The following is an 82,458-nucleotide window of genomic DNA, read 5'->3' as shown; positions in this document are numbered from 1 at the left end:
TCCCGTATCATGTGGTTCGGGAGTTTGATTTGATGGATGGTGGCGATCCGACGATTCCACCTAAGTTTTCATGTGAGACATGCGGAGGAGAGATGTATCCTGAGTATTACAAAGGGGTACACGGCGTAGAATACAAGCTATCGGATGTTCTCTGACAAAAAAGGACCTGAGTGGAGTGCTTTTCTCCACTCAGGTTTTTCTTATGTTAAAGAAACTATAACTAATGTATTCAAAAAAATAGTGTTCATTTTAAGCAAATCCAACATATATATTTTAGTAATAAAGAAAGGGCGGGATCAGATCATGATCAAAATCTCGGAATTTCAAGTTAAAGATGTTGTTAATGTATCCAATGGAAGGAAGATGGGTCATATTGCTGATTTGGAAATTAATTTGAGTACAGGTAAAATTGAAGCACTTATCATACCTGGAGCAGGAAGAATGATGGGCCTTATGCGAAAAGAGAATGATATTGTTATTCCTTGGAGGGACATTGTAAAGATCGGAAAAGATGTTATTTTAGTGAGGTTCGAGGACCAAACAGAAGGGCAAGGACAGTTAGCCCCGCCAAGCTACCATAATTCAGCAAAGAATTGAAAACAATCGAGCAATCTTACAACTGTTCAACAACTTGTGATAAAATAAGAACAACTGTACAATCCTTCGACAGCTAACATTGCTTTATTATGGAGAGGATATAGATGGAGGAACCATTTTTACGTACGATTAAAACACATTTTAATATTGTACCATTTTCATCCGGTTATTCTGAATCGTCAATAATAGCGGGTATATCTACAAGGTATGGCGGTGTTAGTCTAGATCCTTATGATACGTTAAATTTAGGCTTACACGTTAATGATGATTCGGAATGTGTAGTCGAAAATCGTCATCGACTTGCAACCGATGTCGGTATACCTTTAGAGAGATGGGTATTTGCAGAACAAGTTCATTCATCGTCGATTCAAAAAGTAACAACAGATGATTGCGCAAAGGGTTCAGAATCATATGAAACGGGCATTATGGGAGTAGATGGGTTATATACAAATGAATCTAATGTTGTCCTTTCTGCTGCTTTTGCGGACTGTGTCCCATTATTTTTCTCTTCGAAACAACACTCTATTGTTGGAATAGCTCATGCAGGCTGGAAAGGATCAGTCCTCCAAATTGCCGAGAAAATGGTCAATCTTTGGGTTCAGAATGAATGTATTCGGGTTGAGGATATAGAGGTTGTAATTGGTCCTTCCATACAATCGTGTTGCTATGAAGTAGACGACCGTGTAATTAACGAAGTCAATAAAGTTGTTAACAAGGGAGAACCAACACCTTACACATTCAACCATGATGGTAGCTATCAGCTAAATCTACAACAGTTAAATAAGCAAATCTTGATCCGAAATGGAATTTCACCTGAAAATATTCGACAGTCGAGCCATTGTACAAGTTGTCAGGTAGATGATTATTTCTCGCATAGAAAAGAAAACGGAAAAACGGGTCGGATGCTTGGTTTTATCGTGAACTGTGAACAGGAGGGAGAATCGGCATCTTGAGTATTGAGGATAATTTGAAAAATATCCACAGCAATATATATGAAGCGTGTAAGGTTTCTAAACGTAATCCTAACGATGTTACAATCATTGCTGTAACAAAGTATGTAAGTATTAATACTGCTCGACAGGCACTATCAGCAGGAGTTCACCATCTTGGTGAAAATCGGGATGAAGGATTTTTACATAAACAAAGTGAAATTACGGAGAATGTCAACTGGCATTTTATCGGATCGGTTCAATCGAGAAAAGTTAAAGAGATTATCGGGCATATTGACTACCTTCACTCGTTAGATCGAATCTCACTTGCAAAAGAGATTCAAAAACGATCAGACCGGATCATTAAATGCTTTGTTCAAGTTAATGTTTCAGGTGAACATTCGAAGCATGGGATGAATCCGGGTGATGTTCAAACGTTTGTTGAAAAACTTTCACAGTATGATCGCATAAAAGTCGTCGGGCTGATGACAATGGCTCCTCATATTGATGATGAAGCTCGGTTACGCAAAGTTTTCCGTGAACTCAAACAATTGCAACAGAATGTACAAGCTCTTAAACTTGAACACGCACCATGTACTGAACTCTCAATGGGTATGTCAAATGACTATACAATTGCCGTTGAAGAAGGGGCAACGTTTATTCGTATCGGAACCTCTTTAGTCGGCAAGGAAATGTAGGGAGGTTATCCTTAATGGGTATTAAATCCAGATTAAAGCATTTTTTCGCATTTGATGATGAGGTCTATGAAGACGGAGAATACGATGAAATTGAGCAAGCGAATAATGAAGAATTAGAAACCATGACTCGATCCCGTAAAGATCAAAAGAACCAAAATATCGTAAGTCTCCAAAGTGTTCAGCAACAGGTAAAGGTTGTTCTGATTGAACCAAGGGTTTACTCGGAAGCTCAGGAAATTGCAGATCAATTAACGAACAGACGCGCAGTTGTAATGAACCTCCAGCGTATTCCTCTTGACCAGGCGAAGCGAATTGTGGATTTTCTCAGTGGTACCGTTTATGCTATTGGCGGTGATATTCAAAAGCTTGGACCGAATACGTTTATGTGCACTCCAGATAATGTAGATGTTTCGGGTGCTATATCTGAAATGACAGATGATGAATAGAGAAAAAGGGTGGTTTTAGAGAAATGATCGAAACAATTGCAGTATTTGCTATTACAGCTTATCGATGGCTAATTATTATATATATCTTTATGTCATGGATACCAAATGCAAGGGAATCTTCTTTTGGGCAGTTTTTAGCTTCCATTTGCGAACCTTTTCTTTCACAGTTCCGCAAAATAATCCCGCCTCTTGGAATGATTGATTTATCGCCAATTGTCGCGATATTTGCGTTGATCTTTGCTGAAAGAGGTATACATTATTTATTCCTTTATTTGTAGGTGAGAAATGTCTTTATATGAGCATTTTAGACAAGAAGAGCAACCGTTTGTTGACCAAGTACTAGAATGGAAAAGACTTGCCCTCGATCAATATTCGGTAAAAGTAACAGATTTCCTAGATCCAAGAGAGCGCTATATTCTGGAATCCCTTGTTGGGAAAAGTAACGACATTCATTTTAAGTTTTGGGAAGGGTACAATGAGATTGAACGTACTCGAGGATTGTTGTACCCGTCCTATTTTGAACCGGTCAATGAGGATTTTAATGTTCAGTGTTTTCAACTAGAATACCCTCATAAGTTTGTAAGTGTGCAGCACCCAGATGTATTGGGTGCATTGATGAATCTTGGTATTAAGAGAGAAAAGTTTGGCGATATCATTGTTAATGATAAAACAGTACAGCTAGTTGTTGCGAAAGAAATTTCCGATTATGTGGAAATGAATTTTACTTCTGTAGGTAAAGCGAACGTTTATTTACAGAAAATCAACCATTCAGAATTACAAGAACCTCTTTCCGATAGTTGGGATGAAGGATATGGTACAGTATCTTCACTCAGAATTGATGCGGTTCTTGCTGAAGCATTCCGATTATCCCGATCAAAAGTAGTACCATACATAAAAGGAAAAAAGGTTAAATTAAACTGGAAACTCATTGAACAAACTTCCTCTGAAGTTCAACAAGGGGATACGATTTCAATCCGTGGTTTAGGTCGACTTAAATTATTACAAATAGACGGTCAAACGAAAAAGGGAAAATGGAAAATAACCGTAGGAATAAAAAAATCAAAATGAATGCAGGAAAAGCAACAAAAATGTCGAAATTACCAAGTAAATAAGAATGGTCCCATTGGGATAAAGAAAACTTGGCGATCGCCAAGCCATAGCGTAGGCGATCGCCTTAGTTGCGCTTATACTATAGAAAGTATTTTTTATACTTTCTAAACATGTAACAAACGTCCCTCACCAACATGGTTGAGGCTAAAGCGTTAATTGTGGTAGACATCGATACGGGGGTGGCAATATGCCGTTAACACCATTAGATATTCATAACAAAGAGTTCAACCGCGGGTTCCGGGGATATGATGAAGACGATGTAAATGAATTTCTTGATCAAGTAATTAAAGATTACGAAACAGTGCTACGAGATAAGAAGGATTTACAAGAAAAGCTACATAAAATTGAAGAGAAGCTTTCCTACTTCACTAATATTGAAGAGACATTGAACAAATCCATTGTTGTTGCTCAAGAAACTGGAGAAGAAGTTAAAAGGAATGCGAATAAAGAAGCTCGACTCATTGTTAAAGAAGCCGAAAAAAACGCAGACCGTATTATTAATGAAGCATTAGCAAAATCCAGAAGGATCATGCTGGATATAGAAGAATTGAAAAAACAGTCTTCCGTATATCGGACAAGATTCCGTATGTTAATTGAAGCGCAACTTGAAATGTTAAAGACCGAAGACTGGGATGGACTAATGCCTGCAGACGATGAAGAGGAAGAAAATCATCATATTGAAGATGTAAATGTGAAATCTTAAGAAAAAAATAGGTAATTGGGCAGGGTAAAACTTGACGAAATGATTTCAAATTGGGTATACTCTCAAGTATAAAACTTATATGAGACTTAGATGGGGACAGTATGTCTTAACTGTTTTTCAAAGCGAATCAGGGTTGGTGTAAGCCTGATAAACAGTAATTCGGAAAATCACCCCAGAGTTCCTAGCTGAACGAATCTAGTAAGCGACGGCGATTCATTCTCGATAACGAATGCTAAGTGGGTGTTTAGATTGAATATGCACCTATTAGGGTGGTACCGCGGGTAACCTTCTCGTCCCTATTTGGGATTGAGAAGGTTTTTTTGTACTTACACGTTGATGTTATTCTTTATACGTTAGGAATGTATAACTTTTTAGCTTTAAGTGTAATCGGCGATGGAGAAAAGTTTAAGTTCCAAGTATAAGTGCAACTAAGGTTCAGCTCAACTAAAGACTTGACTAAACCAAGTTTTCTTTATTTTAATGGATGGATAGGAAGAAAGGCAGGAGAGAAAATGAACTATAAAGACACATTATTAATGCCAAAAACTGAATTTCCAATGCGTGGTGGTTTACCGAACAAAGAGCCTAAAATACAGGAAAATTGGAATAAGAGTGATATTTACCAAAAGGTTCAAGAAAAATCAAAAGGCTTACCAAAATTTATTCTGCACGATGGACCTCCATATGCAAATGGAGATATCCATATGGGTCATGCAGAAAATAAGATCCTTAAGGATATCATTGTTCGTTATAAATCGATGAATGGTTTCGATGCACCTTATGTACCGGGCTGGGATACACACGGATTGCCAATCGAAACAGCTCTTGCCAAAGTAAAAAAGGTTAATCGGAAAGAACATTCAATTGCAGAATTCAGAAAGATGTGTGCTGAATATGCATTAGAACAGGTGGATCGACAAAGGGAACAGTTCAAACGACTTGGTGTACGTGGGGATTGGGAGAATCCTTACATTACGTTAACGAATGAGTATGAAGCTGAACAAATTAAAGTTTTTGGCGAGATGGCAAATAAAGGTCTTATCTATAAAGGGAAGAAACCGGTTTACTGGTCTCCTTCTTCAGAGTCTGCTTTTGCTGAGGCAGAAATCGAGTACCAGGACAAACGCTCAGCGTCTATTTACGTGGCATTTCCAATTGCAGACGGAAGAAGTGTAATTGACGAGGATGTTTCAATTGTTATCTGGACGACAACCCCATGGACAATTCCAGCAAACTTAGGTATTTCTGTACATCCGGATTATACGTATGTTGTGGTTGAAACCAGTGGACACAAATATTTGGTAGCGGAAGATCTCCTTGAAGAATTGACTTCCGTATTAGAATGGGAGCAGCCAACCGTTCTTAATAAAGTCAAAGGGGCTGATCTTGATCGTATTTTGGCGAAACATCCATTTTATAATCGAGATTCCCTAGTTATGTTAAGTGATCATGTTACGACAGATTCAGGTACAGGTTGTGTTCATACCGCCCCTGGCCATGGTGAGGATGACTTCCGGGTTGGGAAACGTTATGATCTTGGAATTCTTTGTCCTGTTGATGAAAAGGGACATATGACTGAAGAAGCACCTGGATTTGAAGGAATGTTTTATGATAAGGCAAATAAATTAGTGACAGATAAGCTTACTGATGCTGGCCTACTTTTGAAATTAGAGTTTATCACGCACTCCTATCCCCATGATTGGAGAACGAAAAAGCCGATCATTTTCCGAGTAACGGACCAGTGGTTTGCATCAATCAAGCAAATTCGTGAACAAATTCTAAATGAAGTAAAAGAAGTAAAATGGTACCCTTTATGGGGTGAAACGCGACTTCATAATATGGTGAAAGATCGGGAAGATTGGTGTATCTCAAGGCAACGGGCATGGGGTGTTCCGATTCCTGTCTTCTACGGTGAAGATAATACACCAATCATCAGCAATGAAACCATCGAACACATTTCGAATCTATTCCGCGAGCATGGATCGAATATTTGGTTTGAATGGGATGCAAAAGATCTCCTACCTGAAGGATTTACTTCTGAACATAGTCCGAATGGCGAATTCACGAAAGAAATAGATATTATGGATGTATGGTTTGATTCTGGATCTTCACACCAAAGTGTATTAGAGGAACGATCTGAGCTTGTACGTCCGGCAGATGTTTACCTAGAAGGAACGGATCAATATCGTGGTTGGTTCAACTCTTCGTTATCTACAAGTGTTGCTGTAACAGGAAAAGCACCTTATAAGACAATCATTACTCACGGGTTTGTCCTTGATGGGCAAGGTCGCAAAATGAGTAAATCGATTGGTAATGTTATGGATCCGATCAAGGTAATGAAGCAACTCGGCGCCGATATTATCCGACTATGGGTTTCGTCCGTTGACTATCAAGCAGATGTAAGAGTGTCGGATGACATTTTAAAACAGGTATCTGAAGTCTATCGGAAGATCCGAAACACTTTACGTTTCATGCTTGGAAACTTAAACGGCTTTGATCCTAATAAGCATCGTGTTGAATGGAAAGATATGAATGAGCTGGATCAATACATGCTCGTGAAAGTGAATGAGCTTGTAAAACGGGCAAAAAATGCATACGACGATTACCAGTTCTCAACCGTATATAATGCGATTCACAACTTCTGTACAATTGAGCTAAGTTCATTCTATCTTGACCTTGCAAAAGATACGTTATATATCGAAGCCGAAGATGATCATAAGCGCCGGTCCATGCAAACAGTTCTTTATGAAAGTGTTGTCGCATTAACTCAGCTAGTAGCACCAATTCTTGCCCATACAGCAGATGAAGTATGGGAGTATATTCCTGGGGAAAAAGAAGAAAGTGTTCAGCTTACATCAATGCCAGAGGTGACAGAATATCCTAATGCTTCAGTATTACTGAATAAATGGGATCAGATGATGGATATCCGTGATGAAGTTCTTAAGGCTTTGGAAAATGCGCGAAACGAAAAAGTCATCGGGAAATCATTAGCTGCATCAATCGAGCTGTACCCTACTGAACACACGAAGGAACTACTATCAACCATAACTGACCTTGATAAGTTCTTTATTGTATCAGATGTAAAAGTTACAGGAGTAAAAGACCAAGCACCAGCAGAAGCGGATCAATTCGAACGTGTAGCCATCCTTGCGAAGGCTGCTAAAGGTGAAACTTGTGACCGCTGCTGGACAGTAACACAAACAGTTGGTACGAACGAAAAGCATCCTTCTCTCTGTGAGCGATGTGCAACGATTGTAGCAAAACATTATGAATAATTAAATGGAATCGTATAGGAAAATGACCCTTTCTATCCGTACTTTGCTCTTTGTAGAGTGAACTTGCGGATAAGGGTCATTTTTCTTTACGAAACCGTTGTAAAATGGAGTGATATGGTCAAACTATATGTATCCTAGCTGGGAAGGAAGTTCAAAATGAGTTACGAATATTTAAAACAGCAATTGATACAACGGAAGCAGGAAATTGAAAAAGAATTCGAACAAAATAATCACTTTGGATTAGAACGAGGATTTGCGAGTGATATGTCATCTGGTGAATTATCACAGTATGATAACCATCCAGCTGATTCCGGGACAGAGCTTTATGAACGTGAGAAGGATATTGCATTAAATGCCCACTTGAAGGAAGAACTATCAGACATTAACTATTCGTTAAAGCAGATGGAAGATGGAACATATGGAACTTGTGAGGTGACAGGAAAACAAATTCCGATCGAACGGTTGAAAGCATTACCATCAGCAAGAACGATAAAAGAAGCTTCACCTAATCAACAAGTATCAAATGATCGACCTGTTGAGGAAGATGTGCTCAGATCAATGGAAGAAGAATATTACACAGGAAGTCAGGAAACGGAATATAATGAGCAAAATGTGTACAATGAGGTCGCATCTTTCAATGAAAACAGTATGACCTATGAAGATTCTTCGTTAATAGATAACAAAGATGGATCTGGATATGTTGAAGAATATGAACAATTTGTTTCAACCGGTATTGAAGGGTATACTGGCGATGAAAATATCAAATTTCAGCGTAATATCCAATATGACCAATACATGAATGAACAGGAAAACATTGACGAAGAGGAAAACAATTCGTAATACTTGGTAGCCCAAACTGGTAGCCCAAACTCAGTCGTTTTGGGCTTCTTTCATTTAAGAATAAGAAAATAAAATTTCTATATTGAAAATATAAACTCCAAACCACACCTTTCATTGTACAAGTGGCTTTAATGTGCTAAAATTCATACGGATATAAGCAAAGGTGGGGAAAGCATGCGCTATTACATATTAGGCTTACTTGTCATTATTATTGATCAGATTTCAAAATGGTTCATCGTGACGAAAATGAGTCTTGGAGAGTCAATAATGGTTATTCCAGATGTGTTTTATCTTACTTCACATCGTAATAGAGGGGCTGCTTTTGGCATCTTGGAAGGTCAGATGTGGTTATTCTTTATTGTAACGATTATTGTCCTCATTGCGGTTGTCTATTATTTACAAACCGAGGCCAAAGGAAAACCTTTTTTAAGTACAGCATTAGGCTTTGTTCTTGGTGGAGCGATTGGGAATTTTATAGATCGTATGGTTAGAGGAGAAGTTGTCGATTTTCTTAATTTTTATATCGGTTCATATAATTATCCAATCTTTAATGTAGCTGATTCAGCCTTAGTAGTTGGCGTTGGTATGATTGCAATCGCATTACTAAAAGATAGTAAAGAATCGAAGGAGATAACAGATGGAACAGATACAAATGATCGTTCCCGTTGAGTATAAACAACAGCGGGTTGATAAAGTAATAACTAACTTACAATCAGATTTGTCAAGAACTCAAATACAACAATGGATTAAGGAAAATCGAGTCCGAATAAATGGAACAGACATCAAATCGAATTATAAATGTGCAGCAGGAGATGAAATTCAAATTGATGTACCGGAACCAGAACCACTAGAAGTATTGCCCGAACCAATGGACCTTACTTTCGTGTATGAGGATAATGATTTGCTCGTAGTGAATAAACCAAGAGGGATGGTCGTACATCCTGCTCCCGGCCACTTGACAGGAACGTTGGTGAATGGTCTCATGGCTCATTGTAAAGACCTTTCAGGTATTAATGGCATAATGCGCCCAGGTATTGTGCATCGAATTGATAAAGATACCTCTGGACTTCTTGTAGTTGCCAAAAATGACTTGTCTCACAAGCATTTAGGTGAACAAATGAAGGCGAAAACGACAACACGGAAATACAAAGGGATCGTTCACGGAGTGATTCCGCACAATAAAGGTACAATCGATGCTCCGGTTGGAAGAGATAAAAAGGACCGTCAAAAAATGACGGTGACCAATGAAAACAGTAAAGAGGCCGTTACACACTTTAATGTACTTGAACGCTTTTCTAAGTATACGTACATCGAATGTATTCTAGAAACAGGTAGAACCCATCAAATTCGTGTTCATATGGATTATATCGGCTATCAAATGGTGGGTGATCCAAAATATGGTCCGAAGAAAACGCTGTCGATTGATGGACAAGCACTGCATGCAGAAACATTAGGATTTATACACCCACGTACAGAACAATATATGGAATTCTCAGCAGAACTGCCAAGTGATATGGTACAACTGCTTGATGAACTTCGTCGAAATTTGGTTTGACAACAGAAAGAACATTATGAGATAATCTTATCAAAGAATAGAGACCTTTAAGATCAGTCCCGTGAGGCTGAGAAGGTAACGGTTAAAGTAAAAGGGAGAACTATACCCATTTACTTGTTAGCAGGAGAACTGTACCCTCTCACCGATCGGTGAGAGGGTATTTTTTATACTATAGAAAGTATATAAAGCAAAGGCCTTTAGGTCATCCCTTAGGTGACTAAGACGATCGTCAGCGCTAAGGCTTTGCGCTAACCAAGTTTTCTTTATAAGAGAAGGAATTGTCGCTTACGCTTTTCATATTGGTGGGGGTGAAACAATGAAGGAAAAGACCATTTTATTGGATCAACAGGCAATCAAACGAGCACTAACAAGAATTGCACACGAAATATTAGAACGGAATAAAGGGATAAAGGACCTGATTCTTGTTGGGATAAAAACTCGGGGGGTCTTTCTTGGAAACCGACTTGGGGAGAGAATAGAGCAAATCGAGGGTGAAAAAGTTTCAAGCGGAGAGATAGACATAACCCTTTATCGGGATGATCTATCGAAGAAAAACGCAAACGACGAACCGTTGCTGAAAGGTACTAATATCCCGATCGATGTGACGAACAAAACGGTTATACTCGTCGATGATGTCCTTTATACGGGAAGAACAGTCCGAGCAGCAATGGATGCAGTGATGGATCTAGGGAGGCCTTCACAAATTCAACTAGCTGTCTTAGTTGACAGGGGACATAGAGAATTACCAATTCGAGCTGATTATGTCGGTAAGAATGTACCAACTTCCCGTGATGAAATCGTTAATGTTGATTTATCTGAAGTAGATGAAACCGATCAAGTAAGTATTCAATAAGAAAAGCGTAAGCGCTGAAGCTAGACAATAAGAAAAGCGCAAGCGCCTTGGGTAGCCACGAATGACACTGGAAGGCCATTGAGGAGGCTGTCGCCGCCTCAGAGGGACTGAAGTGATCCGAGTGGCTGGGCGCTGAAGCTAGATAATAAGAAAAGTGCATTATAATTAACATGTAAATTAAATAGGCCCTTTTAAGTGAGTCCCGTGAGGCTGACAAAGGGAATGTAATCCTGGGTGCGGGTAAATTGTATCCAGGTATACATCCAAAGGGGCTGACTTCTTATAAGTCACCCCTTTTTTGGGCCTCAAAACTGAGGAGGAACTAAGTATGGCTAACAACGATTCAATCGGAATCAGAGAAATCCCGAAACCAGGTAAATGGCTTGCATTAAGCATTCAACATATATTCGCGATGTTTGGGGCAACGATCTTGGTACCTTTCCTTGTAGGATTAAGCCCTGCCGTCGCACTTGTTTCAAGTGGAGCTGGAACACTTGCTTACCTACTCATTACAAGAGGCCGAATTCCAGCGTATTTAGGATCTTCCTTTGCGTTTATCGCACCGATTATTTCAGCAAAAATGGCTGGAGGATTGGAAGCTGCAATGGTCGGGTGTTTTTTTGCCGGACTTGTATATGGAATTGTAGCATTATTTATTCATAAATTCGGTCTAAACTGGTTATTGCAGCTCTTGCCACCAGTAGTCGCGGGGCCGGTTATTATTGTTATCGGTCTTGGCCTGGCAGGAACAGCAGTCGACATGGCTATGTTCATACCGGGGACAGAACCGAAAGAATACAGTCTGACTCACTTTTCAGTAGCACTCATAACGCTTGCAATCACAATCATAGCATCGATCTTTTTAAAAGGATTCTTAAGCCTCGTCCCAATCTTGATTGGTATTCTAGGCGGATACAGTTATGCGTTCATGATTGGAATGGTGAACTTAGCTCCTGTCCGCGAAGCAAAATGGTTTCAAATCCCTGATTTAATGGTTCCATTCGTGACATACACCCCTTCCTTTTCTTGGGGAATTGTGGCGATCATAGTCCCAGTTGCAACAGTAACAATTGCTGAGCACATCGGTCACCAGATGGTTTTAAGTAAAGTGGTCGGTAAAAACTATATTCAGAAACCGTGGCTGCATCGATCAATTCTTGGGGATGGAGTTGCAACTATGATAGGCTCCTTAATTGGTGGACCACCAAACACAACATATGGGGAAAATATCGGAGTGCTTGCAATTACGAAGGTGTTCAGCGTCTTTGTTATCGGGGGTGCAGCTGTCATAGCGATTCTGTTCGGGTTTATCGGAAAGGTAACTGCATTAATCAGTACGATTCCAACTGCTGTTATGGGTGGCGTATCGATTCTCCTGTTTGGTATCATCGCATCGTCAGGTTTACGAATGCTTATTGATAGCAAAGTAGACCTTGGTGAGAAGCGAAACTTGATCATCTCTTCTGTCATCTTAGTACTAGGAATTGGTGGTGCATTCATTCAAGTAAGTGATGAGGTTCAAATTGCGGGGATGTCACTTTCCGCCTTTGCTGGAGTAATACTTAACCTGATTCTTCCTGGTCGGGATAAACAGGTGATGAATTCAGAAATGTTTTCAAAATCAACAAATGAAAAATCCAAAGCTTCAGTTGCTTAAGCTGAAGCGCCATCTTTTAATCAAGTCCAGAGAGGCTTTCAAGGGTGGGTGAGAAGGAAAGAGCGGTAAGTGAACTTTCGGTAGCTGCATCAATACGAGGTGTAAGCTAGGAAAGAAACCACTAACATTCACTTCTTCCGGGGACTGACGAATGCTAGGTCAGGCTCACTCTAGAACGCTAGATAATGGAATGATTCATGGTCTATTGTGTTCAGAAGCCTACCTTTGTGTTTGTCAGTCCCCTTTTTATATCAAGAAAGTTACTGTAATTATGTTGGAATAAGGAGTTGGTAAATAGTGAATCACTTGCTGACGATTGATGCGTTAGAACTTGAAACGATTGAACTTTTGTTAAAAAAGGCACAACGGATTCTTGATCATGGCCGTACAGAACCGTTATATACTGCACCGCAAAAGTTTGTAGCAAACCTTTTTTATGAACCTAGTACAAGAACAAGATTTAGTTTTGAAGTTGCTGAGAAACGACTTGGTTTGAATGTACTAAATTGTGAAGCAGAATCATCAAGTGTCCAGAAAGGTGAAAGTATTTACGATACGGTTCGTACCTTACAATCGGTAGGAGCAGATGCTGTTGTCATTCGACATCCAAAGGAACGTTATTTTGATGAACTGGAATCAGTCACTTTACCGGTACTCAATGCAGGTGACGGGTGCGGCAATCATCCGACTCAATCCTTACTCGACTTGCTTACGATTCAACAGGAGTTTATTGTTCAGCAAGGAATTACGGTTGCCATTATCGGTGACCTCAGGCATAGCAGAGTAGCAAGATCCAATGCTGTGTTACTAACGAAAATGGGTGCAAAAGTGATTTTCTCAGGACCCGAGGAATGGTTTGATGAAGACTTCTCTCATGGAGAATATGTACCGATAGATGATGCAATCCGGTCTGCTGATGTGGTGATGATGCTCCGGATTCAACACGAACGGCATGCAAAATCAATGAATTTGACCAAGGAAGAATATCATAGTCGCTTTGGTTTAACCGTTTCTAGGGAAAAAACGATGAAAGAACAAAGTATCATTCTTCATCCGGCACCTTTTAACAGAGGATATGAGATTGCTGACGAGCTAGTTGAAAGTTCAAAATCTAGAATATTTAAACAGATGGAAAATGGTGTGGGAATTCGAATGGCAGCGCTTGAATGGGCACTTGAACTCAAGGAGGACAATTAGAATGGGAACAGTACTTAAAAACGCGAAGTTATGGAATGATACAAAGCAAACACAAGATGTATTGGTCAACGGTTCTACGATTGAGTTGATTCAGAAGAATATTGAAGTCGAAGGTCAAACGGTTATTGACCTGGCAGGGAAAATGCTTGCACCTGGATTTATTGACTTGCACGTACATCTGCGTGAGCCTGGTGGAGAGAAAAAGGAAACAATTGAAACAGGGACAAAGGCTGCTGCAAAAGGTGGTTTTACTACGATTGCTGCAATGCCAAATACTCGACCTGTTCCTGATAATAAGGAAACGCTCGAAGCACTTCATGAGCGTATTAAGGAAACAGCAAGCTCAAAGGTCTTACCTTATGCCGCAATTACGATTCGACAGATCGGAGAAGAATTGGTTCATTTTGAAGCGTTGAAGGAGGCGGGTGCATTTGCGTTTACTGACGATGGTGTAGGTGTACAGAATGCAGATACGATGCTTCGAGCAATGCAGAGAGCTGCTGAACTAAACATGTCAATCGTGGCTCATTGTGAAGATAACAATCTAATCCATGGTGGATGTGTACATGATGGTAAGTACTCAAAACAACATAATTTAAACGGTATACCGTCAATCTGTGAAAGTGTACAAATCGCTCGGGACGTTCTCCTCGCAGAAGCGACGGGCGTGCATTACCATGTGTGCCACATTAGCACGAAAGAATCAGTTCGGGTAGTAAGGGATGCGAAACGAGCGGGTATAAATGTAACGGCAGAAGTGACACCACATCATTTATTACTATGTGAAGATGATATCCCAGGGCAAGATCCGTATTTTAAAATGAACCCACCTCTTCGAAGCAAAGAAGATAAAGAAGCACTTATTGAAGGATTACTTGATGGTACCATTGATTTTATCGCAACTGACCATGCGCCGCATACAGAAGCGGAGAAGGCTCAAGGGATTGAGCTTGCACCTTTCGGGATTGTTGGATTAGAAACTGCTTACCCGCTCCTTTACACGAACCTAGTTCAAAAGGGAGTTATTGATCAGAAGTTCCTAATCGAGAGGCTTACAACACGCCCAGCAGATTGCTTCCAATTATCACATCAAGGAATTGAAGTCGGGGCTACAGCAGATCTTGTTGTCATCGACCTGAACCATGAACAATCAATTGACCCAAATCAGTTTGCATCGAAAGGTCGAAACACACCATTTAAAGGCTGGAGATGTCAAGGTTGGCCAGTTCTAACGATGTTAGAAGGCACGATCGTTTATCAGAATAAGGAGGTTCTTGCCAAATGAAACGACAATTAATCTTAGAAGATGGAAGCATTTATATTGGAACAGCCTTTGGAAGTTCGCGCGAGGCTAAAGGTGAGGTTGTATTTACAACAGGCATGGCTGGATATCAAGAAACGCTTTCTGATCCTTCCTATTGTGACCAAATCATTACCTTTACGTATCCACTTATCGGAAACTATGGAATTAATCAAGAAGACTTTGAATCGATTGAACCTGCTGCTTCAGGAGTGATCGTTAATGAAGCATGCATGAAACCAAGCCATTGGCAGTACACAAGTACACTGGATGAACTTTTAAAAGTTAAAGATATTCCAGGGGTATACGGTATTGATACTCGGGCCCTTACAAGAAGAATTCGAATTCACGGGACACTTAAAGGTAGAATCTGTTCAATGGAAGCTGACAAAGAAACGGTGGTCAAAGAGTTAAAAGAACAGACATTACCAACGGACCAGGTGGAAAAAGTATCAACACGTTCACCATACACATTGCCTGGAAGAGGAAAAAGGGTCGTACTGGTCGATTTCGGTGCTAAACGTGGTATTTTAAGAGAATTAATTGAACGTGGATGTGACGTAACCGTAGTTCCTTATCATGTTACATCTGACGAAATCCTACGCCTTAATCCAGATGGAGTTATGCTGAGCAATGGCCCTGGAGACCCGACAGATGTCCCAGAAGCGGTTGAAATGCTTAAGGCAATCCTCGGGAAAATTCCGGTCTTTGGTATATGCCTAGGTCATCAATTGTTAGGGTTAGCATGTGGTGCGAGAACAACGAAAATGAAGTTCGGACATCGAGGAGTCAACCATCCTGTGAAAAACATCGAGAATGGTAAAGTGATGATTACTTCCCAAAACCATGGCTATACCGTTGATACAGTAGGGTTCAATAATCTCGATTTAGTCATTACACATATTGCAATTAACGATGAAACGATTGAAGGGTATCGACATAAGACATATCCAGCATTTAGTGTGCAGTTTCATCCAGAAGCGTCACCAGGACCAACGGATTCAAACGAACTATTCGACGATTTTCTTAAAATGATGTCATCTTCAAAAAATGAGGGGGTTTCTACATGCCAAAGCGTCTAGATGTTGAAAAGATATTAGTCATCGGCTCAGGACCAATCGTAATTGGACAAGCAGCAGAATTTGATTATGCGGGTACTCAAGCCTGTCAGGCATTGAAAGAAGAAGGGTATGAGGTCATCCTCGTTAACTCCAATCCAGCAACAATCATGACGGATACGACAATGGCGGACAAGGTCTACATTGAACCCCTTACCGTTGAATTTGTAAGTCGAATCATTCGAAAGGAACGACCTGATGGCGTACTAGCAACGCTTGGAGGACAAACCGGATTAAACTTAGCCGTTGAACTCTCGAAAACAGGCATCCTTGAAGAATGTGAAGTGGAGTTGCTAGGAACAAAGCTTGAATCGATTGAACAAGCAGAGGACCGTGATTTATTCCGTAGGTTAATGAATGAACTCAATGAGCCTGTTCCGGAAAGTGACATCATTACAAACCTATCAGAAGCTTATCAGTTTGTTGAAAGGATTGGCTTCCCCGTTATTATCCGACCAGCTTATACGCTTGGTGGTACAGGTGGAGGTATCGCACACGACGAAAAGGAACTACAAGAGTTTGTAACAAGTGGACTAAAGTACAGTCCAGTCACTCAAGTGTTACTTGAAAAAAGCATTGCTGGCTTTAAAGAAATCGAATATGAGGTCATGAGGGACGGTAATGACGGATCAATCGTTGTATGTAACATGGAAAATGTAGATCCTGTCGGTGTGCATACCGGTGATTCTATTGTTGTTGCACCGAGTCAGACGATGACTGACCGTGAATATCAATTATTGAGAAATGCAAGCTTGAACATCATTCGTGCTCTGAAAATTGAGGGCGGCTGTAACGTTCAGTGTGCGTTGGATCCACACAGCTCGAATTACTATATCATTGAAGTGAACCCTCGGGTGAGTCGATCATCTGCCCTTGCGTCGAAAGCAACCGGTTATCCAATCGCAAAGCTTGCTGCGAAAATCGCAGTTGGTTATCAACTAGATGAATTAATTAATCCGGTCACAGGGCGTACGTATGCGTCCTTCGAGCCTGCACTCGACTATATCGTTACCAAAATACCACGTTGGCCATTTGATAAATTCGAAGCTGCAAACCGCCGCTTAGGGACACAGATGAAAGCAACTGGTGAAGTTATGGCCATTGGTCGGAATTTTGAGGAATCTCTGTTAAAGGCCGTTCGGTCACTTGAAAATGATGCGTACCACTTATTTAGGGATACGGATGCGAAAACAGAATCTGATTGGGGCAAGCTTTTGGCTGTTGCAGATGATCAAAGAATTTTTACTGTCACAGAAGCCTTAAGAGCTGGTATTCCTGTTGAAAAGATTTATGAATGGACGAAAATTGACTATTTCTTCCTTTATAAGCTTGAACATATAATCGAGCATGAATCCCGTATTATCGACAACCCGTTTGACTCTGAAACGCTCGCTGATGCAAAAGCTATCGGATTTTCAGATCAGGTCGTTGCCCAATTATGGGATGCAACAGAACGTGAAGTTTATCAGTTCCGGGAGAAAAACAATCTTCTTCCTGTTTATAAAATGGTTGATACATGTGCAGCAGAGTTCGAATCTACTACTCCTTACTACTATGGAACGTATGGTATGGAGAATGAATCTGCCAAAGGAACGAAAGAAAGTGTTCTCGTACTTGGATCAGGACCGATCCGTATTGGTCAAGGTATCGAGTTTGACTATGCGACTGTCCATACAGTTTGGGCAATTCAAGAAGCTGGATATGAAGCGATTATTATTAACAACAATCCAGAAACGGTGTCTACAGACTTTAGTACGTCAGATAAACTTTATTTCGAGCCATTGACAGTAGAAGATGTCATGCATGTTGTCCGTCAAGAAGAACCGATAGGCGTCGTCGTACAGTTTGGTGGTCAGACAGCAATTAATCTTGCTTCCGAGTTAAGTGAAAGGGGTGTCCAAATTCTCGGAACGAAGCTTGAAGACATGGACCGCGCGGAAGACCGAGATAAATTTGAACGCACCCTACAAACATTGGATGTTCCACAACCCCATGGAAAAACGGCAACTTCCGTTGAAGAAGCGAAGGTTATTGCGGCTAAGATCGGCTATCCGGTTCTTGTGCGACCTTCCTATGTGCTTGGTGGACGAGCGATGGAAATTGTTTATCAGGAACAAGAATTGCTTCAGTATATGAGAAATGCCGTAAAAATTAATCCGGAACATCCTGTTTTGATCGACCGGTATCTGGTCGGGAAAGAACTTGAGGTAGATGCGATTTCTGACGGGGAAACAGTGTACATTCCTGGGATTATGGAGCATATAGAGCGTGCAGGTGTCCACTCAGGGGACTCGATTGCTGTCTATCCGCCGCAAACTTTATCAGAAGAAATTAAGCAACAACTGATCGATTATACAGTTCGACTCGCAAAAGGGTTAAAAATTGTCGGTCTTTTGAACATCCAATTTGTTCTTTCGAAGGGTGAACTTTATGTGCTTGAAGTGAATCCAAGATCAAGCAGGACAGTTCCATTTTTAAGTAAAATTACCGGTGTACCAATGGCAAACCTTGCAACAAAGGCCATTTTAGGATCCAAACTAATCGACTTGGGCTATGAAACCGGCTACCACCCAGAACCAACGGAAGTATTCGTAAAGGTGCCTGTCTTCTCATTTGCAAAGCTCAGAAGAGTTGACATTACACTCGGACCTGAAATGAAGTCAACCGGTGAAGTCATGGGCCGAGACAAAACGCTTGAAAAAGCGCTCTATAAAGGCTTGATTGCTTCAGGAATGAAGATTCCGACGTTTGGGTCTGTTTTGTTTACGATTGCCGATAAAGATAAGGATGAAGCGTTGCCGCTCGTCAAACAATTTCATGAAATCGGCTATAACATACTTGCAACGGAAGGAACGGCGAACTTTATAAGGTCAAAAGAGATACCAGTCACAGTCGTTAATAAGATTCAAGAAGGAAGTCCAAGTCTTCTTGACCGTATCCAACAAGGAGAAGTACAGTTCGTAGTTAATACGCTAACAAAAGGAAAACAACCTGCAAGAGATGGGTTCCGTATTCGTAGAGAAGCAGTTGAAAACGGTGCGGTTTGCCTCACCTCATTCGATACAGTAAAAGCAATCTTGAATGTGGTCGAATCGATGACGTTCTCAGCAAATGAAATGCCATCGTTTCAAGAGAAAACAGGGGTTCGCTTATGAGGCGAGAAGATACAGTCGTTACAGAAAATATAGAAATCGCTCGTAATATTTATCAGGTTACATTTAAAGGTGAAATCGTATCTGAAATGACAGAACCGGGTCAATTTCTGCATTTACGTACGAGCGATCAATATATGCCGCTATTACGTCGACCTATTAGTATTTGTGATGTTGATATCGACCGTCAGGAATGCACAATGCTGTATCGAGCGGATGGTGAAGGAACGAAACAGCTTTCTGATAAACGACAAGGGGACCAGCTTGATGTGCTTGGTCCTCTTGGGAACGGTTTTCCTCTTGACACGATCAAGGGGGAGACTGCTCTCCTAGTCGGGGGCGGAATCGGTGTCCCGCCGCTTTACTACCTATCCAAAAAGCTGGTTGAAAAAGGTGTAAACGTTTTTCATGTGCTTGGATTTGCTTCTGCGGAGGATACCTTTTACAAACAACAATTCAGTGAACTTGGAGAGACGATTATAACGACAATCGATGGTAGTTTGGGATATCAAGGGTTTGTAACAAATTACATTCTTGAAGAACAGCCTCCCTACGATATTCTTTATTCTTGTGGTCCAACTCCAATGTTGAATGCGATTGAACAGCAGCTACACCCCGAGCGTGCTTACTTTTCTTTTGAGGAACGGATGGGTTGCGGAATCGGTGCATGTTTTGCTTGTGTTTGCCACGTACAAGGGGATGAAACAGGAACTTCTTATAAAAAAGTTTGCTCAGATGGACCAGTATTCCCAACGGGGGTGATTCAGTTATGAGTAAGAAATTATCTATCAAACTGCCAGGCTTAGAAATGAAAAACCCAATAATGCCTGCTTCAGGGTGTTTTGGATTTGGTAGAGAATTCTCCAAGCTTTACGACCTTAGTAGCCTTGGTGCTATTGGTATAAAAGCGACGACTGAAGAATCACGATTTGGAAATCCAACTCCGCGTGTTGCTGAAACACCTGGAGGGATGTTAAATGCAATCGGGCTGCAAAACCCAGGCCTTGAAAAGGTCGTTTCAGAGGAGCTGCCATTTTTAGAATCCTATGATGTACCGATTCTTGCAAACATTGCTGGTACGAAGACCGAAGACTACGTCAATGTAGCTGAGAAGGTGGCGAAAGCTCCGAACGTTACAGCACTAGAGTTGAATATCTCATGTCCGAATGTGAAAGAAGGAGGGATTTCTTTCGGAACAGACCCCGAGGTTGCTGCTGCTCTTACTAAAGCTGTGAAAGAAGTGTCTGAAGTACCAGTTTACGTTAAGTTATCCCCAAATGTTGCAGACATCGTAACGATCGCACAAGCAGTAGAGCAAGCGGGTGCGGATGGTTTGTCAATGATTAACACATTACTCGGTATGAGAATTGATTTGAAAACACAGCAACCCATTCTTGCAAACCGTGCAGGCGGATTATCAGGTCCCGCCATTAAACCAGTTGCGGTAAGAATGATTTATGAAGTAAGTCAACGCGTATCGATCCCTATTATCGGTATGGGTGGAATAACAACCGCGGATGATGTAATTGAATTCTTCCTTGCTGGAGCAAGTGCAGTAGCGGTAGGGACAGCGAACTTTGTAAATCCGTTTATATGTCCTGAGCTGATTGATGAGCTTGAAGAAAGGTTATCTACTATGAAGGTAGATAATATAAATGAGCTCGTGGGAAGGAGCTGGTCGAGTTGTTACAACCAATCATAATCGCACTTGATTTCTCAAATCGGTCTGAGGTTGAAGAGTTCCTTAGACCGATTTCGAATGAAAAGTTGTTTGTGAAAGTCGGGATGGAGCTCTATTATCAGGAAGGCCCGGACTTCGTTAAATACTTAAAGGAACAGGGCCATGCTGTTTTTCTCGATTTGAAACTTCATGACATTCCTAACACTGTTCATAGAGCGATGAAAGGGCTCGCTAAATTGGATGTTGATCTCGTTAACGTTCACGCAGCTGGCGGAATCGAAATGATGAAAGGGGCAGTTGCTGGGCTTGAGGAAGGGGCTAGTAACAAACGTCCACTTTGCATTGCGGTCACCCAACTAACAAGTACCTCAGAGGAAATGATGAACGATGAATTACACATACCCGGTACATTGAAAGCAAACGTTGAGCACTATGCCGAAAACGCTAGACAAGCAAGTCTTGATGGTGTCGTTTGTTCGCCGCTCGAGGTTCCTTTTATAAAAGAGTGCTGCGGTTCCGATTTCCTAACTGTAACACCTGGGATCAGACTAATTGCGGATCATGTGGACGATCAGAAACGAGTTACAACGCCAACCCAGGCAAAAGAGTTTGGGAGTGATCATATTGTCGTTGGTCGTACCATTACAAGATCTGAACAACCTATAGAAATTTATCGTCGTATTCTTAATGACTGGAGGAATGTATGATGAAGGAACAGATCGCGAAACATTTACTTCAAATCGGTGCTGTATCTTTAAGTCCTGAAGAACCTTTTACATGGTCGTCAGGTATAAAATCGCCAATTTATTGTGACAATCGTCTTACCCTATCTTTTCCGGAAGTACGTAACGAAATTGCAAACCAGCTTGTTTCCCTTGTGCAATCAGCTTATCCGGAAGCTGAGGTTATTGCAGGGACAGCGACAGCAGGAATTCCACATGCAGCATTTGTTTCTGATCGAATGAGTCTGCCTATGGTGTATGTTCGATCAAAGGCAAAGGAACACGGAAAAGGAAAGCAAATTGAAGGAACATTTACTCAAGGAAGTAAAGTAGTTGTTATTGAAGACTTGATTTCGACAGGCAAAAGCGTGATCAATGCAACTGAAGCACTGAGGGAAGCTGGGGCCGACGTCCTTGGAACGGTTGCGATTTTCAGCTATCAATTAGAAAAGGGTAGAAAAGCAGTAGAAGAAGCAAATCTTAACGTGCAAACACTTTCAGACTTTAGTACATTAATAGAAGTAGCTGCCAGTGAAGGATTGATTAATCAGGAGGCTGTTAAACAGTTAAATGATTGGTGTGCTGATCCAGAGCTTTGGCAAGTACGATAAGTTCACGAAAGTCTGGAGTGAGTGAAATGCGCAAAATGAATGGAGAAGAATTTGATCAGCTCGTGACATTCTTTGATGGTATGGCGAGAACGAGCTGGTTAAGGTCAATCCACGACCGTTTAAAAGAACTTTCGGGAAGTTGGAATAATCTCAAGGTTTTGGACGTTGGGTGTGGAACTGGAAGGTTATTGTTAAGAGGTGTTGATGAAGCGGAACATCTATATGGTGTCGACTTGTCTTCTGAAATGATTAAAGCTAGTCAACAGAACTTTTTTTTACATGATCGATCCGAGAAAACAACCTTTGTCACAGGAGACGCCTACGAGCTACCTTTTGAGGATGATGCCTTTCATTTATCTTTATCCACTTGTGTGATGTTCTTGCTACCTGAGCCTAAAAATGGGTTAACTGAAATGGTTAGGGTTACCAAGTCTAATGGAAGAATTGTAATGTTAAATCCAACTAAAAAAATGAATCAGCAAAATGCGTTCAATTATTGCAAGCAGCATGATATACAAGGTTTTGAACAGACAACGATGCTTAAATGGTCAAACGTATCAACAAGACGACATCGATACGCAAATGAGGAATTGACATCTCTGCTTACCCAGCTCGGGTGTATAGATGTTAAACATGAACAAGTATTAGATGGACTAGCTGTCATAACAGTAGCGACAGTTAATTAAGATATAAACAGGAGCAAATACCTTTAATAAGGTGGAACTGCTCCTGTTTACTTTTTCATTATTACGATATAAATAAATGTAGTTCTGATTCACGAGATCCAGTTTACGATTAAACTTATAACTACAATGGCACCAATAATCATTAATATTGTTCGTATCATAATAACTTCATCCTTTCATAAGAGAATTCTGCTCATTGTTATATTGAATACTATTAGGAATGCTCTTAAGATGTATATTTCACCAAAATGAATAAATTCAAACCCTTTTATGGAGTCTGATGTGAAAAAAGATTTAGGATTGGCGCTAGCCAAGTTTTCTTTACACAAAAAAAGTATTGAGTGAAGAAAATTACTCCACTCAATACTAGAACTAAAGATTAGCTCATTCATTTCTGGTGTCGAAGTTGGTAAACAAGACTTTCGTTAGGGGTAACATAGATTGTTTTTTGATTATCGTATGTGACAAATCCAGGTTTTGCGCCTGATGGTTTTTTTACATTTTTGACCGCGGTAAAATCAACCGGAACAGAACCGGAGTGCTTCGCTTTACTGAAATAGGCTGCAATGTTTGCCGCTTCAAGTAATGTTGTTTCATCCGGCTTAGCTTCACGAATGACAACATGTGATCCAGGTATATCCTTCGTATGCAGCCACGTATCATTTCGATTAGCAAATGTATTTGTCAGGTAGTCGTTTTGCTTATTGTTTTTACCAACCCATATATCAACTTCAGATGATGAAATATATCGTTCAATCGATGGTTGTTTATTATTTTTTTTCTTTGTATTTGTCTTTTTACGCTTAAGATAACCTCCTTCCTCAAGCTCCTCTCGTATCTCAGTGACATCTGAGGCCGAAGCTGATTCCAACTGTTGTATTAAAGATTCCAAATAGTAAACCTCAGACTTAGTTGCTGAAATTTGTTCATGTATGAACTGTACAGATTTTTTCAATTTGTTATATTTTTTATAGTAAAATTGCGCGTTTTCTGATGGTGTTTTTTGCTGGTTCAAAGGTATGGTGATTGTATCAGCCTTTTCATCATAGTAATTGATCACGTTTGCTTCCTTTAATCCTCTTTTTAATTGATAAATGTTTGCTGTTAATAGTTCTCCGTATAACTTATATTGATCTGCCTTTTTCGTATCCTCTAATGTTCGTTCAAGCTTTGGGATTTTTTGTTCGTTTTTCTTTAAGTCATTCCGTAGAAAACGCTCAAGGTCAGTTGCTTGCTGTTTTACCCTGTCCCGATCTGCTTTGCCGAAATAAAATCGGTCAAGCAACTCACTAACGGTAGTAAATCGTGTGGGCTCTCCCCCCAAATGAGTCAGGTCCAAAACAGAATAATATTCTTTTGTTTGGTTAAACACCATTTGAGGCTGATAAGAGTGGTGATTAATTTCATCCATTACTTTTACAAAAGATTGGATAAGAGATTGACGATCACCGAGTTTGGCACGGGAGACAATTTCTTTAGCTACCAAGGGAGATAGCCCTTCAAACTGTTGAACGATTTGTTTGTCCAGCCTAGCACTGTTGAAGTCGAGCTTACGTAAAATGGTGTCCGAATCAGCCATCAAAGGATTTTCTTTGTTTTGTTCAGGTGGGAGTATATATAAACTACCAGGTAACAACGTTCTGTGCCGATTAATTGAAGGTGGGATGTGCTTAATACAATCAAGGATGAGTTCCGTTTCAGCATCCACAAGTGTGATATTACTATGTCTGCCCATAATTTCTACGATTAGTTTTTTATAAGTCAGATCACCAATCTCGTTTCTTGATTTTATATAAATGTATATCACTCTCTCAAGGCCAGGTTGTTCAATCCGATCAATTACTCCACCCTCTAGATGTTTACGGAGTAACATGCAAAACATCGGCGGTTCTTTCGGATTTTCATAGCTTCGGTCTGTGAGATGAATCCTTGGAAAACTTGCATTGGATGATAAAAACAAACGTTGATTTTTACCGTTTGATCGGATGACGAAAATAAGATCATTTGAAAACGGTTGGTAAATCTTTGTTATTTTTCCTTGTGTGATATGTTGTTTAAGCTCGTGAACCATTGCTCGCGTTAAGATTCCATCAAAAGACATAAGACTTCACTCCAATATGTAGGTGTAACTCTTACTTCACCTCAATAAATTCCTTCTCATTATAGCATTTTTTGGGACAATCCTGAATATAGATGGCTTGTATAGATGGTTAAAACGGGGTGGGATCATGAAATGGTACACGTTAACGAAGAATGAGATTGAGGCAAAACTTCAATCGGATCTGACGAATGGTTTGCAGGACGAAGAGGCTAATAAAAGAATTCAGAAGGTTGGACCGAATGAACTGCATCAAGAAGAACGAGTATCAGCGATTATTGTCTTTCTTTCGCAATTTAAAGATTTCATGGTACTTGTTCTACTCATAGCAACTCTAATATCAGGGCTCCTAGGGGAATATATGGACGCGATTGCAATTATTTTAATCGTGTTCGTTAACGGGATATTAGGGTTTGTACAGGAAAGAAAGGCTGAACGTTCTTTACAAGCCTTAAAGCGGCTCTCTACACCAAAGGTGCACACACTACGTGACGGGAAATGGATGACAATCGCTTCAAGGGATGTTGTACCAGGCGACATTGTTCAATTTTCATCAGGAGATCGAATTGGTGCTGATATACGACTCATCGATGCGAAATCGTTATCGATAGAAGAGTCAGCATTAACAGGGGAATCGGTGCCTTCACAAAAATTAACTGAACCTATCACTGGTAAGGGGCTGGAACCGGGCGACCAAGAAAATATGTGTTTTATGGGAACGTTGGTTACCCAAGGTAGGGGCATGGGAATCGTCGTTGCAACAGGAATGGATACAGAGATGGGGAAGATCGCTCACTTGTTGAAAAGTGAAGAAGGAATGCAAACACCACTTCAAAGAAGGTTAGAACAACTCGGTAAAATTTTGATCTTAGTTGCCCTCCTTTTAACGGCACTTGTAGTTATTGCCGGTGTTTTGCAGGGACATGATATGTATACTATGTTCTTAGCGGGGGTATCGTTAGCTGTCGCTGCAATACCAGAAGGCCTCCCTGCTATCGTTACCATTGCATTAGCTCTTGGTGTCCAAAAGATGATCCGTAGAAGAGCCATTGTCCGCAAACTCCCATCGGTTGAAACACTCGGTTGCGCGACGGTAATTTGCTCAGATAAGACAGGGACATTAACACAAAATAAAATGACGGTAACTGAATTATGGAGTAGTGGCAAGAGCTGGAATGTTTCAGGGACGGGTTTTGAACTACAAGGTGAATTTCGATTAGGCAACAAACCAATTGAACTTAAAGCGACACCCACATTAAAGCAGCTCCTAACCTTTGGAGTGCTGTGCAACAATGCTTCCGTACAGGAACCGACGAATGCTAAGAACGCTAAGGTTCAGTTCAATGGGGATCCAACCGAGATAGCCTTGCTTGTCGCTGGCTATAAAGCTGGATTATTCAAGGATAACCTCTTACAGCAGTATCGGATAGAAGAAGAATTTCCATTCGATTCTGCGAGAAAAATGATGTCCATTGTCGTTAAAGATGAGAACCATAACCGGTTTATTATTACAAAAGGTGCTCCTGATGTTGTCCTGGCAAGCTGTCAGAGTATTTTGTGGGACGAGAGGCAGTCGCACTTAGGAGAGAGACAAAAGGATGAGGTTCTTCGTGCGGTAACGAAGATGGGTTCAGGGGCTTTACGTTCAATAGCAGTTGCATACCGCCCACTCCGACGTGATGAACATGTATCCACCGTCTTTGAAGCTGAAAATGAATTAACATTTATTGGTCTGCAAGGTATGATCGATCCACCAAGAATCGAGGCAGCTCAAGCAATATCTGATTGCCAGGAAGCCGGGATCAAAACGATCATGATTACCGGAGATCATAGTGTAACTGCGAGGTCTATTGCCAAGCAACTGAACATGATTCCCGATGGCGGAAAAGTCATGGAAGGGAGTACGATCTCTCAACTGTCAATTGAAGAATTGGAGAATGTTGTCGATGAAACATATGTCTTTGCCCGAGTTTCTCCGGAACATAAATTGAAAATCGTAAAGGCATTGCAAAATAAAGGACATGTGGTCGCGATGACAGGGGACGGTGTAAACGATGCTCCTGCTATAAAGGCAGCAAATATAGGTATCGCAATGGGTAGGTCCGGAACAGATGTTGCACGTGAGGCATCCTCTTTAATTCTATCTGATGATAATTTTGCAACCATTCGAGCTGCGATTGAAGAAGGAAGAAATATCTATGAAAATATCCGAAAGTTCATTCGTTATCTTCTTGCATCAAATGTAGGAGAGATTCTAGTTATGCTCTTTGCAATGTTGCTCTCATTACCCCTCCCACTGGTGCCCATACAGATTCTTTGGGTTAATCTTGTTACGGATGGGTTACCAGCTATGGCCCTTGGAATTGACAGTGCAGAAGACAATGTAATGAGAAGACCACCAAGACGGTCTTCAGAAGGTGTCTTTTCAAGGGGATTAGGATGGAAAATCATTAGTCGTGGATTCTTAATCGGGCTAGTGACATTGATTGCATTCGCAGTTGTATATTTCGAAGATGCTAACAACCTTGTCAGGGCACAAACCGTTGCATTTTCAACACTGGTCCTTGCCCAACTAATACATGTATTTGACTGCAGAAGTGAGCGATCCGTGTTCCATCGAAATCCATTTGGAAACATTTATCTCGTTCTCGCTGTTCTGTCATCGATTGCTTTGCTCGTTGTCGTTATTTATTATCCACCACTACAGCCGATTTTCCATACAACAGCACTAACTATCCGAGAGTGGTTGTTAATAATAGGATTCTCTGCATTACCAACGTTTGCGCTTGCAGGATCGCATTTGTTTGGAAGGTCTAAACAAAAAAAGGTTAGAAAGAATCGTTAAATTATAGATTAAATTTAAGTGAAAAGGAGATGACTTTACGGGTCATTTCCTTTTTTCATTCACATTTTCTTTCAAATTCTTGTTCGTGGTGGTAAAATTATATAGAATAGGACAATGGATGTGGTTGCATGATTAAAAGTATGACAGGTTTTGGACGGTCTTTTTTGGAAAGTCAGCATTATTCGATCACGACAGAAGTAAAGTCAGTGAATCACCGCTTTTGTGAAGTCGGTGTCCGTATGCCAAGAAATTTATCAAGCCTTGAAGATAAGGTTAAACGAACGGTGACCAAATACATACAAAGAGGCAAAGTGGACGTTTTTATTACAATCAATGGGGTAATCGACGCACAGAGAGAACTTGAAATTGACTGGACACTGCTTGATCAATATGTTCAATCATACATCAAGCTACGAGAACGTTACCAATTTCAAGACCCTATTGACTATGACAAGCTCTTATTATTACCGGATGTTGTATCTATCTATGAAAACGAGCAAGTGACCGATGAATTTGCAAGTCATATTATAACTTCAATATCCGATGCTACAATTCAACTTGTTCGAATGAGAGAAGAGGAAGGTATTTATCTTACGAAGGATCTTTCAAATCGGTTAAGTGTAATGGAGGCGATTATTGAAGAAATCCGTCTTGTGACTCCCGAAATCTCTCAAGGGTATGAAACACGCCTTTATAAGAAAATAAAGGAATTAAGTAATGGATTTGTGGAAGCCGATGAATCGAGGATTCTTACCGAGGTTGCTCTTTTCGCTGAGAAGAGTAATATTGATGAAGAGTTGACGAGATTACTAAGCCATACCCAACAATTTAAACAAATCTTATCTGAAACGACAACAGTTGGTCGAAAGTTGGATTTTCTCGTTCAAGAAATGAATCGGGAAAGCAATACCATTGGTTCAAAAGCAAACGGTTTTGCAATAAGTAAGAAAGTAATCGAGCTAAAAAGTGAAATTGAAAAGGTGAAAGAGCAAGTTCAAAACATAGAATAGACAGACTGCTTGAGGATGTAGTCCTCATATCAGTAAACGTCCCAATTTTTGAACACGTACTTTTTAGGGTTGAACAATATAAAAGTTGGTAACGCTAGGTATGTAATGCAGGAGGTAGAAATGAACATAAAATTAATTAATATAGGATTTGGAAACATTGTTTCAGCAAATAGAATTATATCAATCGTCAGCCCTGAATCGGCCCCTATTAAACGGATTATTACAGACTCAAGGACTCAACACAAATTAATCGATGCAACATATGGTAGAAGGACAAGAGCGGTGATTATCACAGATAGTGACCATGTCATCTTATCTGCTGTTCAGCCGGAAACTGTTGCACAAAGATTGCTAAATAAAGAGGATTTGACAGAAGAATAGAAGGGTAACTGAGGTGTTGATATAATCATGAAAAAAGAAAGAGGAATCCTGTTCGTATTATCTGGTCCGTCTGGGGTTGGAAAAGGTACTGTAAATCGTGCATTACGTCAACAGTGGAATGGATTAGAATATTCAATCTCTGTAACGACGCGTCAACCTCGGGAGGGTGAACGGGATGGTGTAGATTATTTTTTTACACGAAAAGAAGAATTTGAAACAATGATTGAACAAAATCAGCTTCTAGAATGGGCTGAATATGTAGGGAATTATTATGGTACTCCATTAAAGTATGTGGAGGAGACTCTTCAATCGGGTAATGATGTACTACTTGAAATCGAAGTTCAAGGTGCGATGCAGGTACGTAAGCTTTTACCAGAGGGTGTATTCATTTTCCTAGTACCACCAAGCCTCGATGAATTAAGAAACCGGATTGTCGGAAGAGGAACAGAGACGAACGATTTAATTGAAAATCGGATGTCTGTCGCGAAGGAAGAGCTAGAAATGATGGATCATTATGATTATGTTGTCGAGAATGATGAAATACAATTAGCATGCGATCGAATAAAATCAATCGCAATAGCTGAACATTGTAAGAAAGACCGAATAAAAAAACAATACTTAAGATTATTGGAGGTTGAATAAATGTTATATCCTTCGATTGACTCATTGATGGAGAAGTTAAATTCAAAATATACACTTGTAACCGTTTCAGCTAAACGTGCAAGAGTAATTCAACAATCGAATCAAGTCAACATTGATAACCCAAAGTCACATAAAAGTGTCGGGATCGCATTAGAAGAAATCAACAACGGTAAACTCAGCTATAAAACAGTAACAGAGTAGAATTTATAGTTATCAGAAACGTATCTGCCGATAAAATAACTCCAATCTGTTATATTTAAGCTATAGTACGGGGCTGACTCAAGAAACAGGTGTCAGGCATCTCCATTCTTGGAGTGAGCCGGCCCATTTTGAGTTGGGCCTTTTTTCTACGTTAAGAAAGTACATGTGTAATTACGATAATAATCTTATGTAAACCAATTGAAGAAGGATGGTTCAAGATGGCGAATAAGAAAAATGTATTATTATGTGTGACTGGTGGGATTGCGGTCTTTAAAGCAGCATCGTTAACAAGTCAACTAAGTCAAAGGGGATATAACGTTAAAGTGATGATGACCGAGTCGGCGATGAAGTTCGTTACTCCACTTACGTTCCAGACCCTTTCAAGGAATCCAGTGTACAATGACACATTCGATGAAAAGGATCCATCAGGTGTAGCTCATATTGATCTAGCAGATTGGGCAGACATCGTCTTAATTGCACCTGCAACAGCAAATATGATAGGTAAGATAGCGAATGGCCTTGCCGATGACATGATATCCACTACATTACTAGCAACAACGGCTCCTGTTATGGTTGCACCAGCAATGAACGTACATATGTTTGAACACCCATCTGTGAAAGCAAATATGGAGCGGTTAGCAATCTATGGTTATCGATTCATTGAACCTGGTGAAGGACTTTTGGCTTGTGGTTATGTAGGTAAAGGGAGATTAGCGGAACCTGAAGAAATTATTCGTGCAGTTAATCAATATTTCATTGAAAAATCCAAACAACCACTAACTGGACAACACATTTTGATTACAGCAGGTCCTACCCGGGAAAAGGTAGATCCTGTTCGATTTTTTACGAATCGATCTTCAGGGAAAATGGGGTATGCCCTGGCTGAGGTGGCACAGTCTTTAGGTGCAAGGGTGACGCTCATCAGTGGGCCTACCGCCTTACCCGATCCTTTCGGCGTTGAAGTCGTACGGATTACCAGTGCGAAAGAAATGTTTCATGTGGTCATGAAGCAATATGAAAGTTCAGATGTTGTCATTAAATCTGCTGCAGTAGCTGACTACCAACCGAAAGAGGTTTTCACGCAGAAGCTTAAGAAAAAGGACACTACGCTTTCAATTGAAATGGAACGGACGCAGGACATTTTACAAGAGCTTGGTAAGCAAAAACAACATCAGGTTTTGGTTGGTTTTGCAGCAGAGACGAATGACGTTGAAAAATATGCGAAGGAAAAACTTGAACGGAAAAATCTTGATATCGTAGTTGCCAATAATGTCAGTGAGCAAGGTTCTGGTTTTGACGGAGATACAAACAAAGTAGTGATCTATGGAAAGGATGGACATCGAATAGAAAGTGAATTGGTTTCCAAAAAGGAGATTGCTAAGCTTGTGTTCGCTGAAATAACTCGTTATACAAAAGGTAAAACAGAGAAATGATTGCTGAAGTAATCGTCGATGTTCCAGCAATGGGAACCGACCGTGCATTCGATTATGTTGTGCCTGATCGATTACACGGTCTAATCGTTCTAGGGATTCGGGTTATTGTTCCGTTTGGGCCAAGGAAAATTACAGGGTTTGTTGTAGCCGTGAAAGAAGATACAGAACTGAAACGTGTAAAGCCAATCGTGGATGTTGTCGACCTATCACCTGTCCTTAACGGAGAATTACTGAAACTTGGAAAATGGTTAGCAGAATCGACTCTATGCTTTCTGCATTCGGCCTATCAATCGATGTTACCTGCTGCTATGAAGATGAGCTATACAAAGCATGTACAACTCTTAGACGAGACGAAGAGCTCTCAATTACCCCAGGAGATTATTCACTTGTTTCAGGATACGGGTCAATTAGCGTGGGAAGAACTAATAAAATTGGATCTAAAGGTCGTACGATTTGTACAACAGGCAATGGATGAAGGACTTCTAGTAGCCGATTACCATGTGAAGTCCAAAGGAAAAAAGAAAAAACAAAAAGTTATTGTACGCAATTCATCAAGGGAAGAAATCGTACAATATCGAAATGAAATCAAGGAACGAGCTCCTAAGCAGGCTGTTGTACTCACTTATTTAAGTGATATGAATAAAGACGACATCGCATTAGTTGAACTGATGGAAGCAACAAATGCTTCAAGGGCGACGATCAAAAGTATACTGGAGAAAGGTTGGATCGAACAGGTTGAAAGGGAAGTGTATAGAGACCCATATGAAAATCGGCATTTTGAACGAACGTCAGCCTTAGATCTAACAAGTGAACAAGCTAGTGTTATCGAACCGATCATTGAAACAATTGAGAATAAAGTCCACAATACCTTCCTGATCCATGGTGTAACCGGAAGTGGAAAAACGGAAATTTATTTGCAGACAATCGAAAATGTACTTAACAAAGGGAAAGAAGCGATTATGCTTGTACCTGAGATATCACTAACCCCTCAAATGGTACAACGTTTTAAAGGGAGATTCGGATCAAAAGTAGCTGTGCTGCACAGTGGTCTCTCGAAAGGTGAAAAATATGATGAGTGGCGAAAGATCCATCGAAATGAATCTAAGATAGTCGTCGGTGCGAGGTCAGCAATTTTTGCGCCATTCCAAAATCTTGGAGTCATCATCATTGACGAGGAGCACGAATCAAGTTATAAGCAAGAAGAAAATCCAAGGTATCATGCCAGGGATGTAGCGATCTATAGAGGAGAGTACCATCGATGCCCGGTGATTTTGGGTAGTGCAACGCCCACCTTAGAAACATATGCACGTGCACAAAAAGGAGTGTATCAGTTAACAAGCCTTGAAGAACGTGTTAATCAAAGGTCTCTTCCGAAAACAGAAATCATCGACATGAGGGAAGAAATGCGCACAGGTAATCGGTCATTATTTTCAGAAGCGTTATTTAATGCTTTGAAGGATAGAGTTGAGCGAAGGGAACAAAGCGTCCTTCTTCTGAACCGAAGAGGCTACTCGACATTTATCAACTGCCGTGATTGTGGGTATGTAGCCCAATGCCCGCACTGTGATATTTCTCTTACGTACCATAAGCGAAACAGACAATTAAAGTGTCATTATTGTGGTCATGAGGAAAACCTTCCACCTTCATGTCCTGAATGCTCATCTGAACATATTCGATTCTTTGGTACTGGTACACAGAAGGTCGAAGAAGAATTAAATAAGTTGATGCCAGAAGCCTCCATTATCCGAATGGATGTCGATACGACGAGTAGAAAGGGTATGCATGAAAAGCTCCTTAATACATTCGGTGAACAAAAAGCAGATATATTGCTTGGGACACAAATGATTGCAAAAGGGCTTGATTTTCCTAATGTTACATTAGTAGGGGTATTAGCGGCTGACTCAATGTTGCACTTACCAGACTTTAGAGCGTCTGAAAGAACGTTTCAATTATTGACTCAGGTAGGCGGCAGAGCAGGCAGGCATGAACTTGAGGGTGAAGTTATCATACAAACTTATTCACCCGAACACTATAGTATTGAACTCGCACAAACTCATGAATTCTTACCATTCTATGCTCGGGAAATGAAGATTCGTAAGTTACATCAATATCCGCCTTTTTATTATTTGGCGTTAATTACTGTATCTCATGAAGAATTAATGGAGGTTGTTGATGTTTGCGAGAAGATATCACACCAGCTTAAAGAGATATTAACGGACCAGGCAGTTATTCTTGGACCTGTTGCTTCCCCAATCCCACGTGTGAAAGATAGATATCGATACCAATGCATGATAAAATACAAAAATGAGCCCAACCTAAGACGTGTGCTGCATGAAATACTGGTTCATTACAAGAAGGATAAACAAAAAAACAGTCTTATGATCAATGTTGATATGCATCCGCAAACGATCATGTAGAGCGTGTTTTAAAGATAGGTGATAATAATGAAGGTTGTATTTATGGGAACGCCAGACTTTTCTGTTCCCGTTTTGCAAAAGTTAATACAAGATGGTTATGATATAGTTGCAGTCGTCACTCAACCTGATAAGCCAGTAGGTCGGAAACGAGTGATCACTCCTACACCTGTTAAGGTAGAAGCATTAAGACATAATATCCCTGTTCTGCAGCCCAAACGGGTAAAAACGGATTTTGCGGATATTATTTCCTACCAGCCAGATTTAATCGTGACAGCAGCGTATGGCCAAATATTACCAGGTGAACTGCTGTCCAGTCCAAGATTAGGGTGTATTAATGTACATGCCTCCTTGCTTCCTAAATACCGGGGAGGGGCCCCCATTCATAAATCGATCATCGATGGACAAAGAGAATCAGGTGTGACGATCATGTATATGGTTGAGCAGCTGGATGCTGGAGATATGCTAAGTCAAGTACGGGTGCCGATCACAGAGCAGGATCACGTCGGTACACTACACGATAAGCTAAGTGAAGCAGGCGCAAACCTTTTATCGGAAACGATTCCGAAGCTTGTGTCTAACTCGGTTCAACCTACACGACAGAATGAAGAAGAGGTCACCTATGCCCCGAATATCTCAAGGGACATGGAAGAGATTGATTGGAGCCAGGATGGAGAACAAATTTATAACCAAATTCGTGGTTTGCATCCTTGGCCTGTCGCCTATACAAGCTTAAACGGGAAACAATTGAAGGTTTGGTGGGGAGAAAAGGTTCTTAGAAAAGGTGAGAACAAATCAGGAACAATCATTGATTTTGATGATAAAGGACTTATTATTACAACCGGAAATGAAACAGCGATTCGAATCACTGAGCTTCAACCTGCAGGGAAAAAACGCATGCAGGCTAATCAATATTTAGCCGGGGCACAATTAAATAAAGGGATGAAGCTAGGTGAGCAAAATGAAAAATCTTCGTGAAGTAGCTACAGATATTTTACTGCAAATTGAACGTTCTCAAGCTTATAGCAACCTTTTATTAAATAAGTCGATCCAGAAAAATAACCTTTCCGGGAAAGACACAGGATTGTTAACCGAAATTGTTTATGGAACAATCCAAAGAAAAAACACACTTGATTTTTACTTAATCCCCTTTATTAAAAAGCCCTTGGAAAAACTCGAAAGTTGGGTTCTTGTCCTACTAAGGTTATCTGTATATCAAATGGTTTATTTAGATCGTGTCCCTGATCATGCAATTATTAACGAGGCAGTCGATATTGCCAAAAAAAGAGGGCACAAGGGAATCGTTGGATTTGTTAACGGTGTCCTTCGTAATGTACAAAGGAATGGCGTACCTTCGACGGATTCAATCTCCGAAAAGTCAAAACGGTATGCAATCCTCTACAGTCATCCTGAGTGGATTATAAACCGGTGGACCGAACAATTCGGTGAACATACTACCCGAGAAATATGTGAAGTCAACTTACAGCCACCATCTGTTACAGCAAGGGTGAACCTGATACAAAGCACTGTTGAAAGTGTAATTGATAACCTGAACGATGAAGCTGTTATCACTGAAAGAGCACCACTTTCTCATTCAGGTATCCGAGTGGTGTCTGGACAGCTTCCTAGCACCGAAACGTACCAATCAGGTAAAGTAACCATTCAGGATGAAAGCTCAATGCTCGTTGGATTAGCAATGGATCCTAAACCAGGGGAGCGTATCCTCGATGCTTGTGCCGCACCTGGCGGAAAGACAACTCATCTTTCGGAGCGTATGGAAAACCAAGGAGAAATCATTGCGATCGATCTTCATCCGCATAAAGTGAAGTTGATTGAAGATCAAATGGAACGTTTAAAACTCACGAATATTGAAACTGTAGCAATGGATACTCGAAATGCTGCGCAGTTAATGGAAGCAGCGTCATTTGATCGCATTTTACTAGATGCTCCCTGTACAGGTCTTGGTGTAATCCGCCGAAAGCCGGACATTAAGTGGACAAAAACCCCGGAAGATATTGAACGGATTCAGATTGTACAGGCGGAATTACTTGAATCAATAACACGATTATTAAAACCAGGTGGATTGTTGGTCTATAGTACATGTACAATAGAGGAAAAGGAAAACCGCCATCAAATTGAGCGGTTACTTGGAAACCACCCTGAATTTGAATGGGATACATCCTTTTATGAGCGAATGCCTAAAGAGGTACAACCTTATATAAATGATACAAAAAGTGATCTCCAGTTATTGCCGCATCACTTTAACAGCGATGGCTTTTACATGGCATGCATAAGAAAAACTTCTAGAAAAGGCGGTGAAACGAAATGTTAAAACCATTAACAGAAAAACAAACCAATCCAGATGTACGTGCATCTATCTTTTCCTTACAATATAAGGATTTAGAGGATTGGTTAAAGCAAGAAGGAGAACCGAGTTTCCGTGCTAAGCAAATTTATGAGTGGCTTTATCAGAAAAGAGCTTCGACTTTTTCAGATATGACGAACCTTTCAAAAAGCCTACGACAAAAGCTTGAAGAAACGTATGCGATTACGCCTCTTAAACAAGTCGTTCGCCAAGAATCAAAGGATGGAACAATCAAATTTTTATATGAGCTTGAGGACGGTTATTCGATTGAAACCGTGCTTATGCGCCACGAATATGGAAACAGCGTATGTGTAACAACACAGGTCGGCTGTAGACTTGGATGCACGTTTTGTGCCTCGACCCTTGGTGGTTTAAAAAGGAACCTTAAAGCAGGGGAAATTGTTGCTCAAGTTTTAGAAGTACAAAGAGCACTCGATGAAACGGATGAACGGGTTAGTTCTGTTGTTATTATGGGGATTGGAGAACCATTTGATAATTATGATGATCTGGTCTCTTTCCTAAGAATTATCAACCATGATGAGGGATTAAACATTGGTGCCCGTCACATTACCGTTTCAACAAGTGGTGTTGTGCCAAGAATTTATGACTTCGCAGATGAAGGGATGCAAATTAATTTTGCGATTTCCTTACATGCACCAACTACAGAAATCCGAAGTCGTCTAATGCCTGTAAATCGAATGTATCCACTAGATGATCTGATGGACTCCATCCGTTATTACATTCGTAAAACAGGTCGGCGTGTTTCCTTTGAGTATGGACTATTTGGTGGTGTTAACGATCAGGTTGAGCACGCAGAACAACTTGCCGAGTTAATTAAAGATATTAAATGCCATGTCAACTTAATTCCTGTAAATTATGTACCAGAGAGAGATTACGTCCGAACGCCTAAAAGTCAGATCTTCACGTTTGAACGCACGTTAAAAGACCTTGGTGTCAATGTAACGATTCGACGTGAACAAGGACATGACATCGATGCTGCTTGTGGTCAGCTTCGAGCTAAGGAGCGCAAGGACGAAACGAGGTGAAGAAGGGTTGTTAAGCGCATTCTTTCAAACAGATCAAGGTAAGGTTAGACCTCATAATGAAGATAACGGGGCAGTGATTCAAATCTCTGCCTCTGATGTCTTTGCTTTAGTGGCAGATGGTATGGGAGGAGCCCGTGCCGGAGATGTTGCTAGTCAAATGGCAGTTGATTTCCTAACAAATAAGTTCAATACATACATAGAAGAGCACCCAACCGTATCGGAAGCACTTCAACGGTTAATTCAAGATGCCAACAGTGAAATTTATTCCTATTCAAAAGATAATCCTGATTGTCAGGGAATGGGGACAACCGTTGTTGCTGTAAGAGCAAACGAACAAAAGGTCGTGTTGGCTCACGTTGGAGACAGTCGATGCTATCGAATCAGTAGCGATTTAATTGAACAGATAACCGATGACCACACGCTTGTTAATGAACTAGTTAAGTCTGGACAAATCACGAGTGAAGAAGCAGAATATCATCCTCGGAAGCATGTGATTATGAGGGCTATCGGTACTGAACTCACGGTTGATATTGATTTACTTACGCTTGACTGGAACATTGGGGATTATCTGCTTATTTGCTCAGATGGCCTCTCCAATAAAGTTAGCCCGAATTCCATGCTAAATGTCATCCGCGGCAGTAAATCATTAAAAGAAAAGAGTGATGAACTCATAACATTAGCAAATGAAGCAGGTGGAGAGGATAACATTACGACCGTTATTCTTCACAATAAACGGGCTAATGAAGAAGGTGGTTCATCATGATCGGCAGGCGTATTAGTGATCGATACAAAATATTAGAAATTATCGGTGACGGTGGAATGGCTGTGGTTTATAAAGCCGAAGATCTGATTCTCGATCGTATAGTAGCAGTGAAAGTACTACGATCTGAATATTCGACAGATGAAGACTTTATTCGCAGGTTTCATAGGGAAGCAGAATCAGCTACGAGTCTTAACCACCCAAATGTCGTTAGTATAGTCGATGTTGGTGAAGATGACCGAACCTATTTTATCGTTATGGAGTATGTGGAAGGAAAGACTCTTAAACAAATAATCAGAAATCAAGGTCCGTTATCACCGGAGCGTTCCGTAGAGATTATGAAACAATTATCATCTGCTATTGAACACGCACATGAACATCACATCGTTCACAGGGATATAAAGCCACATAACATCTTGATTGATCCAAAAGGTAATGTAAAAGTGACGGATTTCGGTATAGCACTTGCAGCTACAGCAGCTACGATTACTCATACCAACTCAGTTCTTGGAAGTGTACACTACTTTTCCCCAGAACAAGCCCGTGGAGGTATTGCGAACAGCAAATCCGATATTTATTCGATGGGGGTTGTGCTTTATGAAATGGTTACAGGAAGACTGCCCTTTTCAGGAGAGTCAGCAGTATCCGTGGCTCTAAAGCATTTACAAGACTCTTTTCCTGATCCTAAACTTCTAAACTCTGATATTCCACAGAGTCTTGAAAATATAATTTTGAAAGCGATGGCAAAAGATCCGAACAAACGTTATAACGATGTAAACGAACTAGAGTCGGATTTACAGACTGTTTTTGATCCTGAAAGAATAAATGAAGATAAGCGAACAGTTGAGGAAGATGAAGAAGCTACAAAAGTTCTTACGCCAATCGGCAGTCCGAATGAACAAATAAAACCTGTAGCAGCTAATGAGAAGAAAGAAAAGAAAAAAAAGCCTGAAAAGAAAAAGAAGAAAAAAAACTGGATTGCCATCTTACTTACTATTTTCTTAATACTAGGACTTGCAGGAATTGCTTCAGTTACAATCGTACCTAAAATTTTTCAAGCGAGTGATGTAAACGTACCAGACGTAACCAACATGCCATATACCAAAGCTTATGAAGAATTAACTGATGTTGGACTTGAGGTTAAGAAGGAAGAACAACCGAGTGCTGAAGTGGATGAAGAGAATGTCATTCGTCAGAATCCTAGGGCTGGAAATGTTGTGAAAGAAAACAGTTCAGTCACCTTATATGTGAGTTCAGGACCTGAAAAATTCGAAGTAGAAAACTATGTTGGTAAAGAAAAGGATGATATAGAGCGAAGCAATGTTGATGAGCTTTTCAAAAAGGTTGACTATACTGAAAAGGCAAGTGAAGATGAAGCTGCGGGTACGATTTTGCAACAGTATCCAGAACCAGGAGAAGAAATCGTCCCTGGAGAAGAAGTTCTCATATTGTACGTGAGCAGTGGACCTCCATCCTTTGAGCTTGCCGATCTTAGTGGTATGTCCTTAGATGAGGCAAAAGCGTATGCTGAGCAAAATGGACTAACCATTAAAGAAGCTGAAGAGGGTGTATATTCCGAAGAAGTTGAAGCTGGGGGGGTAATAAAGTCAGAACCAGCTACTGGGGCTGCTGTTCATGCAGGAGATGAAATAACTGTTACCCTGTCAAAAGGAGTGCCCGAACCGATAACGATCAAAGATATGGTTGAGGTTGCGGTCGAAGACGATGGAAATCATGACGATACAAAGCCGGATAACAAAGATAAAAAGAAAGATAAGAAGAACGAAAAGAAACCGAAAAAGGTACGAATAGTCACGAGTGATGTGAATGGCGAAAAAACGATTGTCGAAGAAGAAATCTCTGAAACGAAAATGTATGAGATCCCATTAACTGTCCCATACAATGGAAAGGCGAGTTACGTAGTTTACGTCGATGAACAAGAATTTAATTCACGGACTTTTACGTACGATGAAGCGAAAAATTATCAGAATGGAGAGTAGGACAACTACATGCCAAAGGGAATGATAATTAAAGCGTTGAGTGGCTATTATTATGTGATGAATGACAACGGGATATTTCAATGTAGAGGCCGGGGGAATTTTAGAAAACGTAAACTGACTCCTCTTGTCGGTGATGAAGTAGAGTTTCAAGCGGAGAACAAAACCGATGGCTATGTTTTGTCGATTCTTGAACGCAAAAACGAATTGATACGTCCGCCAATTGCAAACATCGATCAGGCCCTATTGATTTTTTCTGCACGTCGACCAACGTTCAGTACGCACCTTTTGGACCGGTTCCTAGTCCACATCGAAGCGAATGATATTTTACCAATCATCTGTTTAAGTAAATCAGATTTGACTGATTCAGATGATGAGATTAAGGAAGCCCTTGAGGCTTACCGCCAAGTTGGCTATTGTGTGCTTGAAACGTCTTCAATAAATGAAACTGGACTTGAGGCAGTTCTTGAGATATTCGAAAACAAAGTAACCGTGATTGCAGGACAATCTGGGGTCGGAAAATCAACCCTACTCAATACACTGAATCCTGAGTTGAAGTTAGAAACCAATGAGATTTCTGACCATCTTGGGCGTGGTAAGCATACGACAAGACACGTTGAGTTGATCCCATTCGGTGAAGGATTCGTCGCTGATACACCTGGATTTAGTTCACTTGATTTTATTGATATCGAATGGATAGATTTATCTCTGTATTTTCCAGAGATAAGAGAACGAAGGCCTTCTTGTAAGTTCAGGGGTTGCACACATACATCTGAGCCGAAATGTGCTGTGAAAGCGGCACTTGAAAATGATGAGATTGCCCAATTTCGGTACGATCATTATCTGCATTTTTTACAAGAGATTAAAGACCAAAAACGGAGGTACTGACCATGACTAAAATAGCACCATCGATTCTCTCCGCTGACTTTTCAAAACTTGGAGAAGAAATTAAGAATGTTGAGCTTGGAGGCGCTGATTACATACATGTCGATGTAATGGATGGCCACTTTGTTCCAAATATCACAATTGGACCGCTGATTGTAGATGCGATTCGACCTGTAACCGTCTTACCACTGGATGTCCATCTTATGATTGAGAATCCCGATCAATACATTCCTGCGTTTGCAAAAGCTGGAGCAGATATCCTCTCTGTTCATGTAGAAACATGTCCACACCTCCATCGTACGATTCACCTTATTAAAGAGAACGGTGTAAAAGCTGGTGTCGTATTGAACCCACACACACCGGTACAAGTCATTGAGCAAATCCTTGATGACGTCGACCTCGTGTTACTGATGACAGTAAATCCAGGCTTTGGTGGACAATCGTTTATTGAGCCTGTGTTGTCTAAAATTAAGGCGGTATCAAACATGTGCAAGGAGAGAGGATTAGATATCGATATTGAGGTTGATGGTGGTGTGAATCCTGAAACAGCAAAACGTTGTGTTGAGAATGGTGCGAATGTACTCGTAGCCGGATCTGCTATCTTCAATAAAGAAGATCGTGTTGGTGCAATTAAGGCGATTCGAGGCGAATAAGTGTAAGTTTTTAGCAGCAACTAAATTTAAGGACTAACATTTCACTGGGGGAATCTACCTTAGATTGAGAGTGGAGAATAATGAATAAGATTCATATTGTTGCAGGAGGTCCAGAACAGTTACTACCAGAGCTTTATCGAAGTGACAATGATGTGTATATTGGTGTTGATGAAGGTACGAAATTCCTCTATAACAGAAACATTACTCCGAATGCAGCATTCGGGGACTTTGATTCGATTTCTGAAGTAGAACTTTCGACTATTATTAACAATCAAAAGGTTCAGACATTCACATTTGATCGTGAAAAGGATATGACTGATCTTGAGTTGGCGGTTCGGTGGGCGATTAAGCAACGACCAGAACTGATTATTTTATACGGGGTGACGGGTGGTCGTTTGGACCATGAATTGATTAATATTCAGATGTTAACGTTAGGTCTGGATCACGGTATTGAAATGAAAATCATTGACATTCAAAATGAGATCATCCTTTTAAATCCTGGAACGTATACGGTTAAGCCGGATGATGAATTGTTCTATATTTCATTTCTTCCCTTTTCAGATTTAGTAAAAGGAATAACGCTAACGGGATTCCGCTATCCTCTATTAGATACAGATCTTCGCTTCGGTTCGACCTTGTGTATATCGAATGAGCTTGTAACAAAAAAAGGTACTTATTCATTTGATGATGGCATATTAATGATGGTAAGAAGCAAAGACTGAGGAAATTTTATTTCTCCGGGTACTATTTTCAAGTAGACGAATATACTTAAATAGAATGTTATTTTTCGAAGCGATTCCCTGCGGAAACTAACGTTGGAGGAGGCGGAATTATGAAATTTTATACCATTAAACTGCCCAAGTTTTTAGGTGGTTGTGTGAGGGCGATACTAGGATCCTTCAAAAAGGGGTAACAAAAAAGCACCAGTCGGGTGCTTTTTTGTTTATTGTGAATTGATTGGATAATAATGGTTGTTGATGTTATACTGCCTATATAATGAAGTTATCGATTGGAGGTTGATACGGATGAATGAAAAATTGGTCAATAATGCATAAGACTTTATTTTTCCCGGGGTTCAGTATGGTGACAGTATTGATTTATCTAGGTATGAGTATTTAGTAAGTTCCAATAAAGAAAACTTGGCAAAGCTAAGCCTTTGGCGCCGGCTGAGCCTTAGTTGCGCTTATGCTATAGAAAGTATTTTTATACTTTCTTAACGTGTGAAAAAAGACCGGAACATCATATGATGAACCGATCCTTTTGCCATTGTAATTCTATTAAACGCGCTCTACTTTGCCGGACTTTAATGCACGTGCAGATACGTATACGCGTTTTGGTTTACCGTCTACAAGAATGCGAACCTTTTGAACGTTCGCTCCCCACTTACGTTTTGAAGAATTCAATGCGTGAGAACGCTTGTTTCCAAAGCTTGTTTTCTTTCCAGTTACAACACATTTTCTAGCCATGAGTGTACCTCCTTTATTGCAACGATCAGAACGATTGCAAGTATAACGTTTTGTCATAAACACTACATTATAGTAGCATGAGAAATAAGAGAATGCAACAAATTATATCAAGTTTATATACTTGACATGGAAACGTAGTGCTATGTTATATTTTCTTTCAAAATGCACAATATTATAGTAAAATGACACTAGCCATAGGTGATTTAATCCAAAGGGGGATTCTGCATGTCTATTGAAATGAAAACCAAGTACGGGGAAATTGATATCTCTAATGACGTCATTGCAACCATAGCAGGTGGGGCTGCGATCGATTGTTATGGTATCATCGGTATGGCATCGCAAAAACAAATAAAAGATGGGATTACTGAACTCTTAGGAAAAGATAATTTCAGCAGAGGCATTGTCGTACGTCAAGAGGAGGATGAAGTTCACATAGATATGTACATTATCGTTAGCTATGGAACGAAAATTTCTGAAGTCGCTCACAATGTCCAAACAAAAGTGAAGTATACGCTCGATCAAATGCTCGGACTATCAGTGGATTCCGTAAATATATTTGTTCAAGGCGTGAGGGTGACGAACCCGTAACGAGGAGGAAAGATTCGTGACTGTAAAGAAGTTAGGTGGGAAAAAGCTTTCACAGATGTTTATATTAGGTGCAAACCACCTGAACAACAATGTACAGATGGTTGATGCACTTAATGTTTTTCCAGTACCGGACGGTGATACCGGAACGAACATGAATTTGACAATCACTTCTGGTATAAAAGAAGTCGAAACACTGTCATCGGATGATGCAAGTAAAATTGCATCTTTATTTTCTAAAGGCTTGTTAATGGGGGCACGTGGTAATTCTGGTGTAATCCTATCGCAATTGTTCAGAGGCTTCTCAAAAGCAATTGAGGGCAAAGCCTTGATTGATGCTGGGCAATTTGCAGCAGCGTTAGAACGTGGTGTTGAGACTGCTTATAAAGCTGTTATGAAGCCTGTAGAAGGTACAATCCTTACAGTTGCGAAAGATTCAGCAAAAGCAGCAACTAAAGCAGCCCGGAAATCTAATGACATTGTCGTAGTAATGCAAAAAACGTTGGCGGAAGCAAAAGCATCCCTTGATCGAACACCAGAATTATTACCTGTATTGAAAGAGGTAGGTGTTGTCGATTCCGGGGGTCAAGGACTTTTGACGATCTATGAGGGATTTTTATCCGTGCTCGAAGGTAAGAAATTACCTGTTACAAGCGAAATAGGACCTTCAATGGGTGAACTTGTTAACGCTGAGCATCACAAAAGTGCACAGCATCATATGAGAACAGAGGATATTACATACGGCTACTGTACTGAATTTATGGTTAAGTTCAATGAAACCAAAATAAAGAAACACCCCTTTTCTGAAGAAAGCTTTAGGAAAGAATTAAACAATCATGGTGACTCACTACTGGTTGTTTCCGATGAGGAATTAATCAAAGTGCATATGCATACAGAACAACCAGGGGATATGTTGACGTTTGCCCAAACTTATGGTGATCTCATCAACATAAAGATTGAAAATATGCGAGAACAGCATACAGCATTACTCGAAAAAGAAAAATCTGTACAGGCGCCTACAAAAGCTGAAACACCTAAAGCTAAACAACCATTTGGTATTATTACGGTATCGATGGGAACAGGTATAGAGGCATTGTTTAAAAGTCTCGGAGCATCTGTAGTAATTTCAGGCGGTCAAACGATGAACCCCAGTACAGAAGACATCGTAAAAGCAATTGAAGAAGCACATGCAGAAAAATTAATCATTTTGCCAAACAACAGTAACATTGTCATGGCAGCAGAACAAGCTGCATCCGTAGTTGATCAAGAGGTGGCTGTAGTCAAGACGAAAACAGTACCTCAAGGAGTGTCAGCTTTACTGGCATTTAATCCATCTGTTTCATTGGAAGAAAACAAACAATCCATGGCAGAGGCTGTAAAATATGTCAAGTCTGGCCAGGTTACGTTCGCGGTAAGAGATACAAGCATTGATGGTGTAGAAATCAAAAAAGATGAATTTATGGGTATCTTTGATAGTAAAATTGTGACATCTAAGCCATCGCAAATGGAAGCCGTCGAAACATTGTTAACTGAAATGATTTCAGAGGATGATGAAATTGTTACACTTATCTACGGAGAAGATGCCAGTGAGGAAGAGACATCCAAACTCGTTAAATGGATTGAAAAGCAGTTTTTAGATATCGAAGTTGAAATGCATGCTGGAAATCAGCCGCTCTATTCTTACATCGTATCTGTAGAATAAAATAATTATTAATATTCCTATTCTGGCAAGCTTTACACTTCAGGATAGGAATATTTTATATAAGGAAATATTTATGAATTCATATAGGTAGTTGGACACTTGTAAAGACTTATTTCAAACATTGGGGGAGTCGGAAATGAAGTATAAGAGTGTTTTCGATATTATCGGGCCCATTATGATTGGACCTTCCAGTTCTCATACAGCGGGAGCCGCTCGAATTGGAAGGATTGCTCGTTCCCTATTTGGCCGAAAACCCAAATGGGCTGTTATATCGTTTTATGGTTCCTTCGCAAAAACATACCGAGGGCATGGGACCGATGTGGCGATTGTCGGGGGGATATTGGACTTTGACACATTCGATTCAAGGATTAGGGAATCCATAAAAATTGCAAAGCAAGAAGGAATTAAAATTCGTATGGTTGAGGAAGATGCCCTAACTGATCATCCGAACACAGCTAAAATACAGCTTGGAGATGATCAAGGTGAACTGGAGGTTGTAGGGATCTCAATTGGTGGGGGGAAAGTTGAAGTTATCGAGTTAAATGGATTTGTACTTCGCCTTTCAGGGAATCAGCCAGCTTTATTAGTCGTCCATAATGATCGCTACGGAGCAATCGCAAGTGTGGCCAACCTCTTAGCAAAGCATGAGATTAATGTAGGGCATATGGAGGTTGGAAGAAAGGAAAAAGGTAGTGAGGCTTTGATGACAATTGAAGTGGACCAAAACTTAGAGGACCCAGTCATTAAAGAAATTGAACAATTACCGTATATTATTAAAGCGACACGCATCCATGATTGAAAAGCGGAAGCGCCCTGCTAGGCAATAAATTTATATTTACCTTTCAAAAAAGGACGGTGTGTTAGATGTTTCGGAACGTTAGTGAGTTAGTAGAACTAGCAATCTCCAAGAACATTCCAATTTCCGAAGTGATGATAACGCAAGAAATGGAAGTGAAAGGCTGGACGAAAGAAGCGATTATTGAACAAATGGCCAAAAGCTTGGATGTTATGGAACAAGCAGTTGAGCGAGGGTTGAAGGAAGGAATCAAGTCTCACTCTGGTTTAACAGGTGGCGATGCAGTCCTTCTACAAAAGTATATTGCAAGTGGGAAAAGTTTGGCCGGAGAAACAGTACTTGATGCGGTAAGTAAAGCTGTCGCCACAAATGAAGTGAATGCTGCAATGGGAACAATTTGTGCTACGCCTACAGCTGGGTCAGCCGGGGTCGTTCCTGGGACTCTTTTTGCGTTACGGGAGAAATTAAAACCAACAAGGGATGAGATGGTCCGTTTCCTTTTTACCTCAGGAGCGTTTGGTTTTGTCGTGGCGAACAATGCCTCGATTTCAGGGGCTGCGGGTGGTTGTCAAGCTGAAGTAGGTTCAGCAAGTGGAATGGCTTCAGCTGCTATAGTTGAATTAGCAGGAGGAAATCCCGAACAGAGTGCTCATGCGATGGCAATTGCTTTGAAAAATATGCTTGGCTTAGTCTGTGATCCTGTTGCAGGTCTTGTAGAGGTACCATGTGTTAAGAGAAATGCTATTGGTGCGAGTATTGCAATAACGGCAGCAGACATGGCACTTGCAGGCATTGAAAGTAGAATCCCATGTGATGAAGTAATCGATGCTATGTATAAAATAGGAGAATCAATGCCTACAGCTTTAAAGGAAACTGCACAAGGAGGTTTGGCGGCTACTCCAACCGGACGTGAGCTCGAAGCAAAAATTTACGGAATACCGCTTAGGAAAAAGTGATGGAACAACTAACACAACCAGTTACAGAAGTAAAAGGGATCGGAGAGGCAAGAGCAGAAGAACTCACAGACCTTGGAATTCATTCTATTAGAGACCTTCTGCTTTACTTTCCATACCGTTATGAAGATTTTCAAGTTAAGGATTTAACGGAGCTTAAACATGATGAGCGAGCGACCTTAGAAGGGAAGGTTCATAGTGAGCCTTCTTTACGTTATTTTGGTCGTAAAAAATCCAGACTGTCCATAAAGGTATTAATTGGTCGTTACTTAATTACTGCTGTATTTTTCAATCGAGCTTTTCTTAAAAAACAATTTTCTATTGGACAGCCTATAACGATAACAGGAAAATGGGATCAGCACCGAATGACCATCAATGCCCAACATGTCACGTTCGGACATCCAGAGAAATCCGAAACAATTGAGCCGATTTATTCAGTTAAGGGAGAATGGTCAGTTAAACGGATCAGGAAAGTTATCCAACAGGCGCTAATTCAATACTCCAATGTTATTGAAGAGATCTTACCAATCGATTTAAAAGCACAATATAAGCTCATTGATCGGAAGGATGCCGTACGTTGGATTCACCTGCCAAAAAGCCATCAACACTTGAAGCAGGCGAGAAGGTACTTCGTGTATGAAGAACTACTGCTTTTCCAATTGAAAATGCAATGGTGGCGTAAGCTAGAGAAAGAAAGGACAGCTGGTGAAAAGAGACCTTTTAACAAAAACGAGGTTCACGCCTTTATTAAGTCATTACCATTTCCACTCACTGGTGCTCAGCAAAGGGTTACAGATGAGTTTCTTATCGATTTAAGCTCTACATATCGTATGAACAGGTTGTTACAAGGAGATGTTGGATCAGGGAAAACTGTAGTTGCAGCTATAGGTATGTATGTAGCTGCTACAGCAGGAATGCAATCGGCTCTAATGGTTCCTACTGAAATTCTCGCTGAACAGCATTATGAATCTCTCACACAGCTGTTTCTACACGAAGATGTATCGATTGCCTTATTAACGAGCTCAGTTAAGGGGAAGAAACGAAAAGAACTCCTTCAGCATGTCGAGACTGGCGATATTGATATCCTTGTAGGCACACATGCTCTAATACAAGATGATGTTAATTTTAACGAGCTTGCCTTAGTAATAACGGACGAGCAGCACAGGTTTGGGGTAAACCAACGTAAAGTTCTTCGGAAAAAGGGGATTAATCCTGATGTGTTGTTTATGACTGCAACGCCAATTCCAAGAACATTGGCAATTTCAGCATTTGGAGATATGGATGTGTCGACAATTGATGAAATGCCTGCTGGCCGTAAACCTATTGAAACGTATTGGGCTAAACATAGCATGCTTGATCGTGTATTGACATTTATTGAAAAAGAATTAAGTAGAGGTGGACAAGCATACGTTATTTGTCCACTTATTGAAGAGTCGGACAAATTAGATGTACAAAATGCAATTGATGTCCATGTACAGTTACAAAATTTTTTCAATGGATATAACGTCGGGCTTATGCATGGCCGATTGCCATCTGACGAAAAAGAACAGATCATGACTATGTTTAGTGAAAACAATGTACAAATCCTTGTATCGACAACAGTTGTTGAAGTAGGTGTCAACGTCCCAAACGCTACTGTAATGGTTGTATATGATGCAGAACGTTTTGGTCTTTCTCAGCTCCATCAATTAAGAGGTAGGGTAGGAAGAGGAGATGATCAATCGTATTGCATTTTAATTGCAGATCCCAAATCGGACGTAGGAAAAGAACGGATGCAAATAATGACAGAAACCAACGATGGTTTTGAGCTGTCACAACGTGATCTCGAACTACGCGGTCCAGGCGATTTTTTTGGTAAAAAACAGAGTGGTTTGCCTGAATTTAAAGTAGCTGATCTTGTTCATGATTATCGCGCCCTTGAAGTTGCCCGTAGCGATGCAGCGGCTCTTATTTATTCAAAGGAATTTTGGGAGTCTCAGAAATATAAATTATTGCGTGGTTGGCTATTTGAACAGGTTGATGAATGGGATGATAAGCTTGATTAAAAGACGAATTCTTGAAAACGCCCAGCAAACATTATATACTACTATTAGTACCTACTCATAAGAGTAAGAGATGGGTGAAGGAATGAAACGGAACAAGAGAGAACGTCAACAATTGTTAAAAGAAACGATCTCAACTAATCCGTTCATCACGGATGAAGACTTAGCGAATCAGTTTGAGGTTAGTGTTCAAACGATACGACTTGATCGATTGGAGCTTTCGATTCCAGAGCTGCGTGAACGGATTAAACATGTCGCCAAGCAACAATTAGATGAAGTGAAAGCTTTGTCTATTGAAGACGTAATTGGAGAGATTATTGATTTGCAGCTTGATGAGTCTGCGATCTCAATTCTTGATATAAAAAAGGAGCATGTTTTCTCTAGACATAACATTGCTAGAGGACATCACCTGTTTGCACAAGCCAATTCACTTGCTGTGGCCATAATAAACGATGAAATGGCCTTAACCGATAAGTCTGATTTATGTTTCACGAGGCAGGTCAAGGTCGGGGAACGTGTAATTGCCAAAGCTAATGTCATCGAACACCAAAATGAACGAACAATCGTTGAAGTGAAAAGTTTTGTCGAAAAAGAACTTGTCTTTAAAGGCGTCTTTACGATGTTCCGTTCGAACAATGCAACGAAGAAAGGACGTTCCGAATGAAAATTGCTATAGATGCAATGGGGGGAGATCATGCACCTGAACAGATTGTCCTAGGTGCAAGACTTGCTGTTGAAAAATTTTCTGACCTTGAAATGATATTAGTTGGTGATGAACAACAAATACAAGTTAGTTTAAAGACAAATAATCGAATTTCTATTTTACATACTGATGAAAAAATAACGAGTGATGATGAACCGGTAAGAGCTGTACGACGAAAAAAAAATGCTTCAATGGTTCTTGCAGCAAACGAAGTGAAAGAAGGTCGTGCAGATGCGTGTATTTCTGCTGGGAACACAGGTGCACTGATGACATCAGGTCTTTTACACATTGGTAGAATTAAAGGGATTGACCGCCCAGCGCTTTCGCCTACGCTTCCAACATTAGATGGTAATGGTTTTGTTCTACTTGATGTAGGTTCAAATATGGATGCTAAGCCTGAGCACCTTGTTCAATATGCATTAATGGGAAGTGTATATAGTAAACAAGTACGCGGTGTGGAAGAGCCGCGAATCGGCCTATTAAACGTTGGTGCGGAGCCAGGGAAGGGAAATGAACTTTCCAAGCAAACATTTCAAATGTTAAGCGCACAACATAAAATGCATTTTGTTGGGAATGTAGAATCAAGAGACCTTCTAAATGGAGTCGCGGATGTCGTGGTTTGTGATGGTTTTTCGGGGAACCTTGTACTAAAAACCATTGAAGGGACAGCTCTTTCTCTGTTCTCAATGATTAAAGAGCAATTGATGAGTTCTATAAAAAGTAAGTTAGCGGCTGCAGTATTAAAGCCTCAATTCAAGAGGGTTCAACAACAAATGGATTACAGTGAATATGGTGGTGCTGCGTTATTTGGCCTTCGTGCTCCTGTCATCAAGGCCCACGGATCATCCAATGCTACAGCGTTTTTTAATGCGGTCCGCCAAGCACGATATATGGTCGAACATAAAATGGTTCCAATAATTACAGAAGAAGTTTCTGAACAATCATTAGAGGAGGAACAGTAACGTGGGGAAGATTGCATTTATATTTCCAGGTCAAGGGTCCCAGCAAGTCGGTATGGGACAGGAATTAAAGGAAGCGAACGAACAATCTGCACAGGTGTTTAAACGAGCTGATGAGCATCTTGGCTTTTCTTTATCAGATGTCATTATGAATGGTCCAGATGAACGATTAACAAGAACCGAAAACACTCAGCCAGCCTTACTTACGACGAGCATTGCCATATTGGAAGCGTTAAACGAGCATGGTATTCAACCAGACTATACCGCAGGACACAGCCTAGGCGAGTATACAGCACTCGTCGCTTCAAAGGCATTAACTTTCGAAGATGCGGTTTATGCTGTCCGGCAACGAGGTATGTACATGGAAGAAGCCGTTCCAGCAGGAATTGGGGCAATGTCAGCGATTCTCGGTATGGATCAGGATCTGCTTAATAGAATTACCGATGACGTGACATCCGAAGGTAACTCCGTTCAGCTAGCCAACTTGAATTGTCCAGGACAAATTGTTATCTCAGGATCAAAAGAAGGTGTTGAGAAAGCCGCAGAAATAGCAAAGTCTCAAGGTGCAAAACGAATCATTCCATTGCAAGTCAGCGGACCGTTTCATTCTGAATTAATGAAACCTGCTGCTGAAAAAATGGCAACTGTCCTTGAAGAATTGAAAATTGAGGATGCAAAAATACCGGTTATTGCTAACGTAACCGCAGAGCCAGTTGATCATGCTGATGATATTCGCACGAAACTCATCGAGCAAATTTATTCACCAGTTCGCTGGGAGGAAACGGTTCGTTACTTGCTGGATCAAGGTGTTGATACATTTGTAGAGATCGGACCAGGGAAAGTTTTATCCGGACTTGTGAAAAAAGTACATCGACGGGCTACAACTATAGCGGTTTCCGATCAGGAATCGTTGAACGCAGCCGTGCAGGAACTTAAGGAGGTATAATCGTATGCTAACAGGAAAAAATGCTTTAGTGACTGGTGCATCAAGAGGTATCGGTAGAGCAATTGCATTAGAATTAGCAAAACAGGGAGCTTCTGTAGCTGTAAACTATTCAGGAAGTGAAGAAAAAGCAAGAAAAGTAGTTGAAGAGATTCAGCAGAATGGTGGAACAGCGTTTGCAATTCAAGCGGATGTTTCTAGTTCAGACTCTGTATCGGCTATGATAAAAGAAGTGACAACAACATTTGGGTCACTGGATATTCTAGTTAATAATGCAGGGATAACTCGAGATAATCTGTTAATGAGAATGAAAGAAGAGGAATGGGATGCGGTGATAAACACAAACCTTAAAGGAGTGTTTAATTGTACCAAAGCCGTAACACGTCCAATGATGAAGCAACGATCAGGACGTATTATTAATATTGCCTCAATTGTAGGGGTTTCCGGAAATCCAGGGCAGGCTAACTATGTAGCAGCTAAAGCCGGGGTAATCGGTTTGACGAAAACAACAGCTAAGGAACTTTCAAGCAGAGGGATCACGGTGAATGCTGTCGCACCGGGCTTTATTGAAACCGATATGACAGATACACTTGATACGAATGTAAAAGATGAAATGTTGAAACAGATTCCACTGGCTCGTCTTGGTCGTCCTGAGGATATTGCTGCTGCTGTGAAATTTTTAGCCAGTGATGAATCAGGTTATATTACAGGTCAGACACTTCACATTGACGGTGGGATGGTTATGTAAGAAGGAGGAGTTCAAAGAGATGTTGGCATTTATGTCACCGTCGTGTATTTGAACAAGTTTTTAAACAGGATTTACGGGATACGGGTGATCCTTTATAATACTTGAGAGGAGGTGAACGGACATGGCAGAAATTCAAGATCGAATCACGAAAATTATTGTTGACCGTTTAGGGGTCGATGAGGAAGAAGTGAAAAACGAATCTTCTTTTAAAGAAGATCTTGGTGCAGACTCATTGGATGTTGTTGAGCTAGTAATGGAGCTTGAGGATGAGTTTGATATGGAGATTTCAGACGAAGATGCAGAAAAAATTGCTACTGTTGGTGATGTAGTGAATTACATAAATAACCAACAATAGATCGTTAATGAAGAGGCTGATTCTCAGGATATTGAGTCAGCTTCTTTTTCCTTACACAATTAGGATGTATAATAAAAGTAGTAGAAAAGTTGTACAGAAATCTGGAGGTCACTATGCGTAACCGCACATCATCCAAGAAATATATAAGATCAAAACGAAGGCCTTTAACTTTAGAAGAACTATCTGTTCGCTTTCAAGCCTTTCAAAATTCCATGAATATTTGTTTCAAAAATGAAAAACTTTTATTTCAGGCTTTTACACATTCTTCGTATGTGAATGAGCATCGCAAGCGCCCAAGTGAGGATAACGAACGACTTGAGTTTTTAGGAGATGCGGTACTCGAGCTGACAATCTCACAGTACCTTTATAAAAAATATGCAACGATGTCGGAGGGTGAGTTGACAAAGTTACGTGCAGCCATTGTTTGTGAACCATCTCTCGTAACGTTTGCCCATCAACTCAATTTTGGTGAGCTTATCCTTTTAGGGAAAGGTGAAGAAAATACCGGAGGGCGAACTCGGCCTGCTCTTTTGGCCGATGTTTTTGAAGCTTTTATCGGTGCCCTATACCTTGATCAAGATATCGATGAAGTACAAAGATTTCTTGAGCGCTTTGTGTATCCGAAAATCAACGAGGGTGCTTTTTCCCATGTGATGGACTATAAAAGTCAACTACAGGAATATATACAGCGAGAAAATCATGGAGCATTGGACTACAAGATTGTACAAGAAAAAGGTCCTGCTCACAATCGTGAGTTTACGTCAGAAGTGTACTTGAACAATCAACGACTGGGAATTGGACGTGGGCGGTCAAAGAAAGAAGCGGAACAACATGCTGCACAAGAGGCTTTGCAAGTAATTGCTAAAAAGTAATTGCTCTAGTTCTAAAAAGGACTGCCTGAGAGCGACGGAGCTCCCGGGCAGTCCTTTTTAGAACGTACCTATGTGATCACTATTTCTTGCGGAGTTCACTTAGTTCTTGAACGATACCTTCTGTTTCACGAATACTAAAGTTATTTTTTTTCATGACATAATCATAAAGCTCTTTAAGTTCATCGTATTGTTCTACATCATAGTCTGAAGATTTCATAACTCCGCTGTTTACTACCTGCATTTGTCTTTGCATTTCATCGAGCATAAAGGCTACATTTTCATTGCTTTTTACGCTTAAATCCACGAACATCCTTCCTTTCAACAATAATATCTCGCTCTCATTGTAGCATGAAACGACAAGTTATGCGGAAATTTCCTAGTGTTCTTCTGCACCCTTCTCGTTTGTGATAAAATAAATAAGTTGAAACTAGTGAAGGGGGATTCAGAATGTTCCTCAAACGTTTAGATGTTGTAGGATTTAAGTCGTTTGCTGAGCGGATCGGAATTGAATTTGTTCCGGGTGTTACAGCAGTAGTTGGTCCGAATGGCAGCGGGAAAAGTAATATCTCAGATGCTGTACGCTGGGTGCTTGGCGAGCAATCAGCCAAGTCACTAAGAGGATCAAAGATGGAGGATATCATTTTTGCTGGGAGTGATACGCGAAAACCGCTGAATGTTGCGGAGGTCACGTTAACTTTAGATAATGAAGATCAACATATACCGATAGAATACAATGAAATTAGCATTTCCCGGAGGGTCTATCGTTCAGGGGATAGTGAATATTTAATAAATAAACAACAATGCCGACTAAAAGATATTATCGATCTCTTTATGGACTCTGGTCTTGGTAGGGAAGCCTTTTCAATTATTGGTCAGGGAAAAGTGGAAGAGATTTTAAGCAGTAAACCCGAAGACAGAAGAAGAATTTTCGAGGAAGCTGCTGGGGTCTTGAAATACAAAACAAGGAAGGTCAAGGCAGAACAAAAACTTAAAGAAACAGAAGAAAACTTAAATCGAGTGGAAGATATCTTATTTGAGCTTGAAGATCAAGTGGAACCACTCAAAATCCAGGCTTCCATTGCTCGAGATTATCTTGATAAAAAATCAGAACTGGAAGTAATTGAGTCAGCTTTACTTGTTCATGAAATTGAAGAATTACATAGTGATTGGAAAACAAAATCAGATGAATTAAGCCGTTTAAAAGAGGACGAGCTAAAGCTGCAAAATAATCTGAACTCTAGAGAAGCTATAATAACAAAGCTTAGAGATGAACTAGCAGCATTAGATGAATCGATCGAAGAGCTCCAAGATGCCTTACTTACTGTTAGTGAAGAACTCGAGAAATATGAGGGCAAACGGGATGTAATGCGTGAGCGTAAAAAGAATTACCACCAAAATAAAGAACAGCTTACAGAACGGATTCACAAGCAAAAGGAAAAGAAACGAAAGCTCGAAGACAATCTTGAACAAGAGACGGACTTATTAAAGAAACGCAAAAAGAAAATGGAAGGCACTCAAGGTCAGCTTAAGGTAAAAGAAGGTGAATTGGAGCTGATTGATAAGAACATAGAAGAAGAGCTAGAGCATTTGAAGAGTGAATACTTTGATCGTTTAAATGAACAAGCCTCGATTAAAAACGAACTACGCTATCTCACAGAACAACTTGAGCAACAATCGGATAAATCAAGCCGTCTCGATACTCGGAATGAACAATATGTTGATTTGCGTAAACAAATTACCTTACGGAAAGCAAGTTTAGCGGAGAAACTTAAAGAGGTACAACAGTCGCTTGAAAAACAAGTCAATTCTTTTATGATAGTAAAAAAGGAAATTGATAATGATGAAAAAACATACACTGATCAAGAATCGAAACTATATCAAGCCTACCAATATATTCAGCAGTTCCGTTCGAAGAAGGAAATGCTTGAGGAAATGCAAGAGGATTACAGTGGATTTTATCAAGGGGTAAGAGAGGTTCTAAAAGAACGCGGGAACAAACTAGACGGGGTTGAAGGTGCTGTGGCTGAGTTGATTTCCGTTAAAAAGGAGCATGAAACCGCGATAGAAACCGCTCTTGGGGCAGCGACCCAAAACATCGTCGTACAGACAGAACAACATGCAAGGTCTGCAATTACTTTCCTAAAACAGAGAAAGTTAGGGAGAGCAACGTTTCTTCCGATGTCCGTATTAAAAAGCAGGAAGCTATCACTTCAAGACGTACAACGGGTTAGTCAACATGCTTCTTTCATTGGTGTGGCATCGAGCCTATTAAATTTTAATGAAAAACATCAAAGGGTGATGGAGAACCTTCTCGGAAACGTTGTAATATCTAAGGATTTAGAAGGTGCTAATGAGTTAGCCCGTATACTAAATCATCGTTACCGAATCGTTACACTTGATGGAGATGTAGTGAACCCAGGCGGATCAATGACAGGTGGTAGTGTGAAACAAAAGAGTACTTCCATATTATCTCGTCAACGTGAGCTTGAATCATTGACAGAGAAACTACAAACGATGGAAGTACAAACAACTAAGCTTGAAAAAGAAGTGAGGGAAGGAAAGGAATCGCTCAACCTCAAAAAGGGACAGCTCGAACAGCTGCGGGAACTTGGTGAAAAGGTCCGATTAGAAGAGCAGCAGCTTAAGGGTGAATTCCGAGAGATTGAACTTGAAGAAAAGAACATTAATGAACACCTCTCCCTTTACGATCGCGAAAAAGGCACATACGATTCCGAGAGATCATCGACAGAAAAACGACTTGCCTCTTTAAAAGAAAACTTAAAACATTCAAAAGGAACAGCCAAAGAACTTGAAGAACAGGTTGAACGTTTAAGTAGTCAAAAGAAAAATCAACAAACAACAAAAGAAGAATTAATCGAAGAAATCACTGGACTTAAGGTTGATTTTGCACAATCCGAACAACAGTATTCAAATTTAAATGAAACAGTTAAGCGATTAAGGGTGGAATTAAAAGAGACAGTTACAACCATGGAAGAATCTGAAGAGGAATTCTGGTTACTGGAGGAAGCTGTTAATACGAGTGCTACAGATGAAGAATCACTAGATGAAACAATTATTGGAATGAGAAAAGATAAGGATGCAACATTAAGGTTGATAAATCAACGACGTAAGGAGCGATCTGAGCGTCAGAAAACCATCGAGGATCATGACCTTGATTTGAAAGAAATTACACGTCAACATATGCAGATGACTGATGCAATACACCATGAAGAAGTGCGTTTGAATCGATTGGATGTAGAGCTTGAAAATCGTCTTGACCATCTCCGTGAAGAATATCAGCTTACATTTGAACGAGCTAAGGAAAAATATTCATTGACGATGCAAGCAGAAGAGGCTCGAACCAAAGTAAGGCTGATAAAACGAGCTATTGAGGAACTTGGAACAGTAAACCTTGGGGCAATTGATGAATATGAACGAGTTTCAGAGAGATACAACTTTTTAGTTGATCAACGAGATGATTTAAATGCTGCGAAGGAAACATTGTATGGTCTTATCCGAGAAATGGACGAAGAAATGATCCGACGCTTCAGTGAATCGTTTTGTGAAATTAGGGATCACTTCCAGACCATTTTTAAAGAGTTGTTTGGTGGTGGACGAGCAGATCTACAATTAACTGACCCTAAGGATTTATTAAATACAGGTGTTGATATTCTTGCGCAACCTCCCGGAAAGAAATTGCAACATCTTGCACTGCTTTCAGGGGGAGAACGGGCACTTACTGCGATTGCATTATTATTCGGGATATTAAAGGTTCGTCCGGTACCTTTCTGTATACTTGACGAAGTGGAAGCGGCTCTTGATGAAGCAAATGTAAGTCGTTTTGCAAAATTCTTAAGAGCATATAGTAAACAAACACAATTTATCGTTGTGACGCATCGTAAAGGTACAATGGAAGAAGCGGACGTATTGTATGGTGTGACTATGCAGGAATCAGGTGTGTCGAATCTGGTGTCTGTTAAATTAGAAGAAACGAAAGAACTCGTTTCAACTTAAGTGAGCAGGAGGAATTAATATGAGTTTTTTTAAAAAGTTAAAGAACAAAATGACGACACAAAGTGATACCGTCACAGAAAAGTTTAAAGATGGGTTAACGAAAACACGAACATCTTTTTCTAGTAAAGTGAATACACTTGTCAGTCGGTATCGAAAAGTGGATGAGGAGTTTTTTGAGGAACTAGAAGAAATTCTAATTGAAGCAGATGTCGGGGTCGCAACTGTTATGGATTTGATTGATGAATTGAAGGATGAAGCAAGAATTAGGAATATAAAGGAGACGGTCGATCTTCAATCTGTTATTTCTGAGAAGCTTGCAGAGCTGCTCCACAAAGAAGATGAAGACTCGAATATCAATCTTAAGGACAACGAGCTTTCTGTTATCCTTTTTGTTGGTGTAAATGGAGTCGGAAAAACCACGTCAATTGGAAAACTTGCCCATAAACTAAAATCAGAAGGAAAAAAGGTAATGCTTGCTGCAGGTGATACGTTCCGTGCCGGTGCGATTGATCAATTAGAAGTTTGGGGTGAACGTGTCGGGGTAGATGTCGTGAAGCATAGCGAAGGATCTGATCCCGCGGCGGTTGTTTTTGATGCGGTGAAATCGGCTCAATCAAAAGGTGTGGATGTATTATTATGTGATACAGCTGGTCGATTACAAAATAAAGTTAATTTAATGAACGAACTTGAAAAGATTAAACGAGTCATTAGTAGAGAAATCCCTGGTGCCCCTCATGAAGTTTTGCTAGTAGTAGATGCGACAACTGGACAAAATGCAATGAACCAGGCAAAGACATTTAGTCAGACGACGGATGTAACCGGAATTGTGTTAACGAAGCTGGATGGTACCGCTAAAGGGGGAATTGTTCTTGCAATCCGTCACGAGCTTGATATACCTGTCAAGCTCGTGGGGCTCGGCGAAAAAGTAGAAGACCTTTATAGGTTTGACCCTGATCAATTCGTCTATGGGTTATTTGCCGATATGATTAAAGCAGAAGAAGAAGAGTAAAGAAAAAAACTTGACAAAGAATAACAGGGCGTGTAGTATGATTTAACGTAAAGGCATTTCGCTTAACAAGGGGTGATTAGATGATGCTCGAGAAAGCAACGCGAATGAACTATTTATTCGATTTCTACCATGCATTATTAACTCCTAAACAACGGAATTACATGGAACTTTATTATCTAGATGACCTTTCCCTTGGAGAGATTGCCGAACAATATGAAGTTAGCCGTCAGGCCGTATACGATAATATTAAGAGAACGGGTTCAATGCTTGAAGAATATGAAGAAAAGCTTGAGCTTCTCATGAAATACCAGCAGCGTAATCAACTCTTCGCCGATCTGCGGCAGCATGTGCAGAAGCATTCCGATAAGGAACAGCTTCTCAGCTTAATTGATCAGGTTGAGAAATTGGATTAGGAGGCGGCATTAGTATGGCATTTGAAGGATTAGCCGACCGACTTCAACAAACGCTTCAAAAAGTCCGAGGTAAGGGGAAAGTAACTGAAGCGGACGTTAAAGAAATGATGCGAGAGGTTCGGCTGGCATTACTGGAAGCGGACGTTAACTTTAAAGTTGTCAAGCAGTTCGTTGCAAAGGTAAAAGAACGAGCAATCGGGCAAGAAGTTATAGAAAGTCTTACACCAGGTCAACAAGTCGTTAAGGTCGTCAACGAGGAACTTACCGCGCTTATGGGCGGACAACAGAGCAAACTCGCTGTTGCAAATCGACCACCAACCGTTATCATGATGGTTGGTTTACAAGGTGCAGGTAAGACGACTACGACAGGAAAGCTTGCCAACTTTTTAAGAAAAAAGCACAACCGAACTCCATTACTCGTAGCAGCGGATATTTATCGTCCTGCCGCAATCAACCAACTACAAACGTTGGGTAAACAACTTGGAATGTCAGTCTTTGAAATGGGAACAGATACAAGTCCGGTTGAGATTGCGAAAAAAGGAATTGAAAAAGCAAAAGAGGAGCATCACGATTATGTGATCGTGGATACCGCTGGACGATTACATGTAGACGAAGGACTGATGGATGAGCTTTCGAACATTAAGGAAGCTGTAAATCCGGATGAAATCCTAATAGTCGTCGATGCAATGACGGGTCAAGATGCTGTTAATGTTGCACAAAGTTTTCATGATCAGTTAGGTCTTACTGGTGTAGTGTTGACAAAGCTTGATGGAGATACACGCGGTGGTGCAGCATTATCGATTAAGTCTGTGACGGATACGCCGATTAAATTTGTCGGTATGGGTGAAAAACTCGATGCATTAGAACCTTTTCATCCTGAACGAATGTCATCAAGAATTCTCGGTATGGGAGATGTTCTTTCTCTCATTGAAAAAGCGCAGACCAATGTTGATGAGAAAAAAGCCAAAGAGCTCGAGCAGAAAATGCGGACAATGAGCTTTACATTTGATGATTTCTTAGAACAGCTCACACAGGTTCGCAGCATGGGTCCATTGGATGAATTATTAGGTATGCTTCCGGGATCAGGACAGATGAAACAACTGAAAAATGTAAAGGTTGATGAAAAGCAACTCAATTATGTCGAAGCGATCATCCAGTCGATGACGAAAAAAGAGAAGATTGAACCAGACATCATCAATGCGAGTAGAAAGAGGCGGATTGCAAAAGGCAGCGGCCGATCGATTCAAGAGGTCAATCGACTCTTAAAGCAATTTGAGGACATGAAGAAAATGATGAAACAAATGACCAATATGTCCAAAGGAAAGAAAAAGGGTGGAATGAAGCTTCCATTCATGTAAAGTCGGGTTAGCTTCCCGTTGAAAAGTTATATTTCCTAACGTGTTAAAGGATTTCACCGGTATACTTAACCGTGAAAATAAATTAAAATATAAAGAATATATTAGGAGGAATTATAGATATGGCAGTTAAAATTCGTTTAAAGCGTATGGGATCAAAGAGGTCTCCATTTTACCGTTTAGTAGTAGCAGATTCCCGTTCACCTCGTGATGGACGTTTCATTGAGGAAATTGGTTACTACAACCCAGTAACAGAACCAGTAGATGTAAAAATCGACGAAGAGAAAGCACTTGATTGGATGATGAAAGGTGCTAAGCCTTCTGATACTGTACGCAACCTATTTTCTACCGCTGGTCTAATGGAAAAGCTTCATAACGCCAAAAACCAAAAATAGTATAGGGTGTGACTAAAAGATGGAAGAGTTAATCGGAACAATCGTTAAAGCTCTTGTCGACCATCCAGATGAAGTGCACATTGAGAAAGTAGAAAACAACCATTCAATCACGTATCAGCTTAAGGTTCATGGTGATGACATGGGCAAAGTGATCGGGAAACAAGGACGGATTGCTAAGTCTATTCGAACTGTGATCAATGCTGCTGGTACAAACGAAAAGAAAAAGATAAATTTAGAGATTGTTTAGAGGTGGGGGTAACCCTGCCTTTTCTTTCGTTAAAGCAAGCTTAAAGCTGTATAGATTAGTTACATGTTCATCACTATAATAGAAACAATAAGAATATCGGAGGAACATCAATGAGCGAATGGTTTAATGTTGGAAAAATTGTAAATACACATGGGATTAAGGGCGAAGTTCGAGTCATTACACGTTCTGATTTTCCTGAGGAAAGGTATGAGGTGGGTAAGAAAATCTATTTATTTCAACCGGAACACGAAGGATCCATGGAATTGACAATTCGATCTCATCGGAAGCATAAGCAGTTTGACTTGATAGCATTCGAGGATCATCCATATATTAACGATGTTGAAGCTTATAAAGGTGGTCTGTTGAAGGTTTCAAAGGAAATGCTTTCGAAACTTCCAGAGGGCGAATTCTATTACTATGAAATTATTGGATGTCACGTTTACACGATGGATGAAAAGAAAATAGGCACAATTAAAGACATATTATCACCAGGTGCAAACGATGTATGGGTAGTCAATAGTGAAGAGAGAAAAAAGGAGTTCTTGATTCCATACATCGAACAAGTTGTAAAGAAAGTTGATATTGCTGAAAAGAAGGTCTGGATTGAATTAATGGAAGGGTTATTGGAATGAAGATTGATATTTTATCACTATTTCCAGAGATGTTTGAGGGTGTGCTAAACAGTTCCATTTTGAGAAAGGCACAGGAAAAGAACGCTGTTCAATACAGGGTGACAGATTTTCGGGAGTTCACTGAAAATAAACATAAAAAGGTGGATGACTATCCGTATGGCGGTGGAGCTGGAATGGTCCTTACACCCCAACCGATTTTTGATGCAGTAGAATCTCTAAAAGGAGACACAAATGCACCAAGAATCGTATTAATGTGTCCTCAGGGAGAACCGTTGACTCAAGGAAAAGCAGAGCAACTTTCCAAGGAAGAGCATCTCATTCTCGTATGTGGTCATTACGAAGGATATGATGAACGAATAAGAGAGCACCTTGCTACTGATGAGATTTCGATCGGAGATTATGTTCTTACAGGTGGAGAACTAGCTGCAATGGTAGTAGTGGACAGTGTTACGAGGTTACTCCCAGGAGTTCTCGGGAATGCTGAATCACCAGAACGAGACTCGTTTTCGTCAGGACTCCTCGAACACCCCCATTACACACGTCCTGCAGATTTCAGAGGATTAAAAGTGCCTGATGTTTTATTGTCTGGTGATCATGCGAAAATTCAAAAATGGCGTGAAGAAAAGTCTTTGAATAGAACGATTGAACGTCGCCCAGATCTACTATCTGAAGAAGTACGTTTAATGCAAGAAAATAAAGAAAATCAATAATCTTAAATGGATTCTTTTATTGCGTCAAACCATGGTTTATGCTAAGATAATCTTTGTGGCTTATGCCCGTTAATTCCAATGTTCCGCTGCAATGATGCAAAAGCATTGACAAGAGCATTTGTATGGAAGGAGGAATACCGATGCAACAACTTCTTAAAGACATTACAAAAGAGCAATTGAAGAATGATCTTCCAAATTTCCGTGCAGGAGATACTGTTCGGGTTGATGTTAAAGTCGTGGAAGGAACACGTGAACGTATCCAGGTATTCGAAGGTGTCGTTATCAAGCGCCGCGGATCTGGTATCAGCGAAACATTTACAGTTCGTAAAATTTCTTACGGAGTTGGAGTTGAACGTGCTTTCCCAGTACACTCTCCTAAAATCGCTAAGATTGATGTTGTCCGCCGTGGTAAGGTACGTCGTGCGAAGCTTTACTACCTACGTGCACTTCGTGGAAAAGCAGCTCGAATTAAAGAAATTCGAAGATAGACTCATTAGAAAGGAGCTTGGTGACAAGCTCCTTTTTTACACACATTTTCAGACATAAAGAGATTAATAGTACTCATACATATTGAGAAAGGTTCTTTTTTTAAAACAATAATTGGAACTTAATAAAGATATTAAATGGGGTGGGGAAATGGCAAAGAAAAAGGGTGAATCCTGGGAATGGTTAAAAGCATTATTTATTGCATTGATTATAGCTGCAGGTATTCGTTACTTTATGTTTGCACCGATCGTTGTTGATGGTGAATCAATGATGCCAACCTTGCATCATCAAGACCGGATGATCGTTAACAAGCTCAGTTACACAGTGGGCGAGCCTGAACGCTTTGATGTCATCGTGTTTCATGCTCCAGAAGGCAAAGATTATATTAAACGTATAATTGGTTTACCTGGTGATAAAATTGAATATAAGGATGATCAATTATTTGTAAATGGGAAGAAAGTTCCTGAACCATATTTAAAGGAATTTAAACAGATATTATCTGAAGGAAATCTAACGTACAATTTTGACTTATCTGAAGTCATCAATAATACGACTGTTCCAGATGGACACGTATTTGTGATGGGGGATAATCGGCAACATAGTAAAGATAGTCGTAACATAGGTCCTGTTCCTTTAGAAGAAGTGATCGGGGAAGCGAACTTGATCTTTTGGCCTGTTGCCCATTTTAACGTCTTAGAGTAGGTGAAAAGGATGCAAATACAATGGTTTCCCGGACATATGGCAAAAGCTAGACGTGAGATGACAGAGAAGTTGAAAATGATTGATGTCGTTTTTGAACTAGTAGATGCACGATTACCGTTATCTTCAAGGAATCCTATGATTGATCAGATTGTTGGACAAAAGCCGAGGCTCGTTCTCTTGAATAAAGCAGACATGGCTGATCCATTCATTACGAAGGAATGGGAAAATTTTTTTGCCAATCAAGGACTAATGACTTTAACCGTGAACTCTAAAACAGGTCAAGGTCTGGAGAAAATTAGTAGTTATGCAAAAGAGCTTATGAAAGATAAACGGAATAAAATGATAGAAAAGGGTATTAAACCTCGAGCGATTCGTGCCTTAATTCTTGGTATTCCGAATGTGGGTAAATCAACCTTGATCAATCGACTTGCCAAAAAGAAAATTGCGAAAACCGGGGATAAGCCTGGCATCACCCAAAAACAACAATGGATCAAAGTTGGAAAAGAGCTTGAATTGCTTGATACACCAGGAATACTGTGGCCAAAGTTTGAGGATCAAACAACGGGATATCGATTAGCAGTAACAGGTGCAATTAAAGACGACATTCTTGATTTTAGTGATATTGCGTTATTTGCGATACGATATTTAATAAAGGTATACCCTGAACGCTTATCAGAGAGGTATCATCTTGATGACCTTTCTGTTCCTCCAATCGAAATATTTGATGAAATTGGGAAAAAGCGGGGATGTCTCTTACGAGGTGGCGAAGTAGATTACGATAAAGCTGCTGAAATCATATTACGGGAAATCCGGTCTGAGAAACTTGGGCCCCTCACGTTTGAGCATCCATCGGATTACCAAGAGTAATTCCGTATTACCTTTATTTTACGTTAAGGAAGGTTAAAGTTATATTTACGCTGTGGATCCTGGCCAAGTTTATTTGATACAGGATCCATTTTTGACGTTAGGGGAAGTGAAGGAGTATTTGTAAATGAAACAGAAAACGATCCAAGAAATTCGTGAACTTTTACAGAAAAACAGTCGTCCATTAGCACAGTCCGTATTAGACAGTATAAAAATGGATACTCGGAAAGGTGTACAAAAGCTTTGGGCACAATGGAATAAGCAAAGACAGCAAGAACATCAGCTTCAGGATCAATACATAAAAATGTTCAAATACGAAAGGGAATGTTATTCAGATGGCTTTATAAAAGTGGCGGGTGTTGATGAGGTTGGTAGAGGCCCGTTAGCAGGTCCTGTCGTTGCGTGTGCAGTAATTCTTGATCGAAATAAGCCTATTCTAGGGTTGAATGATTCTAAAGTGCTGTCCTCAACAAAAAGGCAGTTACTATACGATCGGATAGTGGACGAGGCTATTGCAGTCGGAGTAGGTACAATTTCTTCGAATGAAATTGATCAGATTAACATTTATGAAGCGAGTAAGCATGCGATGGTCCTCGCAGTAAATAATTTGCCATTACAACCAGATTATTTGTTAATCGATGCAATGACCCTCCCGATCCATGTCGAACAAAAAAAATTGATTAAAGGAGATGCTGTTAGCAATTCAATTGCTGCGGCTTCTATTGTTGCAAAGGTTATAAGGGATAAGATGATGATTGAACTAGGCGAAAAGTATCCTCAATATTCATTTGCAACCAATGCAGGGTACGGTACCCGTGAGCATCTCAACGCGATACGAATCCACGGGGTTACACCTGTTCATCGAAGATCGTTTGCTCCAGTGTCCGAACATATCAGACAATCCGAGACAGTCTGACGATATAAGAATGGGACTAAATCGAAGTCTGCGCTTTTATATATAAACTTGATCAATCCATTCGTTCAACAAAACGATAATTTTCTCAGGGACAATGCGTAAAAAGAAACATATATCGCATACTAAAGAAAAAAGAGTGAGGTGAAGTTTGATGAAACAGCATCCATTCCTAGTTCCAGGATGTGATCAAGTCGTTCAACAATTTCGCGAAGAGTTTGCTCATGAATTTGGAATTTATCGACCTGCTGCCGAAAGCGAGTCAATAACGAAAAAGCTTGTTGATAAAGAAAAGAAAGATGATTGTTAAGGTTATAGTTCTTCTTTTGAACATAAAATTAGAAATAGTGGAAGCGCTCAAGCGTTGGAATTCAATTTTATACGTGTCTTACCTTCTCAAAAAAGCGCCTGAATCGGCGCTTTTTTGACATATTAAAACGGAAAATGATAGAAATCATGTGTAATGGTAGACATTATGCCTGTTTATTTATACAATTAATACGGTGTTGTATAGATTAGATACACGATAGGAGGATGGAGAATGAATATCCACGAGTATCAAGGAAAAGAAATCTTGAGAAAGTACGGAGTAGCAGTTCCAAATGGACAGGTTGCATATTCTGTCGATGATGCTGTTGCTGCTGCACAAAGACTCGGAACAAAAGTCAGTGTAGTAAAAGCTCAAATACACGCTGGTGGACGAGGAAAAGCTGGCGGTGTTAAAGTTGCTAAAAATCTTGATGAAGTACGTACATATGCAGAAGAGATTTTAGGCAAAACACTAGTTACCCATCAAACAGGTCCGGAAGGGAAAGAAGTAAAGCGCTTACTCATCGAAGAAGGCTGTGATATTCAAAAAGAATATTATGTAGGTCTTGTTTTGGACCGTGCAACTTCTCGAATTGTAATGATGGCGTCTGAAGAGGGCGGTACAGAAATTGAAGAGGTAGCAGAAAAGACTCCAGAAAAGATTTTCAAGGAAGTCATCGATCCTGTTGTAGGTCTTAGTCCATATCAGGCACGTCGTCTTGCGTTCAGCATCAATATCCCGAAAGAACTTGTAAACAAAGCCGTTAAGTTCATGATGAGCTTATATACTGCTTTTGTTGAAAAGGATTGCTCAATCGCTGAAATCAATCCACTTGTTGTAACGGGTGATGGTAGCGTAATGGCACTTGACGCCAAGTTGAATTTTGATTCCAATGCGCTATATCGTCATAAAGATATTATAGAATATCGGGATCTGGATGAAGAAGATGCAAAAGAAATCGAAGCATCGAAATATGACCTTAGCTATATTTCTCTTGAGGGTAATATTGGGTGTATGGTTAACGGTGCAGGACTTGCGATGGCAACAATGGATATTATCAAACATTATGGCGGCGATCCCGCGAACTTTCTCGACGTTGGGGGCGGTGCAACAGCTGAGAAAGTAACCGAAGCATTTAAGATTATCTTATCTGATCAAAACGTTAAAGGTATTTTTGTAAACATTTTCGGTGGCATTATGAAATGCGATATTATTGCTGAAGGTGTTATTGAAGCAACAAAACAGATCGGACTTGAATTACCACTTGTTGTTCGCTTAGAAGGTACGAACGTTGAACAAGGTAAGAAACTATTGAATGAATCTGGATTGAATATAACCGCAGCAGAATCTATGGCTGACGGTGCAGAAAAAATTGTATCACTAGTTAAGTAGGAAGGTGGGGAAATCACGATGAGCGTATTTATTAATAAAGATACAAAGGTAATCGTACAGGGGATTACAGGTTCCACTGCCCTTTTCCATACGAAGCAAATGCTAGAGTACGGGACAAAGATAGTCGGAGGAGTCACTCCGGGTAAAGGTGGAACAGAAGTCGAAGGAGTTCCTGTATTTAATACGGTAAAAGAAGCAGTCGAACAAACAGGCGCAAATGCATCGGTTATTTATGTTCCTGCACCATTTGCTGCTGATGCGATCATGGAAGCAGTAGATGCTGACATGGACATGGCCATCTGTATTACAGAACATATTCCTGTTATCGATATGGTTAAAGTAAAAAGGTATATGGAAGGTAAGAAAACACGTCTAGTCGGGCCAAACTGCCCAGGTGTAATTACACCAGAAGAATGTAAAATTGGTATAATGCCTGGTTACATCCATACAAAAGGTCACGTTGGCGTCGTTTCGCGTTCGGGAACGCTAACATATGAAGCTGTTCATCAGCTCTCTCAAGAAGGAATCGGACAATCTACAGCGGTTGGAATCGGTGGAGACCCAGTAAATGGGACAGACTTTATTGATGTACTTAAGGCGTTTAATGAAGATGAAGACACATATGCGGTCATTATGATTGGCGAGATTGGCGGAACAGCTGAAGAAGAAGCCGCTGAATGGGTCAAAGCTAACATGACGAAACCAGTTGTTGGATTCATCGGAGGACAAACAGCACCTCCTGGAAAGCGTATGGGACATGCTGGTGCAATCATTTCCGGCGGAAAAGGCACTGCCGCTGAAAAGATTAAAACGATGAATGCATGTGGTATTAAAGTAGCAGAGACTCCATCTGTGATGGGTGAAACACTCATTTCTGTTCTAAAAGAAAACAATTTGTTAGATCAATGTAAAACACATAAATCCTAATCTTCTAGGGACTGACTCAGAGAGGTCTAGATACTTTCCTAACTAACATTTGGTTGTTTATAGGAAGTACCTAAGATCCGATCATCGGGGTCAGTCCCCTTTTCTTTAAAGGTAAGAAAGTTTTTTTGCATAGATGTTACGTCTAGCTCCAGCGCCCAGGTGTTCGAGGTCGCTTCAATTCTTTCACAAACACAAAGGACGTGTTGTGTTACAGAATCTCCAGCGCTTGTCACACCTAAACAGGGCGCTTCCGCTTTTCTTACTAAAATTTAATAAGAATGTAGGGGGAATCATTGTTGTTCTATCAACCGAAGGATCGTCTCGTTTATCTGTCTCAATGTCGCGGTATAGGAAGAAAAACTCTTACTAAAATGGTTGCCGAAGATCGTACACTCGAATGTATTTTCACACGATCAACTGTTGAACTGCAACAATGCTACCAACTAACCCCCGAAATTCTTAAAGAAATCCGAGACGAGGAAAATATCAAACTCTCTCGAAAGAAATCGGATACATACAAACAACAAAACATCCATTTGGTCACAATATTTGATGAGCAATATCCTGAAAGTCTCAGAGAGATTTATGATCCACCTTTCGTCTTGTATATAAAAGGACAATTGGATCTCTTGCAGAATACTAAGAGTTTAAGTGTTGTAGGCACTAGAGACCCATCCAGTAACGGTCTTAAGAGTCTCAAAAAAATTATTGAGCCTCTTGTATACCGGGGGTGGATGATTGTCAGTGGGCTCGCGTATGGTATAGATATTAACGCACACCAATTGACCCTTGCCTGTGGTGGAAAAACAATCGCTGTGTTAGGGAATGGATTTGATCATATCTACCCAAGGGAGCATGCTTCGATTGCTTCATTAATTGGAGAAAACCATATACTCCTATCCGAATATCCTCCTGAAACGAAGCCGGCTAAATGGCAATTTCCAATGAGGAATAGGATTATAAGCGGTCTTTCAAGAGGCACCATAATTATTGAAGCACGAGAAAAAAGCGGCTCATTGATTACTGGAGACCAAGCACTGCAACAAGGAAGAGAGGTGTTTGCAGTTCCAGGTTCGATCCTGGAACCCCGTGCTGCTGGGACGCATCGATTGATCCAACAAGGAGCAAAATTAACAACAAATGTAGAGGATATAATAGAAGAACTATCAAATATTTCACATGTATAGAAAGTATAAAATACTTTCTATAGTATAAGTGCAACTAGGGCTCAGCCTTCACCAAAGGCTCGACTTTGCCAAGTTTTCTTTATACGTTAGGAAAATATAACTTTTCAACAAGATGGAAAATCGACGTTGAGGAAAAGTTTACGTCCCAAGTATAAGCGCAACTAGGGCTCAGCCTTCGCCAAAGACTCGGCTTTACCAAGTTTTCTTTATCTTATGTTTGACAAATGGACATACAATATTTAATAATAGGGAAGATTTAAATTACAGAAAAGGGGGAGACAGATAGACAAATGGCTGATTATTTAGTAATAGTAGAATCTCCCGCTAAAGCAAAGACGATTGAGAAGTATCTTGGTAAGAAATATATCGTAAGAGCTTCGATGGGACATGTTCGTGATTTGCCCAGAAGTCAGATGGGCGTAGATGTTACCAAACATTATGAACCTAAATATATTACAATTCGAGGAAAAGGTCCTGTTCTTAAAGATTTGAAAGCTGCTGCAAAAAAGGTTAAGAAAATATATCTTGCAGCTGACCCCGACCGTGAAGGGGAAGCAATCGCATGGCATTTAGCACATAGCCTTGACATAGATGAACAGTCAGACTGTCGAGTAGTATTTAACGAAATAACGAAGCAGGCAATTAAAGATTCATTCAAACGACCAAGGGCGATCAATATGGATCTTGTAGATGCTCAGCAGGCAAGACGTGTGTTAGATCGACTTGTTGGTTATAACATCAGCCCCTTACTTTGGAAAAAAGTAAAAAAAGGGTTAAGTGCCGGGCGTGTTCAATCGGTCGCTTTAAGGATGATTGTTGAGAGAGAGAAGGAAATTCAAAGCTTTACACCTGAGGAATACTGGAAGATTAAAGCCGTATTTAATAAAAGTGGAGAAGAATTTGAAGCTTCCTTTTTCGAATTAAATGGAGAAAAAGTTGATTTAAAACAAGAAGAAGATGTGAAAGAGGTATTAAAACATATTCAAGGGGACAAGTTTGAAGTTACCTCTGTCCGGAAGAAAGAAAGAAAACGAAATCCATCTGCAGCGTTTACAACCTCGTCACTCCAACAAGAAGCTGCACGGAAATTGAACTTTCGAGCGAAAAAAACGATGATGCTTGCCCAGCAGCTATACGAAGGAATTGAGATCGGTAAAGAAGGAACTGTCGGTTTGATTACGTATATGAGAACCGATTCAACCCGTATTTCTGAAGTAGCACAAACCGAAGCGAAGGAATACATCGAAAACAGTTTTGGGAAACAATATACTAATCCTAGAGCAAAAGGCAAGAAATCGAACAATTCACAGGATGCCCACGAAGCAGTTCGTCCAACATCGACATTACGGGATCCGAAAATAATGAAACAATTTTTGAGTCGCGATCAAGCCAGATTGTACAAGTTAATTTGGGAAAGATTCCTAGCAAGTCAAATGGCACCAGCTGTGATGGATACAATGACTGTAAATCTTGATAATAATGGGGTTCGATTCCGCGCAAATGGATCTAAAGTTAAATTTCCTGGGTTTATGAAGGTCTATGTAGAAGGAACGGATGATAACAAGGGTGAGGAAGATCGGGTCTTACCTGATTTAGAGGAAGGCTCAAATGTTAAGACAGAAAAAATTGAACCGTCTCAACACTTTACACAGCCTCCTCCTAGATATACAGAAGCTAGACTGGTAAAAACAATGGAGGAGCTTGGAATAGGTAGACCATCAACCTATGCTCCTACACTTGATACGATACAAAAGCGCGGTTATGTTGCTTTGGATGCCCGAAAGTTTGTTCCGACAGAATTAGGAGAAATTGTTCTTGAATTAATTCTGGAGTTTTTCCCAGAGGTCATTAATGTTGAGTTTACAGCAGACATGGAAACCAGCCTCGACCATATTGAGGAGGGAACAGCTGAATGGGAGAAAATTATTGATGAGTTTTATCAGAGCTTTGAGAAAAAATTAAAGATCGCAGAAGAAGAAATGAAAGAAGTAGAAATACAGGATGAACCTGCTGGCGAAGATTGTGAAAAATGCGGTAGTGGGATGGTTTATAAAATGGGACGCTATGGTAAATTTATGGCATGCTCTAACTTTCCAGATTGCCGAAACACAAAACCCATTGTTAAAGAAATTGGCGTACAGTGCCCGAAATGTAAAGAAGGCAGTATCGTTGAACGAAAAAGTAAAAAACGACGAATCTTCTATGGTTGCAACCGCTATCCAAACTGTGATTTTGTTTCCTGGGATAAGCCAATAAGTCGTCCTTGTCCGAAATGTAATCATTTACTTGTTGAAAAGAAATCCAAGAAAGCTACAACTGTACAATGTACAAACTGTGATTATAAAGAGAAACAAAATTAGGGTGATGAAATTTTGAATTTACAATCAGTAAATGTAATAGGTGCAGGCCTCGCCGGAAGCGAGGCTGCATGGCAACTTGCCAAACAAGGCATCCACGTACATCTTTATGAAATGAGGCCGAAGACACAAACACCAGCTCACCACACAGATAAGTTTGCTGAGCTCGTTTGTAGCAATTCACTTCGCTCCAACGCTTTAACAAACGCTGTCGGGGTTCTAAAAGAAGAAATGAGAAAGCTAGAATCAGTCATTATTCAAAGTGCGGATGACTGTTCTGTTCCGGCTGGTGGTGCACTTGCTGTTGACCGACATGAGTTTGCTGCAAGGGTAACGGAACAGGTTAAAGGAAATCCGAATGTGACTGTTCATGAAGAAGAAATAAAGGAAATTCCAGAAGGACCCACGATCATTGCGACGGGTCCTCTTACTTCTAAGGATCTTTCAAATGCATTGCAGGCATTAACCGGTGAGGATTATTTATACTTTTATGATGCTGCAGCACCGATCTTAGAAGTCGACAGCATCGATCGGGATAAGGTATACTTAAAATCTCGTTACGATAAAGGAGAGGCTGCTTATCTGAATTGTCCAATGACTGAGGATGAGTTTGATCGTTTTTATGAGGCTCTTATTTCTGCTGAAACCGTCCCTTTGAAGGAATTTGAGAAGGAAATTTTCTTTGAAGGATGTATGCCGATTGAAGTAATGGCGAAAAGAGGAAAGAAAACGATGCTGTTTGGACCGATGAAGCCTGTCGGTTTGGAAGATCCTAAGACTGACAGACGCCCCTTTGCAGTTGTTCAGCTTAGACAAGACAACAAGTCTGGAACATTATACAACATTGTCGGATTTCAAACCCATTTAAAATGGGGGCCACAAAAGGATATTATTCGTTTAATTCCCGGATTAGAAAATGCTGAAATCGTCCGATATGGTGTTATGCATAGAAATACGTTTATCAATTCACCAAGATTGTTAAAGCCAACGTATCAGTATAAAGAGCGTAGCGATCTGTTTTTTGCTGGACAAATGACAGGTGTGGAAGGGTATGTTGAAAGCGCCGCATCTGGATTAATCGCAGGAATTAATGCTGCAAGGATGATACGAGGAGATGAACCGGTTATATTTCCTACAGAAACAGCCCTTGGAAGTATGGCTGAGTACATCACCACAGCTAATCCGGATAATTTTCAGCCGATTAATGCTAATTTTGGGTTATTTCCACCACTTGAAAACAGAATCAAAAACAAAAAAGAACGATATGAAGCGATTGCTTCAAGAGCACTAGGAACAATTCAGAATTTTATAACAAAATTGTGAATATATTGTGAATGGATATTGTCAAGGCCTCTAAATTGTGTTACGATTTAGGGGTCTTTATGGTAATTGTTACACTATTCAGACAATAGGCAGATGATCTCAAATGAATGAAGACTTACATCTTTTTATCGAATATTTACAGATTGAAAAGAATTGCTCACAACACACAATCATTAATTATCAAAATGACATCAATGATTTTGTAATTTTTTTGAAGCAGCAGGGGTTAGACCAGTTTGCTGCTGTTTCTTATGTTCACGTACGGCACTACCTTACCGTTCTTCATGAGAAGAAATATGCAAGGAGAAGTGTGGCAAGGAAGGTTTCATCTATACGAAGTTTATATCGCTTTTTGTTGCGTGAGGACCGCGTACGGGAGAATCCTTTTTCAATGGCTTCTCTACCAAAGAGAACCCAGCGTCTCCCCAAATTCTTTTATCAAAAAGAACTTGAAGAGTTGTTTACAGTTTCTGATTTGTCTAAACCCCTTGGACAAAGAAATCATACACTACTCGAATTGCTTTACGGTACAGGTATACGAGTAAGTGAGTGTTGTGGTCTTACTATGAAGGACATTGATCTGGGAATCGAAACGATTTTGGTCAAAGGAAAGGGCCGTAAAGAGAGATATGTTCCAATAGGCAGCTTTGCTATCGAAGCATTGGAGCGTTATTTTGCAAATGGGCGACCTACTTTGATGAAAGGACAACAGCATGACAAAGTATTTGTTAATTACCGAGGTGAACCCATAACCACTCATGGAGTACGTACAGTTTTACAGAAGATGATTAAGAAAACGTCGTTAACGATGCATCTAACGCCACACATGCTTAGACATACATTCGCTACGCATTTATTAAATGAAGGAGCTGATTTAAGGTCAGTCCAGGAATTATTAGGTCACTCCGATCTGTCTGCAACACAGGTGTATACGCATGTTACAAAAGATCGGTTACAGCATCTTTACAAAACGTATCATCCACGAGCGTAGCGGGATGCAGAAGGAGGTAAGGACATTGAATTCATTTCATGCAACGACAATCTTTGCTGTTCACCATAATGATGGCTATGCCATGGCTGGAGACGGACAGGTAACGTTTGGAAATGCTGTGGTGATGAAACATACTGCTAAGAAAGTACGAAAGCTATATAATGGCCAAGTATTAGCAGGTTTTGCGGGTTCTGTAGCAGATGCCTTCACGCTTTTCGAAAAGTTTGAGGCAAAGCTTGATGAATACAATGGAAATCTGCAACGGGCTGCAGTGGAACTTGCAAAAGAGTGGCGTGGTGATAAAATGTTACGAAAGCTCGAAGCTATGCTGATCGTTATGAACAAGGAAACTCTGTTGTTAGTTTCAGGTACAGGTGAAGTCATTGAGCCTGATGATGGACTTCTATCAATTGGATCTGGTGGAAATTACGCACTAGCTGCTGGCAGAGCATTGAAGCGGTATGGTGAACATCTTTCTGCTGCTGATATCGCCAAAAACGCACTTGAAATTGCCGCTGATATTTGTGTATATACGAATGATCAAATTATTGTAGAACAATTAACATGAGAACGGGGGAGTTTAACATATGAACACGAAACTTACACCAAGAGAAATTGTTGAACGACTTGATCAATATATTGTGGGGCAAAAAAATGCAAAAAAGGCGGTTGCGATTGCCCTCCGTAATCGTTATCGCAGAGGCTTGATTGATGAAGCGATGCGCGATGAAGTTGTTCCAAAAAACATATTAATGATCGGTCCGACTGGAGTGGGTAAGACTGAAATAGCAAGAAGACTGGCAAAGGTCGTTGGAGCTCCGTTTATTAAGGTGGAAGCAACTAAATTCACTGAAGTTGGTTACGTTGGTCGTGATGTTGAATCGATGGTTCGGGATTTAGTTGAAACCTCTATTCGCCTTGTAAAAGAAGAAAAGATGGGGCAAGTGAAGGAGCGTGCAGAACAAAACGCTAATAAACGATTAGTTAAATTGCTAGTACCTTCAAAGAAAACTCAGCAATCTAATTATAAAAATCCTTTAGAAATGTTATTTGGCAATCAACAACAAACAGAGGCTACCGACAATACTCAAACTGAGGAAGATCAAATCAGTACAAAACGTAAGCAGATCGAACATCAGCTTGCATTAGGAGAGCTCGAAGATCGATATGTTACTGTCGAAGTTGAAGAGCAACAACAAAACATGATGGATATGTTTCAAGGAGCAGGTCTCGAGCAAATGGGAATGAATATGCAAGATATGCTCGGAAACCTAATGCCAAAGAAAAAGAAAAAAAGAAAGTTAACTGTGGAAGATGCGCGTAAGGTACTCACCCTAGAAGAAGCTCAGAAATTAATCGATATGGATGAGGTAAGTCAAGAAGCTGTTACAAAAGCGGAGCAAACGGGTATGATTTTTATAGATGAGATTGATAAAATTGCTGGAAAAGGAAGTCAGTCAGCCGATGTATCAAGAGAAGGAGTGCAACGGGACATCCTTCCAATTGTAGAGGGATCCACAGTTGTAACGAAGTACGGTTCTGTAAAAACAGACCATATTCTCTTTGTAGCTGCAGGGGCTTTCCATACCGCTAAACCTTCTGATCTCATACCGGAGCTACAAGGGCGTTTCCCAATCCGTGTCGAGTTATCAAGTCTTACTGTTGAGGATTTTGTTTCAATACTAATTGAACCTGACAATGCGTTAACGAAACAATATAAGGCATTATTGAAAACAGAAGGTATAAACATAGAATTTTCTGACGATGCTATTTATAGAATTGCAAATATTGCAACGGAAGTGAACGAGGAAACCGACAACATTGGAGCAAGAAGACTTCACACGATCCTCGAACGCTTGTTAGAAGATTTGTCATTCGAAGCGCCCGATATAAACCTGGAAACGATAAAGATTACTCCGGAATATGTCGATGAAAAACTAGGATCTATCGCAAAAAATCGAGATTTAAGTCAGTATATTTTATAATCATTAGGAGGAGTTCAGAATGAACTTATTAGGAAAAACTAGAAAAATTAATGCACTATTACAAGAGTCAGGTGGAAAGCCGGTCAACTTTAAAGAAATGTCAGAAACACTACGTGATGCAATTGAAGCGAACATATTCGTAGTAAGTCGTCGCGGTAAACTTTTAGGATTCTCCCTTGTACAAGAAATTGAAAATGACCGTATGAAACAAATGCTCGTGGATCGTCAGTTTCCAACGGATTACACAAAGAACCTATTCAATATTACGGAGACTTCCTCGAATCTTGATATTCAAAGTGAACATACAGCATTTCCTGTTGAAAATAAGGATTTGTTTGATAAGGGCCTTACAACGATTGTACCCATCGTAGGTGCTGGTGAGCGTCTTGGTACATTGATTCTTTCTCGCCTTAATGAATCGTTCGAGGATGATGATTTGATTCTTGCTGAGTATGGAGCGACGGTTGTTGGTACGGAGGTTCTTCGAGAAAAATCTGAGGAGATTGAAGAGGAAGCACGTAATAAGGCGGTCGTACAGATGGCGATCAGTTCGTTGTCATATAGTGAGTTGGAGGCTATTGAGCATATTTTTGAAGAGCTTGACGGTAATGAGGGTCTTCTAGTTGCTAGTAAGATTGCAGATCGTGTGGGAATTACTCGTTCTGTTATTGTCAATGCGCTTCGTAAGCTTGAGAGTGCGGGTGTTATTGAGTCTCGTTCCTTGGGTATGAAGGGGACGTATATTAAGGTTTTGAATGATAAGTTTTTAAATGAGTTGTCGAAGCTTAAGGCGATGTAATTTCGTCGTTTTGTAAGGGAACTGGCCTTTTGGGGTCAGTTCTTTTTTTGTGGGGAAAATTAGCGACATTCTTGTCCCCCTTTGCGGGCTCGGTCATGGGTGATGTCGCTTCCATGCAAGCATGGTGCTTCATCTCCCATACCGATCCCGCGCGCTTCGCTTCAAAAAAAGATTCTCATCTTTTTTTAAGGGGGAGCAAGGAGGGTTACTCAAGAGGCCAGAGCACTTTCAGGTTCGTGTATTTCTAGGAAGAATACAAGATAAGGACATCGCCTTTGATTTTATAGAGGAACAAGAAGGGATATCCATGTTTAAACGGTTCAAACTGTTGTAATGTGCAGAATGATTATATGCAAAGTATAATTTCGATAACATTATATACAAAAGGGAACGGATGGGTCAGACAATTGAGAAAGCAATGAAGAATAAGGCTGTCGAGATTTTTTTAGACAGCCTGAAGTCGTTGTCAAAGTGGTATTTTTAAAAAAATATATCAAAAATCTCACAAAAAAAATTAAAAATGATTTGAATAGTCGCAATAATGTGATAAAATAAAAACATTCAAAAAATAAACTAGGTTCATTATAATGAACTTATTAGAGAGGGTGAGTTATGTTATGGGTCAAAAGTATTGGGTTCCTGGTATTGAACGAGCTAATTTGATTTTAAATTTAATTGCTACAGAACCTACGTCACTTCGTTTAAGTGATTTATGTAATCGGTTAGAAATCAATAAGAGTTCCATGTATTCTCTATTAAATACATTAGAATCTCTGGGTTGGATTGTGAAGGAAAAAGGAGACACCTATTCACTTGGCCCGGCACTTGGTTCTTTAAGTGCCGCCTATTTTCGCCAATTTAACATCTTACAATCTTTTTACAAAGAGGCCGCTTTATCTGTAAATAAGATTAATGAACATATTCAACTAGGGATTCTCGAAGGGGGGGATGTTGTCTATCTAGGAAAAGCTGAAGGGGATTCTCGAGTTCGTCTAATCACTGATCCAGGGATGAAGTTTCCAGCCTACGCATCAGCGATTGGAAAGGTTCAGTTGTCACAATACGACGATGATAAGCTCGAAGATATCTATCCAGAGTACCAACTTGAACCCAAAACCCCATACACTTTAAAGAATTTGAAGGAGTTGTCCGTCCAATTGAAACAAGTCAAAAACGTTGGCTATGCAATCGAAAATCAAGAGGCATCACTTGGTTTTCATTGTGTAGCAGCTCCTATCATCAATTATGAGGACAATGTTATTGCTGGGGTTAGTTTTACGATGATGGAGAACAGTTGGAATGAGAAGAAAGAAGCAGCTCGTGAAGAAATTATAGATTTAGCTCGTCGATTGTCATCACATGCTGGTCAAGTATCACCTTTAATAAGTAAAAATTGAAAGCGCTCTACTATATTAGTTGTAAAACTAACTATTGATTAAAGGAGTTGGGAATATGGGTAAAATAGGACGAAAAATTGCTGCAATTCGAGCTTACGTTATAGAAGGAGGCGGTGCAGATTATCATGATCAAGATCAGGATCATTGGATTGTGCAACAAATTGCAACACCAATGAGTATCTATCCTGAATATAAGTCTACTCGTACTAGCTTTGGAATTAACGCGTTAAAAACAATCGTAGTAGAAGTAGAGGCTGATAATGGTGTAGTTGGTTTTGGAATCTCTACTGGAGGGTATCCTGCTGCTTGGTTGATTATGAACCATTTGGATCGCTTTGTTGTTGGACAACCTGTAGAAAATGTAGAGAAGATTTGGGATCAAATGTATCGAGCATCTATGTATTATGGGCGTAAAGGTTTGGTTATGAATGCAATTTCAGCAGTTGACTTGGCTTTATGGGATTTATTAGGACATCTTCGTCAAGAGCCGGTTTATTCAATGATTGGTGGTAAAGTCAGAGATGAGATTGAATTTTATGCAACTGGTCCTCGTCCAGATCTAGCAAAAGAGATGGGCTTTATCGGAGGAAAACTAACACTAACTTATGGACAAGCAGATGGAGAAGAAGGATTGCGTAAAAACTTAAAACAAGCAGAAGAAATGCGCAACCGTGTAGGCGATGATTTCTGGTTAATGTGGGATTGTTGGATGGCATTAGACCTCCCGTATGCAAAGAAGCTAATGGATAAATCCGAAGAGTTAGGGTTTAAATGGGTTGAAGAATGTTTCAATCCAGATGATTATTGGAGCTATCGTGATTTAAAGAAACGTGCTGGCAATAAAATTATGGTCACAGGTGGAGAACATGAAGCAACTCGTTACGGTTTCCGAATGTTAATGGAGTTTTGCGATTTAGATATTGTACAACCTGATGTTGGTTGGTGCGGCGGATTAACCGAGCTTATAAAGATTGGAAATTTAGCAGAAAGTTACGGAAAGCTAGTTATTCCGCATGGCAGTGGTGTTTATAGTTACCACTATGTTACTACAAAAGTAAACAGCCCGTTTACAGAATACTTAATGGTAAGTCCAGATGCGACTAGCGTTGTACCGCAATACTATCCGTTAATTAAAGATGAGCCAATGCCAGTAAACGGTAAGTTGAAAGTTAGTGATGCACCAGGATTTGGTGTAGAGCTGAATCGCGAAATTGGGTTTGTAGAAGTAAAGAAGGAAATAAAGAATGTAAGTCATGTGTAAACAAAATAATCCATAATCATGCAAGCAATCACAAAATACTTAAAGAATAGGAAAGTTATTGTTAAATGACAAAGTGTATTTAAGATTGGGTGAAATAACTGGAGGGATGAAAAAATGTAGGGTTTTATCATCCCCCTCTTTGCCATTCTGTTTCAATCATTATTATATCAGGTATCTACATTGTTCGAAATGTTTTTATACGATCAGCTATTTATTAGTTATGTTGATGATAGTAAAAGAAAAGCTAAGACTTTTATATTTTTTAAATAGATTGAATTTTGGAAATAAGGGAGTGAAAGAAAAATGAAAGCAACGAAAAATTTTCTATCTTCATTAGGCTATCCTAGTGGTGATTTATATGATTTGCCAACCTCTCATAAACGATTTCCAGACGGTGCTCAATATCGAATCGAAATACCTAGCGTAGAAGGACCTCGTGCTTTACAAGCTACTATAGAGGAAATTGATCGCTTAGGAGTGACCGTTCATCGAGTATCACAAGGAAGCGGAATTATGTTGTTAACAGATCAAGAGATTCAAGAAATGTGTCAAATTTGTAATGATAGAAATATGGAGCTAAGCCTTTTTGTTGGACCAAGAGGTACTTGGGATATTAGTGCACAACCGTTCACAACAGCTGGGCAAGTAACCGCTCTTCGACATGAGGGTGCGGATCAGCTTGTCTATGCGATAGAGGATTTGAAAAGAGGAGCAAGCTTAGGATTACGAGGAGCATTAGTTGCAGATGAGGGACTGTTATTGTTAACAAAAGAAATGAAAAAACAAGGGATACTACCAAAAAACTTCATTGTAAAAGTTTCTGTGCAAATGATGGCTTCTAATCCTGTATCCATTAAGTTAATGCAAGACTTAGGAGCTGACACCTATAATGTTCCGACGGCGTTAACACTTCCGAAGCTGGCAGCTATTCGCCAATCTACCGATCTTCCGCTTGATTTATATGTTGAAGTTCCAGATGGATTTGGTGGCTTTATTAGACATTACGAAATACCAGAGTTAATCAGAGTCTTGGCACCTGTTTACATCAAATTTGGATTGCGTAATCATCCAGATGTTTATCCGTCTGGAAAGCATTTGGAGTCTACTAATATGGACTTATGTAGGGAAAGGGTTCATAGAGCAGTATTGGGTACACAAATGATTGAACGATATTATCCAGAAGCAGTTACTTCAAAGCTCGGTGCAGAAGGTTTAGGGATTCCTGTTTCTGCTCAACCAGTAAATCAGTGATATGACGACGGAACATTAAAAAAGTTGTAAATTCTAACCAGTATGAAGAAAGGATGAATTTAAGCATGACTGTTTCGAACGTTAAATCGAATGTAACAACGTACTTAAACTATATTAATGGCGAATGGGTACCTTCTCATGCAAACGAAAAACAAGGAAGTGTGAATCCGGCAAATAAAGAAGAGGTTGTAGCTTATGTGCAAAAATCTAATGAAGAAGATGTAAATCAAGCCGCATCTGCTGCAAGGAAAGCACAAGTTCAATGGAGGAAATTATCAGGTGCTACCAGAGGGGACTATCTATTTAAAGTTGCAAACGAGCTAGAAAAAAGAATTGATAAGATTGCGAAAATAATGACAAAAGAAATGGGAAAAACACTTCCAGAAGCTAAAGGAGAGACAGCACGTGGTGTAGCCATCCTACGGTATTATGCTGGTGAAGGAATGAGAAAAGTTGGCGATGTTATTCCCTCAACAGATAATGAAGCACTAATGTTTACAACACGAGTTCCTTTAGGTGTTGTTGGGGTTATAACCCCTTGGAACTTTCCTGTAGCGATTCCGATTTGGAAAATGGCACCTGCCCTTATTTTTGGAAATACTGTTATGTTGAAACCAGCTCAAGAAACGGCGAGTACAGCAGCGGAAGTAATCAAATGCTTTGCTGAAGCTGGGCTCCCAGCAGGTGTAGTAAACATGGTAACAGGACCAGGGTCAGTGATTGGTCAAGGCATTATTAATCATCCAGACATTAGTGGAATCACATTCACCGGTTCTGACCAAGTAGGTAAGGTTGTTGGTCAAGGTGCTTTAGCTCGTGGAGCAAAGTATCAATTGGAAATGGGAGGTAAAAACCCAGTAATTGTTGCAGAAGATGCCGATCTTGATTTAGCTGTAGATGCAACAATTAGTGGCGGGCTTCGTTCTACTGGACAAAAATGTACAGCAACAAGCCGTGTTATTGTACAAAGCAGTGTGTATGAAATTTTCAAAGAAAAATTACTTTCAAAAGTAAAACAATTAAAGATAGGAGACGGACTTCGTGAAGAAACTTGGATGGGACCTTGTGCAAGTGAAAATCAGTTAAATAATGTACTTTCTTATATTCAACAAGGAAAGAAAGAAGGGGCAACTCTTCTATGTGGTGGAAATAAACACGAGGAAGAAGAATTAGAGAATGGTTTCTATGTACAGCCGACAGTATTTGAAAATGTAACAAGCAGCATGGTCATTGCTCAAGAAGAAATTTTCGGGCCGGTACTGGTGTTAATTAAAGTTGAGACTGTCGAAGAAGCATTAGACGTTGCCAATGACGTTAAGTTTGGACTGAGTGCTTCTATCTTTACAACAAATATTAATAAAATGCTATCTTTTATCCAAGAAATGGATGCTGGACTTGTTCGGATTAATGCGGAAAGTGCAGGCGTAGAACTACAAGCTCCATTCGGAGGTATGAAGCAATCAAGCTCTCATTCCCGTGAGCAAGGTCAAGCAGCAATCGAATTCTTTACCTCTATTAAAACTGTTTTTGTAAAATCATAACGGTGGTTTAAAT

Annotated in this window: 78 protein-coding genes and 1 other annotated feature; of the genes, 75 read left to right on the top strand and 3 right to left on the bottom strand. The window is 40.2% G+C overall.

All coding sequences use genetic code 11. From position 1 onward, the window contains the following. Positions 1 to 303 precede the first annotated feature (303 nt). The 22 genes from NON16_RS14920 (at position 304) to NON16_RS14815 (ending at position 23,130) form a co-directional block, all read left to right on the top strand. On the top strand, positions 304 to 597 hold the full coding sequence (locus NON16_RS14920; RefSeq protein WP_257350177.1) for a YlmC/YmxH family sporulation protein: 294 nt from the start codon (positions 304 to 306) through the stop codon (positions 595 to 597). 104 nt (positions 598 to 701) lie between these two features. Then, positions 702 to 1,550 (top strand): peptidoglycan editing factor PgeF, encoded by an 849-nt coding sequence (gene pgeF / locus NON16_RS14915; RefSeq protein WP_257350176.1) that lies wholly within the window; start codon positions 702 to 704, stop codon positions 1,548 to 1,550. After that, positions 1,547 to 2,224 (top strand): YggS family pyridoxal phosphate-dependent enzyme, encoded by a 678-nt coding sequence (locus NON16_RS14910; RefSeq protein ID WP_257350175.1) that lies wholly within the window; start codon positions 1,547 to 1,549, stop codon positions 2,222 to 2,224. Before pgeF ends, NON16_RS14910 begins: the two co-directional genes overlap by 4 nt. 14 nt (positions 2,225 to 2,238) lie before the next feature. Next, on the top strand, positions 2,239 to 2,670 hold the full coding sequence (locus NON16_RS14905) for a cell division protein SepF (protein WP_257350174.1): 432 nt from the start codon (positions 2,239 to 2,241) through the stop codon (positions 2,668 to 2,670). Positions 2,671 to 2,693: 23 nt separating this feature from the next. Further along, positions 2,694 to 2,948, top strand: coding sequence for a YggT family protein (locus NON16_RS14900; protein ID WP_257350173.1), 255 nt, complete (start codon positions 2,694 to 2,696; stop codon positions 2,946 to 2,948). Between the two features lie 7 nt (positions 2,949 to 2,955). Further along, entirely contained in the window at positions 2,956 to 3,738 is a 783-nt protein-coding gene (locus NON16_RS14895) for a YlmH family RNA-binding protein (RefSeq protein ID WP_257350172.1), read from the top strand. A 229-nt stretch (positions 3,739 to 3,967) separates the two neighbouring features. Continuing rightward, on the top strand, positions 3,968 to 4,483 hold the full coding sequence (locus NON16_RS14890) for a DivIVA domain-containing protein (protein WP_257350171.1): 516 nt from the start codon (positions 3,968 to 3,970) through the stop codon (positions 4,481 to 4,483). Positions 4,484 to 4,561: 78 nt separating this feature from the next. Then, positions 4,562 to 4,784: a binding site (T-box leader), on the top strand. 211 nt (positions 4,785 to 4,995) lie between these two features. After that, on the top strand, positions 4,996 to 7,758 hold the full coding sequence (gene ileS / locus NON16_RS14885) for an isoleucine--tRNA ligase (protein ID WP_257350170.1): 2,763 nt from the start codon (positions 4,996 to 4,998) through the stop codon (positions 7,756 to 7,758). Between the two features lie 156 nt (positions 7,759 to 7,914). Next, positions 7,915 to 8,598: a TraR/DksA C4-type zinc finger protein gene (locus tag NON16_RS14880; protein ID WP_257350169.1), complete on the top strand. Its 684-nt coding sequence runs from the start codon at positions 7,915 to 7,917 to the stop codon at positions 8,596 to 8,598. 174 nt (positions 8,599 to 8,772) lie between these two features. Further along, the gene (gene lspA, locus NON16_RS14875; protein ID WP_257350168.1) at positions 8,773 to 9,267 is read left to right on the top strand and encodes a signal peptidase II; all 495 of its coding nucleotides are present in this window, start codon (positions 8,773 to 8,775) and stop codon (positions 9,265 to 9,267) included. Next, the gene (locus NON16_RS14870; protein ID WP_257350167.1) at positions 9,236 to 10,153 is read left to right on the top strand and encodes an RluA family pseudouridine synthase; all 918 of its coding nucleotides are present in this window, start codon (positions 9,236 to 9,238) and stop codon (positions 10,151 to 10,153) included. Before lspA ends, NON16_RS14870 begins: the two co-directional genes overlap by 32 nt. A 316-nt stretch (positions 10,154 to 10,469) precedes the next feature. After that, complete coding sequence (pyrR, locus tag NON16_RS14865; protein WP_257350166.1) at positions 10,470 to 11,006, top strand: bifunctional pyr operon transcriptional regulator/uracil phosphoribosyltransferase PyrR; 537 nt, start codon at positions 10,470 to 10,472, stop codon at positions 11,004 to 11,006. Positions 11,007 to 11,334: 328 nt separating this feature from the next. Further along, positions 11,335 to 12,663 carry a solute carrier family 23 protein gene (locus tag NON16_RS14860; protein ID WP_257350165.1) on the top strand — a complete coding sequence of 443 codons (1,329 nt, stop codon included), beginning with the start codon at positions 11,335 to 11,337 and terminating at the stop codon, positions 12,661 to 12,663. A gap of 297 nt (positions 12,664 to 12,960) precedes the next feature. Further along, positions 12,961 to 13,860: an aspartate carbamoyltransferase catalytic subunit gene (locus NON16_RS14855; protein WP_257350164.1), complete on the top strand. Its 900-nt coding sequence runs from the start codon at positions 12,961 to 12,963 to the stop codon at positions 13,858 to 13,860. 1 nt (position 13,861) lies between these two features. After that, the gene (locus NON16_RS14850) at positions 13,862 to 15,145 is read left to right on the top strand and encodes a dihydroorotase (protein ID WP_257350163.1); all 1,284 of its coding nucleotides are present in this window, start codon (positions 13,862 to 13,864) and stop codon (positions 15,143 to 15,145) included. Further along, positions 15,142 to 16,242 (top strand): carbamoyl phosphate synthase small subunit, encoded by a 1,101-nt coding sequence (locus NON16_RS14845; RefSeq protein ID WP_257350161.1) that lies wholly within the window; start codon positions 15,142 to 15,144, stop codon positions 16,240 to 16,242. The genes NON16_RS14850 and NON16_RS14845 overlap by 4 nt, the downstream gene beginning before the upstream one ends. Next, positions 16,227 to 19,433 (top strand): carbamoyl-phosphate synthase large subunit, encoded by a 3,207-nt coding sequence (gene carB / locus NON16_RS14840; protein WP_257350159.1) that lies wholly within the window; start codon positions 16,227 to 16,229, stop codon positions 19,431 to 19,433. The genes NON16_RS14845 and carB overlap by 16 nt, the downstream gene beginning before the upstream one ends. Further along, on the top strand, positions 19,430 to 20,203 hold the full coding sequence (locus NON16_RS14835; protein WP_257350158.1) for a dihydroorotate dehydrogenase electron transfer subunit: 774 nt from the start codon (positions 19,430 to 19,432) through the stop codon (positions 20,201 to 20,203). Before carB ends, NON16_RS14835 begins: the two co-directional genes overlap by 4 nt. Then, positions 20,200 to 21,132: a dihydroorotate dehydrogenase gene (locus NON16_RS14830; protein ID WP_257350157.1), complete on the top strand. Its 933-nt coding sequence runs from the start codon at positions 20,200 to 20,202 to the stop codon at positions 21,130 to 21,132. The genes NON16_RS14835 and NON16_RS14830 overlap by 4 nt, the downstream gene beginning before the upstream one ends. Next, complete coding sequence (gene pyrF, locus NON16_RS14825; RefSeq protein WP_257350156.1) at positions 21,114 to 21,818, top strand: orotidine-5'-phosphate decarboxylase; 705 nt, start codon at positions 21,114 to 21,116, stop codon at positions 21,816 to 21,818. The genes NON16_RS14830 and pyrF overlap by 19 nt, the downstream gene beginning before the upstream one ends. Then, positions 21,818 to 22,444, top strand: a complete 627-nt coding sequence (pyrE, locus tag NON16_RS14820; protein ID WP_257350155.1) for an orotate phosphoribosyltransferase — start codon at positions 21,818 to 21,820, stop codon at positions 22,442 to 22,444. Before pyrF ends, pyrE begins: the two co-directional genes overlap by 1 nt. Before the next feature lie 26 nt (positions 22,445 to 22,470). Next, positions 22,471 to 23,130, top strand: coding sequence for a class I SAM-dependent methyltransferase (locus NON16_RS14815; RefSeq protein WP_257350154.1), 660 nt, complete (start codon positions 22,471 to 22,473; stop codon positions 23,128 to 23,130). A gap of 388 nt (positions 23,131 to 23,518) precedes the next feature. Here NON16_RS14815 and NON16_RS14810 read toward each other — a convergent pair whose 3' ends face one another. After that, positions 23,519 to 25,231, bottom strand: a complete 1,713-nt coding sequence (locus NON16_RS14810; RefSeq protein WP_257350153.1) for an Rqc2 family fibronectin-binding protein — start codon at positions 25,229 to 25,231, stop codon at positions 23,519 to 23,521. A gap of 127 nt (positions 25,232 to 25,358) precedes the next feature. On the opposite strand from NON16_RS14810, the gene NON16_RS14805 reads away from it, so the two are divergent. The 16 genes from NON16_RS14805 to spoVM all read left to right on the top strand — a co-directional run bounded on the left by NON16_RS14805 (position 25,359) and on the right by spoVM (position 42,773). Further along, the gene (locus tag NON16_RS14805) at positions 25,359 to 28,073 is read left to right on the top strand and encodes a calcium-translocating P-type ATPase, SERCA-type (protein ID WP_257350152.1); all 2,715 of its coding nucleotides are present in this window, start codon (positions 25,359 to 25,361) and stop codon (positions 28,071 to 28,073) included. A 128-nt stretch (positions 28,074 to 28,201) separates the two neighbouring features. Next, positions 28,202 to 29,083, top strand: a complete 882-nt coding sequence (locus NON16_RS14800) for a YicC/YloC family endoribonuclease (protein ID WP_257350151.1) — start codon at positions 28,202 to 28,204, stop codon at positions 29,081 to 29,083. A 120-nt stretch (positions 29,084 to 29,203) separates the two neighbouring features. Then, positions 29,204 to 29,464, top strand: a complete 261-nt coding sequence (gene remA / locus NON16_RS14795; RefSeq protein ID WP_225065642.1) for an extracellular matrix/biofilm regulator RemA — start codon at positions 29,204 to 29,206, stop codon at positions 29,462 to 29,464. Between the two features lie 27 nt (positions 29,465 to 29,491). Then, positions 29,492 to 30,106, top strand: a complete 615-nt coding sequence (gene gmk, locus NON16_RS14790; RefSeq protein ID WP_257350150.1) for a guanylate kinase — start codon at positions 29,492 to 29,494, stop codon at positions 30,104 to 30,106. After that, positions 30,107 to 30,307 (top strand): DNA-directed RNA polymerase subunit omega, encoded by a 201-nt coding sequence (gene rpoZ, locus NON16_RS14785; RefSeq protein ID WP_257350148.1) that lies wholly within the window; start codon positions 30,107 to 30,109, stop codon positions 30,305 to 30,307. Positions 30,308 to 30,525: 218 nt separating this feature from the next. After that, on the top strand, positions 30,526 to 31,740 hold the full coding sequence (gene coaBC / locus NON16_RS14780; RefSeq protein WP_257350147.1) for a bifunctional phosphopantothenoylcysteine decarboxylase/phosphopantothenate--cysteine ligase CoaBC: 1,215 nt from the start codon (positions 30,526 to 30,528) through the stop codon (positions 31,738 to 31,740). Continuing rightward, positions 31,737 to 34,157, top strand: coding sequence for a primosomal protein N' (gene priA, locus NON16_RS14775; RefSeq protein WP_257350146.1), 2,421 nt, complete (start codon positions 31,737 to 31,739; stop codon positions 34,155 to 34,157). Before coaBC ends, priA begins: the two co-directional genes overlap by 4 nt. Positions 34,158 to 34,184: 27 nt before the next feature. After that, complete coding sequence (fmt, locus tag NON16_RS14770) at positions 34,185 to 35,132, top strand: methionyl-tRNA formyltransferase (protein WP_257350145.1); 948 nt, start codon at positions 34,185 to 34,187, stop codon at positions 35,130 to 35,132. Continuing rightward, positions 35,116 to 36,486 carry a 16S rRNA (cytosine(967)-C(5))-methyltransferase RsmB gene (gene rsmB / locus NON16_RS14765; protein ID WP_257350144.1) on the top strand — a complete coding sequence of 457 codons (1,371 nt, stop codon included), beginning with the start codon at positions 35,116 to 35,118 and terminating at the stop codon, positions 36,484 to 36,486. Before fmt ends, rsmB begins: the two co-directional genes overlap by 17 nt. Then, on the top strand, positions 36,480 to 37,565 hold the full coding sequence (gene rlmN, locus NON16_RS14760) for a dual-specificity RNA methyltransferase RlmN (protein ID WP_257350143.1): 1,086 nt from the start codon (positions 36,480 to 36,482) through the stop codon (positions 37,563 to 37,565). Before rsmB ends, rlmN begins: the two co-directional genes overlap by 7 nt. Before the next feature lie 7 nt (positions 37,566 to 37,572). After that, positions 37,573 to 38,328 carry a Stp1/IreP family PP2C-type Ser/Thr phosphatase gene (locus NON16_RS14755; RefSeq protein WP_257350142.1) on the top strand — a complete coding sequence of 252 codons (756 nt, stop codon included), beginning with the start codon at positions 37,573 to 37,575 and terminating at the stop codon, positions 38,326 to 38,328. Beyond that, positions 38,325 to 40,325, top strand: coding sequence for a Stk1 family PASTA domain-containing Ser/Thr kinase (gene pknB, locus NON16_RS14750; RefSeq protein WP_257350141.1), 2,001 nt, complete (start codon positions 38,325 to 38,327; stop codon positions 40,323 to 40,325). The genes NON16_RS14755 and pknB overlap by 4 nt, the downstream gene beginning before the upstream one ends. Positions 40,326 to 40,334: 9 nt before the next feature. Next, positions 40,335 to 41,210, top strand: coding sequence for a ribosome small subunit-dependent GTPase A (gene rsgA, locus NON16_RS14745; RefSeq protein ID WP_257350140.1), 876 nt, complete (start codon positions 40,335 to 40,337; stop codon positions 41,208 to 41,210). Positions 41,211 to 41,212: 2 nt separating this feature from the next. Then, positions 41,213 to 41,860, top strand: coding sequence for a ribulose-phosphate 3-epimerase (rpe, locus tag NON16_RS14740; RefSeq protein WP_257350139.1), 648 nt, complete (start codon positions 41,213 to 41,215; stop codon positions 41,858 to 41,860). Positions 41,861 to 41,940: 80 nt separating this feature from the next. Then, positions 41,941 to 42,582: a thiamine diphosphokinase gene (locus tag NON16_RS14735; protein WP_257350138.1), complete on the top strand. Its 642-nt coding sequence runs from the start codon at positions 41,941 to 41,943 to the stop codon at positions 42,580 to 42,582. A 110-nt stretch (positions 42,583 to 42,692) separates the two neighbouring features. Continuing rightward, positions 42,693 to 42,773 carry a stage V sporulation protein SpoVM gene (spoVM, locus tag NON16_RS14730; protein WP_188495498.1) on the top strand — a complete coding sequence of 27 codons (81 nt, stop codon included), beginning with the start codon at positions 42,693 to 42,695 and terminating at the stop codon, positions 42,771 to 42,773. Positions 42,774 to 43,137: 364 nt separating this feature from the next. On the opposite strand, the gene rpmB is transcribed toward spoVM, so the two are convergent. Continuing rightward, a complete protein-coding gene (gene rpmB, locus NON16_RS14725) occupies positions 43,138 to 43,326 on the bottom strand; it encodes a 50S ribosomal protein L28 (protein WP_257350137.1) in 189 nt (62 codons plus the stop codon). A gap of 225 nt (positions 43,327 to 43,551) precedes the next feature. On the opposite strand from rpmB, the gene NON16_RS14720 reads away from it, so the two are divergent. From NON16_RS14720 to rnc, 11 genes are all read left to right on the top strand, one after another. Continuing rightward, the gene (locus tag NON16_RS14720) at positions 43,552 to 43,914 is read left to right on the top strand and encodes an Asp23/Gls24 family envelope stress response protein (protein ID WP_257350136.1); all 363 of its coding nucleotides are present in this window, start codon (positions 43,552 to 43,554) and stop codon (positions 43,912 to 43,914) included. Positions 43,915 to 43,930: 16 nt separating this feature from the next. After that, positions 43,931 to 45,613 carry a DAK2 domain-containing protein gene (locus NON16_RS14715; protein WP_257350135.1) on the top strand — a complete coding sequence of 561 codons (1,683 nt, stop codon included), beginning with the start codon at positions 43,931 to 43,933 and terminating at the stop codon, positions 45,611 to 45,613. Positions 45,614 to 45,749: 136 nt separating this feature from the next. Continuing rightward, positions 45,750 to 46,412, top strand: coding sequence for an L-serine ammonia-lyase, iron-sulfur-dependent subunit beta (gene sdaAB / locus NON16_RS14710; RefSeq protein WP_257350134.1), 663 nt, complete (start codon positions 45,750 to 45,752; stop codon positions 46,410 to 46,412). Positions 46,413 to 46,477: 65 nt separating this feature from the next. Continuing rightward, positions 46,478 to 47,365, top strand: a complete 888-nt coding sequence (gene sdaAA / locus NON16_RS14705) for an L-serine ammonia-lyase, iron-sulfur-dependent, subunit alpha (RefSeq protein WP_257350133.1) — start codon at positions 46,478 to 46,480, stop codon at positions 47,363 to 47,365. After that, a complete protein-coding gene (gene recG, locus NON16_RS14700) occupies positions 47,365 to 49,407 on the top strand; it encodes an ATP-dependent DNA helicase RecG (RefSeq protein ID WP_257350132.1) in 2,043 nt (680 codons plus the stop codon). Before sdaAA ends, recG begins: the two co-directional genes overlap by 1 nt. An 82-nt stretch (positions 49,408 to 49,489) precedes the next feature. Then, positions 49,490 to 50,068 (top strand): transcription factor FapR, encoded by a 579-nt coding sequence (fapR, locus tag NON16_RS14695; protein WP_257350131.1) that lies wholly within the window; start codon positions 49,490 to 49,492, stop codon positions 50,066 to 50,068. Beyond that, positions 50,065 to 51,069: a phosphate acyltransferase PlsX gene (gene plsX, locus NON16_RS14690; protein WP_257350130.1), complete on the top strand. Its 1,005-nt coding sequence runs from the start codon at positions 50,065 to 50,067 to the stop codon at positions 51,067 to 51,069. The genes fapR and plsX overlap by 4 nt, the downstream gene beginning before the upstream one ends. A 1-nt stretch (position 51,070) precedes the next feature. Beyond that, positions 51,071 to 52,012, top strand: coding sequence for an ACP S-malonyltransferase (gene fabD / locus NON16_RS14685; protein WP_257350129.1), 942 nt, complete (start codon positions 51,071 to 51,073; stop codon positions 52,010 to 52,012). A 4-nt stretch (positions 52,013 to 52,016) separates the two neighbouring features. Next, positions 52,017 to 52,757, top strand: a complete 741-nt coding sequence (fabG, locus tag NON16_RS14680; RefSeq protein WP_257350128.1) for a 3-oxoacyl-[acyl-carrier-protein] reductase — start codon at positions 52,017 to 52,019, stop codon at positions 52,755 to 52,757. A 121-nt stretch (positions 52,758 to 52,878) separates the two neighbouring features. Further along, positions 52,879 to 53,112: an acyl carrier protein gene (gene acpP, locus NON16_RS14675; RefSeq protein ID WP_257350126.1), complete on the top strand. Its 234-nt coding sequence runs from the start codon at positions 52,879 to 52,881 to the stop codon at positions 53,110 to 53,112. Between the two features lie 113 nt (positions 53,113 to 53,225). Further along, positions 53,226 to 53,984 (top strand): ribonuclease III, encoded by a 759-nt coding sequence (gene rnc / locus NON16_RS14670; RefSeq protein WP_257350125.1) that lies wholly within the window; start codon positions 53,226 to 53,228, stop codon positions 53,982 to 53,984. A 79-nt stretch (positions 53,985 to 54,063) separates the two neighbouring features. Here the strand turns inward: rnc and NON16_RS14665 are convergent, their stop codons facing one another. Beyond that, positions 54,064 to 54,288, bottom strand: coding sequence for a DUF1128 domain-containing protein (locus tag NON16_RS14665; protein ID WP_372508817.1), 225 nt, complete (start codon positions 54,286 to 54,288; stop codon positions 54,064 to 54,066). 143 nt (positions 54,289 to 54,431) lie between these two features. Here NON16_RS14665 and smc point away from each other — a divergent pair, with 143 nt between their 5' ends. The 26 genes from smc to gucD all read left to right on the top strand — a co-directional run bounded on the left by smc (position 54,432) and on the right by gucD (position 82,445). Further along, positions 54,432 to 57,998: a chromosome segregation protein SMC gene (smc, locus tag NON16_RS14660; RefSeq protein WP_257350123.1), complete on the top strand. Its 3,567-nt coding sequence runs from the start codon at positions 54,432 to 54,434 to the stop codon at positions 57,996 to 57,998. A 19-nt stretch (positions 57,999 to 58,017) separates the two neighbouring features. Continuing rightward, positions 58,018 to 59,007 carry a signal recognition particle-docking protein FtsY gene (ftsY, locus tag NON16_RS14655; RefSeq protein ID WP_257350122.1) on the top strand — a complete coding sequence of 330 codons (990 nt, stop codon included), beginning with the start codon at positions 58,018 to 58,020 and terminating at the stop codon, positions 59,005 to 59,007. An 80-nt stretch (positions 59,008 to 59,087) separates the two neighbouring features. Beyond that, positions 59,088 to 59,420 carry a putative DNA-binding protein gene (locus NON16_RS14650; protein WP_372508816.1) on the top strand — a complete coding sequence of 111 codons (333 nt, stop codon included), beginning with the start codon at positions 59,088 to 59,090 and terminating at the stop codon, positions 59,418 to 59,420. A gap of 14 nt (positions 59,421 to 59,434) precedes the next feature. Beyond that, positions 59,435 to 60,778 carry a signal recognition particle protein gene (gene ffh / locus NON16_RS14645; protein ID WP_257350121.1) on the top strand — a complete coding sequence of 448 codons (1,344 nt, stop codon included), beginning with the start codon at positions 59,435 to 59,437 and terminating at the stop codon, positions 60,776 to 60,778. A 119-nt stretch (positions 60,779 to 60,897) separates the two neighbouring features. Next, positions 60,898 to 61,170 carry a 30S ribosomal protein S16 gene (rpsP, locus tag NON16_RS14640; protein WP_257350120.1) on the top strand — a complete coding sequence of 91 codons (273 nt, stop codon included), beginning with the start codon at positions 60,898 to 60,900 and terminating at the stop codon, positions 61,168 to 61,170. 19 nt (positions 61,171 to 61,189) lie between these two features. Beyond that, positions 61,190 to 61,417 (top strand): KH domain-containing protein, encoded by a 228-nt coding sequence (locus NON16_RS14635; protein WP_257350119.1) that lies wholly within the window; start codon positions 61,190 to 61,192, stop codon positions 61,415 to 61,417. Between the two features lie 110 nt (positions 61,418 to 61,527). Beyond that, positions 61,528 to 62,049, top strand: coding sequence for a ribosome maturation factor RimM (gene rimM / locus NON16_RS14630; RefSeq protein WP_257350118.1), 522 nt, complete (start codon positions 61,528 to 61,530; stop codon positions 62,047 to 62,049). Further along, the gene (trmD, locus tag NON16_RS14625; RefSeq protein WP_257350117.1) at positions 62,046 to 62,759 is read left to right on the top strand and encodes a tRNA (guanosine(37)-N1)-methyltransferase TrmD; all 714 of its coding nucleotides are present in this window, start codon (positions 62,046 to 62,048) and stop codon (positions 62,757 to 62,759) included. Before rimM ends, trmD begins: the two co-directional genes overlap by 4 nt. 140 nt (positions 62,760 to 62,899) lie before the next feature. Further along, positions 62,900 to 63,247 (top strand): 50S ribosomal protein L19, encoded by a 348-nt coding sequence (gene rplS / locus NON16_RS14620; protein ID WP_257350116.1) that lies wholly within the window; start codon positions 62,900 to 62,902, stop codon positions 63,245 to 63,247. Between the two features lie 148 nt (positions 63,248 to 63,395). After that, positions 63,396 to 63,947: a signal peptidase I gene (gene lepB, locus NON16_RS14615; RefSeq protein ID WP_257350115.1), complete on the top strand. Its 552-nt coding sequence runs from the start codon at positions 63,396 to 63,398 to the stop codon at positions 63,945 to 63,947. A 9-nt stretch (positions 63,948 to 63,956) separates the two neighbouring features. Then, complete coding sequence (ylqF, locus tag NON16_RS14610; RefSeq protein ID WP_257350112.1) at positions 63,957 to 64,814, top strand: ribosome biogenesis GTPase YlqF; 858 nt, start codon at positions 63,957 to 63,959, stop codon at positions 64,812 to 64,814. Between the two features lie 124 nt (positions 64,815 to 64,938). Next, on the top strand, positions 64,939 to 65,727 hold the full coding sequence (locus tag NON16_RS14605; RefSeq protein WP_257350111.1) for a ribonuclease HII: 789 nt from the start codon (positions 64,939 to 64,941) through the stop codon (positions 65,725 to 65,727). Positions 65,728 to 65,878: 151 nt separating this feature from the next. Then, positions 65,879 to 66,034: an alpha/beta-type small acid-soluble spore protein gene (locus tag NON16_RS14600; RefSeq protein ID WP_257350109.1), complete on the top strand. Its 156-nt coding sequence runs from the start codon at positions 65,879 to 65,881 to the stop codon at positions 66,032 to 66,034. Positions 66,035 to 66,265: 231 nt separating this feature from the next. Then, positions 66,266 to 67,426 (top strand): ADP-forming succinate--CoA ligase subunit beta, encoded by a 1,161-nt coding sequence (sucC, locus tag NON16_RS14595; RefSeq protein ID WP_257350108.1) that lies wholly within the window; start codon positions 66,266 to 66,268, stop codon positions 67,424 to 67,426. Between the two features lie 18 nt (positions 67,427 to 67,444). After that, complete coding sequence (sucD, locus tag NON16_RS14590) at positions 67,445 to 68,353, top strand: succinate--CoA ligase subunit alpha (RefSeq protein WP_257350106.1); 909 nt, start codon at positions 67,445 to 67,447, stop codon at positions 68,351 to 68,353. Between the two features lie 296 nt (positions 68,354 to 68,649). Beyond that, complete coding sequence (dprA, locus tag NON16_RS14585; protein ID WP_257350104.1) at positions 68,650 to 69,540, top strand: DNA-processing protein DprA; 891 nt, start codon at positions 68,650 to 68,652, stop codon at positions 69,538 to 69,540. A gap of 290 nt (positions 69,541 to 69,830) precedes the next feature. Continuing rightward, positions 69,831 to 71,900 carry a type I DNA topoisomerase gene (topA, locus tag NON16_RS14580; RefSeq protein WP_257350102.1) on the top strand — a complete coding sequence of 690 codons (2,070 nt, stop codon included), beginning with the start codon at positions 69,831 to 69,833 and terminating at the stop codon, positions 71,898 to 71,900. A 12-nt stretch (positions 71,901 to 71,912) separates the two neighbouring features. Beyond that, positions 71,913 to 73,220 (top strand): FADH(2)-oxidizing methylenetetrahydrofolate--tRNA-(uracil(54)-C(5))-methyltransferase TrmFO, encoded by a 1,308-nt coding sequence (gene trmFO, locus NON16_RS14575; protein WP_257350100.1) that lies wholly within the window; start codon positions 71,913 to 71,915, stop codon positions 73,218 to 73,220. Positions 73,221 to 73,323: 103 nt separating this feature from the next. Then, positions 73,324 to 74,211 (top strand): tyrosine recombinase XerC, encoded by an 888-nt coding sequence (gene xerC, locus NON16_RS14570; protein WP_257350098.1) that lies wholly within the window; start codon positions 73,324 to 73,326, stop codon positions 74,209 to 74,211. Between the two features lie 25 nt (positions 74,212 to 74,236). Beyond that, positions 74,237 to 74,779 carry an ATP-dependent protease subunit HslV gene (hslV, locus tag NON16_RS14565; RefSeq protein ID WP_257350095.1) on the top strand — a complete coding sequence of 181 codons (543 nt, stop codon included), beginning with the start codon at positions 74,237 to 74,239 and terminating at the stop codon, positions 74,777 to 74,779. Between the two features lie 19 nt (positions 74,780 to 74,798). Next, positions 74,799 to 76,196: an ATP-dependent protease ATPase subunit HslU gene (gene hslU, locus NON16_RS14560; protein WP_257350093.1), complete on the top strand. Its 1,398-nt coding sequence runs from the start codon at positions 74,799 to 74,801 to the stop codon at positions 76,194 to 76,196. Between the two features lie 19 nt (positions 76,197 to 76,215). Then, a complete protein-coding gene (codY, locus tag NON16_RS14555; RefSeq protein ID WP_257350091.1) occupies positions 76,216 to 76,995 on the top strand; it encodes a GTP-sensing pleiotropic transcriptional regulator CodY in 780 nt (259 codons plus the stop codon). Between the two features lie 617 nt (positions 76,996 to 77,612). Continuing rightward, a complete protein-coding gene (locus tag NON16_RS14550; RefSeq protein ID WP_257350090.1) occupies positions 77,613 to 78,392 on the top strand; it encodes an IclR family transcriptional regulator in 780 nt (259 codons plus the stop codon). A 55-nt stretch (positions 78,393 to 78,447) separates the two neighbouring features. Next, entirely contained in the window at positions 78,448 to 79,653 is a 1,206-nt protein-coding gene (gene rhmD / locus NON16_RS14545) for an L-rhamnonate dehydratase (protein WP_257350088.1), read from the top strand. 303 nt (positions 79,654 to 79,956) lie between these two features. Continuing rightward, on the top strand, positions 79,957 to 80,904 hold the full coding sequence (locus NON16_RS14540) for a U32 family peptidase (RefSeq protein ID WP_257350086.1): 948 nt from the start codon (positions 79,957 to 79,959) through the stop codon (positions 80,902 to 80,904). 65 nt (positions 80,905 to 80,969) lie between these two features. Continuing rightward, complete coding sequence (gucD, locus tag NON16_RS14535) at positions 80,970 to 82,445, top strand: alpha-ketoglutaric semialdehyde dehydrogenase GucD (protein WP_257350084.1); 1,476 nt, start codon at positions 80,970 to 80,972, stop codon at positions 82,443 to 82,445. Positions 82,446 to 82,458: the final 13 nt, after the last annotated feature.

The organism is Pseudalkalibacillus decolorationis, from assembly GCF_024609785.1.
Taxonomy (GTDB): domain Bacteria; phylum Bacillota; class Bacilli; order Bacillales; family Fictibacillaceae; genus Pseudalkalibacillus; species Pseudalkalibacillus decolorationis.
Note: the sequence above shows the minus strand (reverse complement) of the source record. Positions and strands in the feature narration are given on the sequence as shown.

Bases quoted from the DNA above. Each gene is read 5' to 3' on its own strand.
- NON16_RS14920 (WP_257350177.1), top strand. From the start codon at position 304: ATGATCAAAATCTCGGAATTTCAAGTTAAAGATGTTGTTAATGTATCC.
- pgeF (WP_257350176.1), top strand. From the start codon at position 702: ATGGAGGAACCATTTTTACGTACGATTAAAACACATTTTAATATTGTA.
- NON16_RS14905 (WP_257350174.1), top strand. From the start codon at position 2,239: ATGGGTATTAAATCCAGATTAAAGCATTTTTTCGCATTTGATGATGAG.
- NON16_RS14900 (WP_257350173.1), top strand. From the start codon at position 2,694: ATGATCGAAACAATTGCAGTATTTGCTATTACAGCTTATCGATGGCTA.
- NON16_RS14895 (WP_257350172.1), top strand. From the start codon at position 2,956: ATGTCTTTATATGAGCATTTTAGACAAGAAGAGCAACCGTTTGTTGAC.
- NON16_RS14890 (WP_257350171.1), top strand. From the start codon at position 3,968: ATGCCGTTAACACCATTAGATATTCATAACAAAGAGTTCAACCGCGGG.
- ileS (WP_257350170.1), top strand. From the start codon at position 4,996: ATGAACTATAAAGACACATTATTAATGCCAAAAACTGAATTTCCAATG.
- NON16_RS14880 (WP_257350169.1), top strand. From the start codon at position 7,915: ATGAGTTACGAATATTTAAAACAGCAATTGATACAACGGAAGCAGGAA.
- lspA (WP_257350168.1), top strand. From the start codon at position 8,773: ATGCGCTATTACATATTAGGCTTACTTGTCATTATTATTGATCAGATT.
- NON16_RS14870 (WP_257350167.1), top strand. From the start codon at position 9,236: ATGGAACAGATACAAATGATCGTTCCCGTTGAGTATAAACAACAGCGG.
- pyrR (WP_257350166.1), top strand. From the start codon at position 10,470: ATGAAGGAAAAGACCATTTTATTGGATCAACAGGCAATCAAACGAGCA.
- NON16_RS14860 (WP_257350165.1), top strand. From the start codon at position 11,335: ATGGCTAACAACGATTCAATCGGAATCAGAGAAATCCCGAAACCAGGT.
- NON16_RS14850 (WP_257350163.1), top strand. From the start codon at position 13,862: ATGGGAACAGTACTTAAAAACGCGAAGTTATGGAATGATACAAAGCAA.
- NON16_RS14845 (WP_257350161.1), top strand. From the start codon at position 15,142: ATGAAACGACAATTAATCTTAGAAGATGGAAGCATTTATATTGGAACA.
- carB (WP_257350159.1), top strand. From the start codon at position 16,227: ATGCCAAAGCGTCTAGATGTTGAAAAGATATTAGTCATCGGCTCAGGA.
- NON16_RS14835 (WP_257350158.1), top strand. From the start codon at position 19,430: ATGAGGCGAGAAGATACAGTCGTTACAGAAAATATAGAAATCGCTCGT.
- NON16_RS14830 (WP_257350157.1), top strand. From the start codon at position 20,200: ATGAGTAAGAAATTATCTATCAAACTGCCAGGCTTAGAAATGAAAAAC.
- pyrE (WP_257350155.1), top strand. From the start codon at position 21,818: ATGAAGGAACAGATCGCGAAACATTTACTTCAAATCGGTGCTGTATCT.
- NON16_RS14815 (WP_257350154.1), top strand. From the start codon at position 22,471: ATGCGCAAAATGAATGGAGAAGAATTTGATCAGCTCGTGACATTCTTT.
- NON16_RS14810 (WP_257350153.1), bottom strand. From the start codon at position 25,231: ATGTCTTTTGATGGAATCTTAACGCGAGCAATGGTTCACGAGCTTAAA.
- NON16_RS14805 (WP_257350152.1), top strand. From the start codon at position 25,359: ATGAAATGGTACACGTTAACGAAGAATGAGATTGAGGCAAAACTTCAA.
- NON16_RS14800 (WP_257350151.1), top strand. From the start codon at position 28,202: ATGATTAAAAGTATGACAGGTTTTGGACGGTCTTTTTTGGAAAGTCAG.
- remA (WP_225065642.1), top strand. From the start codon at position 29,204: ATGAACATAAAATTAATTAATATAGGATTTGGAAACATTGTTTCAGCA.
- gmk (WP_257350150.1), top strand. From the start codon at position 29,492: ATGAAAAAAGAAAGAGGAATCCTGTTCGTATTATCTGGTCCGTCTGGG.
- rpoZ (WP_257350148.1), top strand. From the start codon at position 30,107: ATGTTATATCCTTCGATTGACTCATTGATGGAGAAGTTAAATTCAAAA.
- coaBC (WP_257350147.1), top strand. From the start codon at position 30,526: ATGGCGAATAAGAAAAATGTATTATTATGTGTGACTGGTGGGATTGCG.
- priA (WP_257350146.1), top strand. From the start codon at position 31,737: ATGATTGCTGAAGTAATCGTCGATGTTCCAGCAATGGGAACCGACCGT.
- fmt (WP_257350145.1), top strand. From the start codon at position 34,185: ATGAAGGTTGTATTTATGGGAACGCCAGACTTTTCTGTTCCCGTTTTG.
- rsmB (WP_257350144.1), top strand. From the start codon at position 35,116: ATGAAAAATCTTCGTGAAGTAGCTACAGATATTTTACTGCAAATTGAA.
- rlmN (WP_257350143.1), top strand. From the start codon at position 36,480: ATGTTAAAACCATTAACAGAAAAACAAACCAATCCAGATGTACGTGCA.
- pknB (WP_257350141.1), top strand. From the start codon at position 38,325: ATGATCGGCAGGCGTATTAGTGATCGATACAAAATATTAGAAATTATC.
- rsgA (WP_257350140.1), top strand. From the start codon at position 40,335: ATGCCAAAGGGAATGATAATTAAAGCGTTGAGTGGCTATTATTATGTG.
- rpe (WP_257350139.1), top strand. From the start codon at position 41,213: ATGACTAAAATAGCACCATCGATTCTCTCCGCTGACTTTTCAAAACTT.
- NON16_RS14735 (WP_257350138.1), top strand. From the start codon at position 41,941: ATGAATAAGATTCATATTGTTGCAGGAGGTCCAGAACAGTTACTACCA.
- spoVM (WP_188495498.1), top strand. From the start codon at position 42,693: ATGAAATTTTATACCATTAAACTGCCCAAGTTTTTAGGTGGTTGTGTG.
- rpmB (WP_257350137.1), bottom strand. From the start codon at position 43,326: ATGGCTAGAAAATGTGTTGTAACTGGAAAGAAAACAAGCTTTGGAAAC.
- NON16_RS14720 (WP_257350136.1), top strand. From the start codon at position 43,552: ATGTCTATTGAAATGAAAACCAAGTACGGGGAAATTGATATCTCTAAT.
- sdaAB (WP_257350134.1), top strand. From the start codon at position 45,750: ATGAAGTATAAGAGTGTTTTCGATATTATCGGGCCCATTATGATTGGA.
- sdaAA (WP_257350133.1), top strand. From the start codon at position 46,478: ATGTTTCGGAACGTTAGTGAGTTAGTAGAACTAGCAATCTCCAAGAAC.
- recG (WP_257350132.1), top strand. From the start codon at position 47,365: ATGGAACAACTAACACAACCAGTTACAGAAGTAAAAGGGATCGGAGAG.
- fapR (WP_257350131.1), top strand. From the start codon at position 49,490: ATGAAACGGAACAAGAGAGAACGTCAACAATTGTTAAAAGAAACGATC.
- plsX (WP_257350130.1), top strand. From the start codon at position 50,065: ATGAAAATTGCTATAGATGCAATGGGGGGAGATCATGCACCTGAACAG.
- fabG (WP_257350128.1), top strand. From the start codon at position 52,017: ATGCTAACAGGAAAAAATGCTTTAGTGACTGGTGCATCAAGAGGTATC.
- acpP (WP_257350126.1), top strand. From the start codon at position 52,879: ATGGCAGAAATTCAAGATCGAATCACGAAAATTATTGTTGACCGTTTA.
- rnc (WP_257350125.1), top strand. From the start codon at position 53,226: ATGCGTAACCGCACATCATCCAAGAAATATATAAGATCAAAACGAAGG.
- smc (WP_257350123.1), top strand. From the start codon at position 54,432: ATGTTCCTCAAACGTTTAGATGTTGTAGGATTTAAGTCGTTTGCTGAG.
- ftsY (WP_257350122.1), top strand. From the start codon at position 58,018: ATGAGTTTTTTTAAAAAGTTAAAGAACAAAATGACGACACAAAGTGAT.
- NON16_RS14650 (WP_372508816.1), top strand. From the start codon at position 59,088: ATGATGCTCGAGAAAGCAACGCGAATGAACTATTTATTCGATTTCTAC.
- ffh (WP_257350121.1), top strand. From the start codon at position 59,435: ATGGCATTTGAAGGATTAGCCGACCGACTTCAACAAACGCTTCAAAAA.
- rpsP (WP_257350120.1), top strand. From the start codon at position 60,898: ATGGCAGTTAAAATTCGTTTAAAGCGTATGGGATCAAAGAGGTCTCCA.
- NON16_RS14635 (WP_257350119.1), top strand. From the start codon at position 61,190: ATGGAAGAGTTAATCGGAACAATCGTTAAAGCTCTTGTCGACCATCCA.
- rimM (WP_257350118.1), top strand. From the start codon at position 61,528: ATGAGCGAATGGTTTAATGTTGGAAAAATTGTAAATACACATGGGATT.
- trmD (WP_257350117.1), top strand. From the start codon at position 62,046: ATGAAGATTGATATTTTATCACTATTTCCAGAGATGTTTGAGGGTGTG.
- rplS (WP_257350116.1), top strand. From the start codon at position 62,900: ATGCAACAACTTCTTAAAGACATTACAAAAGAGCAATTGAAGAATGAT.
- lepB (WP_257350115.1), top strand. From the start codon at position 63,396: ATGGCAAAGAAAAAGGGTGAATCCTGGGAATGGTTAAAAGCATTATTT.
- ylqF (WP_257350112.1), top strand. From the start codon at position 63,957: ATGCAAATACAATGGTTTCCCGGACATATGGCAAAAGCTAGACGTGAG.
- NON16_RS14605 (WP_257350111.1), top strand. From the start codon at position 64,939: ATGAAACAGAAAACGATCCAAGAAATTCGTGAACTTTTACAGAAAAAC.
- NON16_RS14600 (WP_257350109.1), top strand. From the start codon at position 65,879: ATGAAACAGCATCCATTCCTAGTTCCAGGATGTGATCAAGTCGTTCAA.
- sucC (WP_257350108.1), top strand. From the start codon at position 66,266: ATGAATATCCACGAGTATCAAGGAAAAGAAATCTTGAGAAAGTACGGA.
- sucD (WP_257350106.1), top strand. From the start codon at position 67,445: ATGAGCGTATTTATTAATAAAGATACAAAGGTAATCGTACAGGGGATT.
- topA (WP_257350102.1), top strand. From the start codon at position 69,831: ATGGCTGATTATTTAGTAATAGTAGAATCTCCCGCTAAAGCAAAGACG.
- xerC (WP_257350098.1), top strand. From the start codon at position 73,324: ATGAATGAAGACTTACATCTTTTTATCGAATATTTACAGATTGAAAAG.
- hslU (WP_257350093.1), top strand. From the start codon at position 74,799: ATGAACACGAAACTTACACCAAGAGAAATTGTTGAACGACTTGATCAA.
- codY (WP_257350091.1), top strand. From the start codon at position 76,216: ATGAACTTATTAGGAAAAACTAGAAAAATTAATGCACTATTACAAGAG.
- NON16_RS14550 (WP_257350090.1), top strand. From the start codon at position 77,613: ATGGGTCAAAAGTATTGGGTTCCTGGTATTGAACGAGCTAATTTGATT.
- rhmD (WP_257350088.1), top strand. From the start codon at position 78,448: ATGGGTAAAATAGGACGAAAAATTGCTGCAATTCGAGCTTACGTTATA.
- NON16_RS14540 (WP_257350086.1), top strand. From the start codon at position 79,957: ATGAAAGCAACGAAAAATTTTCTATCTTCATTAGGCTATCCTAGTGGT.
- gucD (WP_257350084.1), top strand. From the start codon at position 80,970: ATGACTGTTTCGAACGTTAAATCGAATGTAACAACGTACTTAAACTAT.